Genomic DNA, 115,343 nt, shown 5'->3' on the forward strand with positions numbered 1-115,343 from the left:
CTACTGGCCCTGGCCCGGCGCCTGGTCGATGTTCTGTGGGCGTTGTTGCGTGACGGCCGAGAATTCAGCATCGACAACCCGGCTTCGGTTGCAGTTGCTGCTTGACACTGTCATTGAGAGTCCTTCCGCAGGGGTGCTTCGGGTTGAACCTCGATGAGCACGATGTGGGCGCCGCGGGGGGCCGAGACGACCGAGAGCGCGGCCGCGGCGATGTCGGATGCACGAAGGAAGTAGGGGTGTCGCGCGAATCCCCATGTGCCCCAGTCCTCGAGCATCGGTTCGAGCACCTCGGCCGGCGCGGTCATGCCGGCGCCGGTCTGTGTCGGTCCGGGACGCACGACCGACGCGCGGACTCCCGTGCCCTCGAGTTCCATCCGCATCTCGCGGACGAGCGCTTCGAGGCCGGTCTTGGCGGCGTTGTAGGCACCCATCCACGGCCGGGGCAGCACGGCACAGTCGGATCCGATCACGACGAAGTCGCCGCGCTTGCGTTCGATCATGCCGGGCAGCGCGCGGTGAGCCAGGCGTTGCGTGCCCATCAGGTGCACGTTGACCTGGAAGGCGAACCGATCGGGGTCCATCTCGTGCGGCAACGCGAAATCCATGTCGCCCGCGCCCGAGACGACGATCTCCGCGGGGCCCAGAGCCTCTTCCGCTGCGGTGACGAACTCGTCGACGGACTCGGTGGACGACACGTCGAGGAAGTGGGCGAAGGCCTCGCCGCCCTCACCGCGGATCTTCTCCGCGATCGCCGCGCACTCCTCCACGCGGCGCGCACCGAGTGCGACGGGGTGTCCGGCCTCGGCGAGCGCGTAGGCGGTGGCGGTACCGATTCCCGAGGAGGCCCCGGCGACCAGCGCGGGACGACGTTCGGGGTGGGGTTCGAATCTAGGCATGTCGTTCGGTGACCTCTACAGGAAGGGCCGCGAAGCCTCGGACATTGGTGGAATGGACACGTTCGCAGCGGTCCTCGTCGATCTCGTAGTCGGCGACGCGCCGGGCGAACTGTTCGAGCGCGATGTTCGCCTCGAGGCGGGCCAGGTGCGCACCGAGGCAGAAGTGGACTCCCCCACCGAAACTGGCGATCTTCTGGGAGCTGTCCCGTCCGATGCGGAAGTCGTCGGCGGCGTCGAATACGTCGGAATCGCGGTTGGCGGATCCGATGAGCAGCAGGACCTTGTCGCCGGACCGGATGGTGGCGTCGTGCAGTTCGATGTCGGCGACGGCGGTGCGGGCGACGATCTGGCTCGAAGTGTCGTAGCGCAGGGTCTCCTCCGTCCACTGCGGTGCGCGGGCGGGATCGTGGAGGACCTGCGCCACCTCGGACTTGTTGTGCGCGCCCCAGTAGAGGGCGTTGCCGAGCAGTTTCGTGGTGGTCTCGTTGCCCGCGACCACCATGAGGAACATGAAGCCGATGATCTCGTCGTCGGTGAGCCGGTCGCCGTCGATCTCGGCTTCCAGCAACGCCGACGTGAGGTCGGAGGTCTCCTTCTTCCGGCGTTCGGCGAGCATGTCGGCGTAATAACCGACGAGGTGCAGCGATGCCTCCATCGCGGCGACCGGCACGTCGAGCACGCCCTCCTCGCGGTGGACGACGAGATCGGCGAGACGGCGGATCTCGCTGCGGTCGGATTCGGGCACACCCATCAGTTCGGAGATCACGTCCATGGGCAGCTTGCCCGCGAACTCCGAGATCCAGTCGAATTCCCCTGCCTCCACAGCGGGTTCGAGGTAGCGCAGCGTCAGTTCGAGGATGCGCTCTTCGAGGTCGGCGACGCGGCGCGGAGTGAACCCCTTGGAGACGAGGCGGCGCATGCGCATGTGCCGCGGGTCGTCCATGGCGAGGAAGGACATCACCTTGTGGGCGTTGGGCCCGTAGGCGGACGGATCGAGCGAGACACCGTTGGCGCTCGAGAGGCGAGTGTTGTCGCGGAAGGCCGCGACGACGTCGGCGTGGCGGGACAGGGCCCAGAATCCGAGGTCGGGGTTGTGGTAGGCCGGTTCCTCGTCACGGAGGCGGCGGTAGGTGGGATACGGATCTTCGTGGAAGGCGTAGTCGTACGGGTTGAAGATCACGGGGCCGAGCGTCGGTGGATCGGGCGAAGCGGGCCCTGCGTGCGACGCGGAGCCCGGGGATGCCTGGATCATGGATCACTCCAATAGAAGTCGGGCGGATGTCTCCAGCCTGTCGGCGAGTTTCTCGTAGGTGCCGTAGCCCATGCCGGCCCGGACGAGCGCGCCGGCGTAGAGCAGTTCGAGTGCTTCGAGTTCGTCCGGATCGGAGTCGGCGCCGAGCGCTGCCGAGATCCGGTGACGGATGTCGAGTCCGATGCGCGCACGCAGGTGTTCGACATCGGGGTCGTGACCGAGCAGTGCACTGGTGACGGCGGCGGCGAGTTCGGGTTCGTCGGCCAGCAGCAGCGCGATTCCCCTCAGCACCGCGACCACCCGATCGGCACGGCTCGTGCTCTCGGCGTCGGCCGTGGGAGCGTTGGCCAAGCGACGCCAGAACACCTCGGCGACGAGGTGTTCCTTGGACGAGAAGTAGGTGTAGGCGGTGGCCGGGGCGACTCCGGCGCGGGCGGCGACCATACGCACCGTCAACCCCGTGAAGCCCTCCTCGCGGAGCACCTCGACCGCAGCCTGCGTGAGCCTCGCAACCGTGTCGGCCTGCTTCTCGGTCAGGCGACGGCGGGTCGATTCGAGATTCACGTTTCTGGACACGTGTCTGGACATTACTACGGTCGGAGGGGGTCGGCAATGCCCGCGTCGCGTTCATTCGACGAATTCAGTGCTCTCGTGGGTGGATACGGACGGGCATGGACTTGATGCCGTTGATGAAGTTCGACCGCAACCGCCGCGGTTCGCCGGCCGGCTCGACCCGGTCGATACGGGCGGCGAGGGTCTCGAACATGATCCGCAGTTCGAGTCGCGCCAGATGCGCCCCGAGGCAGAAGTGCACACCCGTCCCGCCGAAGGCGACGTGCGGATTGTGCTCGCGCCCGATGTCGAAGACGTGCGCGTCGTCGAAGATCTCCTCGTCGCGGTTCGCACTCGGGTAGTACATGATCACCTTGTCACCCCGTTCGACCTGCTGGTCGCCGATCGAGGCCGGACAGGTGGGCGTGCGGCGGAAGCCCACCACGGGCGTGACCCAGCGCAGAACCTCCTCCACGGCGCTGTCGATCAGGCCGGGATCGTCCTGCAGCCTGCGCCATTGTTCGGGATGATCGACGAAGGCCTGCATCCCGCCCGAGATCGCGTTGCGCGTCGTCTCGTTGCCCGCGATGACGAGCAGGACGAAGAACATGTCGAACTCCATCTCGGAGAGCGTGTCGCCGTTCTCGTCGGGACACACCAGCTTCGAGACGATGTCGTCGTGCGGTTCGGCTCGCCGTTGCGCGGCGATCTCGTTGGCGTACAGGAAGATCTCGGCGGCGGCGAGTTCGCCGTCCTCCTGGGTGGTGCCGTATTCGGGGTCGTCCCAGCCGATCATGCGGTTCGACCAGTCGTACAGCTTCCCGACGTCCTCGGCCGGTGCGCCGAGCAGCGCTGCGATCACCTCCAGCGGCAGGGGTGCCGAGATCGCCGGGACGAAGTCGATCACCGCGCCGTCGCGTGCAGCCTCGATCGCTGCGTCGACGGTGCGTTCACACGTCTGCCGGATACGCTCCTCGAGCGTCTTCACCATGCGGGGGGTGAAACCTCGGCTGACGAGTTGCCGCAGGCGGGTGTGCTCCGGCGGGTCGAGATTGAGCAGCATGGACGCCTGTTTCAGGCGTGTCTCCTCGTCGAAATCGTCGATCTGGGTGGTTCCGAGCGCCGAGGAGAAGGTCGTGCTGTCGCGGGAGACCGCGATGACATCGGCGTGCCGGGTGACGGCCCAGAAGCCCGCGGTGCCCTCCTCGGGTTGGCGGTGGACCGGACAGGTGCGCCGGAGTTCGGAGAAGTAGTCGTGCGGGACCCCCTGGGTGAAGACGTCGGGATTCTTGAGATCTGTGGGTGAAGTCGTCATGAAGCCGCTCTCGTGGGATTGTACGAATGGCATTCGTTTACAAACTACTCACGTTCGTTTGGAATGGAAGCCCCTTAGACTGTTTTCATGGCAGACGACAACTCCCGGCCCGTGCGCCGACGGACACTGACCCGCGACAAGGTCGTCGCGGCAGCGCTCGGAATCGTCGACGATCTGGGATGGGAACAGCTCACGATGAGCACCCTCTCGTCGCGCTTGGGAATCGTCACGGCCTCGCTGTACAACCACGTCCGCAATCTCGACGACGTGCGGGGGACCGTGCAGATCCGCGCGATGAGCGATCTCGGAGCGCACCTGCGCGAGGTCGCGATGGGCCGCAGCGGTGTCGACGGGCTTCGCGCCCTCATCGACGCCCACCACACCTGGGCCCTCGAACATCCCCGTCACTACGAGGCATTGACCACCGCACCGGTCGACCGCGACGGTCTGCTCGCCGCCGCACTGGACGCCAACGTGGCCCTGCGCACGATGCTCGCATCCTGCGGCGTTCCGGAGGAGGAGACTCTCGAGGCCGCGGTCGGCATGTTCGCCGCCCTGCACGGTTTCGCGGTCCTCCAGAGCAGCGGCTTCCTGGGCGACGAGCTCGACCTCGACCACATCTACGAGACGGTCGTGCGCGGAGTTCTGACCGGCGCCTCCCTCGACCCCACGAAGACGCGCTAGAGTGGCATCCAACTGAACACGTCCGTCTTCAGATGGAGGGGTCATGCGGACGATCGACACTCTCGGCGACCTCGTCTCACCGCTCGGTGGCACGATCAACGCCGCCAACGTCATCATGCAGCTCGCCCATCCCGGCGTCGGCCAGGGCGTCGTCGACAGCACGGTCGACACCGGCCGCGCCGATCTCCATCCGATCAAGCGGGCCCGCACGACCGGCACCTATCTGGCGGTCGCGGTGTTCGGTAACGACGCCGACCGCGATTTCGTCCGCGAGTCGGTGCGGAAGATCCACGCCCGGGTCACCTCGTCACCCGGCGCGGAGGTCCGCTACAGCGCCAACTCCCCTGCCCTGCAGTTGTGGGTCGCCGCCTGCCTGCTCAAGTACTTCATCGACCAGCACGAGTTCCTCTACGGCCCGCTCACCGAGGAGCAGTACGCCCGGATCCTCCGCGACGGCGCGACCCTCGCGACGACACTGAACGTCCGGCCGGAGTCGTGGCCCACGACCCGCGAGGAGTACGAGGAACTGTGGAAGGCCGGCGTCGCCGACATCTCCATGAACGAGCAGGTGCGCGAGTACCTCACCGAGCTCTGCAATCTCGCGTTCCTCGAGGTGCGTCTCGGACGACTGGGCCGCGGGATCCACCGGGTGCTCGGCAGGTCGTTCGAACTGATCACCCGCGGTGCACTGCCGCCGGAGTTCCGCGACCTCATGCACTACCCCTGGACCACCGACGACCAGCGGCGTTTCGACCGCTATCTCGTGGCGGTCCGGCGCCTGCACCGCGTCACCCCGTGGGCGTGGCCCTTGCTGTGGAAGGCCTATCTGCTCGATCTGCGCACGCGGCGACGCCTCGGACTGCGCGTGTTCTGACCGGAGATCCACCGACCCCTCGCCGAGACCGGTGTTGTGTGCGGGATTCGTCGAATTCCTCGCACACAACACCGGTTTCGTCCGTTTCGGACGAACCGTTGCGTTCGATCGCGTCGCCGAACTATAGTCCAGACACCTGTCCAGAACCGAGGGAACGTCTGATGACACTTCGCCCCACCGACAGCTCCACCCTTCTGATCGACGGCAAGCTCGTACCCGGCAGCGGAGGCACCTTCGCGATCACCGATCCGAGCACCGAAGAACTGCTCGGCCACGCGGCCGAGGGCACCGCCACCGACATGGACGCCGCGATCGCGGCCGCGCGTCGCGCCTTCGACGACACCGACTGGTCACGCGACCACGCCTTCCGAGCCCGCTGCCTCCGTCAGTTGCGCGACGCCCTGCGCGAGCACATCGAGGAACTGCGGGAGATCACCATCGCCGAGGTCGGCGCTCCCCGATTCCTCACGAGCGCCGCGCATCTCGAAGGCCCCATCGACGATCTGCTCTACTTCGCCGACCTCGCCGAAAGCTACGCGTGGAGGCAGGATCTCGGCAACGCCTCCCCCATGGGTATCCCCACCCACCGCTATCTGCTCAAGGAAGCGGTGGGGGTCGTCGGCGCGATCACGCCGTGGAACTTCCCGCACCAGATCAACTTCGCCAAGCTCGGGCCGGCTCTCGCCGCCGGGAACACCGTGGTGCTCAAGCCCGCCCCCGACACCCCGTGGTGCGCTGCCCTGGTCGGGCGGATCGCGGCCGAGGAGACCGACATCCCACCGGGAGTGCTGAACATCGTCACCTCGAGCGATCACCGCCTCGGCGCACAGTTGAGCGAGGATCCGCGCGTCGACCTGATCTCGTTCACCGGTTCCACCGCGACCGGCCGGGCCGTGATGCGCGCGGCCTCCGAGAACCTCAAGAAGGTCTTCCTCGAACTCGGCGGCAAGTCGGCGTTCATCGTCCTCGACGACGCCGACCTGCGCGGTGCCTGTTCGATGGCGGCCTTCACCGTGTGCACGCATGCCGGTCAGGGCTGCGCGATCACCACGCGACTGCTCGTTCCCCGCGAACGGTACGACGAAGCCGTGGCCCTGACCGCGAAGTCCATGAGCGGCATCCGGCCCGGCGACCCGCGCGATCCCGGCACGGTGTGCGGGCCGCTCATCTCCGAGAAGCAGCGGCAGCGCGTGGAGGGATACATCCGCCTCGCCGTCGAGGAGGGCGGCACGATCGTCACCGGCGGCGGACGCCCCGCCGAACACGAGCGCGGCTTCTTCGTCGAACCCACCCTCATCGCCGGCCTCGACAACTCCGCGCGCACAGCGCAGGAGGAGATCTTCGGCCCGGTGCTCGTGATCATTCCTCACGACGGTGACGACGACGCGATCCGCATCGCCAACGACTCCCCCTACGGCCTCTCGGGTTCGGTGTTCGGCACCGATCCGGACCGCATCGCGCGGGTCGTCGCAGGTGTACGGACCGGCACGCTGGGCGTCAACGGCGGCATCTGGTACGCCGCCGACGCCCCGTTCGGGGGCTACAAGCAGTCCGGGATCGGCCGCGAGATGGGTGTGGCCGGTTTCGAGGAGTACCTGGAGACCAAGCTCGTCGCCGAGCCCGCGAGCTGACCCGAACTTCCGAAAGGACTTTTCCGATGGCACGTTTCACCGGTCGCACCGCGATCGTCACCGGCGCCGCCCAGGGGATCGGCGAGGCGTACGCACGTGCGCTCGCCGCCGAGGGCGCAAACGTGGTGATTGCCGACATCGATGCCGAACTCGGCGAGCAGGTCGCCAAGCAGATCGTCGCCGACGGCGGCATCGCGAGCTTCACCTCGGTCGATGTCTCCGACCCCGCCTCCGCCGAGGCACTCGCCGCGTCGACCGTCGAGACCTACGGCGGCATCGACCACGTGGTCAACAATGCCGCCATCTACGGCGGCATGAAACTCGATCTGCTGCTGACGGTCCCGTGGGACTACTACAAGAAGTTCATGAGCGTGAACCTCGACGGTGCCCTCAACGTCACCCGCGCGGTGTGGCCGCACATGACGAAGAACGGCGGGTCGATCGTCAACCAGTCGTCGACGGCGGCCTGGCTGTACTCGGGCTTCTACGGCCTCGCCAAGGTCGGGATCAACGGTCTCACACAGCAACTCGCCGTCGAACTCGGCGGGTCGAACATCCGCATCAACGCGATCGCCCCCGGCCCCATCGACACCGAGGCGACCCGCACCACCACCCCCGCGAACATGGTCGCCGACATGGTGAAGCAGTTGCCGCTCAAGCGCATGGGCACCCCCGACGATCTCGTCGGCATGTGCCTGTTCCTGCTCTCCGACGAGGCCGCCTGGGTCACGGGGCAGATCTTCAACGTCGACGGCGGGCAGGTGATCCGCTCGTGACCGGCCCCGCGATCGGCCGGGTCGGGTACATCGGGCTCGGCAACATGGGGGCGCCCATGGCCGAGCGGCTGCTCACCCGGCCCGGGGGCCTCACCGTGCTCGACGTGGTGCCCGAGGCGATGACCCCGTTCACCGACAAGGGTGCCACCGCGGCGTCGAGCCCGGCGGAGCTGGCCGCCGGCTGCGATCTCGTGTGCGTGACCGTCCTCGACGACGCCCAGGTCCGCGACGTCCTGGCCGGTCCGGACGGACTGCTCGCGACGGCACGGCCCGGCACGGTCGTCGCGGTGCACTCGACGATCTCCGACACCACCGCCGTCGAACTCGCCGCGAAGTGCGCCGAGAAGGGAGTCGACTTCGTCGACGCACCCGTCAGTGGTGGCGCCGGCGGCGCGAAGAACGGCACTCTCGCGGTGATGGTCGGCGCGACCGACGACGGCTTCGCGAAGATCGAGGAACCCTTCGGCACCTTCGCGTCGCTGGTCGTGCACGCGGGTCCCGTCGGGGCGGGAACCCGGATGAAGCTCGCCCGCAACCTGCTCCACTTCATCGCGTTCACCGCGGCAACGGAGGCGCAGCGACTCGCCGAGGCCGCGAGGCTCGACATCACCGAGCTCGGCAAGGTCGTCCGGCACACCGACGCGATCACCGGCGGCGCCGGTTCGATCATGTGGCGCGACACCACATCTCCCCTCGGTGAGGACGACTCCTGGTTCCCGATCTTCTCGCGTGTGCGCGCCCTCGGCGAGAAGGATCTCGCGCTGGCTCTGGACCTCGGCGATCGACTCGGAGTCGACCTGCCGCTCGGAGCCCGGGCGCTGTCCGACCTCGGCCCCGGCCTCGGAGTCGGCACGGGAGAGATCGCACGGACCCGTTCCCGGAAGGAGCACGCATGACCGACGAGACCCGCCGCCGCGGCCTGGAGATGATGTCCAAGGTCTACGGCTGGGAGATGCAGGACGGCCCGGGCGAGCACTTCGCCGTCACCGCCGACCACCTGTTCGCGAACATCTGGACCCGTCCCGGGCTGACCATCCGCGATCGGCGACTGCTGCTGCTCGGGGCACTCACCGCGCAGGGGGCTCCCGACATCGCCGAGATCCAGATCGAGGCGGCGCTGAAGAACGACGAACTCGACGAGCAGCAGCTCCGCGAGATCGCTTTGTTCCTGTGCCACTACGTGGGCTGGCCGCTGGGCTCGAAGCTCGACAATGCAGTGGGCAGCGTGTTGCAGCGACGGAAGGCGGCGGCCCGCTCGTGAGCATCCCCGGCGGGTCCGCACCGGAGCCGGACTGTCCGGAACTCGGGTTCTACGGCCTCGCCGGGCACACCGACGACCCGAGGGCGCTGCTCGACGAGATCACCGTCGCCGAGGAGATCGGTCTCGGTTCGGTCTTCCTGTCGGAACGGTTCGACACCAAGGACGCGGCAGCGCTGGCCGGGGCGGCGGCCGCGACGAGCCGTACGCTCGGGATCGGCACCGCGGCGACCAATCCGCACACCCGCCATCCCCTCGTCACGGCGACGATGGCGACCACCCTGCATCGGTTGAGCCGCGGCCGGTACGCCCTCGGGCTCGGCCGCGGCTTCGACGTGCTGTTCGATCTCATGGGCCTGCCTCGCGTGACGTCGGCGCAGCTCGAGGACACCGTCGACCTGCTCCGGACGCTGTGGCGCGGTGAAGCGGCCGTCGATCATCATGGCCCGGCCGGCGACTTCCCGTATCTGCGACGCACCGCCGAGGGCGTCGACGGCATCCCGATCCTCATGGTCGCGCTCGGCGAGCGCACGCTCGACCTCGCGGGATGCGTGGCCGATGCCGTCGTCCTGCACACCTTCTTCACCGACGACACGCTCGCGCGCGCCGTGAAGACCGTGCGACGCGCCGCCGAGCAGGCCGGCCGCGACCCGCAGTCCGTCCGCATCTGGTCGGTCCTCGCGACCGTCGACGAGTCGATCCCCGAGGATCTCCGGTTGCGGAAACTGACCGGACGGCTCGCGACCTACCTGCAGGGCTACGGTGACGTGCTCGTCCGTGCGAACGGCTGGGACCCCCAGGTACTGCACCGCTTTCGGGACGACGCGCAGGTCCGTGCTCATTCCGGACCGATCGACGCAGCGCCGGTCGAACTGCTGATGCACATCCGGTCGTTGCTGCCCGACGAGTGGCTCGCCGCGAGCGCGACCGGCAGCGCGGCACACTGCGCGACCCGCATCGCCGACCAGTTCGACGCCGGTGCCGACAGCGTGATCCTGCACGGCGCCACACCCACCGAGCTCGCTCCGGTCGTCGCCGCGTGGCGGACGATCCGCGACCCCGAGCGTTTCGCATCCCTACCCGCCAACCCCGGCCGGAGCGCACCATGACCGATCTGTTGCTGTCGGTGGACGACCTGACTCCCGAACGACTCTCGGCCGTGCTCGGCGGCACGGTACGCACGGTGCAGGTCGAGCGGATCGGAACGGGTCAGATCGCCCTGTGTTACCGGCTCGTCCTGACCGGCGACGACGTGCCGTCCTCACTCGTCGCGAAACTCCCGTCACCCGATCCCGGGACGCGGCGGATGCTCGCCGGCGCCTATCGCGGGGAGGCACGCTTCTACAGCGACATCGAGCCGTCCGTCGCGGTGCGCACACCCACCTGCTATCACGTCGCCTCCGGTGAGGACGGCGAGTTCACCCTCCTCCTCGAGGACGCCGCACCCGCACGACCCGGCGACCAGCTCGCCGGGTGCACCGTCGACGAGGCGCACGACGCCGTCCGCAATCTCGCCGGACTGCACGGTCCCCGCTGGTGCGCACCCGATCTCCACGAATCGGACTGGCTCACCACGACGGACGCCGAGCAGGCCCGGATCCTCGCCGAGCTGTACGGTCCGGCCATCGAGACCTTCCTCGACGGTCTCGGCGACCTGATCGGCGCGGAGGACCGCGATACGCTGCGGGCCTGCGCGGAGCTCACGCAGGAGTGGGTGCTCGCGCGATCCGACCGGTTCGCGCTGCTGCACGGCGACTACCGGCTCGACAACCTCCTATTCCCTCCCGGTGGCGAGAGCGGTGTGGTCGCGGTGGACTGGCAGACCCTGACGGTGGGACTCCCCGCCCGCGACCTCGCGTATTTCGTCGGGACGAGCCTGGAACCGGAGGTCCGGCGCGAACACGAGCAGGCCCTGGTCTCGACCTATCACCGCGCGTTGCTGTGCCACGGCGTCGAGGGCTACGGCCTCCAGCAGTGCTGGGACGACTACCGCTTCGCGATGCTGCAGGGTCCGCTCGTCGCGGTCTTCGGGTGCGCCTACGGCACGAGGACCGAGCGCGGCGACCGCATGTTCGCGGTGATGGTGAAGCGGTCGTGCGCCGCGATCCGCGAACTCGACAGTCTCACCGTCGTGTCCGGAAGCATCGGACGCCGCGACCGGTCGGTAGGGTGACTCGGGATACACCGCATCACGCGAGAAGAACGGAGATCCATCCGATGTCCCGCACCACCCTGCCCCGCGAGGCGATCGAACTCGCCGAGGCGACACCGGGTTTCATGCCCCAGGACGAGGGAACCGCACTGCACGAGGCTGCGGTGCAGTATCTCGGTGACGGCGTCGGCGTCGAGATCGGCACCTACTGCGGCCGCTCGACCGTGTATCTCGGAGCTGCGGCCAAGGCGACCGGCGGCACCATCGTCACCGTCGACCACCACCACGGTTCGGAGGAGCATCAGCCCGGCTGGGAGTACCACGATGCGTCACTGGTCGACCCGCACACCGGTCGGCTCGACACCGTCGGCGCTCTCCGGCACACCCTCGCCGACGGCGACCTCGAATCGCACGTCGTCGCGGTGGTCGGCAATTCTCCTGTGGTGGCGTCGTTCTGGCGCACCCCGGCCTCGTTCGTGTTCATCGACGGCGGGCACAGCAGCGAGGCAGCCCGGGCGGACTACGACGGCTGGGCGAAATGGGTGCGCATCGGCGGCGCCCTGATCATCCACGACGTCTTCCCCGACCCGAAGGACGGCGGCCGGCCCCCGTACGAGATCTACTGTCTCGCACTGGAGAGCGGCGAGTTCGTCGAGAAATCGGTGACGTCCTCGCTGCGGGTTCTCGAACGCACCGCCGGCACGGTCGGCTCCCTGCCCGGCAGCTGAACTACGGGACGAGCACCGGGCAGCGCTCGGTGCAGCGGTCGGCGCCCACCTGATCGGCGGGTGCCGCCGCATCCCGGAAGATCGCGCTTCCGCCCGTCGTGCGCGAGAGCGCGTCGGCGGCGAGGATCACCGCTGCGCTGGTCCAGGAACTGACCTCCACCGGCCAACGCTTGCCGTCGGCGTAGACCAGACCGGTCCAGTACGAACCGTCCGGGTCGCGCAGATGCTGCATGGCCGCGAACAATTCACGGGCACGCCCGGCGTGGCCGAGGGCGTCGAGCGCCAGGACCAGTTCGCACGTCTCGGCCCCGGTGACCCACGGACGATGGTCGACGCACCGGATCCCGAGACCGTCGACGACGAAATCCGACCAGCGCTCGCGGATCCGTTCGTGCGCATCGGTGCCGCGCACCGCTCCCCCGAGGATCGGGTAGTACCAGTCCATCGAGTACTCGGGCTTGGGCGTGAACGCCTCGGGGTGCCGACGCAGAGCGTGGCCGAGACGGATCAGCGCGACCTCCCATTCGGGTTGCGCCTCACCGATCAGGTCGGCGATCCGCAGACCGCACCACAGACTCTGGTGGATGCTCGAACAACCTGTGAGCAGCGCTTCGTCGAACATCCCGCCGTCGCCTCGCGCCCACGAGATCTGGCCGCCCGGCAACTGCATGTCGACCACGAGGTCGAGCGCAGCACGCACCGTCGGCCACATGTGCTCGACGAACCCGCGATCGCCCGTCACGAGGTGGTGGTGCCATACGCCCACGGCGATGTAGGCGGTGAAATTGCTGTCGGTGTCGTGGTTCTCGACGATGTCGCCGCGGAACTGGATGGGCCACGACCCGTCGGCACGCTGCGTCCGCCGTGACCACTCGAAGGCGGCGTCCGCCTCTTCACGTAAACCGATGGCGGTCAACGCCATCGCGGATTCGATGTGATCCCACGGGTCGATGTGCCCACCGGGGAACCACGGGACGGCGCCCGAGGGCTCCTGCATCCGCGCGATGGCCCGGCCCGTCGCCAGGCTCTGTTCCGGCGACAGCACACCCGGCACCGACGGCACCGTCAGGCGCGCGGATTCACCGCGCCGCACCGGCGTTTCCCGGCTTCTCGAGGTAGAACACGACACTCTTCCCGATGACGGGATCGAGGATCTTCTCGGCCGTGCGGGTGACCCACGGGGCCTTCATGAGATCCCAGACCAACAGCCGGTGGTACGCCTTCGTCAGCGGATTGTCGTCGTTGTCGACGCCGACGGCGCACTTGAGCCACCAGTACGGCGCGTGCAGCGCGTGGGCGTGGTCGGTACCCGAGACCGTGAGACCGGCGGCGGTGAGTTTCGCGGCGAGTTCGTCGGCCTTGTAGATGCGGATGTGCCCGCCCTCCACCTCGTGGTAGGCGTCCGACAGTGCCCAGCAGATCTTCTCCGGCAGCCAGCGCGGCACGGTTACGGCCGCGACACCACCGGGCTTGAGGACCCGGACGAGTTCGGCGATGGCCCGCTCGTCCTCCGGCACGTGCTCGAGCACCTCGGAGATGAGCACGAGATCGAAGGTCGCGTCGTCGTAGGGCAGCGCGAGCGCGTCGCCGACCTCGGCCCGGGCGAGCGCACCCTCGGGGACCTCGCCTTCGAGTTCCATCGCGACGAACATGTCGGCGACGGCCTTCATGTCGTCGGCGTTCTGGTCGAAGGCGACGACGTCCGCGCCGCGGCGGTACAGCTCGAAGGAGTGGCGCCCCGCGCCGGCCCCGATGTCGAGAGCGCGTATCCCCGGTACGACGCCCAGGCGGTCGAAGTCGACGGTCAGCATCCGTTCTTCCCCTCTCGATGCGCGGCGATCGCCTTGTCGTAGATCGCGGCGGTCTGCGCGGCCACGGCCGCCCAGCTGTAGCGTTCGAGCACCCGGTCGCGGCCCTTCGCGCCGAGACGCCGACGCTCGGCCGGGTCGTCGAACAGGCCCGCGAGCCCCGCTGCGAGCTGTTCGGCGTCGCCCGGGGGCACCAGCAGACCGGCGTCCCCGACGACCTCGGGGATGGCCCCGGCGCGGCTCGCGACGAGCGGTGTTCCGCACGACATCGCCTCGACGGCCGGCAACGAGAATCCCTCGTACAGCGACGGCACCGCCGCGACCTCGGCGGAGGCGAGCAGGTCGGCGAGTTCGGTGTCGTCGATCCCGGAGACGGTGCGCACGACGTCGCCGATCGCGAGTTCGTCGATGAGCTTCTCGGTGGCGCCGCCCGGGGCGAGCTTCGAGACGAGGACCAGTTCGATCTCGCGTTCGGTCCGCAGCTTCGCGACCGCCTCGAGCAGGGTGGGAACACCCTTGAGCGGGGCGTCGGCACTCGCGACGCAGACGATCCGGCCGGGAACGCGCTCGTCCTTCCGCGGCGCGAACACCTCCGTGTTCACGCCGAGCGGGATCGTGTGGATGCGTTCGGATTCGATCCCGAAGGCCGTGCGGATGTCGTCGGCCGAGTTCTCCGACACCGTGAGCAGCGTGGGAATCTGCCGGGCCACCTTCTCCTGCATGCGCAGGAATCCGTACCAGCGCCGGAGCGTGATCCTACGGCGGAGGGTGGTCGCGGAGGCGAGATCGAGTTCGCGGTCGCGTGTGATCGGATGGTGGATCGTCGCAACGAGGGGAAGGTCCTCGGCGATGCGCAGCAACCCGGACGCGAGCGACTGGTTGTCGTGCACGACGTCGAAGTCGCCGAGGCGGTCGCGCAACAGTCGTGCGGCGCGCAGACCGAAGGTGCGCGGTTCGGGGAAACCGGCGGTCCACATGGTGGCGACCTCGAGGACGTCGATCCAGTCGCGGTATTCACCCGGTTTCGGGGTGCGGAACGGATCGTCGTCGCGATAGAGATCGAGACTGGGCACCTTCGTGAGCGTCACGCCGGGGTCGAGCTCGGGGTAGGGCTGCCCGGAGAACACCTCGACGGTGTGTCCCTGGGCGACGAGTTCGCGACTGAGATGGCGAACGTAGACCCCCTGACCCCCACAATGCGGCTTGCTCCGGTACGACAACAGAGCTATGCGCACATTCCACCTCGGGGTTCGCTCGGAGGGCCAGGTCGCTCGGACAGATGTCCACTAGTTGTGTAGGGCACACACTAGAACATGTTTTGTGTCCTCACGATAGCGAGCCGGACCGCACCCGGTGCGGATCGGCGATGCGAGTGGGACGGCGAGCCGACACCGCCTGCGAACGGCTGACGACGACGAAGCCCCGGTATCGATGTGATACCGGGGCTTCGTCTGGAGCGACCCTGACGGGACTCGAACCCGCGACCTCCGCCGTGACAGGGCGGCGCGCTAACCAACTGCGCCACAGGGCCATGAGGAACCGAAGTTCCCACAGTTCGACCCACCGCAACCGGTGGGTCGAAGATATGAAATTGATGGTTGTTCGCCGGACAACCGTGGTGGCCAGGGCCGGGATCGAACCGGCGACCTTCCGCTTTTCAGGCGGACGCTCGTACCAACTGAGCTACCTGGCCGGACGGCACCCGAACCGAATGCCGATCGAAACTCTGGAGCGACCCTGACGGGACTCGAACCCGCGACCTCCGCCGTGACAGGGCGGCGCGCTAACCAACTGCGCCACAGGGCCATACATATTCACTTCTCACACCAAGATACTGCACACTTCGACGAGGTCGAAGCGTACCCCCTACGGGATTCGAACCCGCGCTACCGCCTTGAAAGGGCGGCGTCCTAGGCCGCTAGACGAAGGGGGCCCGATCGGATTTCTCCGAACCGCACCCTCAACGGGTTTGGCGTTCCGTTGGGAGCTTGGACAGCTTATGCCACGGCATTCGCGAATCACAAATCAGCAGGTCAAGTGGTCGATTCGTCGTTGCCGGGCCTGCTCGGCCAGCCCTTCTCCCGCCACTGCGCGAGCCACTGCTCCGACGCCATCGCCTCGAGCGGCACCTCCACGCAGGCCTCGAAGCGTGCGCGGACGTCGGTCTCCGGCGCCGTGAGGTCGGCGAGATAGCGCTGACCGGCGAGCGACGACGCGATCGCCTCGACGAAACGCCGGAGGTCGACATCGGGCCGGAACAGGCCCTTCTCCTGCGCTTCGCGCGCCAGCTGATAGCCGGCCCGGCCCCATAGGACGCTGCCGCGCAGCCTGACCTCCTCCGCGAACTCGGGTTCGGTGACCAGACGGAACTCCGCGGCGATGACCACGTCGTCGTGCAGAGCCGCACCGAGATCACCGACGAGACCGTGCAGCCGCTCGAAGGGGTCGAGATCGGGGACGTCCATCCACCTGCCGACGATGGCACGGTAGTGCTCGAGTCCTTCGTCGAGTACCGCCCGGGCCAGATCCTCCTTGGACGCGAAGTGGAAGTACATCGCACCCTTGGTCGCGTTCGACTGCTCGAGGATGGCGTTGATCGATGCTGCGGCGAAACCTCGCCGCGCGAATTCGGTGGCTGCCGATCGGACGATCGCAGCCCGCGTACGACGCGCACGCTCCTGTTGACGGGGCATGGGGAAATTCAGCCTTCCACGTTCCTGTGTTCCCCCACGAGACAACTCTAGTCTGCCCCCACAATCCCGGCTCCGGGCCGTGTTCCACCGGGTGAAATGTGAAATCCCACCCCCGAGACCCCGGGTTTCCACAGAACACACCGAGTGGTACGCTTTGTCCGGCTCGGGTGCGAAGCAGGGGGTGGGCACCCGGGCCTCTTTCCATTGGTCACCGGCAGCGTCCGCACCGCCGGATGTCCGATATCATCGATCGCGCAGCGTGGCTCACCCTGTGATGTGGTCACCGCACCATGCGGTGTGGTTACACTGTGCGCCCATGCCCCTATAGCTCAGTTGGTAGAGCTACGGACTTTTAATCCGCAGGTCGTAGGTTCGAGCCCTACTGGGGGCACCGGCAACGCCGGCGTCGTACGCGACGCCGGCGTTCGTCGTTCCGGAACGTTCCGCAGCCTGGTCGGAGACGGCGCGGTCCTTCATCAGAGACGGTGGGAGCCGGGCGGGACGTCGTCGGTGTTCCGGCCGAGTTCCCTCTCCGCCTCACGGCGTGCTTCGAGACGCTCCTGCTCGATCCGGCGCTGTTCGAGATCCGTGCGGGCCTGCTTCAGATCACGTCCGCGCTTGCGGTAGCGGGTGAGCGCGACGACGAAGATCACCGCGAGCAGAGCTCCGACGATCGCACCGATCAACGTGGCGCCGCGGAAACCCGGCGCGTCCACGTCGAGGATCCGCTCCCCCGCATGCGCACCGTTCCCGGTGCCCAGCACGACCGCCAGGGTCATGAGGTTCGGCAGGGCGACCACCAGCGCGAGCACGCCGAAGGCGATCTGCAGCCCGCGGCTGTACCTCCAGTTGCGGACCTGCCAGATCCATGCGAGCAGCGCGATGGGGATCGCCGTGCAGAGGATGCCGAAGAGCAGACCCCACAGCACTCCGCGCGCGAAGCCACCCTCGGCGAGGTTTGCGATCCGCTGCGCCCACCAGCGAGGAACGAACGCCGCCAGGGTGTAGTAGGCGATGACGAGCACGATCAGCGCCACGACCACGGCGATGGTCTTCTTCGCCCACGGCGGCAAGCTTTTCCGCGAACCCGCTTCGTCGACATTCATGTCCGTCATTTCGAACCCTTCTCGCCGATCGGTACGTGCACCTGCCGTGCGCATCTCAGCCTACGGACCACCGCATTCGGGGCAGTGCATTCGGGCAGGTCTCTTCGCACTGCGAATTTCACCCGGTGCGGTTGCCCGTCTTTGTATACGGTGAGCCGCAGGGGTAATCGAATGTTCATCGTCCGGGGAGGAACATGCGCAGTTTCGTGGACCTGGGCCTGTTCCTGGCCGCCGTCGCTCTGGGAATCGGGTCGGTGTTGCCGGTGGTCGGCGGGATACGACCCACCGAGATTCCCCTGTCGGCGCTGCGCGACGGTTTCCCCGACGGCGATCTCGCCGGAGTCGCGGTCCCGGGTCTGCCGCTGTACGAGTCCCTCGCGGTACCGCTGGTCGTGGCCGCGGTCCTGCTCCTCGCCGCCGCACTGTTCGACTCGGTGGCCGTCGGCTGGGCCGGGACGCTGATCGGTGTCGCGACGGCCGCGGTGTTCTGGACGCGCCTGTTCCAGACCCACGGTGAGTACGTCGAACTCAATCGCAGTACGACACTGACCAATCAGAACGGGACCGTGCTCCTGCTCAGCGGCACGCTCGTCGCGCTGCTGTGCTGCCTCATCGCGCTGCGCCGTTCGTCGACGAGCGCCGCCTCGCTCGACTGACGCCTCCCGCTGGAACGAGCCTCGTCCCGATACTCTCTCGGCACCGGGTGGCCACTTCGGGGCACCCACGAGTCAAGGCAGGAACGATGGCAAGTCTCGACGATCTGATGTCCCGCATTCCCGTCGACCAGGTGGCGCAGCGGCTCGGTGTCGACAACGCGACGGCGGAGACGGCCGTCCGCGCTGTGCTCCCCACCCTCGTCGGTGGACTCGACGCCAACGCCCAGAACCCGACCGGGGCGGCGTCACTGCTCTCCGCGCTGGGCAAGCACTCCGAGTCGAACCTGGCCGAGGGTGAGGTCGACGTCGACGGGATCGACACCGAGGACGGCGACAGGATCGTCTCCAACGTCTTCGGCGACAAGAAGGACCAGGTGATCTCGACCCTCGGTTCCGTGAACGGCGCCGGCGGGAACGATCTGATCGCCAAGGTCCTGCCGATCATCGCTCCGATCGTGCTGTCCTATCTCGCCAAGCAGATCGGCGGCGGGGCGGGAACGAACACCGCGAGCGCCCCGCAGGGCGGCGGTCTCGCAGATCTCCTCGGGGGTCTGTTGAAGAACGCCGGTGGCGGATCGGCCGGCTCCGGTGGCGGAATCGGTGACGTCCTCGGCAGCGTGCTCGGCGGCAGTTCGGGTGGTGGACTCGGGGGCCTCCTCGGTGGACTTCTCGGTGGCGGCAAGCGCTGAGACCCGCTGGAGCAGCACGTTCCGCTCGCCCGTGTGATACGGCACGAGCGGGACGGTGCTGTCGTCGGGCGGTTCGGACCTGTACCGTGATCCGGGCGAATACGGGGGGCCACCGGCGCACCGCGTGCCGCGGCGACGAACGGCCGGGCTCCCCTCCTCCGTAGGCCGGCGGAGTACACGGACACGATGTGAGGGGTAGAAGAGCATGACGCGAGTCCTGACTCAACTGGAGCTGCTGCGAGAGCTGGAGCCTGTGGCCGAAGCGAACCTCAACCGGCATCTCTCGATGGCGAAGGACTGGCATCCCCACGACTACGTGCCGTGGGACGAGGGCCGGAACTTCGCCGCGATGGGCGGTGTCGACTGGGAACCGGAGCAGTCGAAGCTCGACGAGGTCGCCAAGGCGGCCATGATCACCAACCTGCTCACCGAGGACAATCTGCCCTCCTACCACCGGGAGATCGCCGAGAGCTTCTCTCGCGACGGCGCCTGGGGTACCTGGGTCGGCCGGTGGACGGCGGAGGAGAACCGCCACGGCATCGTCATGCGCGACTACCTGGTCGTCACGCGCGGTGTCGATCCCGTCGCACTCGAGAACGCCCGCATGGAGCACATGACGAACGGCTTCTCGTCCCCCAACTCGACCGGCATGCTCCACTCCGTCGCCTACGTGACCTTCCAGGAACTCGCGACCCGCGTGTCGCACCGCAACACCGGCCGTGCCTGCGACGACTCGATCGCCGACAAGATGCTCCAGCGCATCGCCGCCGACGAGAACCTGCACATGATCTTCTACCGGAACATCTGCGACGCGGCGATCGACATCGCTCCGGCCCAGACGCTCGCCGCGATCGTCGAGGTGCTCGAGAACTTCCAGATGCCCGGCGCCGGCATGCCGAACTTCCGTCGCAACGGCGTGCTCATGGCCAAGCACGGCATCTACGACCTGCGTCAGCACCTCGACGACGTCGTGATGCCGGTGCTGCGCAAGTGGAGGATCTTCGAGCGCGATCTCGGCAGCGAGGCGCAGCAGGATCTCGACAAGCTCGGCAACTTCCTCGACGAACTGGGACGTCAGGCCGGGCGGTTCGAGGAGATGCGCGATCGCTCCCTCGCCCGTGAGGCCGCCAAGCGCGAGAAGGTCGGCGCGGACGCCTGAGTCCCATGTGTGCGGACGCCTGAGTCCGGATGCACACCGCCGCCGAGTCCGGCGGAGGTTATCCTGTGCCCGGTGCCGGTTTCGGTACCGGGCACAGCCGTTTCCGCGGCCCACCAGTGACGGGCACGCTATTTCTTTGTCACACAACGTTTTCCAGAGGTACCCATGTCATCCCTCCGTATCGGTCCGCTCGAACTGAACAGCCCGGTCGTGCTGGCGCCGATGGCGGGAGTGACGAACGTCGCATTCCGCACGCTGTGCCGCGAACTCGAACTCGAACGGGCCGGCAGCACGTCGGGCCTGTACGTGTGCGAGATGGTCACCGCCCGTGCCCTCGTCGAGCGGCACCCGGTCACCATGCACATGACGACCTTCGGCCCCACCGAGACACCACGGTCGCTGCAGCTGTACACCGTCGATCCCGACACCACCTACGCCGCGGCGAAGATGATCGTCGACGAGAACCTCGCCGACCACATCGACATGAACTTCGGATGCCCGGTGCCGAAGGTGACCCGCAAGGGCGGAGGGTCGGCCCTCCCCTACAAGCGCCGGTTGTTCGGGCAGATCGTCGCGGCCGCCGTCCGCGCCACCGAGGGCACCGACGTCCCGGTCACGGTCAAGTTCCGCATCGGGATCGACGACGAACACCACACGCACCTCGACGCCGGTCGTATCGCGGCCGCCGAGGGTGCCGCCGCCGTGGCCCTCCACGCCCGGACCGCTGCGCAGCGGTATTCGGGAGCGGCCGACTGGGACGAGATCGCCCGGCTGAAGGAACACGTCACCGACGTGCCCGTGCTCGGCAACGGCGACATCTTCGACGCCTCCGACGCCGAGAAGATGATGGCGCAGACCGGTTGCGACGGCGTCGTCGTCGGTCGTGGCTGCCTCGGACGCCCGTGGTTGTTCGCCGAACTGAGCGCCGCGCTCGGTGGTCGCACGATCCCCACCCCGCCGAATCTCGGTGAGGTGACGCAGATCATGCGCCGGCACGCCGAACTTCTCGCCGACCACCACGGCGAAGACCGCGGCCTGCGCGACATGCGCAAGCACATCGCCTGGTATCTGCGTGGTTTCCCGGCGGGTTCGGAGATCCGCAACGGCCTCGCCCGGGTGTCGACGCTCGCCGAGCTCGACGATCTGCTGGGCAAACTCGACCACGACGTGCCCTTCCCCGCCGATGCCGAAGGCCCGCGGGGCCGTCAGGGCTCCCCGAGCAGCGTCGCACTGCCCGACGGCTGGCTCGACGATCCCGAGGACACCTGCGTGCCCGAGGGCGCCGACATGATGCACTCGGGCGGGTAACCCGTCCCGGCACGTGGTTCCGGACGACAGACGGATCGACCGATGGATGTCGTGCGACACAGCCGCGTCACGGTCACATGCAACAGACGATCAGTATCATTGCGGAGTCCTCGCGACGGTCGCCCGTGAGCGATCACGTGGACGACGACGGATGACGAGGCGGTACGACCGCGGAAAGAGCAGGTATCGGTGGACGAGGAGCACGAGACAGGATCCCCGGATCCTCGCGCTCCCTGGGAAAGGCCGATAGCCGACAGCAGCTACCGCGAATCCCGCTCGTCCCGCCGCAGCCGCTCCGGTGGAGTGCACCGCTCCGACGACACCGACGACGATTCGCGTCGTCACGAGAGCGCACGCAACCGCCGTGCCGCGGACTCGGACGATCCGGAGCAGCTCACCGTCGCCGAACTGCTCGACAAGATGGGACGCCGATCCGATCCGTCCCCTCGATCGGATCCGCCCACCGACCCGCCTCCTGCCGATCCGCCGCACACGTCCACCTCGTCGCTGCCCCCGGCCCGTCCCCGTGACCCGGAATCCGCCCGGCACGTCGCGCCCGAGGAGACCGGACGCGCGGAGCTCCCGCGCAGGACGCCGCCCCCGGCTGCTCCGCCGACTCCTTCGGGACCGCCCACCCCTCCGGTACCGCCGACCTCTTCGGGCCCGCCGACCACGGTCGTACCGCCGGTGCAGCCCGGCGCTTCCCGGGTGCCTCCGGGGCCGTCCCGGCCCCGGCCGCGGGAGAATCCCGTCCCGCCGCGCACCCAGGCGCCGGACCGGATGGCCGGATCTCCCTCTTCTCCCCCTTCGGTACCGTCTGCGCCGCCCGCGCGTCCGGTGCCCCCCGCGGATTCCCGCCCCGTGTCTCCTGCGGACTCGCGTCCGGTGCCTCCCGCGGACTCGCGCCCCGCACCGCCGGCGGAGCCGCGTCCCCCGATCGAGCCGCGACCGGCGCCTCCCGTCGGGTCGCCGCAGACGCCTCCTCCGCGACAGCAACCGCCTATCGCGGACGAACAGCCGACCGTCAAGATCGACGCGGTGTCCCCCGCGGGTGTTGCATCGCACGCCGAGGACGAGAACGACGACAAGGCGACGGACGAGAAGGCGCACGGCTCCGCTCGGCCGCGCACGGTGGGCAACGCGACCCTCGGGCGGCTCGCACAGAGCAAACAGCGCAAGCGGAAGCGTCTGAGGTTCGCGGCGAGAGCGGCGGTGGCGTTCGTCTCGGTCCTCGCGCTCCTCGGCAACGGCGCGGTGTGGGGATACGTCCGGTCCACGGAGGCCGGCTTCTCCCAGATCGCCGCGCTCGACACCGAGTCGGAGGACATCGTCGACCCGGTCGGTCAGACCGGCGACGAGACCTATCTGATCATCGGCACCGACACCCGCGCCGGTGCGAGCGGTGAGATCGGCGCCGGAACCGTCGAGGACGCCGAGGGCGCTCGTGCCGACACCGTCATCCTCGTCAACATCCCCGCCGACCGCAGCCGCGTGGTCGCGGTGTCGTTCCCCCGGGATCTGGATGTCGAGCGACCGGTCTGCCGCGGATGGGACAGCGCGACCGGCGAATACGATTCCGAGCTGTATCCGGCCGCCGAAGGCGACAAGCTCAATGCCACCTACGCCCTCGGCGGACCGAAGTGCCTGGTCAAGGTGATTCAGAAGATGTCCGGACTGAAGATCGGCCACTTCGTGGGCATCGACTTCGCCGGCTTCGAATCGATGGTCGACGAGATCGGCGGTGTCGAGGTGTGCACCTCCATACCGTTGTACGACAACGAACTCGGTCCCCTGATCGAGACTCCCGGCACCCACACGCTCGACGGCAAACGGGCACTCGACTACGTCCGTGCCCGCAAGATCGACCAGGAGGGCAACAGCGACTACGGCCGGATCAGCCGGCAGCAGAAGTTCCTGTCGTCGCTGCTGCGCTCGACGTTGTCGAACAAGGTGCTGTTCGACCCCGGGAAGCTCAACGGCTTCATCGGCGCCTTCACTCGCGCGACCTTCGTCGAGAACGTCAACGCCGAGTCGCTCGTCAAGCTCGGACGTTCGATGCAGAACGTCGAGGCGGGTGCGGTGTCCTTCCTGACCATCCCCACGGCCGGCACCAACGACTGGGGCAACGAGATCCCGCGCACCGACGACATCAAGGCGATCTTCACCGCGATCATCGACGATCTCCCGCTGCCGGGTGAGAAGCGGGAGGAGGACCCGACGGAGGTCGCGGCCGCTCCCCCGGCCGAACCGCTGCCCGCGCAGCTCGCGGTCGATCCGTCGACGGTGTCGGTGCAGGTCTCGAACGCGTCGGGTCTGTCCGGACTGGCGGCCCGCACCGCCGAGGAGGTCGCCGCCTACGGCTTCCCGGTCTACTCGGTGGGCAACTACGCCTCCGGGACGAGCAAGCAGACCGTGATCCGCTTCAGCGAAGGCCAGGAGACCGACGCCGCGACGGTGGCCTCGGCCTTCCCCGGCGCAGTACTGCAGGAGGCTCCGCCCTCGGCCCAGCTGGGCAGCATCGTGGAGATCGTCCTGGGCACCAGCTTCGACGGCACCGTCGTCGCTCCCACCCCGGCGGGCACGCCGCTCGCCCCGATGGAGATCCAGACCCGGTCGGAGTCGTCGGTCGAGCTCCCCGCCGATCTCGCGATCACCAACGCCGCCGACGATTTGTGCACGTAGACACCACTGTTCGGCCGTCGACGTTCACCTGTGGTTCATCCGATGCTCGCCGTTCGGACCGATCGAGGTCGTAGGCTGTGCCATTATGCGCGTCGTCTACAACGAACAGATGGGCGAACTCGGTGATCTCCTCGGGGAGATGGCCGGGCTCGCCGGGACCGCGATGGAGCGGTCCACCAGAGCTCTTCTCGAAGCCGATCTCGCTCTCGCCGAGCAGGTGATCGACGAGCACGAGAAGATCACCGATCTCGGCGCGATCTGCGAGGAGAAGGCGTTCCAGTTGCTCGCCCTGCAGGGTCCGGTCGCCGGCGATCTGCGTGCCGTCGTCAGCGGCATCCAGATCGTGGCCGACATCGACCGCATGGGTGCGCTCGCACTGCACATCGCGAAGGCGACGCGCCGACGTCATCCCAAGCACGTGCTCCCCGACGAGGTGAAGGGTTACTTCGCCGAGATGGGACGGATCGCGGTGGCCCTCGGCGCCGCCACACGCGAGATCCTCGAGACCCGTGATCCCGCCCGGGCCGCCCGCCTCCACCACGAGGACGAGGCGATGGACGACCTGCACCGTCATCTGTTCACCGTGCTCATGGACCGCGAATGGGACCACGGGGTCGCGGCCGCCGTCGACGTCACCCTGCTCGGCCGCTTCTACGAGCGGTTCGCCGATCACGCCGTCGAGGTGGGCCGCCGCGTCATCTTCCTCGTGACGGGCAAGCTCCCCACCGAGGAGGAGATCCGTCAGCTCGTGGAGAAGGTGGACAGTCTGACCGTCTACCCGGAGAACCCCTGAGCCCAGGAACTACCGAGCCCAGGAACTACCGAGCCCAGGAACTACGGAGCCCAGGACCAGCGCACGAACGACGAGACCCCGACCGGACGGATCCGGTCGGGGTCTCGCGTATGCGAAGAGGCTCAGCCGAAGCGGCCGGAGATGTAGTCCTCGGTGGCCTTCCGGCTCGGGTTCGAGAAGATCTTCTCGGTGTCGTCGATCTCCACCAGACCACCCGGACGACCGGTCGCCTCGAGGTTGAAGAACGCCGTCTGGTCGCTCACACGCGCGGCCTGCTGCATGTTGTGCGTGACGATGACGATGGTGAAGTCCTTCTTCAGCTCACCGATCAGGTCCTCGATGGCCAGCGTCGAAATGGGGTCGAGAGCCGAGCACGGCTCGTCCATGAGCAGCACGTCGGGCTGGACTGCGATGGCGCGGGCGATGCACAGACGCTGCTGCTGACCACCGGACAGGCCACCGCCCGGCTTGTCGAGGCGGTCCTTGACCTCGTTCCACAGGTTGGCACCGCGCAGCGACTTCTCGGCGATCTCGTCGAGGCTCTTGCGGTCGCGCACGCCCTGCAGCTTGAGGCCGGCGACGACGTTGTCGCGGATCGACATCGTGGGGAACGGGTTGGGACGCTGGAAGACCATGCCGATCGTCTTGCGCACACCGACCGGGTCGACGTTCGGATCGTAGATGTCCTCGCCGTCGAGGAGGATGGATCCTTCCACGCGGGCACCGGGCGTCACCTCGTGCATGCGGTTGATCGACCGGAGCACGGTGGACTTGCCGCAACCGGACGGGCCGATGAAGGCGGTGACGTTCCGCGGCGGCACGGACAGCGTCACGTCGGCCACGGCGTGGAACTTGCCGTAGTAGATGTTGACGTCCTTGAGATCCAGACGCTTGGCCATTACCGGCTCCCTACTGGTGTATCGATGTGAGAAGAGGTCTGTGGGTTACTTCTTGCCGACCTGCGAGTACCGGCTGATCAGCTTGGCCGCGATGTTGAGGACCGCGATGACCAGGATCAGGGTGAGCGCGGCGCCCCAGATGCGCTGCGAACCGGCGTCGGTCGGGTTGTTCATCTCGGCGACCATGACACCCGGGAGGGTGCCCTGCTCACCGCCGAACAGGTCGAAATTGATGAAGGGCGCGTAGCCGACGAGGATCAGCAGCGGCGCCGTCTCGCCCATGACGCGGGCCAGGGCGAGCATGATGCCGGTGATGATGCCGGCGAGCGAGGTGGGCAGCACGATGCGCGCGATGGTCTTCCACTTGGGCACACCGAGCGCGTAGGACGCTTCGCGCAGGTCCTGCGGGACGATGCGCAGCATCTCCTCGGTGCTGCGCACGACCACCGGCACCATGAGCAGCACGAGTGCGAGCGCCACCGCGAAGCCCGACTTGGGCATCCCGAAGGTCGACACCCACAGTGCGTAGATGAACAGCGCCGCGACGATCGACGGGACACCGCTGAGGATGTCGACCATGAACGTGGTGATCCGGCCGAGCCGCGACCTGCCGGCGTATTCGACGAGGTAGATCGCGACGAAGACGCCGAGCGGGATGGAGATGATCGCACAGACGAGTCCCTGCAGGAGGGTGCCGACGAGGGCGTGGTAGATGCCACCGCCCATCGACGAGGACGTCAGTCCGCTCAGCGAGTGCGTGAACCAGGTCGGCGAGATCAGGGCGGGCAGGCCCTTGGCGACGACGGTGAACAGCACCCAGGCCAGCGGGATCAGCGCGACGACGACCGACAGCGTGACGAGCACCGTGGCTGCGGTGTCCTTGACGCGGCGACGTCCGCTGACCCGCTGGAAGGCCGGGGGCTTGACCGGCGAGGAGAGTGCGGTGGTCGACGTGGTGGTGGTCGACATGGGTCAGTCCTTCTTTCCTGCGACGATCATGCGCGCGGCGGCGTTGACCACGAAGGTGAGCACGAAGAGCACGAGACCGGCGGCGATGTAGGCGCCCGCCTGGATGTCGTTGTTGAACTCGGCGTATCCCAGCGCGATCTTGGACGCGATGGTCGCGCCGCCGTCGAACAGCGACCAGGAGAACGCCTGCGAGGTGGTGCGCAGGATGAGGTACAGCGCCATCGTCTCGCCGAGCGCGCGGCCGAGACCGAGCATCGAACCGCTGATGTAGCCGGACTTGCCGAACGGGATGACGGTGGTCCGCACGACCTCCCAGCGGGTCGCGCCGAGCGCGAGCGCGCCCTCGATGTGGGCCGTCGGGGTCTGCACGAACACCTCGCGGCTGACCGCGGCGATGGTCGGCAGGATCATCACGGCGAGGACGATGCCGGCGGTGAAGATCGTTCCGCCGCCCACGATGGAGCCGCTGCCGGTGGCGAAGAGCGGAAACCAGGCGAGGTTGGTGTTGAGCCATTCCGCGACGGGGCGCAGGAACGGGGCGAGGACGAGCATGCCCCACAGTCCGTAGACGATCGACGGGACCGCGGCGAGCAGGTCGATGACGTACGCGAGCGGTTTCCGGAGCCGGTCGGGCGAGTAGGAGGTGAGGAAGATCGCGATGCCCAGCGCGACGGGCATGGCGAGGAACAGCGCGAAGAAGGAGACGAGCACCGTCACCTGGAACAGGTCGAGGACACCGAACGCCATGTCGGTGATGTCCTGCGTGATCCAGTCACGGCTGGTGAGGAAGTTGACCTGGTTGCGTTGCAGTGCCGGGACGGCGCGCCAGACGAGGAAGACTGCGATCGCGCCGATGATCACGGAGATCAGGACCGCGGAGCCGGATGCCAGGGAGCCGAAGATTCTGTCTCCCGGCCGCACGACTGCCTTGCGTGCCCGGTCCGGGGATGGGGGTGGGGTGCTGATCGTGTCCTCCGTGATGCCGGTTGCACCGCCCGTTCCTGAGCGGGTCGGTTCGTCGGCCGCGATGGAGACCGACGTGTTGTGCGCGTCACTCATGTGCGCTCGCAATCCTTCTCAGCGTATTCGTCAGGAACGGGCGGGTCGATGATCCCTCGGTCACTCACCGGAGCGAGGGATCGGCGGTCATCCGGCGGCGATGGCGTCGATCGACTCGGTGAGGCGGGTCTTGAAGGCGTCGGGCAGCGGGACGTAGCCCTGCTCGGACAGGCCTTCCTGACCCTCGTTCGCAGCGGAGATCAGGAACGACTTGACGGCCGTTGCGGTGTCGGTGTCGTAGCCGGCCGAGCACACGATCTCGTAGGTGGCCAGCACCAACGGGTAGGCACCCTCTTCGGAGCTGCCGAAGATCGACGACAGGTCGAGCGTGAGGTCGCCCTCGGAGGCCGGGACGAACTCGGCACCCTCGATGGCCTTGCCGGCGGTCTCCTCGGTCAGCTCGACCGGTCCGGAGCCGTTGTCGATCTTCGCGATGCTCAGACCGTTCTGGTCGGCGAAGGACTTCTCGACGTAGGTGATGGAGTTCGGCGAGCCGGCGACGGCCTGCGCGACACCCGCGGATCCCTTCGCGCCCTCACCGACGCCGCCGGTGAAGTCCGAACCGGCACCCGAGGTCCAGGCGCCGTTCGACGCGGTCTCGAGGTACTGCTGGAAGTTGTCGGTGGTGCCCGACGAGTCCGAACGCACGATCGGGGTGATGGCCGCGTCGGGCAGCGGGGCGCCCTCGTTGAGCGCGGCGATGGCCGGGTCGTTCCACTTGGTGATCGAGCCGTTGAAGATCTTCGCGGTCGTCTCGGCGTCCAGCACGAGATCGCCGACACCCTCGACGTTGTAGGCCAGGGCCACCGGACCGAAGACCAGCGGCAGGTTCCAGGCGGGGTTGCCGGCGCAGCGCTCGGCGGCCTGGGCGGCCTGCTCGTCCTCGATGGCCGAGTCGGAGCCGGCGAAGTCGATCTGGTTCGCGATGAACTGCGTGCGGCCGTCGCCGGAGCCGGTGGGGTTGTACGCGACGTTGACGGCCGCGTCCTTCTGGGAGCACACGGCGATGTAGGTGGAGACGAACTGGTCCATCGCGTTCTTCTGGGCCGACGAGCCCGCACCCGACAGGGTGGACTTGCCCTCGCAGGTCGCGGCGGAGTCGGACGCGTCGACGTCGACCGAACCGGAATTGTCGTCGGTACCGCACGCCGAGAGTGTGAGAGCTGCGGCGGCCACAACACCGAGCAGAGCGCCGTTGCGCTTGAAGTTCACCTGTTCTCCTCCGAGAAGTACTTCACACGACCGCCGCACCGGGCGGCGGCGGCCTCGTGGCGCGGGCGACGCCGGCGCCGGGTCTGCAGTACTCGACCCGCTAGTGAAGTTAGGAGGAGACGATGGACACTCGGACGACCGAAGGTTAACGGCGGATGAACACGCCGGATACACCTGGCGATGGTGTTGCGACCATCACTCGAATCCCGTCCGCGATCGGCGTGTCGGATGGCAGTGTGCGCCTCTTACGCGGTTCGTCCACGGCGCGACCGGAGGTGTTCAGGCCCGGGCGTAGGCGACGTCCACGTGGAAACGGTCGAAGCCGAGCTTGCCGTAGGTGTTCAGTGCCGCGGTGTTGTCGCCCTCGACGTAGAGCAGGACACCGGGCAGACCCCGGTCGCGGAGGTAGTGCAGGCCCGCAAGGGTGAGCAGGCGACCGAGCCCACGACCCTGCGCGGACGGGTCGATACCCACGACGTAGACCTCACCGAGCTGCGGGTCGGACGCCGTGGCCGGGTGCACCTTGGTCCAGTGGAAACCGAGCAACTTCTCGGGCTCGGCGGGATCGAACGCGAGGAACAGGCCCTCGGGATCGAACCAGGACTCGCGTCGGCGTTCCTCCACGTCGGCGGCCGTCCAACGCCCCTGCTCGGGATGCCATTCGAAGGCCGCGGCGTTGACGCGGAGCAGTTCGGCGTCGTCCTGCGGGCCACCGTAGGTGCGCAGGAGCACCGAGTCGGGGACCTCGAGGGCGGGAAGATCGTCCTGTTCGAGGGAACGACGCAACTGGAGGAGTTCGCGGACACCGGTCAGGCCGAGACGGCGCGCCACCGCCTGCGCGGCGGGCAGGTCGCCGTGCGCCCACACGCGGGTGTCGTCGCCGCCCTCGGTGAGTGCACGTTCGACGAGTTCGCGGCCGAGTCCGTGCCCGCGCCGCGGCGGGTCGACGACGACTTCGGCCATGGCCGGGTGCCCGTCCTGAGCAGGCACGACGTTCGCGTAACCGGCGACCTCACCGTCGTCTCCGAGCGCGACGAGATGCCGGGCCGCACCGTCGCGGCCGAGGGAGTGCACCGCCTGTTCGGAGATCGGCGCGGTGCCGTCGGTCTGCGTCGCGCGCGACAACACGGCGCGTACGGCCTCGGCGTGGTCGGTGGACGGGTGGTCGACGAATTCCGTATCGGTGCTCACGGAACGAATTGTGCCCCGGACTCCCCTGCGCCCGAGTCACCCGCGCCGGAATCCCCCGCGCGGGGGTCGTCGAGAAGCGTGTCGTCCACATCGTCGTCGTCGACATCGGGAGTGGCGTTGCCGCCCTTGCCGACGCGGTTGGACGGGCGCACCGCCTTGTAACCGACGTTGCGGACCGTTCCGATGAGCGCTTCGTGCTCGGGGCCGAGCTTCGCGCGCAGGCGTCGGACGTGGACGTCGACGGTGCGGGTACCACCGAAGAAGTCGTAACCCCAGACCTCCTGCAGCAACTGGGCTCGGGTGAAGACCCGGCCCGCGTGCTGGGCGAGGTACTTGAGGAGTTCGAATTCCTTGTAGGTGAGATCGAGGGGACGTCCGCGCAGGCGAGCGGTGTAGGTGCCCTCGTCGATCGTGAGTTCACCGAGGGTGATCTTGCCGGTGTTCTCCGGCCCCACCGCGATACCCGAACGGCCCATGAGCAGTCGCAGGCGCGCGTCGAGTTCGGCCGGCCCGGTGGTGGACAGCAGGATGTCGTCGAGTCCCCATTCGGGGTTGACGGCCACGAGCCCGCCCTCGGTGAGCACGGCGACGACGGGCACTGCCGACCCGGTGCTGCCGAGCAGTCGACACAATCCTCGCGCGGCCGCGAGATCGGAGCGGGCGTCGACGATGGCGATATCTGCCGAACCCGCCTCGAGCAGCGACGAAACTTCTGTAGGAGCCGGCCTGACCGAATGCGGGAGCAGCGCCAGGGACGGCAGGACCGCATCCGGATTCGGGTCGGAGGTCAGAAGGAGCAGCTCCACCGGGCCTCCAGTTCTTCGCGCGACCAGCGCGGATAGGGGTCGTAAACGTCGTGCAACAGAGTAACGCCCCGATTGTTACCGCTATGTAAGCACGAGAATTCCGTGGGCGGCCTCGGAGCGGACGGGCGCGGTCCGGCGGACGACGCGTCCGACACAATGGTGGGCGTGCGCAAACTGATCTTCGGTCTCGTAGTCCTGCTCGGACTCGCGGTCCTCGCCGACTTCGGCGCGGCGGCGTGGTCGGAATACCGCGTCTCGCGTGCGTTGCGGGAGGGTGGCGTTCTCGAGTCCGATCCGGCGGTGACCATCCACGGCTTCCCGTTCCTCCTCCAGGCCCGCGACGGCCACTACGAGAACGTCGAGATCGTGGCCGACAACGTCCACACCGATCTGCTCGGGGACATCACGGTCGAGGCCAATCTGATCGGTGCGCACGCCGAGGCCGGTGAGCTGCTCGACGGGTCGATCCGGTCGGTGCCCGTCGACCTGCTGTACGGCCGCGTCATGCTCGACGCCACCGAGCTCGGACAGCTCTACGGTATCCCCGACCTGCAGGTTTCCGCTCCCCCGGCGAGCAAGTCCGACGGCACGGGCGGATCCGGTGGCTCCGGGCCGACGACCGCCGGTGGGGTCGTCCTCACCGGCACGGTGCCCGTCGGACCGGTGGAGGCGACGGTCAGCGTCCAGGCCGATCTGGTGCTCGACGGCGACCGCGTCCACGTCGTCGCGTCGGATCTCTACTTCGGCCCCGAGGGACGCGCCGACTTCTCGGTTCCCGACGTCCTGAAGCCGGCGGTGCTCGGACTGTTCACGACGACGATCGAGCCGCAGAATCTTCCCTTCGGCGTGCGGCCCACCTTCGTCGAGGCGCGAGGTTCGCGGATCGTCATCGAGGGCGAGGCCCGCGACGTCGTCATCGATCTGCAGGAAGTGCAGACCCCCGCATGATCGCAGTGATCGTCCTCATGGTCGTGATAGTCGCCACACTGGCGGTGGGCACGGCCCTGCGCACCCGTTCCGGCACGCTCCGCGCCACCGGCGTCGATGCCTCGACGGCCAGCCACGAACTCGATCCCGCGCTGGCCACGGCGGGTGTCGGGGACGGCGTACCGGTGGTCCTGCATTTCTCGGCACCCTGGTGCGGACCGTGTGCTGCCGTGCGCCGCGTCATCGTGCAGGTTCTCGACCGCGATCCGGATTCGGCACGCGAGGTCGAGCTGGATCTCGACGAAAATCCCGTCCTGGCACGCACACTCGGCGTGCTCTCGCTGCCCACCACCTTCGTCTTCGACGGCGAGGGACGCGAACGGTTCCGCGCGTCCGGCGTTCCGTCCGCCGACGACCTGCGCACAGCCCTGTCGTCGTTGTGATCCCGGGGGTCCACCCCCGAGGTGACGTGCGTTAAACTCCCTCGCGTGCAGAACCGCCACGAGCTGATGCTCACCCGACGCCGCGCAGTCGATCTGTGCCGCCTCGGTGGCTGTTGTTGTCCCTGCTGAACGCATCGACGGGCTCGTCCCGATCCTTGCGGCATCGATGCCGCTCCACCCGATGCGTCGCCCCGCGGTCGTATGAACACCCTCCGCCCAGCGAATCAGAATCCAGCAGGAGATTCCCCATGTCCGTATCCACTCCCCACACGCCAGGCCGGCAGGTCGACGTCCGTGGCCCGCGTTTCGCGGCGTGGATCACCACCGGCGTCCTCGTCCTCGCCCTGGTCGTCGCCACCTTCTCCCCCGTCGCAGCGGCCGTGATCCTGGCCCTGCAGACGATCGTGTTCGCTCTCGGAGCGGCACTCGGCCCGCGACGCAGCCCGTACGGTGCGCTGTTCGCGAGGCTCGTCGCTCCCCGCCTCGGTGCTCCGATCGAGACCGAGCCGGTGGAGCCGCTGCGGTTCGCGCAGCTCGTCGGATTCGTCTTCGCCCTCGTCGGAACGGTCGCGTTCTTCGCCGGCGCGATCGTCGTGGGCTCGGTGGCCGCAGGCTTCGCATTGTTCGCGGCGCTGCTCAACGCCGCCTTCGGCGTGTGCCTCGGCTGCCGGACCTTCCCGCTGGTCGCCCGAATGCGTCGCGTGCCCGCCTGACCGGCGGTCACCGAACTCGACATCCCACACCTCCACTGGCACGGACCCTCGCACGGGTTCCGGTCACGGAAACCTCCCGGATTCCCTCACCGAAAGGAACACCCATGGCTCGCTCCGACGTCCTGGTCTCCGCCGACTGGGCAGAGCAGAACCTCACTGCGCCGAAGACCGTCTTCGTCGAGGTCGACGAGGACACCTCCGCCTACGACGGTGGCCACATCGAAGGTGCCGTCAAGCTCGACTGGCGCAAGGACCTGCAGGACGCCGTCCGCCGCGACTTCCTGAACCGTGAGCAGTTCTCCGAGCTCCTCTCGCGCAAGGGCATCGCCAACGACGACACGGTCGTGCTCTACGGCGGCAACAACAACTGGTTCGCCGCCTACGCCTACTGGTACTTCAAGCTCTACGGCCACCAGGACGTCAAGCTCATCGACGGCGGCCGCAAGAAGTGGGAGCTCGACGGCCGTCCGCTGTCGAAGGACGAGGTCACCCGCCCGGCCACCGAGTACAAGGCCGCCGAGCCGGACTACTCCATCCGCGCCTTCCGCGACGAGGTCATCGACTCGATCGGCACCAAGAACATCGTCGACGTGCGTTCGCCCGACGAGTTCTCCGGCAAGATCCTCGCTCCGGCGCACCTGCCGCAGGAGCAGGCGCAGCAGCGCGGCCACGTCCCCGGCGCCATCAACATCCCGTGGAGCACCACCGCCAACGAGGACGGCACCTTCAAGTCGGACGAGGACCTCGAGAAGCTGTACGCCGAGAAGGGCTTCGACGACAGCAAGGAGACCATCGCCTACTGCCGTATCGGTGAGCGCTCGAGCCACACCTGGTTCGTGCTCCAGGAGATCCTCGGCAAGAAGAACGTCAAGAACTACGACGGCAGCTGGGTCGAGTACGGCTCGCTCGTCGGTGCACCCATCGAACTGGAGGTCAACTGATCATGTGCGGCGCCCCTGTCCAGACCCAGACCCTGCCCGCCGGCGTGGACACCGAGAAGGAGACGGTCATCACCGGCCGCGTCCTGAACGCCGACGGTGAGCCCGTGGGCGGCGCGTTCGTGCGCCTGCTCGACGGCACCGACGAGTTCACCGCCGAGGTCGTCGCCTCGGCGACCGGCGACTTCCGTTTCTTCGCCGCCCCCGGCGACTGGAAGATCCGCGCCCTGTCGAGCTCCGGCAACGGCACCTCCACCGTGAGCCCCACCGCTCCCGGCGTGCACAACGTGGACGTGACGGTCGCGAAGTAATCCGGCCGGAACACCTCGTCGAAGGGCTCTGCTCCACCAGGAGCGGAGCCCTTCGTCGTACCGGAAAAGCGGTTGTCTAGAATGACCGCGTGGTCATCTTCTTCGAAATTCTGCTGGTCGCCGCGGCGCTCCTCATCACCTGGTTCGCGCTGTACACCATCTACCGCGTGGTCTCCGACGGATCGTGACGAACGACGGATCGGACGCCCAGCGGCGTAGCGGCGACGAAGCGATCGCCCGGGCCGCCGAGCGTGCTCGCGTCACCGCCGAGCTGAACATCCCCGTCCTTCCCGGGCTGCCGGGCGCCGAGGACACCGCGAACCTGCGGCTCGGCCCCGACCTGAGCCCTGCCCTGCTCGCCGTCCTCCCGATGGTCGGCGTGTGGCGCGGCGAGGGCGAGGCCAACGATCCCGAGACCGGCGACTACCCGTTCGGTCAGCAGATCACCGTCGCCCACAACGGCGGCGCGTATCTGGTGTGGGAGTCGCGCACGTGGCGTCTCGACGACGCGGGTGCGTACGTGGGCGAGGATCGGCGCGAGAGCGGCTTCTGGCGCGTGTCCGGAACGGGCGCGCCCGACAGCGACGATCCCGAGACGCTCGAACTGCTGCTGACGCACAGCTCCGGCGTCGTCGAGCTGTACTACGGCACCGCGCTCACCCAGTCCTCGTGGGAGCTCGCGACCGACGTCGTGATCCGCACCAAGTCCGGTGAGGTCGTCGGCGGAGCCAAGCGGCTCTACGGCATCGTCGACGGTGGCGACCTCGCCTACGTCGAGGAGCGCGTCACCGCCGACGGCGAGCTGAAGCCCCGGATGTCCGCCCGCCTGTCACGCCATATCGGCTGACCGGGCCTCCTACTTCCGACCCGAACGGTCCGGGCCTGTTCCCCAGTGAGGGAACAGGCCCGGACCGTTCTTCTCTCAGTCCTCTTCGACGACCGTCGTGCCGGTGGCACTCCTCTTGTCGGCATACCCACCGTTGCCTCGTGCACCGAGCGCGTCGGGTTCGCCGGCATGGACCCGGTGGACTCCGGCGTCCTCGGCATCCTCGGCGGCGTTGCCGTCCTCGCACTCGTCGGGGATAGCCCTCGTGTGGATGACGACCTCAGGTGCCGGTAGTTCCTGAGCAGCCTCGAGTTCCTCGGCCGACCGCACCTCGGGCCACTGCCGGGTGATCGGCTCCGGCCGCTCGCCCAGATCCTCGCGGATACCGCGCACCAGGCTGTACATCATGATGAAGCCCATCACGAAGAACGGCAGGCCCACGACGGTGATGACCTGTTGCAGGGCGTCGAGCCCGTCCTTACCGGTCGCGACGAGCATGGTCGCTGCGACCAGGCCCATGAGCACCGCCCAGAACAGGCGCTGGTGGATCGGTGCCTTCTCCTCGTGCCCGGCCGCCATCATGTCGAGCACCATCGCGGTCGAGTCCACCGAGGTGACGAAGAAGATCACCACCAGGATGATCGCGATGCCGGACACCAGACCGGTGAGCGGGAAGTTGCCGAGGAACTCGAACAGCGCACCCGGGATGTCGCCGTCGTCCACGACACGCTCGACGAGTCCACCCCCACCCTCGAGTTCGATGTGGAACGAGCCCATCCCGAAGATGCTGAACCAGATCACCGAGAACAGCACGGGCAGACCGAGGACACCGCCGACGAACTCACGGATGGTGCGGCCCCGCGAGATGCGGGCGATGAAGATGCCGACGAAGGGCGACCACGTGATGGTCCACGCCCAGTAGAAGACCGTCCAGGTGTTCTGCCAGCCGGAGTCGGCGAAGGTGTCGTTCCAGAACGCCAGGCGCGGCAGGGCCTCGGCGTAGATACCGGCCGACTCGATCATGCCCTTGAGCAGGAACAGGCTCGGTCCGGTGACGAGCACGAAGATCAGCAGCATCACGGCCATGCCGATGTTGAGGTTCGACAGGCGCTTGATGCCCTTGTCGAGGCCGAGGGCAACCGAGATGCCGGCCATCACCGTCACAATCGCGATGAGGGCGATCTGGACGACGCCGGATTCCTGGATGTCGAACAGCTGCGCCAGACCGGCATTGATCTGCAGGGTGCCCAGGCCGACCGAGGTCGCGACACCGAAGATCGTGCCGATGATCGCGACGACGTCGATGGTCTTGCCGATCGGGCCGTAGATGCGGCCCCCGAGCAGGGGCGCGAAGATCGAGCTGACGCGCGGCGGCAGGTGCCGCTTGTAGATGAAGTAGCCGAAGCCCAGGCCGGGCAGGGCGAAGATCGTCCAGGTGTGCAGTCCGAAGTGGTAGAGCGCGAAGCCCATGGCCTCCTCCGCGGCCTCCACGGACTGCGGCTCGACGTCCTGCATCGGCGGGTTCGCGAAGTGGGAGATCGGCTCGGCGACGCCCCAGAACATGAGGATCGTGCCGATACCGGCAGCGAACAGCATGGCGAACCACGCCAGGGTCGAGTGCTCGGGCCGCTCGTCGTCGCCGCCGAGCCGGACCCGGCCGTAGTGGGTGAAGGCGATTCCGACGAGGAAGAGCAGGAAGGTCGTGACGCCCAGGATGTAGAACCATCCGAGGTTCGTCATGATCCAGTTCGACGCGGTACTGAAGATCGAATCGACGCCGTCGGTGAACAGGATCGTCACCACGACGAAGAGCAGCGCGATGATCGCAGAAGAGAAGAAAACCCCCGGTGACGTGCGCAATCTTAACGAATCGTGAGCTTTTTGAAGTATCGGCACCAAACTGGTGTACCCAAAACGGACGAACTTGCACACCCGAAATGTCGACCTCGCCCGAAACGCGAACAGCCCCCGAGCCGCACCGCCGCACGGATCGCTCCGTGGGTCGGCGGTCCCGATCGGACGGATCGGGAGCTCGGGGGCCGGGTGACTACCTGGGATTCGCCAGCCGCGCGCGGTCGGTGAATTCCGTCGTCGGCAAGCAGCTAGCGGGTAGCCACCTCACGCGTCCGAATATCAATCACTTCCAGACCACCTCCTTCCTCGTGTACCAGCGAAACTACGCTTCGTTCACGAGGCGGGCAACGCATTTTTCTCGACGCGAACGACCAGGTCGGCGGCGGTGTCCGCGGGCAGTCGATGGGTGACCACCACGACGGTGCGCTCGGGGCCGACCAGGTGCGCGTCGCGGTCCAGGAGGAGGCGCTGCAGCAGGTCGGCGCTCTCGTCGTCGAGATGTTCCGTGGGTTCGTCGAGCAGCAGGATCCGTGCGGACGTCAGCAGTGCCCGGGCCAGCAGGAGGCGTCGGCGCTGCCCACCGGAGACGGTGCGGGCTCCGGCTCCCAGGACGGTGTGGACGCCCTGCGGGAGTCCGTCCACCCACTCCTCCAGTCCCACGGCATCGAGTGCGGCCAGCGCCTCGTCCTCGTCCACGTCGCCCCGCGCGACACGCAGGTTCTCGAGGATCGACGTGCCGAACAGGTGGGCGTCCTCCGCGAAGAAGCCGATCTTCCGGCGCAGGGCCGCGGGGTCGATGTCGGCGAGGTCGACACCGTCGAGTGTCACCGTGCCCCCGCGTGGGGCGAGCAGGCCCGCGAGCGTCATGAGCACGGTGGTCTTGCCGCTGCCACTGCCGCCCACGATCGCGACGCGAGAGCCCGGCCGCAGATCGAGGTCGACCGGTTCGGTGACCGGTCCGCCGGACCATCCGCCTCGCAGGCCCACCGCACGTAGCCGGCCGGGTCCGTCGGCCGGTTCGGTGCCGTGCGGCACCGTCCTGTCGGCGCGGTCGAGCATCTCCGTGATGCGACCGGCCGCCAGGCGTGCGCGGTTGAGGGTCTGCGCGGCCGCCGGGAGGACGGCGGTGGCCTCGAACGCCGACAGCGGCAGCAGGACGAGGATGCCGAGTGTCGTCGGGCTCATGGCCGCCGGACCGGAGCCGAAGACGGCGATACCGACGAGGAGGGCACCGAGCACGCTCGCGCCGACCGCGAGCGGTGCGGCCGCGTCGGCGAACGCCGCGGGGACCGCAGAACGGTCGGTGGCACGGACGGACGCGACGTTCGCGGCGCGGGCCCGCCGGGCGAGCGTGTCGAGTCGTCCCGCGACCCGCAGTTCCGCCGCGTGGTCCAGCACCGTGACCGCGTCCTCGGTGAAGCGGGTCCACGCGGCGTTCGCATCGGCGTCCGCGCGGGCGGCGGCGCGAGCCGACAGCCACGGCGCGAGCACGCCGGCGACGAGCAGCGCCACCGCGAGCACTACGCCGGCGGCGGGAGCGATGACGGTGAGGGTCACGACCGCCGCGACGGAGAGCACCGCTGCGACGGCGATGGGCACGAGTGCGCGCACCACGACGTCACCGAGAGCGTCGACATCGGCACCGGTGCGCGCGAGGAGGTCGCCGCGACCGAGGCCCAGGGCCGCGGCCGGGTCGCCGTCCGCGAGTCGCCGGTAGAGATTCGCCCGGGCCGAGGTGGTGCCGCGTAGCGCGGTCTCGTGCGTCGCGAGTCGTTCGAAGTAGCGGAACAATCCGCGGGAGATGCCCAGCGCTCGCACCGCGACGACCGCGACGGTCAGGTCCAGGACGGGCGGCATCTGCCACGCGCGCACGATCAGCCACGCCGAGAGACCGGCGAGCAGCAACGCGCTGCCGAGGGTCGCGACACCGGCGAGGACGGCGAGCAGCACCCGGCGCGGTTCGGGTTCGAGCAGGCCCATCGCCCGCCGCAGGTCCTTCATCGGGATCCCTCCCCGTGGACGGTGACGACCTCGTCCGCGATCGCGAGCAGGGTGGGGCGATGCGCGACGACCAGCACCGTGCGGCCGGCCGCGGCGAGACCGCGCAGCGTGTCGAGCACGGTGGCCTCGGTGTCCTCGTCGAGGTGGGCGGTCGGTTCGTCGAGCAGCAGGACCGGGCGCGGGGAGGCGAGGGTGCGGGTGAGCGCCAGTCGCTGACGTTGGCCGAGCGACAGGCCCGTGCCGCCCGCCCCCACGACGGTCTCCCAACCGTCCGGGAGTTCGGCGAGCACGCTGTCGAACCCGGTGGCCGCGCAGACGTCGTCGAGTTCGGTGGTGTCCGGGTCGACACCGGTGAGTCGCAGGTTGTCGGCGAGCGTGCCGGGCAGTAGCACCGGCCGCTGCGGAAGCCACGCCACCTGCGACCACCAGTTCTCGTCGCCCACGACGGGACGTCCGTCGACGGTGACGGTCCCCTCGCTCGGCGCGGCGAGTCCGAGCAGCGCCAGCAGGGCGGTGGACTTACCGGCCCCGTTCGCACCGGTGAAGACGGTGATCCTTCCGGGACGGCAGATCGCGTCGAGTCCGTGCGGGGCGCAGCCGTCGCGGCCGGGCACCGAGACACCGTGAAAGACGATCTCGCGGTTCGCGACCCGGTCGGGGCCGGCCGTGTCCGTGGAGGCGCGGCGCGAGGAGACGTCGTTCGGCGCCGAGTCGAGCACGGCGAACGCCTTGTCGGCTGCCGCCATCCCGTCCTCGGCGGCGTGGAACTTGTTGCCGACGGTGCGCAGCGGGAGGTAGGCCTCGGGCGCGAGGATCAACGCGATGATGCCGGCCTCGAGGGGCATCGACCCGTAGACGAGGCGCATGCCGATGCTCACGGCGACGAGGGCGACGGACAGCGTCGCGAGGAATTCGAGGACCGTGCCGGACAGGAACGCCACGCGCAGGGCCGACATCGTCGTCGCGCGGTGCTCGTCGCCGAGTTCGCGCACGCGATCGGCGGGTCCCTTCTCGCGACCGAGGGCGCGGAGCGTGGGAAGACCCGCGAGCAGGTCGAGCAGCTGCGACGACAGTGTCGTCATCGCGCGCAGGGTACGGTCGGCCTTGCCCTTGGTGAGCAGGCCGATGAGGATCATGAAGATCGGGATCAGCGGCAGGGTGATCACGACGATGATCGCCGAGGTGAGGTCGTGCAGGGCGATCACGACGATCGTCACCGGAGTGAGGATCACCGCCAGCAGCAGCGCCGGCAGGTAGCCGGTGAGATAGTCCTTCAGCCCGTCGAGCCCGCGGGTGAGGACCACCGCGATCTCGTCTCGTCGCGGGTCGAGTTCGCGCGGAGGCAGGTTCGCTGCGGACCCGAGGACCTCGTGTTCGAGTTCGGCCACCACGCGGGTCGCGGACCGGTGGGCGTACCGCGACTGCAGCCACGTCACCGCGACCCGCACGACGATCGCCGCCGCGAGGATCGCCAGTTCGGTCGTCCAATCGCCGACGGACCGGGCCTCGGTGGTGATGACGCCCGCGAGGACCCGGCCGAGCATGAGCGCGGTGACGACGACCATCACGACGTCGATCACCGAGGTGACCACGGTCAGGACGAGATATCCGCGGGCCGCGGCCGAGTAGCGCCACAACCGCGGGTCCACCGGACCCCGCCGGCGCGCGGGCGCATCGGCGGGGGCGGCGGACTGCGTCATGCTCACTTCGAGCCGATCTTCAGACCGATCGAGTGCGGGATGTGGTCGGTCGACAGACGCTGACGGAACACCCAGTACGTCCAGCCCTGGTAGGCGAGGACGACCGGGGTCATGAACGCCGCGGCCCACGTCATGACCTTCAGTGTGTACGGGCTCGACGACGCGTTCTCGATCGTCAGCGACCAGGACGGGTCGAGTGTCGACGGCATGACGTTCGGGAACAGCGACGCGAACAGCAGCACCGAAGTCGCGGCGATCGCGACGGTGGTGAACACGAACGCCCAGCCCTCACGCGCGGCGGCGGTCAGTGCGACCACCGCGAGCAGGGAGACTCCTGCCACGGCGACGAGCGCGATCGTCCAGCCCTTGCCGTAGGCGAGCTGGGTCCACACCACGAAGGCACCGGCCACGAGGACGGCGGGCACGGCCAGCTTCCGCGACATCGCCACGGCATCGGTGCGGACCTGCCCCTCGGTCTTGAGCGCGATGAACACCGCACCGTGCAGAGCGAAGACCAGCGCCGTCGTCGCGCCGCCGAGCAGGGCATACGGGTTCAGTAGATCGAAGAACCCGCCGACGTACTGCTTGTCGGCGTCGATCGCCACGCCGCGCACGATGTTGGCGAACGCCACCCCCCACAGCACGGCGGGTACCCACGAGCCGAAGATGATCCCCCAGTCGCAGCGGCGACGCCAGGTCGGGTCGTCGATCTTGCCGCGCCATTCGATGGCGCACACCCGCACGATCAGGGCGAGCAGGATGAGCAGCAGCGGGAGGTAGAAGCCGGAGAAGAGGGTCGCGTACCACTCGGGGAACGCCGCGAACAGCGCACCGCCCGCGGTGATGAGCCAGACCTCGTTGCCGTCCCAGACCGGACCGATCGTGTTGAGCAGCACCCGGCGCCGGGTGTCGGCCTCGACGGTCCTACCGCGGCCGAGCACCGGGAAGTGCATGCCGACACCGAAGTCGAACCCCTCGAGGACGAAGTAGCCGGTGAACAGCACTGCGATGAGGATGAACCAGATTTCCTGAAGTCCCATGTCCGCCCACTCCTAGTACGCGAAGGACAGCTGTTTCGGCTGCGTGTCGTCGGTGTCGTCGTTCGAGCCCGGCGGCTGCGCGTCGTGCTCCTGCGGGCCTTCCATCGCGTACTTGCGGATGAGCCAGAACCACACCACGCCGAGCGCCGCGTAGACGAGAGTGAAGGCGATCAGCGAGGTGAGCACCGTTCCGGCCGCGTGATCGGAGACACCCTGATCGACGGTGAGCCGGATCATGTCCACGCCCGTGGGGTTCGGATGAACCACCCAGGGCTGTCGGCCCATCTCGGTGAAGATCCAGCCCGCGCTGTTGGCGAGGAAGGGCGTGGGGATCGCGACGAGCGACAGCGTCGAGAACCACTTCTGGTCGGGCACCCGGCCGCCGCGGGTGACCCACAGCCCGGCCAGGGCCAGCGCCGCGGAACCGGCGGCGAGGCCGATCATCGCGCGGAACGACCAGTAGGTGACGAACAGGTTGGGCTTGTAGTTGCCGGGGCCGAATTCCTGTTCGTACTGCGCCTGCAGGTCCTCGACGCCCTGGAGGGTCACGCCGCTGAACTCGCCCTCTGCGAGGAACGGGAGAACGAACGGCACGTCGAGGACGTGAATGACGCCGTCGCAGTCGTTGTGCGTGCCGATCGTGAGGATCGAGAAGTTGGGGTCTGTCTCGGTGTGGCACAGCGACTCGGCCGAGGCCATCTTCATCGGCTGCTGCTCGAACATGAGCTTGGCCTGGACGTCGCCGGTGACGAACAACCCGATGCCCGAGACGATCATGACCATCAGGCCGAGGCGGGTCGCGGGGCGGAACAGTCCGCGGGCATCGTTCTCGAGGCGCTGGGCCTCCTCGGGTTCCGAGGTGCGGAGCTCGGCGGCGCGTCGCATGTTGCGGACCATCCACCAGCCACCGATGCCGGCGACGAAGGTTGCGGCGGTGAGGAATCCGCCGGCGACCGCGTGGGGGAAGGCCGCGAGTGCGGTGTTGTTGGTGAGCAGTGCCCAGATGCTCGTCAGCTCGGCGCGTCCGGTCTCGGGGTTGTAGGTGGCGCCGACGGGATGCTGCATGAACGAGTTCGCCGCGATGATGAAGAAGGCGGAGGCGTTCACGCCGATCGCGACGAGCCAGATGGTCGCGAGGTGAACGAGTTTCGGCAGGCGCGTCCAGCCGAAGATCCACAGGCCGAGGAAGGTCGACTCCATGAAGAAGGCGACGAGGCCTTCGAGGGCGAGGGGTGCGCCGAAGACGTCGCCGACGAAGCGGGAGTACTCGCTCCAGTTCATGCCGAACTGGAATTCCTGCACGATGCCGGTCGCGACACCGAGCGCGAAGTTGATCAGGAACATCTTCCCGAAGAACTTCGTGAGGCGGTACCAGTGGTCCTTGCCGGTGACCACCCACATCGTCTGCATGATCGCGACGAGCGGCGCGAGGCCGATCGTCAACGGCACGAGGATGAAGTGATACACCGTCGTGATCCCGAACTGCCACCGGGACAGATCCAAGACATCCATTGCCACTCCGAGGTGAGGCCCGGGTCGATACGGAAATCCGAGCGGGGCCGACGCTGCGGTTCTCGTTCGCAAAGTCACGCCGGCAGCACTGCTCCGGCCTTGCTACTACCGAATGTAGTAGCTATTGCGCGAAGTGGAACACGTTCGTGTCGCCCGACACATCGGACTCACGTCACATCGGATACGGATGACCCGCGGGGGCACACCCCGCCTCGCTCACCCGGCGGCGTCGACCGCCTCGTCGACGAGGCCTTCGATCTCGCCCTCCTGGACCCGCGAGACCAGCGCGTGCCCGTTGAGCGTGTGCACCCGCACCGCGAGCGCCACACTCGAGATCAGCCAGACACCGTCGGCGACGACGAGATCCGCCGGGCGCAGCGGTTCGTACCGGACCGTGAAGTCCCGCTCGCCCGCCAGGTCGAACAGCGCCTGCTGCGTGGTGCCGGGAAGGATCCCCTGCTCCGGCGGCGGCGTGAGCAGCGTCCGGCCGCGCGCGACGAGCACTGTCGACCGCGGACCCTCGAGCACGTAGCCCTCGGCGCTGACGAAGATCACGTCGTCGGCGCCGACCGACTCGGCGTGACGCAGTGCCGCCATGTTCGTCGCGTACGACAGCGTCTTGGCGCCGAGGAGCTGCCACGGCGCCTTCTGCGCCAGATCGGTCGAAAAACCCCGCTCGAGGGTCACCACGGACACGCCGTCGCGCCGCGCGATGCCGACGCGCTCGGCCACGGGCGTCACGAGCAGGAAGGCCGTCGGCGTGTCGGCGCCCTCACGACCACGCGTGTAGACCAGGCGCAGGACGCCCTCCTGCTCCGCGCCCCACTGCTCGAGTGCGACGTCGACGGCGAGCCGCCAGTCGTCGCGGTCGGGTTCGGGCAACTGCGCGGCGGCCGCGGACGCCGCGAGCCGGGCAAGATGCAGTTCGAGCGCACGCGCCCGACCGCCTCGCACGAGCAACGTCTCGAACACCCCGTCGCCACGAAGAACACCGAAATCGTCGGCGTGCAGAAGGGGTGCGTCCGCATCCCTCACCTCGCCGTCCAGCGTCACCAGCACCCGCTCAGCCATGGCGCTCAGCCTAGCCACTGGCAGACCCGGCGGCCGGTTCCCCATAGACTGGTGTCGTGACCGAGTCTCCGATCGTGTCCGAAAGCGCCCTTCTCGCACTTCCCGGCGCAGTCGCCTCGCCTTCCGGCGGGCCCGATGCCGGACTCCCCTGGCATTACGGCGACCCCCTCGGCGAGCAACGTGCCGCCGCCACGTCGGCCGCCGTGGTCGACCGTTCCACCCGTTTCGTCATCGCCATCCTGGGCGACGAACGCCTGAGCTGGTTGCACACCATCTCCAGCCAGCACATCGCGTCGCTCCCGAACGGCACCTCCGCCGAGAACCTGAGTCTCGACGCGAACGGCCGCGTCGAGCACCACTTCGTGCAGACCGATCTCGACGGCGTGACGTGGATCGACACCGAGGCCGACCGCGGACCGGACCTGCTGGCCTTCCTGAAGAAGATGGTCTTCTGGGCGAAGGCCGAACCCCGCGACGGCAACGAACTCGCGGTCCTGAGCCTGCTGGGGCCGGATGCCGGCAGCCCCGCCGTGCTCGCAGCGCTCGGGATCGACGCGCTGCCGGCCGAGCCCTATGCCGCCGTCGCTCTGCCCGCCGGTGGCTTCGTCCGCCGCATGCCGTGGCCCACCGAGCACTCCTTCGATGTCCTGGTGCCGCGCGAGTCGCTCACCGCGATCTTCACCGCCCTGCGGGACGCCGGCGCGCGTCCGGCCGGCAGCTGGGCGTTCGAGGCCCTGCGCGTCGAAGCGGTCCGTCCCCGCATCGGTGTCGACACCGACGAGCGCACCATCCCCCACGAGGCCCGCTGGATCGGCGGACCCGAACAGTACGGCGCCGTCCACCTCGACAAGGGCTGCTACCGCGGTCAGGAGACCGTCGCGCGGGTCCACAACCTCGGCAAGCCCCCGCGACATCTCGTCCTGCTCCATCTCGACGGCTCGGCCGACGGACGCCCCGAGACGGGCGACGACATCACCGCCGGAGGTCGCGCGGTCGGACGCATCGGCACGATCGTCGACCATCACGAGCTCGGGCCGATCGCGCTCGCGCTCGTCAAGCGCACCATCACGCCCGACACGGCTCTCGTCGCAGGACCGTGCGCGGCGTCCATCGACCCCGACTCCATCCCTCCCGACGACGGCATCCAGGCAGGAAGGGCGGCGGTCGACCGATTGCGCGGCCGGTGACCGCCGAGACGGCCGGCACGCAGCCGGCGACCTCGGGGACCGTCGCAGCGGTCTGCGTCGTGCACACGCTGCACGAGACCGGACTGCGGCGTAATCCCGTCACCGCGATCGACAAGCGTCCCGTCGACGGGCCGGTGCACGTCGGCGAGCTCGGACTGACCGGCGACCGCCAGTGCGACACCGCCAACCACGGCGGCGTCTTCAAGGCCGTCTACGCCTTCTCGCAGGACGAGTCGCGTCGCTGGGGTTCCGAACTCGCCCGGGAGCTGCCCGTCGGCTGGTTCGGCGAGAATCTGCACGTCGCCGGGTTCTCCCCCACCGACGCCGTCATCGGCGAGCGGTGGCGCGTCGGCGACGGTGGTCTGCTCCTCGAGGTGACCGGCCCTCGCACCCCCTGCCGCACCTTCGCGATCCGTTCGGAGGAGGACGACTGGGCCACCCGGTTCGTCGCCCGCGGCGACTGCGGCGCGTACCTGAAGGTGATCTCCGAGGGACCGGTGGCCGCCGGCGACCGCATCGTCGTCGAGCACGTCCCCTCCCACGGGGCCACGGTGCGCGATCTGTTCACCGGACAGGGCCACGAGCGGGTCGCCGCGATGCTCGAGCAGCAGGCCGACATCGCTCCCAGCGTCGCCGACAAGGCCCACCGTCTCGTAGGACGGGCACGGAAGGGAGAGAGCGGTTGAGCGTCGAACTGGTCGAGGTGGTGCGCTCGGGCTTCCGGGAGTGCGTCCACCGCGGGTCGCTGATCGTCCTCGACCCGGACGGCGAGGTCATCGTCTCGCTCGGCGAGGTGCACACGCCGATCTACCCGCGGTCGTCGAACAAGCCGATGCAGGCGGTCGCGCTGCTGCGCGCCGGCTTCGTCCCACGCGACTCCGCGGAGCTCGCGATCGCCACGGCCTCGCACGAAGGTGAGTCCGACCACGTGGAGGCCGTCGAGCGCGTCCTGTCCGGTGCCGGCTTCACCGAGAAGGATCTCCGCTGTCCGACGGATCTGCCCGGCAACGAACTCGCGCGCGCCGAGGTGCTCGCCGCCGGACGCACGCCGCGGTCGATCTACATGAACTGCTCGGGCAAGCACGCGGCGATGCTCGCGGCGTGCGCGGCGAACGGCTGGGACACCGACGGCTACACCGACGCGGGACACCCGCTGCAGCAGCTGGTGACCGAGACGATCCTCGAACTGACCGGCGACATCGAGGACACCGATCTCGGCATCGACGGCTGCGGTCTGCCGATCGTGCCCGTCCCCCTGTTCAATCTCGCCCGCGCCTACTCGCGGCTCGCGACGGCGGAGACCGGCACGCCCGAGCGCGCCGTGGCCGACGCGGTGCGCGAACATCCGTTCCTGATCTCCGGCACCGGCAAGGACGACCTGAAGCTCATGCGCGCGGTGGGCGGTCTGCTGTGCAAGGCGGGCGCCGACGGGATCCACGCCGGCGCGCTGCCGGACGGCACGTCCTTCGCCTTCAAGATCGACGACGGGCACGAGCGGGCACGCCTCCCGCTCACCGCGGCCCTGCTCCATCGCCTCGGGGCGGGCGCCGCCGCGAACGCCGCGACCTTCGATTCCGAACGGCTGGCGGTGCTCTCGTCGGCGCCGGTGTTCGGTGGTGGCGTGCGAGTCGGCACCGTCCGGGCCGTCCCGGGGGTGTTCTGAAGGGCATCTTTATCACATTTCAACAGCATTCATGCAGGTCGGGTCGTTATGAGGCGTAACGGACACCGGCCCAGCCGGGTGTGTGGAGGCGCAACCGAAGTTTCCACGCTAAAGTGGGCGTCAGGAAAATACTCAACACACCGGGGCCGCCACTTTTCCCCAGGCCGCCCCGTCAAAGCGCGAGGGGGTTGGCCATGGGCCGCGGCCGGGCTAAGGCAAAGCAGACCAAGGTTGCACGGCAACTCAAGTACAGCTCGCCGTCCACCGACTTCGAGAGCCTCCAGCGAGAGCTGTCTGGCGGAGCAACCAACTCGCAGCGGGACGAAGTCTTCGCCGAGCAACGTTCCGGTTGGGACGACGACTACGACGACGACTGGCGTCGCTGACCTGATATCACTCTCCGACGGAGGGGGAGGCCGACTTTCGGCTCCCCCTCCGTCGGTGGTGTGGTCGGCGTTCGACGCGAGGCCGGACGGCGCTCGTCACCGTCCGTAGCCTTCGAGTCTGTGACTTCCGAGTTCACAACACGGCAGTGAGCCGAAAGGCCGGTTCCCCCATTCATCCTGGGGGAACCGGCCTTTCGTCGTGTTCGCGTCGGGCGACGCACGCCCGTCAGAAGCGCGGGTGGTCTCCGAGGAGCACCGCACGCTCGTCGGCGCCGTCCTGCGCCTTGCGGACCGTGCCGAGCGTCCAGCAGTCGATGTGCCGGGCGGTGAGCACCGCCAGAGCACGGTCGACGTCCTCGGGGGCCACGATGGCCACCATGCCGACGCCCATGTTGAAGGTCTTCTCCATCTCGACCCGCTCGACCCGTCCGCGCTGCGCGATGAGGCCGAAGACCGGAGCCGGACTCCAGGTGGTGCGGTCGAGCTCGGCGACGAGCCCCTTGGGCATCACGCGCGCGAGGTTCGCGGCGAGGCCGCCACCGGTGACGTGGCAGAAGGTACGCACCTCGGTCTCGGCGGCGAGCGCGAGGCAGTCCTTGGCGTAGATGCGGGTGGGTTCGAGCAGCTCCTCGCCGAGGGTGCGACCGAACTCGTCGACGTGCGCCGTCAGGCTCATCTTGCCGATGTCGAGCAGCACCTTGCGGGCGAGCGAGTAGCCGTTCGAGTGCAGACCGGAAGCGCCCATCGCGATGACGACGTCGCCGGGGCGCACGCGGTCGGGTCCGAGCAGCTTCTCGGCCTCGACGACACCCACGCCGGTCGCGGACAGGTCGTAGTCGTCGGCGGCCATGACGCCCGGATGCTCGGCGGTCTCGCCACCGAGCAGCGCGCAACCGGCCTGGACGCAGCCTTCGGCGATGCCGGCGACGATCTCCGCGACCCGCTCGGGCACGACGCGACCGACGGCGATGTAGTCCTGCAGGAACAGCGGCTCGGCGCCGCAGACCACGAGGTCGTCGACGACCATCGCGACGAGGTCGAGACCGACCGTGTCGTGCTTGTCGAGTGCCTGCGCCACCGCGAGCTTGGTGCCGACACCGTCGGTGGACGCCGCGAGCAGCGGCTCCTTGTATCCACCCTTGAGCGCGAACAGACCGGCGAACCCACCCAGGCCGCCCATGACCTCCGGGCGGGTGGCCTTCTTCGCGTGCGGGGCGAACAGTTCGACGGCTCGGTCACCGGCCTCGATGTCCACGCCCGCCGCGGCGTAGGAAGCTCCGGGGGTTGCGTCCTCGGTCATGAGTTGTCGGCTCCAGCCTCGAGTTGTGTCTTGTCGTGAAAAATCTGGCTACATGCGGGCAGGCACACCTGCGTCCGGGCATGCGAAACGCACGCCGAACCGTGCCGACCGCGGCACTTACGGTACCCGACCAGCTTCTACGGCCGACTGAGAACGTCCGCGTTGTCGTTGTCCAACACGGTCGGGGTGGCCGAATCGGTGTCGACGACGCCGTTGAGGACGTCCTTGCCCGCCTGATGCTCGCTGGGGAGCGCGATCGGGTAGTGGCCGTCGAAACATGCAGCGCACAAACGGGATGCGGGCTGCTCGGTGGCGCCGATCATGCCGTCGATCGAGATGTAACCGAGCGAGTCTGCGCCGATCGACCGGCGCACCATCTCGACCATCTCGTCGTAGTCGTGCCCCTCCTCGACGGTGTCGCGGGTGCCCGCGCCGTTGGCGATCAGCTCGGCCGGCGACGCGAAGTCGATGCCGTAGAAGCAGGGCCACTTGACCGGCGGCGAGGCGATGCGCACGTGGATCTCGAGGGCGCCGGCCTCGCGCAGCATGCGGATCAGGGCGCGCTGGGTGTTGCCGCGCACGATCGAGTCGTCGACGACGACGAGGCGCTTGCCGCGGATCACCTCGCGCAGCGGGTTGAGCTTGAGCCGGATACCGAGCTGGCGGATGGTCTGGCTGGGCTGGATGAAGGTGCGGCCGACGTAGGCGTTCTTCATCAGTCCCTGGCCGTAGGGCAGGCCGGAGCCCTGTGCGTAACCGACGGCGGCCGGGGTTCCCGACTCGGGCACCGGGATGACCAGATCGGCGTCGATCGGGTGTTCCTTCGCGAGCCGGCGGCCGATCTCCACGCGGGTCGCGTGCACGGAGCGACCGGCGATGGTCGAGTCGGGACGCGCGAGGTAGACGTACTCGAACACGCAGCCCTTGGGCTCGGGGTTCGCGAAGCGCGACGAGCGCACACCGTCCGCGTCGATCGCGAGCAGCTCGCCGGGCTCGATGTCGCGGACGAAGGATGCACCGACGATGTCGAGGGCGGCGGTCTCGCTGGCGACGACCCAGCCGCGGTCGAGGCGTCCGAGGCACAGCGGGCGGATGCCCCACGGGTCGCGGGCCGCGTAGAGGGTGTGCTCGTCCATGAAGGTCAGGCAGAACGCGCCGCGCAGCTGCGGGAGCAGCTCCATCGCGGCCTCTTCGATCGTGCTGTTCTTCGCGCCGTGGGCGAGCAGCGCACCGACGGTGTCGGAGTCGGAGTTCGCCGCACCGGGCCGCGTGGGATCGAGCACACCGAGACGGCGTCCGCGTTCGGCGAGTTCGGCGGTGTTGACGAGGTTGCCGTTGTGGCCGAGCGCGACGCCCGAGCCGGCGGCGGTGGTGCGGAAGATCGGCTGCGCGTTCTCCCAGGTCGTGGACCCGGTGGTGGAGTAGCGGCAGTGGCCGATCGCGATGTGGCCGGTCATCGCGGCGAGCGTCTGCTCGTCGAAGACCTGGCTGACGAGACCGAGATCCTTGAAGACGAGCACCTGCGAACCGTCGGCCACGGCGATGCCCGCAGCTTCCTGTCCGCGGTGCTGCAGCGCATAGAGACCGTAATACGTGAGCTTCGACACGTCCTCACCGGGAGCCCACACTCCGAACACTCCGCACTCTTCGCGGGGTTCGTTCTCGGGTTCGGTGGAGGCGAGAAGATTACGTGTGTGGACCGACAGATCGGCACTGGTCACGGACGTGCTCCCTGAGGCTGGACAAGCGGGGCTCCCCCCATTCTACGGCCAGCGCCGGGTGCTCCCTCCCGGACGCCCGGTGTGGGCCCCGGTAAACGTCAGAGTCGGGCGATCGGGAGCAGCCGTCCGATCTCCGCTGCGCGCCCACCCGATGCCTCCACCGCACCCGAGTCCACGGCCCCGTCGAAATCGATGCTGCCGACCACCAGACGCAGCCACGTCCGCGGATCGGTCTCGACGACGTTGGGCGGTGTCCCTCGCGTGTGGCGAGGGCCCTCGATGCACTGGACGGCCACGAACGGCGGCACCCGCACCTCCACGCTCGATCCCGGCGCGATCTGTTCGAGGGTGCGGGCACTGAGCCGGACGGCGGCGGCGAGATCGGGGCGTGGCGGCTTCTCGTCGCTCTCCCCCGTCACCCATAGACCCACCCGTTCGAGGGCTGCGCGCAGTTCGGCGGGGTCGACGGGTTTCCGGGGTGCCATGGCAGCACAGCCTAACGAGGTGGGCGCGTCGCGATGCCGACCGCGACGGCACCGCCGGCGTTGATCGCCAGGTGCAGGAGCATCGGCGCGACGACACTGCCGGTCCGTCGTCGCAGTTCATCGAACACCACCCCGCTCAGGGCGGTGAGCGCGACGGTTCCGGGCACCGAGTCCCCGGCGTGCCGGGCGGGAACGACGTGCCAGAGCCCGAAGGCGACCGAGGTCAGCACCCGGTGCCACCTCCGTGACGCGCGGCGGGTCAGGGCGTACAGAACCGATCGGAACAGCAGTTCCTCGGCCAGGACCGTCCCGAAGGGGATGTGTACGAAGACCCACTCGGTGTGGTCGGCGCGTCGCGCTCCGTCGGCCATCCGCCGTCGTACGGGTGGGACGGCGAGCATCACCGTGTAGGCCGCGACCGGCAGGACCGCCGACGCGGTCCCCCACCGCAGGCCCTTCCCTGCTCTGCGCCAGCCGAGCTCGGCTGCGGAGACACCGGCCGCGCGGGTGGCCGCGGCGAGCGCGACACCGAAGCCGGCGTTCGCGGCGGCCCTGCCGCGCGGACCGAGATCCATCGCCGGGAGGACGAGGGTGTTCCACGCGACCAGCGCGGCGGCGCATCCCGCAGCGGTGCAGCTCACGGCGGTGCCGCTCACAGCGGTGACTCGCGAGGTCACTTCTCGGGTCCGTCGTCCTCGGCGAACGCCTCGAGGGCGATGCGCACCCGCTCGGTGTCGTTCTCGGTCCAGCCCTCGGGCTGGGTGATCTCGATCCATCCCTCGAGCACCGCCGACCCGTAGTTGTGGCCGTGTCCGTCGGGCACGCCGGCAGCGTTGGTGAGGTCGGCGGAGACCTGCCAGAAGGTGACGAAGGGGAACCACCGCATCTGCGGCAGCCGGTCGCGTCCGGGCGGCTCCGACAGCCAGTCGGGGCGGGAGAACAACAGGTCCGGCGACCACCAGACGACGGGATCCGAGGCGTGCTGGATGTAGAGCACGCGGGGCGACAGCCACGGTGTGTCGGGCTCGTGGATCGCCTCCCGGCTGTCGGCGAAGCGCACGACGAGACCGTCCGCGTACACCGGCTGCACCTCGGTCGTGCCGGGATCGCGGCGTTCGACGAGCTGCCGCCACAGACGGTTGGAGTTGGGCGGGCCCACCCACAGCACCCCGTCCATCTGGGCGCGGATCTCGGCGAGACTGTCGAAGGCACCCTCCCCCGACTGCGTGCCGAGGCTCTCGCCGTAGAGGAACAGGTCGGGGCGGTCGTCCTCGGGCAGCTGCGACCAGCGTTCGTGCACCCGCTCGACCAGCATCTTGCCTGCGGCAGCGGCCTTCTCCCGGTCGGCGAGGAAGGAGATCCAGCTCGGCAGGTAGGAGTACTGCCAGGCCACCATCGCCAGGTCGCCGTTGTGGACGAGTTCCATCGCGCGGGCCGCGGTGGGATTGACCCAGCCGGTGCCGGTGGTGGGGATGAGGACGAGAGTGGAACGGTCGAAGGCACCGGTCCGCTCGAGTTCCGCGAGAACGAGGTCGATGCGTTCTTCCGGTGTGGGTGCGGTGTCGAGCCCGACGTACACCCGGATCGGTTCCGGTGCGGGACTGCCGTTGACGGCGGTCAGTTCCTCGGCGTCGAGTCCTCGCGAGACGAAGTTGCGGCCCTCGAACCCAAGCGTCTCCCACGCCGCGAGGGATTCGGGGCTGCCGGACTTCGCGGGATCGACCGGTTGGATCGCGCCGGGACGGGTGGTGTCGTCCTGCAGACCGAACGCCTGGTTGACGATGGCGTAGGTGCCGCGGATGAGCACGCCGTCGATGAGCATGAAGGTCGCGAGGACCACGACCAGAACACCCAGCGTGCGGGCGAGACCGAGCGGCATCCGGGTGCGGCGCATGAGCAGCATCGACACCCAGCGGACGATGTCGCGCAGCCCGCGCCACAGGGCGATGAGAGCGGCGGCGACCGCGACGCTCAGCACGATGGTGCGCAGATATCCCGAGGTCGTGGTGCCCTCGACACCCATGAGCGCGGCGAGCTGACGTTGCTCGCCGGCGGAGAGCACGAGTGCGACGAGCGACGCGAGAGCGGCCGCGACCGGAACCGCGACCTTGATGGCACGCAGCACCGGCAGCGGCGGCGGCCACCACCGTCGCCCGGGAAGCAGGAAGCGCGCCACGGCCCAGCCGACGACGCATCCGACGCCGTACCCGATCGCGGCGTTGATGCCGCCGATCAGGCCCTGGAAGAGCCAGTCGCGCGGGAGCAGCGACGGCGTCAGCGACCAGCAGAAGAACAGCGCCGCGAAGGCGACGCCCGTGAAGTCCAGGCTGAGCCACCCCCACACCCGTGCGGTGAGGGGGTGGCGCTCACCGAAGTCGGTGACCGCGGCGATGATCCGGCCCTGCCGGGCCTCGAACGCCGCCAGCCGATCGACCTGGGTGGCCGGCACGGTTACCCGAACAGGGCAGGCAGGGTCCCTTCCCACACCTCGCGCAGCTCGGTCATGGGGATCGAGAACAGGCCCTGGACCTCGACGGAGTCGGATCCCTCGTCGACGACACCGATGCGCACCCACGGCATGTTGCGTGCGGTGCACATACCGGTGAAGCGCGACTCCTCGGTGCGCGGCACGGCCACGAGCACGCGGCCGGCCGACTCGGAGAACAGCGTCACGAACGGATCGGCGTCCTCGGGGATCAGCACGCGGCAGCCGGTCTCGCCCGCGAGTGCGGCCTCGACGACGGCCTGCGCGAGACCACCCTCGGACAGGTCGTGCGCGGCGGAGATCAGGCCGTCGCGCGAACCCGCGGTGAGGATCTCCGACAGCAGTCGCTCACGGTCGAGATCGACCTTCGGCGGGACACCACCGAGGTGGTCGTGCTCGACCTGCGCCCAGATGGAGCCGTCGAACTCGTCGCGGGTCTCACCGAGCAAGATCAGCGTCTCGCCCGGCTCGAGGCCGATGCCGGTGGGGATGCGGCGGTGCACATCGTCGATCACACCGAGCACCGCGACGACCGGGGTCGGCAGGATCGCGGTGGCGCCGGTCTGGTTGTAGAAGCTGACGTTGCCGCCGGTGACGGGGATGCCGAGCTTCGCGCAGCCGTCCGCGAGGCCGCGCACGGCCTGCTGGAACTGCCACATCACGCCGGGATCCTCGGGCGAACCGAAGTTCAGGCAGTTCGAGACGGCCTTCGGCGTCGAGCCGGTGGCGGCGACGTTGCGGTAGGCCTCGGCGAGGGCGAGCTGGGCGCCCGCATACGGATCGAGCTGCGTGTAGCGGCCCGAGGCGTCGGTCGCGAGCGCGATGCCGCGGCCGGTCTCCTCGTCGATGCGGACCACACCGGCGTCGGCGTTCTCGGCGAGCACCGTGTTGCCGCGGACGTAGCGGTCGTACTGCTCGGTGATCCACTTGCGGCTGCACAGCGCCGGCGACGCGAGCATCTTCAGCAGCGTCGCGCGCAGCTCGTCGGCGGTCTCCGGACGCTTCAGGCCCGCGGTGGTGTTCGCGATCAGCGCGTCCTGCGAGGCCGGGCGCTCGACGGGGCGCTCGTAGACCGGGCCCTCGTGCGCGACCGTGCGCGGCGGCACGTCGACGACGGTCTCGCCGTGCCAGTCGATGACGAGGCGGTCGCCGTCGGTGACCTCACCGATGACGGTGGCCAGGACGTCCCACTTCTTGCAGACGTCCATGAAGGCGTCGACGTTGTCGGGCGTGACGACGGCGCACATGCGTTCCTGCGACTCCGAGGACAGCACCTCGGCCGGGGTCATGCCCTTCGCGCGCGTCGGGACACGCTCGAGGTCGATGTGCATGCCACCGTCGCCGGCGGCGGCGAGCTCGGAGGTCGCGCAGGACAGACCGGCACCGCCGAGGTCCTGGATGCCGACGACGAGCTTCTCGCGGTAGAGGTCGAGGCAGCACTCGATGAGCACCTTCTCGGTGAAGGGGTCGCCCACCTGCACGCTCGGGAGCTTCTTGGGGCGGCCACCGGCGCTGTCGTCGAAGGTCTCGGAGGCGAGGACGGACACGCCGCCGATGCCGTCGAGTCCGGTGCGCGCGCCGAACAGGATGACCTTGTTGCCCGTGCCGGAAGCGTGCGCGAGGTGCAGGTCCTCCACGCGCATCGCACCCGCGCACAGCGCGTTCACGAGCGGGTTGCCCTGGTAGGAGGCGTCGAAGACGGTCTCGCCGCCGACGTTGGGCAGGCCCAGGGAATTGCCGTAGCCGCCGACACCGCGCACGACACCGTCGACGACGCGACGGGTGTCGGGGTGATCGGCTGCGCCGAAGCGGAGCTGGTCCATCACGGCGATCGGGCGGGCGCCCATGGCCATGATGTCGCGGACGATGCCGCCCACGCCGGTCGCGGCGCCCTGGTACGGCTCGATGTAGGACGGGTGGTTGTGCGACTCGACCTTGAAGGTGACGGCCCAGCCGTCGCCGATGTCGACGACGCCGGCGTTCTCACCGATGCCCGCGAGCATCGATTCGCGCATCTCGTCGGTGGTGGTCTCGCCGAAGTAGCGCAGGTGCACCTTCGACGACTTGTACGAGCAGTGCTCGGACCACATCACCGAGTACATGGCGAGTTCGGCGTCGGTGGGGCGACGGCCCAGGATCTCCTTGATCCGGGTGTACTCGTCTTCCTTCAGACCCAGCTCCCGATAGGGCTGAGCGGCGTCGGGGGTTTCGGCGGCGTGGGAGACGGTATCCACGTGCGGTGACACTGGGCGTCGGGTCCCTTCACTCTGGGATCGAAAACGGCAGGCCGGGCGGGAACTGCCGCGGATCAGTCTATCGCTGCGCAGGCGCGACGGGGTTCACCGGTGCGGGCACGAGCTCCGACGGTGTGACGGCCACCTCGGTGCCCAGCGCATCGAGGGTGACGGTGCCCGAGTGCTCCCCGTCGAATCGGTACCACCCGTCGACGAGCGTGAAGGTGGCGATCACCGGCGGTCCGCCGAGATCGACGATCCAGTACTGCAGGACGCCGGCCTCCGCGTATTCGGAGAACTTCGTGACCCGGTCGGTGCGGGCCGTGCCGTCGACGGTGACCTCCACGACCAGCTTCACCTCGGAGATCGGTGCCCGATCCGGGTCGGCGTCGACGAGGGAGCGTCCCACGACGATCACGTCGGGGCACCGCACCGTCAGCGGCTTCTCCGCGACCAGCACCTCGACGCCGCCGAGCGCGCACCATTCGTCGGGCAGCTTCTCGTCGAGGAGCAACGCCAGGGTCACCGCGGCGTGATCGTGCGCCGCTCCCGGCGCCGGCGCGGCGACGAGGACGCCCTCGCACACCTCCACGTGGTGCCCGTCGGATTCGGGCAGGGCCGACCACTCGGCGAGGGACAGCAGATGATCGGGGTAGGACGGGACGTCCACTGCATTCCCCCGTTCTCTCCGACCGGACACGACCGTCTTCAGTGTGTCACCGGCGGGTGCTTCGGGGCGGGCGAACGCGGTCACGATGCCGGGGTCAGGAAAGCGGTCAGGGCCTGCGCATAGCTCGCCACGTCGTCCGCGCCCATGAACTCGCGCGCCGAGTGCATAGCGAGCTGCGGGGCTCCGATGTCGACGGTCGTGATGCCGGTCCTCGACGCGGTGATCGGACCGATCGTCGAGCCGCACGGCAGGTCGGCGCGGTGCACGTACCGTTGCAGCGGGACCCCCGCCTGCTCGCAGGCCAGCGCGAAGGCCCCGGCGCCGGTCGCGTCGCTCGCGTACCGCAGGTTCTGGTTCACCTTCAGGACCGGTCCGCCGTTCACCGCGATGCGGTGGGCGGGTTCGTGCCGCTCGGGGTAGTTGGGGTGCGTGGCGTGCGCCATGTCACCCGACGCGACGATCGAGCCGGCGCGGGCGCGGAGGAACTCCTCGCGCCCACCGCCCCGGAGCAGGACGATCCGTTCGATGACGGTGTTGAGCAGTTCCGAGAAGGCGCCGCGGTCGGACATGCTGCCGACCTCCTCGTGGTCGAACAGGGCGAGGAGCGGCATCGGGCCACCGTGCGCAGCGACGTGTTCCGCGGCGTCGAGCAGGGCGTGCAGCCCGGCGTAGCAGGTGCCCTGGTTGTCGAGACGCGGTGCGCTGACCAGGTCGCGGCCCGGCCCGACGACCGCGCTCGGCGCCAGGTCGTGGGTCATCAGCTCCCAGCCGAGCACCGCGCCCGGATCGATCCCGTGCTGCTCGGCGACCCACGCGATGAACGAGCGCGGTTCGGTGCCGACACCCCAGACAGCGTTGACGTGGCGCTGCGGGTCGAGCTGGACGCCCTTGCGGTCCTCGGACAGGTGGATGGCGAGCTGCGGGACCCGCAGGACCGGCGCGTCGACGCGGACGAGGACGTCCTCGGTCGTCTCCCCCGCGCGCACGGTGAAACGGCCGGAGATCCCGAGGTCGCGGTCGAGCCACGAGTTGAGCCACGCACCGCCGTACGGTTCGAGCCCCACCATCCGCCAGCCCGCCGACGTGAGATCGGGATGCTGCTTGACCCGCAGGTTGGGGCTGTCGGTGTGCCCGCCGACGATGCGGAAGGGCGCGGCCGGATCGTCGGCGACACCCTCGGTGCTCCACGCGATCAGCGACCCGCCGCGCACCAGGAAGAAGCGTCCCGGCTCGGAGGGCCAGGCCTGCTGCTCGTGCAGTTCGACGAAGCCCGCCTCGGTCAGCGCCGCGGCGACGGTGGCGCAGACGTGGAACGGCGACGGCGACAGGTCGACGAAATTACAGAGACCCCGAGCATCGGCACGCGTGGAAGACATGACTGCATCTTCGCATCACGGACAGTCTCGGTGCTGAACGAAAGAGCCGCGCCGCTCCCCTCGTACCGAGTGTCAGTGGCCCTCGGCGACGCAGAACAGGTTGCCCTCGGGGTCGGCGAGCGTCACCCAGCGGAAGTCGTCTCCCATGTTCTCGCGATGGACCTCCTTCGCGCCGGCCTGCACGAAGCGCTCGACCTCGGCGTCGAGATCGGGGGCCGTGAGATCGAGGTGCACGCGGTTCTTCCCGGGCGTCGGATCGGACACCTTCTGGAAACCGAGCCTGATGCCCTGCGGCAGGGCGACGATGAAGAACCAGCCGTCGTTCTCCTGCTCGATGCGGCCGCCCGTACGCTCGGCCCACCACGTCGCGATCGGAGCCGGGTCGGTGGTGTCGAAGGTGATCATCGCGATGGTCGCTGTCATGGCGCGACGGTACCGCCGGGGACCGACACGCAACGCCCGTCGACGGACAGGCCCGATTTGGGTAGTCCTACTCAGGACAGGACGATTCGGCTCCGGCAGACTGATCCGCGATGTCGCGCATGGGGGATGACGACGACATCGCGCCCGGGACTTGATCGGGGGGTCGAGCTCCGGGTTGTAGGGACGAGGGATTCCGCAGCCGATCGGGACGGTCGCGGGGTCCCTCGTTCCGTCTCTCCTGTTCCGGGACTTCGGGTTCGGAGAATTCCTCGAGCCCGCCGGAACGAGCGAAGCCCCCACGACCGGGAGGGTCGATGGGGGCTTCGGCGGAAATTCCGGTCAGGCGGTCACGCGTTGACGACCGCGTCCAGCACGCTGTAGAACATGCCGAGTCCGTCGTCGCTGGGGCCGGTGAGCGCCTCGGTGGCGTGCTCGGGGTGCGGCATGAGACCGACGACCCGGCCGTTCGCCGACGAGATGCCGGCGATGCCGCGCTGCGAACCGTTCGGGTTGTCGCCCGCGAAGCGGAACACCACGCGACCTTCACCCTCGAGCTCGTCGAGCACCTTCTCCGATGCCTGGTAGCGGCCCTCACCCGACTTGAGCGGGATGAGGATCTCGGCGCCGGCCTCGTAGCGCGAGGTCCACGCGGTGGTGTTCGACTCGACCTTCAGCCACTCGTCGCGGCAGACGAAGTGCAGACCGGCGTTGCGGGTGAGCGCGCCCGGCAGCAGACCCGCCTCGCACAGCACCTGGAAGCCGTTGCAGATGCCGAGGACGGGCATGCCCTTCTGCGCGGCCTCGACGACCTTGCCCATCACCGGCGCAAACCGAGCGATGGCACCGCAGCGCAGGTAGTCGCCGTAGGAGAAGCCGCCGGGCACGATCACCGCGTCGACTCCCTTGAGATCGGCGTCCCCGTGCCACAGGCTCACGGCCTCACCACCGGCGAGCTTCACCGCGCGGGAGGCGTCGACGTCGTCGAGCGTGCCCGGGAAGGTGATGACTCCGATGCGTGCGCTCATGCGTCACCGTCGATCCGCCGGATGGCCCAGTCCTCGATCACCGTGTTGGCGAGCAACGACTCGGCGATCTTCTCGAGCTCCTCGTCGCCGACGCTGCCGTCGACCTCGAGCTCGAAACGCTTGCCCTGACGGACGTCGGTCACGCCCGCGAAGCCCAGCCGCGACAGCGCCCCAGTGATGGCCTGACCCTGGGGGTCGAGAATCTCGGCTTTGGGCATGACTTCGACGACGACACGCGCCACGTGCTGCTCCTCGGTAGTAGTGCTGGCGCCCGGGGACGGACACCGGACATCCAGCAGTTTACCGGCCGTGGCCACCGGGACGGGCATCGGCCGAGGTCCCGCTCGTGCGAGACCTGTCACGCCCGTTCAACGCCGCTCGGCAGCAACGAGTTCGCGCACGCGGGGCGCGACCTCACCGGCGAAACGTTCGAGGTCGGACCGCTCGTCGCTGCCGAGGACGAAGGTGCTGGTCCCGTGCCGCAGGGTCAGCTCGGCGAGCTGTTCGGCCCACACCTCGGGCGGCCCGTGCAGGAACGACCCGTCGGCGGTGTCCGCGAAGGTGCCGGAGATGTTGTAGAGCCGGCGGATCGCGGCGGGATCACGCCCCGCACGGTGCGCGGCCTCGTCGACGTGGGCGCTCATCTCCCCCAGCTTCTCGGGCCCGGCGGCGAACGAACTCGGCAGCCATCCGTCGGCGAAGCGGCCGGTGACGTCGAGCATCCGCTTGCCGTAGGCGCCGAGCCAGATGCCGAGATCGTGCGCGGGGAACGGCCCCCGCTTCGCGCCGGTCAGCCGGTAGTACGTGCCGTCGACCCGGGCCGCGCCCTTCTCGTCCGACCACAGGGCTCGGATCACCTCGATCGCCTCGATCAGTGCGTCGACCGCTTCACCGGGGCTGCGGTGCGGTCCGCCGTTCGCGGCGACAGCGTCCCAGAAGGCACCCGACCCGAGACCCAGTTCGACGCGACCCCCACTGAGCCGGTCCAGCGAGGCCGCGCTCCGCGCGAGGATCACCGGTCCGCGCAGGGGCAGGTTCGCCACGTTGGGCGCGACCGTCACGGTCGTGGTGCGCGCCGCGATCCAGCCGAGCAACGTCCAGGTGTCGAGGAATCGCGGCTGGTAGGGGTGGTCCTGGATCGTCACCAGGTCGAGTCCGGCACGCTCCGACACCGTGGCGAGGTCGACGACGCCCGCCGGGTCGGCGGCGGAGGGCGTGAGGAAGCTGCCGAAGCGGAGTTCCTGTCCGTAGTCGGTCATCGGGCTCCTTCCGACGGCATACTCGACGGCATGCAACTGACCCATTTCGGCCATTCCTGCATCCTCGTCGAACACCTCGGCGCGAAGCTCCTTTTCGACCCCGGAAATTTCTCCCACGGGTTCGAGGGCATCACCGGACTCGACGCGATCCTCGTGACCCATCAGCATCCCGACCACGCCGACACCACCCGGCTGCCCGCGCTCCTCGAGGCCAATCCCGGAGCGCAGCTGTTCTCCGACCCGCAGTCGGCGAATCTGCTCGACGGCGACTGGACCGCGGTGCGTCCCGGCGACTCGTTCTCGGTCGGTTCGCTGACCGTGCGCGGCACCGGCGGACGGCACGCGGTGATCCACCCCGACATGCCCGTCATCGACAACACGGCCTTCCTCGTCGGCGACGACGAGAATCCGTCGCAGCTGCTGCACCCCGGCGACTCGCTGTACATCCCGCACGAGCGCGTCGACGTGCTGGCCCTGCCGTCGACCGCGCCGTGGCTCAAGATCTGGGAGGCGATCGACTACCTGCGTGCGGTGAACCCGCGGGTCGCCGTGCCGATCCATCAGGGCATCGTCAACGACAACGGTCGCGGCATCTTCTACGGCCGGTACAGCGAGATGGCGCCGGAGGGCACAGAGTTCCGCGTGCTGCCGCACGAGGACGGCGTCGAGGTCTGACGCTGTGGAGCGCGAAACGGTCGTCGTCGCGGGATGTTTCGCGCTCTTACGACCGTTTCGCGCTCTGCTGTGGCAGTAGACGCCGACGGGAGGTTCAGCGGGCGGCGGCGCGACCTGCCGCCCGGCCCGAGAAGATGCATCCGCCGAGGAAGGTGCCCTCGAGCGACCGGTAGCCGTGGACGCCGCCACCACCGAAGCCGGCGACCTCACCGGCCGCGAAGAGGCCGTCGAAGACCGACCCGTCCGACCGCAGCACGCGCGAGGACAGGTCGGTCTCGAGCCCGCCGAGCGTCTTGCGGGTGAGCAGGTGCAGCTTCACGGCGATGAGCGGGCCGGCCTTCGGGTCGAGAATCCGGTGCGGCGCCGCGATGCGGACGACGCGATCGGGTGCGTAGGCGCGCGCCGAGCGCACCGCCGCGACCTGCAGGTCCTTGGTGTACTTGTTGTCCATCTCGCGGTCGCGGGCCTCGACCACCGAACGCACCTGTTCGTAGTCGAGCGGTGCCTCGGGGGTGAGTTCGTTCATGCCCGCGACGAGATCGGCGAGCGTGTCGCGGACGACGAAGTCGACCCCGCGTTCCTTGAAGGCCTCGACCGGTCCGGGTGCACCCGACTTGACCCGCTGCAGCAGCGAGCGGAGGCTGCGCCCGGTGAGGTCGGGATTCTGCTCGGAACCGGAGAGCCCGAATTCCTTCTCGATGATCTTCTGGTCGAGCACGAACCAGGTGTGGTCGTAGCCCGTGCTCACGATGTACTCGAGGGTGCCGAGCGTGTCGAAGCCGGGGAACAACGGCACCGGCAACCGCTTGCCAGTGGCGTCGAGCCACAGCGACGACGGGCCGGGCAGGATGCGGATGCCGTGCTCGGGCCACACCGGGTCGTAGTTGGTGATGCCCTCGGTGTAGTGCCACATGCGGTCGCGGTTGACGATGTTCCCGCCGGCCTTCTCGGTGATCTCGAGCATCCGGCCGTCGACGTGCGCGGGCACACCGCTGAGCATGTGCTTCGGCGGCTCCCCCATCCGCTTCGGCCAGTTCTTCTTCACGAGGTCGTAGTTGCCGCCGATACCGCCGGAGGTGACGATGACGGCTCCGGCGGAGAACTCGAAGTCCCCGACGACGGTGCGGGAGGACGCCACGCCGCGCGCCGCGTCGGTGGGCTCGAGGATCGCTCCGCGCACCCCGGTGGCGGCTCCGTCGGTGACGACGAGTTCGTCGACCCGGTGGCGGTGCTTCAGCGTGACGAGACCGCGTTCGACGCCTTCGCGGAGCTTGCGCTCGAAGATCTCGACGAGGCCCGGACCGGTGCCCCAGGTGATGTGGAATCGCGGGACCGAGTTGCCGTGCCCCGCAGCGTCGTATCCGCCGCGTTCGGCCCAGTTGACCATCGGGAAGATCTTCAGCCCGCGCTGCTTGAGCCAGGCGTGCTTCTCCCCCGCGGCGAACTCGACGTAGGCCTGGGCCCAGCGCCGCGGCCAGCGGTCCTCGATCTCGCGGTCGAAGCCGGCGGTGCCCATCCAGTCCTGCAGGGCGAGTTCGTAGGAATCCTTGATCCCGAGTCGTCGCTGTTCGGGACTGTCGACGAAGAACAACCCGCCGAACGACCAGAAGGCCTGCCCGCCAATGTTGTTCGAGTTCTCCTGCTCCACCAGCAGAACCTTGCGACCGGCGTCGATCAGTTCACCGACCGCCACGAGCCCCGCGAGTCCCGCCCCCACCACGATCACGTCAGCGTCCATGGCCGCCAACATTACCGAGCGGATGCGGCGACCGGGAGCACCGGCGGGCCCGGCGGGATCACGCCACGCGGTTGTTCGACGGACGCGGCCGCCAGGCGTGGACGGTCGGTTCGGCACCGTGGTGCAGTGCGAGGTCGACGGCGTCGAGGATCGCCTGCCGGGGTCCGGACTGGGCGAGCCGGGGAGCGGCGATCGCCAGACGCAGCAATTCCCTGCGCCGCGCCGTCCGCGACGCGCCCATCACCATCGCGCGGCAACGCCACACGTCCGACCCCGCACCGTCACCGAGGCCGTACACCCGCGCCTTCGTCACGGTGCCCGTCACCAAATCGTGGATGCCGACGTGGTCCGCCATCATCCGGAAACCGACCTGCGGAAGTGCTGCCACTGCGCCCGGCGACGCGCGCCATCGCGGTGGTGCGAACAGCCGGGTGCGGAGTCCGGTCTCCTCGAGCACGCGGTCGGCGGCGAGCAGGCGCAGGCGCGCCTCGTGTTCGGGCAGCGTCGCGAACTCGGCGCGACGTCGCTTCGTCGCCGCCTGGTCGTAACCGTGCAACACGATCGCGTCGCCACCCTCGCGCCGTTCGAGCAGCCACTCCTGCGTCGCCGGATCCCGCGCGAGGCGGTAGTGGTCCTTCAGACGGGGAGCGACGAACAGCGACAACGGCACTCCGCGCGCGTCGGTCTCGCGGGCGAAGGCGTCCACGAGGTCGCGCGTGACGTCCCGGATCCCCGACACCGACACGATCATCCGTCCGCCCATGACCCCGAGCCTGCTGCACCCGGGTGAACGGCGTCCTGCCCTGCCGGGAAATCCGGATGAAGACTCGGTCCGGAGATCCGCATCCCGTTCATCGGGACCGTGTCGACGGCCACACGGGGCCGGGCATACCGTCCGGGCGTGGCAGTCCCGAACCAGACCTATACGCGCCTTCTCTCCCCCGGCACCATCGGGCCGATCACGCTGGACAACCGCGTGGTGATGCCCGCCATGGACATGAACCTCTGTGAGGACGGGGAGATCGAGCAGGGCGACATCGATCATTTCGTCGCCCGCGCGGCCGGAGGCACCGGGCTGATCGTCACAGGGTGCTGCGCGGTCGCTTATCCGGCGGGATGCACCAGCACGAAGGAGCCCGGCCTGTCCGAGGACCGGTTCGTCCCCGGGCTCCGCGCGCTGGCCGACGCCGTCCACGAGGCCGGCAGCAAGCTGTGCGTGCAGATGGTGCACCACGGCAAGGTCGCCCGCATCGACACCCTGCAGGGCCGGCCGCAGCTCGTGCCGAGCATCCCGAAGCCGCCGAGCGACATGAGCGCCATGGCCGAGTGCACGCCCGCGGAACTGCAGCGCATGGCGTCGATCCAGGGTGGTGCGCGGGCCACCTACAACGAGGCCTCCGAGAGCGACATCGAATGGCTGATCCGGATGTTCGCCGAGGCCGCAGGCCGGGTCGCCGCCGCCGGAGCGGACGCCGTCGAGATCCACGCCGCCCACAACTACGTGCTCGGCGCCTTCCTCAGCCGCTACACGAACCAGCGCACCGACGAATACGGCGGGTCGCTGGAGAACCGGGCCCGGCTGACCTGCGAGGTGATCCGCGCGGTCAAGGCCGAGGTCGGCGACCGCCTCGCCGTCATCGTGCGCCTGGCAGGGCAGGAATACGGTGAGACGGACGGCCTGACCGTCGAGGAATCCGCCGCGGCCGCAGTGCTGTTCGAGCAGGCCGGCGCCGACGCCCTCCACGTCACAGGCACCGCGCTCAACGCGTTCGCGAACTTCACCGACGGTCCGTTGCCGGACAAGATCGGCTTCTACACCTCCGACGCCGCGGTCATCAAGCGTGCGGTGTCGATCCCCGTCATCACCGTCGGCCGCATGCTGCCGGAGGTCGGCGAGCGGATGATCGCCGAGGGCGTCACCGACTTCGTCGCGATGGGACGTCAGTTGCTGGCCGATCCCGCGCTCGTCACCAAGCTGGAGCAGGGACGCAGCGAACAGATCCGCCCGTGCATCAACTGCTACGTGTGCGTGCAGGAGAACTTCTGGGACGCCACGCCCATCTGTGCGGTCAATCCGGCGCTGGGCAACGAGACGCTCGTGCCGTTCGTCCGCACTGCGACGCCGAAGCACGTCGTCGTGGTGGGTGCCGGTCCGGGCGGTCTCGAGGCGGCGCGGGTCGCCACCGAGCGCGGGCACCGCGTCACCGTCCTGGACAAGACCGACCGGCTGGGCGGGACCCTGTGGTTCTCGACCCTCACCACCCCCGACAACGAGCGGCTGCTGAAATGGCTGACGGCCGAGGTCACCCGCCTCGCCATCGACGTGCGGCTCGGCACCGAGGCCACCGCCGCATCGATCCGCGCCCTGGAGCCGGACGTGGTGGTCGTCGCGACGGGCGCCGTGCGGGAACGTCCCACCGTGCCGGGCGGGGACCTTCCGCACGTGCACACCGGCGACAGCATGCGTGCGCTCATGACGGGTGCGGGCGACGTCTCCGATCAGTCCCCGGTGCTGCGGGTGATGGGCCGGGTAGGCAGGCTCGCCGGTATCACCACCAGCCCTCGGAGGATCCGCGATCTGAGCCGGCGGTTCCTGCGTTTCCTGCCGATGGCGAAGGACGTCGTCGTGATCGGCGGGTCGCTCGTCGGTCTGGAGCTGGCCGAGTTCATGGCCGAACGCGGCAGCCGGGTGACGCTGCTCGCCGAAGGTCAGCAGCTCGGGGTGCCGATGGCAATGCCGCGCCGGTGGACCGCTGTCAAGCACGCGCGCGAGGTGGGCGTCGAGGTGCACCGCAATGCGACCGTTCAGCGCATCACGCGGGAGACGGTGGAGTTCACGGTGGGTGGGGAGACGAAGTCGGTGCGCGCTCGCACGGTGGTCGTCGCATCCGGGGTGTCGGCGGCGGCGCCGCTTGCCGACGAGCTGGCCGGCTCGGGTGTCGACGTCCGCGTCGTCGGAGATGCGGGTCGGGTCGACTACATCGAGGGCGCCATCCACAGTGCCTGGAAGGTGGCAACCGACCTGTGAGAGCAGTAGGTGGCAACCGACCTGTGAGAGCAGTAGGTGGCAACCGACCTGTGAGAGCAGTAGGTGGCAACCGACCTGTGAGAGCAGTAGGTGGCAACCGACCTGTGAAGCGGCAGGTGGCGGCCGGCTCGTGCACTCACGAACCGGCCGCCACCCGTCGGATCAGGCCTCCCGGTCACCCGGCGCCGCGAACCTGTCGCGGTGCACGGCCTCCTCGAGCGGGCGACCCTTGCGCCAGCCGAACCGTTCGAGGTCGGGGATTTCCTGGAGTCGCGTGACCGGGCCGACGCACAGCCACGCGATGGGACGCACGGGTGCGCTCACTCCGACGAAGTCGGCGAGGAAGTCCTCCTCGTAGAACGACACCCATCCCACGCCGAGTCCCTCGGCGGTCGCGGCGAGCCACAGGTTCTGGATCGCCAGCACGGCCGAGAACAGGCCGGATTCGTCGATGGTGTGCCGGCCGAGGATGTGCTTGCCGCCGCGTTCGGGGTCGTAGGTGACGACGACGCCGGTCCCCGATTCGACGATGCCTTCGATCTTGATGGGGTCGAAGGTGCTCTTTCGGTCCTCGGGGAGCGAGTCGGCGAACGCCTGCCGGCAACCGGCGACGTGCTCGGCGAACTCCTTCAGTCGCTGTTCGTCCTGCACGACGACGAAGTCCCAGGGCTGGGTGTTGCCGACACTGGGTGCGTGGTGGGCGGCCCGCAGGATGCGCATCAGCGTGTCCTCGTCGAGCCGTTCCCCGTTGAATTCTGCACGGACGTCGCGACGCATGCGGATGATGTCGTACAGCGCGTCCCGCGCTTCTGTGCCGAACATGTCAGGCCGGCAGGATCTCTTCGAGGGCGTCGAGGATCTCGGGCGCATCCGGTTCCGTGCGGGGACGGAAGCGCGCGGCGACCGTGCCGTCGGGGGCGATGAGGAACTTCTCGAAGTTCCACTGGATGTCGCCGGCCTCGCCGGAGGCGTCCGGGTGCTTGGTGAGCTCGGCGTAGAGCGGATGCCGGTTCTCGCCGTTGACCTCGATCTTCTCGAGCAACGGGAAGGTCACGCCGTAGGTGGCGGAGCAGAACTCCTGGATCTCCTCCGGTGTGCCGGGCTCCTGACCCATGAACTGGTTGCACGGCACGCCCACGACGAACAGTCCGCGGTCGCGGTATTCCTGCGCGAGCTTCTCGAGCGCCGCGTACTGCGGGGTCAGGCCGCACTTGGACGCGACGTTCACGACGAGAACCGCGTGGCCCTCGTACGCGCCGAGGTTCGTGGGTTCACCCGAGAGGGTGTTGATCGGGATGTCCTGGAGAGGCGTGGTCATGCTTCCAAACTATCGTGTGCCCGATCACTCCCCCGAACATCGGCGTGCTACATCTTCTCCCCCGGCAGTTCGGCGGCCTGCCGGACCCACTTCCGGACCTTGTCCTCGTCGAGGTCCTCGAGCCGGCGGATGTCGTGATAGCGCATCTCGGGATGCTTGGACCCCTTCTCCGGCAGCGGGTCGAGCGAACTCCCCCTGAAGAAACTCAGCTGCACGTAGTTCGTGAAGCAGCGGAACGTGAGGAACCAGCTGTCGTCGGCGGTGCCGTAGAGCGGCTGATTCCACTTCACGGCGTTGTGGACGTCGGGAACTTCCTCGAGGATCAGCTCGTCGAGGCGTCGGCCGATGTCGTGCTTCCACTCGGGCATCGCCGCGATGTAGGCCTCGACCGGTTCCCTGCCCATCCCCTTCGGGATCTGGGGGTTGCCACCCGACAACAGCTTGGGTCCGGTGCCCTTCTCGGACTCGCTCATGAGGTTTCCCCTCCTTGTCCCGGCACGGGAGCACCCGCCGGGAACCCTTCTGCGATGTAGGACTCGTAGACCGGCCGCCAGGCCTCCGAGTCGGTCTCCTGCGACGGCGGTTCGCCTGCCAGCAGGGCGTCGAACTCGTCGAGGCAGACCGTCCAGCCTGCGGCGACCATCGCGGCGGTCTCCCGGTCGCCGAGGACGTTGACGAAGACGAACAGGCAGCCCTGCGGCGTCGGGTTCAGTGTGAACCCCAGTTCGTCGCCCTCCCACGTGTAGGACAGGCTGTCCCGTGGCTCGCACGCCAGGATCGTGCCCTTCGTGGGCTCGGCGCCGGGCTCGTCGGTGAAGGTGATCGTGCCGCCTTCACGGAGTTCGATGTCGACGGCGGCGGGGAACCATCGGGAGAGTTCGGCCGGGTCGGTCACCGCGCTCCACAGGCGTTCCTGCGGATACGGGTACTCCCGCTCGAAGCGGATCGCGGGGCGGCCTTCGACATCGACGAATCGAGCTCGGTTCTTCACAGCGACTCCCGAAGTTGTGCGGTTGAAGAGCGTTGCGTGGCTTCTTCCCCGAACTATGCCGCATCCCTCCGACAGGAGGGTGCGATCAGGAGACCCGGTCGAACTCGTCCTCGATGTCCCCGCTACGGCTCGAGCACCACCTCTGTCGGAGGCCGCGGTGACATAGCAGGATCGAACCGACCACCGCAGCCATCAGGAGAACGTCCATGCGCATCGCCAACCTCGACAACCGAGCCGTCCTCGTCGTCGGTGACCCCGGCAACGAGCGGGGCATCGACATCGCCACCGCGTCCGACGGCCGGTTCGGACCCGACCTCGCCTCGATCTACGAGTCGTGGGACGAGGTGCGGGCGTGGGCGGCGGACGCGGACGTCACCGACCACGCTGCGATCGACCGTGCCCGGCTCGGCGCCCCTTCCCCCGCACCCCGTCAGGTCTTCGCGGTCGGGTTGAACTACGACGACCACGCCGCCGAATCGGGCTTCGAGGCGCCCACACATCTGCCCCCGGTGTTCACCAAGTACGTCTCGGCGTTCACCGGCCCCGACTCCGAGGTCACGATTCCGGACGGCGGCAACGTCGACTGGGAGATCGAACTCGTCGCCGTCATCGGTCGGGAGGCACGCGACGTCGACGCAGCAGACGCCTGGTCGTACGTCGCGGGCCTGACGGCGGGGCAGGACATCTCCGAACGCGTCGCCCAGATGCGCGGACCGGCGCCCCAGTTCGGTCTCGCCAAGTCCTATCCGGGCTTCGCTCCGCAGGGTCCGTGGCTCGTCACCCCCGACGAGTTCGCCGACCCGGACGATCTGGAACTGGGATGCACGATCGACGGCGAGGAGGTCCAGAAAGGCCGTACGCGGGAGATGATCTTCTCCGTGCCCGCGCTGGTCGCCGAGCTGTCGCGCAACGTCACCCTGTATCCGGGCGACGTGATCTTCACCGGCACACCCGCGGGTGTGGGCATGGGCCGCGACCCGCAGCGCTACCTGCGCGCCGGTGAGCGGCTCGACAGCTGGATCGACGGCATCGGCGAACTGCACCAGCGTTTCATCGCCGCCCGCGCGTAGTCGCTACAGAAATGGCTGTCCGCTACGGAAATTTCCGTAGCGGACAGCCATTGTCGTAGCGGATGCCGGATCAGACGGACACCTTCTCCAGCGTCGCCGGTTCGCGCTCGGGAGCGGGCTCGTGATCGTCGACCATCATGCTCTCGTCGAACGGCAACCGTCCGCTGAGCACCTCGTCGACCCGTTCGCGATCCACCGACTTGGTCCACGTGCCGATGAGCAGGGTCGCGATGGCGTTGCCGGAGAAGTTGGTGACCGCTCGCGCCTCGGACATGAACCGGTCGACACCGACGATCAGGCCGACACCGTCGAGCAGGTCGGGACGGTGGCTCTGCAGACCGCCGGCCAGCGTCGCCAGGCCGGCGCCGGTGACCCCCGCCGCGCCCTTCGAGGCGACGATCATGAACAGCAGGAGCGAGACCTGCTCGCCGATGTTCAACGGGCTTCCCATCGCGTCGGAGACGAACAGGGCGGCCATCGTCAGGTAGATCGCGGTGCCGTCCAGGTTGAACGAGTAGCCGGTCGGCACGACCACGCCGACGGTGGTGCGCTGGACACCGAGGTGTTCCATCTTGGCGATCAGACGCGGCAGCGCGGACTCCGACGACGACGTCGCGAAGATGAGCAGGTACTCGCGGGCGAGGTACTTCACGAGCTTGAACACCGAGACACCGGCGACCGCGCGCAGCAGCGATCCGAGGATGCCGAAGACGAACACGACGCACGTGAGGTAGAAAGCGATCATCAGCACACCGAGTTGCAGCACGGCGCTCAGGCCGGTCTGGCCGACGACGTTGGCCATGGCACCGAACGCACCGATCGGGGCGAGCCACAGGATCATCGTCAGGATGCGGAAGACGAGCTTCTGCAGGTGGCCGATGCCGCGGAGGATCGGTTCACCCGACTTGCCGATGCCCTGGATCGCGAAGCCCACGAGCAGCGCCACGAACAGGGTCTGCAGGACACTGCCCTCGGTCAGTGCGGAGAGCAGGGAGGTCGGGATGATCGACGCGATGAAGTCGACGGTGCCACCGGCTGCGTGCGCCTTCTCGGCGAGTTCGGCACCCGAACCGGCGTTGGCCGGATCGAGGGTGAGGCCCGAGCCGGGGTCGAGCAGGTTGCCCACCCCGAGACCGATCGCGAGTGCCACGGTCGACATGCCCACGAAGTAGATCAGCGCGAGTCCGCCGATCCGGCCGACACTCGCCGCCGCCCGCACCGACCCGATGCCGAGCACGATGGTGCAGAAGATCACCGGGCTGATCATCATCTTGATCAGGTCGACGAACATAGTGCCGAGGACACCGAGCGACTTGCCCGTCTCCGGCGCCAGCCATCCGACGGCGATACCGGCGACGACAGCGATGATGACGCCGATGTACAGCCAGTGGGTACGGTCGCGGCGTTTCCCGTCGCGTTCGGTGCTGGTGCTCATGGGGTGCCCTTCGATCCCGGATGTCGTGTGCGGTGGTGACCGGAGTCACTTCCACCTACCCGAAATGGTTGTCGGGAAACGCCCCGCCGAGGAAGTTTGTGTACATAGTGTTCACGGGGAGGTGACCGGTGAGACGTCGCGAGATGCGGCAGCCCATGAGCGTGGCGAGCCGGTTGCTGATCCTCCAATTGGTGGTGTTCACCGTGGTCGCGGTCGTGGCGGGCATCCTGTTCGCCGTCGACGAGCGCCGCGACGCCGACGACGCGACGCGCCGGTCCGTGACCGATATCGCAGTGACCATGGCCCAGTTCCCGGAGGTCGCCGAGGGGTTGGAATCGGCCGATCCCACGGCGGCGCTGCAACCGCGTGCCGAGCAGGTCCGCGAGGCGACCGGCACCGACTTCGTGGTGGTCGTCGATCCGGACGGGATTCGCGTGACGCACCCCGTCGTCGACGAGATCGGACGCCCGTACACCGGTCACATCGACGAGGCCCGGTCGGGCACGCCGTTCACCGAGACGTACACGGGCAGCCTCGGCCCGTCGATCCGCACCGTCGCGCCGGTCCACGCCGACGATGGTGACCTGGTGGGCTTCGTGTCGGTCGGGGTGACCCGGCAACGCATCGCCGAGAACTTCCTGCGGGGGCTTCCGGGCATCGTGGGGGTCGTGGCCGCGGGACTGGCGGTGTCGGCAGTCGGCGCCTATCTCATCTCCCGGCGGCTCCGCCGGCAGACCCTCGGCCTGAATCCCGACCAGCTGCGGCGCATGTACGAACACCACGACGCCGTCCTGCACTCGATCGGAGAGGGACTGCTGGTGTTCGGCACGGCCGAGGACTCCCCACGGGTCGACGTCGTCAACGACGAGGCACGCCGCCTGCTCGGGCTTCCCCCGACCGGGCCGGTCCCCTTCGACACGCTCCCCGAGACACTGCGCGAACTCGCACTCACCGGTGAGGCACGCGACGAGGTGCACCTGACGCGCGACCGCACCCTCGTCGTCAACAGCGACGCTGTGAACTGGAACGAGCGCCGCATCGGCACGGTCGTCACTCTCCGCGACCACACCGAACTACGCGGCGTCCTGGGCGAACTCGACTCGGTCCGCGGGTTCGCCGAGTCGCTGCGGGCGCAGGCACACGAGTCGGCGAACCGCCTGCACACCATCATCACGATGGTCGAGCTCGGCCGGCCGGAGGAGGCGGTCGCCTTCGCGACGCAGGAACTGGCGGTCTCCCAACATCTGATCGACAGGTTGACGAGCGCCGTCCACGAACCGGCGCTGTCGGCACTGCTGCTCGGCAAGATCGACGAGGCCGCCGAACGAGGGGTGGAACTGACCGTCACCGACGACACGGAACTCGGTCCGGTTCCGATCCCGGCGCGCGATATCGTCACTCTTGTCGGGAATCTCATCGACAACGCCATCGACGCTTCCCATGCGTCGGACGATCCGTGGGTGGAGGTGACTGTGCGCCAGGAGGATTCGTCGATGGTCGTCGAGGTCGCCGACAGCGGGCCGGGAATGTCGTCGGACGTGCTGGCCCGGGCCATGCAGCGCGGCTATTCCACCAAGTCCGAGCAGCGCGGCCTCGGACTCGCGCTCGTCGCCCAGGTCGTCGCGCGTCACGGCGGCACCCTGCGCACCGAACCGTCGCTGGGTTCGATGATCGTCGCCGAGATCCCCCTCGGAGGCACGTCGTGATCCGCGTGCTCATCGTCGAGGACGAGCCGCTCATCGCCGAGGCCCACCGCGAATACGTCGGCAGGGTGGACGGATTCGAGGTGGTGGGTGTCGTGCACACGGGCAGCGACGCCGTGCGGGCGGTCGCGTCGGCGGCGCGGGCGAAAACACCGGTGGATCTGGTACTGCTCGACATCGGGCTCCCCGACACGAACGGCCTCGAGGTCGCCGCGCGCCTGAGCGCCGGTCGTCCGAGCCCCGACATCATCGCCGTGACGTCGAATCGCGATCTGGAGGTCGTGCGGACGGCGGTCGCTCGGGGCGTGGTGTTGTATCTGCTCAAGCCGTTCACCTTCGCGGCGCTGCAGGACAAGCTCGAACAGTACGTGGCCTATCGTTCGGCGCTGCGCGACGCGGAGACGGCGGCGGGTCAGCACGACATCGACCGCGCCATGGCGGCCCTGCGCACGAGCAGTTCTCGTCCGTCGACCCCCAAGGGCATCTCCCCCGACACGCTGTCGAAGATCACCGATTTCCTCCACGACGCCGACGGCCCGCGCACCGCCGCGGAAGTCGGATCGGCCGTGGGAGTCTCACGCGTCACGGCATGGCGTTATCTCGAACGACTCGCCGACGACGGAGCCGCGACCCGTCTCACCGAGTACGGCCGCGCCGGCCGACCCCAGGTCCGGTACGAACTGCGCAGGTGAGCGGTCGTGTATCCGATGACGAGGCGACAACGATGCGATAACTCCGTTAACGGGGGCGTCGGCGGGTCGCGACGTACCGGGTGATCACCTGCCCGACTCCACCGAGGAGGCACACACGTGAGATTCCATCCGACCGCGCTCCTGATCCCCGTCGTCGCAACGACGTTGCTCGCGGGATGCGGGAACGACGACACGACGGCCGTCCCCACGACGACCTCCACAAGCGAGACTGCGCCGGCCACGGGCGCGAACACGGCGCGACCTGCACCGGTGCCCGCCGAGTCGACTGAGATTCCCGCGCCGGTCGAGCCGACGCTGGAGGCGTCGGCGCTCGAAGGCAACGGGCTGTGTCTCGACCCGGCGTCGGCTCCCGTCGCGGACGCGCTCGCGGGTCTGAGCGACGACGGGTTCGCGTGGCAGATCGAGGACTCCACCGACGCCGTCGTCGGCGACTGCCCGTCGCTGATGTGGCTGGTCGCGGTGGGTGGGAACAGTGCGTCCTCCCCCGAGCACGTGCTGTTCTTCGCCGACGGCAGCTATCTGGGCACTGCGACGTCGGAGCCGTACGCGTACACCTCGGTGGTCGACGCCTCCGACGGCACCGTCACGGCGGAGTACCGCTGGATCGCCGGTGACGAGCCGTTCTGCTGCCCCGAGGGCGGCCCCGCGACCGTGCGGTACACCTGGGACGGCTCGCAGATCGTCATGCTCGACCCGCTGCCGCAGGAGATGCTCGACTCCTACAACTGATCCTGTTTCCATCCGCTACGAGTTCGACTATCCGCCACGGCAATTGCTGCGGCGGACGACGAAAAGGCGAGCTGATACGAACCGCTCACGGCAGGTAGTGCTTGCGGACGAGCCGATGCCGGCGCCGCTGCCGACAACGGAACGTGCAGGCTACTGCGCGGAAGCCTCCGCGCGGTAGGCACCGGACGTCTCGAGCACCCACGCGAATTCGAACGCGACCTCGCGCCACTTCTCGTAGCGCCCCGACACACCGCCGTGCCCCGCGCTCATCTCCGTCTTGAGCAGCAAGGGGGCATCGCCGGTCTTCGTCGCGCGCAGCTTCGCGACCCACTTGGCGGGTTCGACGTAGAGCACGCGGGTGTCGTTGATGCTGGTGATCGCGAGGATCGCCGGGTAGTCCTTGGCCTCGACGTTCTCGTAGGGGCTGTACGAGCGCATGTACTCGTACACCTCGGGGTTCTCGAGCGGGTTGCCCCACTCGTCCCATTCGATCACCGTGAGCGGCAGGGACGGATCGAGGATCGAGGTGAGCGGGTCGACGAACGGGACGTTCGCGAGGATGCCGGCGAACAGCTCGGGCGCGATGTTCGCGACCGCACCCATGAGCAGGCCACCGGCACTGCCGCCGTCGGCGACGAGCTTCTCCGGGCTCGTGACGCCGGTGTCGATCAGGTGCCGCGCGCACGCCACGAAGTCGGTGAAGGTGTTCTTCTTCGTCAGCGACTTGCCGTTCTCGTACCAGTGCCGGCCCATCTCGCCGCCGCCGCGCACGTGCGCGACCGCGAAGACCATGACCCGGTCGAGCAGCGACAGGCGTGCGACGGAGAAGGCCGGGTCGATGCTGGCCTCGTACGAGCCGTAGCCGTACAGCAGGGTGGGGGCGTTCTCGGGGGTGCCCTTGCGCGCAACGATCGACAGCGGGATCTTCGTGCCGTCCTCGGCCGTCGCCCACTCGCGGCGCTGCTCGTAGAGCGTCGGGTCGAACTCGCCGAGCACGGGCTGCGACTTGAGCAGCTTCAGCTCGCCGGTGCTCACCGTGTAGTCGTAGACCCGGCTCGGGGTGATGAACGACGTGTAGCCCAGACGCAGTGTGGGCTGGGTCCACTCGGGGTTCGCGCCCGGTCCGACGGCGAAGAGTTCCTCGTCGAACTCGAGTTCGGTGAGCTTGCCGTAGCCCTCGTCGGTCAACGGCCACACCGCGAGCCGGGTGAGGGCCTCGCGGCGGTAGCCGAGCACGAGGTGTCCCTCGAACGCGTCGACGTCCTCGAGGCGCACGTCGTGCCGGTGCTCGATCAGGGTGCGCAGCGCGGACGGGTCGTCGACGGGAGCCTCGGCGAGGACGAAGTTCTCGGCCTTCTCCCCCGTCTCGGGGTCGACGTCGTTGTGCAGGATCAGGAAGCGGTCCTCGCCGGCGATCACGGCGTGCTCGGCGCCGTACTCGACACCTTCGCGGCGCGGCAGGATCACACGGAATTCGCCTGTGGGGTTCTCGGATTCGAGCACCCACCCCTCGGTGGTGATCTTCGATCCGACCCAGATCATGAGGTACTTCTCGCTGCGGGTCGATCCGATCGACACCCAGTACCGCTCGTCGGGTTCGTGGAAGACCTTCACGTCCTCGTCGACGGAGGTGCCGAGCTTGTGCCGCCAGACGGTGTCGGGCCGCCACGACTCGTCGACCGTCTGGTAGAAGACGTGGCTGTGGTCGAGCGCCCACGTCGCTCCCGGTGCGGTGCCGGGGATCTCGTCCGACCGCATCTCACCGGTGGTGAGGTCCTTGATGCGCAGGGTGTAGCGCTCGTCGCCCACGACGTCGGTCGAGTACGCGAGCAGGGTGCCGTCGTGGCTGATCGAGAACGCTCCGAGCGAGAAGAACTCGTGCCCTTCGGCCTCGACGTTGCCGTCGAGGAGCACCTGCTCGCCGGGAAGTTCGACACCCGGCGTGACGTTCGGCGGCGTCCAGTCGTCGGCGTCGGTGATCGGGCACCGGCACTGGATCGCGTACTGCTTGCCCTCGACGGTGCGGGCGTAGTACCACCAGTCGCCCATCCGGGTGGGGACCGACATGTCGGTCTCCTGGGTGCGCGACCTGATCTCCTCGAAGATCGCCTCACGCAGCGGAGCGAGATGCTCCGTCTGCGCCTCGGTGTACGAGTTCTCCGCCTCCAGGTACGCGACGACCTCGGGGTCGTTCTTGTCGCGCAGCCATTCGTAGTCGTCGACGAAGGTGTGCCCGTGGTGGGTGCGCTCGAGGGGCACCTTCTTCGCAACCGGCGGAGTGATCTTCGAGGAGGTCATATGCGGTCAGCCGATCCAATCGTCGAAGGACATTCCCGAAATACGTTCGTACGCCTCGATGTAGCGGGCACGCGTCTTGTCGACGACGTGCTGCGGCAGCGGCGGGGGCGTGGTGTCGGAGGCGCGGTCCCAGCCCGATTCGGGTCCGGTGAGCCAGTTCCGGACGATCTGCTTGTCGAAGCTGGGCTGCACCTTGCCCTCCTCGTACTCGTTCGCGTCCCAGTAGCGGGACGAATCCGGAGTGAGGACCTCGTCGGCGAGCACCAGATTGCCGGCCTTGTCGAGACCGAACTCGAACTTGGTGTCGGCGAGCAGGATGCCGCGTTCGGAGGCGTACATGGCGGCGCGGTCGTAGATGTCGAGCGTGTCCTGGCGCAGCTTCATCGCCAGGTTCAGGCCGACCTTCTCGACGACATCGTCGAACGAGATGTTCTCGTCGTGGTCGCCGAGCGCGGCCTTGCTGGCCGGGGTGAAGATCGGCTCGGGCAGCTTGCTGGCCTCGACGAGACCCTCGGGCAGAGCGACACCGCACACGGAGCCCGTGGCCTGGTAGTCGATCAGGCCGGAGCCGGTGAGGAAACCGCGGGCGACGCACTCGACGGGCACCATCTCGAGGCGCTTGACCACGAGTGCGCGGCCGAGGACCTCCTCGGGGATACGCTCGTCGTCGGGTTCTCCCGCGAGATGGTTGTTGGTGGCGTCGAGCAGCTTGAAGAAGAACACGCTCATCGCAGTGAGGACCCGCCCCTTGTCGGGGATCGGGGTCTCGAGCACGTGATCGTAGGCCGAGATCCGGTCACTGGCGACGAGGAGCAGGTGCTCGTCGTCGATCACGTACAGATCACGCACCTTGCCGCCGGCGAGGTGTTGGTAGGACTCGAGTGAAGGACGCACGCTGACACCCTAGTGCTCATCGAGTGGGCGTACCGCAACCCGTGGCGGATATCCCACTCGGTCACAGCACGACGGAGCAGCGACGCGAGCGAGAACAGGAGTGGCATGGCCGCATCGTCGCGGGTGGACGTCGGGTTCAGGTCCGAGCGGGGCCCGATCCTCATCGCTCTGATGCTCGCCACCTCCCTCGTGGCGCTCGAGAGCACGATCCTGGCCACCGCGGTCCCGACGATCGTCGCGGACCTGGGCGGCTTCACCCAGTTCCCGTGGTTGTTCTCCGCCTACCTGCTCACGCAGGCGGTGCTCGTCCCGGTCTACGGCAAACTCTCCGACGTCTTCGGCCGCACTCCGCTCCTGTTGTTCGGGATCGGGGTGTTCGCGGCGGGCTCGGTGCTGTGCGCGCTGGCGTGGAGCATGCCGGCGCTGATCGCGTTCCGCGCGGTGCAGGGACTCGGCGCCGGTGCCGTGCTGCCGATGGCGCAGACGATCGCCGGGGACATCTACACGGTCGCCGAGCGGGCCAAGGCGCAGGGCTATCTGGCCAGCGTGTGGGGCATGTCGGCGGTGGTCGGCCCGGCCGTGGGAGGCATCTTCGCCGACTTCCTGTCGTGGCGGTGGATCTTCTGGGTCAACCTGCCGTTGTGCGCCCTCGCGGCGTGGGTGCTCGTCCGCAACTTCCGCGAGGAGAAACCGGCCGGACCACGACCGCGGGTGGACTGGGCCGGCGCGGCGACCCTCGCGGCGGGCGCCGCCCTGTTGATCCTCGGGCTGCTCGAGGGCGGCCAGTCGTGGGCGTGGACGTCGGCGACGAGCATCGGCATCTTCGCCGCGGGCGCGACGCTGATCGCGGTGTTCGTGTGGATCGAGTCCCGCGCGGCCGAGCCGATCCTGCCGATCCGCCTGTTCACCCGGCGGGTGCTCGTCACCACCAGCGCCGTGTCGTGTCTGGTGGGCGCGGTCGTGCTGGGCCTGACCTCGTACGTTCCGTCGTTCGTGCAGGGAGCACTGGGGACCACGGCGCTCGTCGCGGGCTTCACGCTGGCGACGATGACGATCGGCTGGCCGATCGCCGCGTCGCAGTCGGGCCGGTTCTACCTGCGGATCGGTTTCCGCAACACCGGCCTGGTGGGTGCGGTGCCGCTGCTCTGCGGTGCGGCACTGCTGACGCAGGTCGGGAAGGATTCGGCTCCCTGGCAGGTCGCGGTCTGCTGCGTGCTCGTGGGTCTCGGGATGGGGTTGATCGCCAGCCCGTCGCTGATCGCGGCGCAGTCGAGCGTCGAGTGGTCCGAGCGGGGCGTCGTCACGGGCGCGAACGCCTTCGCCCGCGCGATCGGCAGCGCGGTCGGAGTGGCGGTCTTCGGTGCGCTCGCCAATGCCGCCCTCGGTGGTGCGGCAGCGGACGAGACCACGATGGGGGCTCCCGATGCGGCGCAGTTGGCGGCGTCCGTGGCGCCGGTGTTCGTCGCCGTTCTGGTGTGCACCGCCCTGCTGGTGTCGTGCGTGTGCCTGATCCCGAACCGTCCGGCGGCGGCCGGGTAGGCGACACGCCGCGTGCCTATACCGTTACCTACGCGCTGTTTCGTATTCGCTCGAGATCGGGCACCATCTCTGCGGTGAGAACGACAAGCGGCGGCAAGGACACCATCGACGACGTGACGTACTTCCCCGTCGGGGCTGCGGAGCATGCTCTGCAGCGACTGGCACACGCCACGGCGATGCAGGACACGACGGATTACGAGTCGCTGCGCTCTGCCATGGACGCGGAGTACTTCTGGCGCGGTGTCGCCGAGACCTTCCGGATCGCCGACGAGGCGTTCCGGATCGTGTCGTCCGCGACCCGCGACCGGCAGGACATCTCCGCGCATGTCATGGCACGCGCTGCCGACTGGGTGGGCACCATCGAGCTCGCCACCGAGGGATCCCGGTTGTACGGCGCGCTCGTCGCCTACACCCAGGGCGTCAGCGAAGGGTATTCGGCCGTGGAGGCCTGGGCGCGCGACGGACGGGTATGACGCGAAGGCGCTGATCGACGCGAAGGCGGGGCCGGGGTTCACCCCGGCCCCGCTCGTCGACCCGCAGGTCAGCCCACAGCTTCGAGATCGCCCGCGTCCTCGAACCGCCGCAGCGTCGGGGTCGCGACGAACATGATCGCGATGATCACCACACCGGCCACGCCGTAGACGGTCAGGGCCATCGAGATCGGCACCAGCGAAGCCACGACGCCCGCCGCGACCGCGCCGACGGAGGTACCGGCCGTCACCTGCGCCCCCCACACGGCCGCGATCCGTCCGCGGTACTCGTCGGAGGTGTTGCGCTGGACGGTCGCGTACCGCACGACGTCCGCGAGCGAGTCGCCGAAACCGTGCGCGGCGAGGCCGAGCAGCACGACGGCGAGGACCCCGGTCGCGCCGGCACCCACCAGACCGGCTGCGGAGACCGCCATGAGCAGGTAGACCACCAGCCCGTACCGGCGGATCGATCCGGTCCAGCCGCTGGTCAGCGAGCCGATCACGGCTCCGACTGCGGGCGCGGTGTAGAGCAGGCCGACCACCGACGGTCCGACGCCGAGCACCTCGTCGGCGAACTCCGGGATCAGCACGGCCCAGCCGGAGAGCAGCATCGCGAGGAACCCGACGATCAGCACCTGCCCCACCACGCGGTTGTGTGCCGCGTACCGGAAGCCCGAGACCACCGACTTCAGCGGTGATTCCTCCGCGACATGCGTCGGGGGCAGCGACGGCAGGCGGGTGATGCAGAAGGTGGTGATCGCGGTGGTGAACGCCGCGAGCGCGTAGGCCACACCCACACCACCGGCGGCGATGACGACACCGCCGAGCGCCGGGCCGATCATGGAGCCGAGATCGGCGGTGAGCGCCATGAGCGCACCGGCCGCGGCGAGCTTGTCGCGCGGGATCAGGCTGGGGGTGACGGCCATGAGTGCGGTCGCCGAGATCCCGCCCGCGATGCCGTCGACGACGGCGAGCACGTAGATCGCCCACATCTGCGGTTCGGGCAGGAACGCGTTGATCGCCAGCAGCGCGAAGGCGACGCCCGCGGTGCCGCGGGCGAGGGCGATGACGTTCCGCCGGTCGTACCGGTCGGCGAGCACCCCGCCCGCGAAGGTGGCCCCGAAGGTGGTCACACCGATCACCGCGGACACGGCAGCGACCTGCGCCGTCGAGCCGGTGAGCTGATACACCTGCACGGGCACGGCCACGATGAGGAAACCGAGACCGAACAGCGAGACGACGCGTGCGGTGAACAGGTACCGGAACTCGCGGCTGGTCCGCAGCGGGTCGAGGTCGATGAAGAGCTTCTCGAAGACGGCCACGATCACCCGCTCATCCGCGGGTGAGCAGCGCGATCCACTGCTCGAGGTCGGGAGCCGAGGCGAGGTCCACGAAGTCGACCTCGACGCCGGCGCTGCGCCACTGTTCCACGAGGGCCATCAGCCGGACGGAGTCGAGGCCCTGGTCGACGAGGCTCGCCGAGGGGTCGAGTTCGTCGACGTCGATGTCCAGGATCCGGGCGGTGTCGGCGAGGACGGTAGTGCGATCGAGCATGGTGTTCTCCTTCTTTCGATGTGTGCAGGCGGGTTGCGCTCTATCGAGCGGTGCCCGTCAGTTCTCTCGCGGCGACGACGACCTGCACCGTGTCCTGCCAGATCCGCGCGATCTCGGCGAGCGTGTCCGCATCGACCACGTCCGCTGCGGCGGCGAACTCGCATTCCAGAACCGCGCCGTCCGGGGTGTCCTCGGTGATCGCGTCCACCTGCAGGACGTGGTCGAGCGGCATGTCCGGATCCACCGACCCGCCGATCGCGGCGGCGCCCGGTGCGCCCGACCACGGGCTGCCGGATGCCTCGCCGAGCGTGAGCCGGCCGAGGTAGTTGAAGACGACGGCCGGCGGCACGTACCGGGCGAAGCGGTGGCCGAAGTCCGGGTTCAGTCGACGCAGCAGGCCGAAGCCGATGCCGTTGTCGGGTCGTTCCCGCGACGCGCGTGCCACCGCGCGCAGCGCCGCGCCCGCGGCGTCGGTGTCCCGGGACGCGGACGCCACGTCGACCTCCGACAGATCCACCGTCACCGGATACATCGACGTGAACCAGCCGACGGTGCGCGACAGGTCGGCACCGGGGACCACCTGCTCCTCGCGGCCGTGTCCCTCGAGGTCGATGCGGACCTGGTCGCCGCCCCGGACCGATGCCACCGCGACGGCGAGGGCCGAGAGCAGGATGTCGTCGACGACGTCCGCGGCCAGGACCCGTTCGGTGACGTCGACGGGCAGGTGCACGCGGGTCGACCGGGTCGAGAAGACGGTGTCGCGTGCCGGGTCGAGCGGGCGCGAACCGAGCATCGGTTCGTCGGCGTCGACGGCGCGCTGCCAGGCCGACCACGACGCGGTGATCCGCTCCGAGCGGGCGGCCTTCGCGAGTTCGTCCGCCCACACCCGGAAGGGTGTGCCGCTCGACGACAGGGTCACCGACTCTCCACGCTCGGCCTGTTCGACGGCGTCGGCGAGGTCGGGGACGAGGATCCGCCACGACACGCCGTCCACCACGAGGTGGTTCACGACGATCAGGACGCGTCCGGCCTGCTGCGGCCCGAAGTCGAACCACACGACCTGCACCATCATCCCGTTCTCGGGATCGAGTGCCGCGTAGGCGTTCTCACGTTCCTCGTCGAACAACTCGTCCCAGTCCCGGCCCGTGGCGTCGACGCGTCGCACGGACCCGGTGAGGTCGGGCACGGTCTCGGGGACCGTCCACGACGGCCGGCCTTCGTCGTCGACCCGGAAGGCCGAGCGCAGCATCGGATGGGCGGTCACGAGCGCCTCGATCGCGGTCCGCAGGGTGTCGAGCGTGAGCCCGACCGGCGCGACGAGCAGTCGCGCCTGCGAGAACCGGGACAGACCCGTCCACTGTTCGAGGGTGTCCCACACGATCGGCGTGACGGTCACCTCGCCCGTAGCGTCGCCGACGGCTGCCGGACGGGTCTGCCCGCTGACGCTGTCGATCGCAGCCGCGAGTGCCTCGACGGTGCGCAGTTCGATCACCTGACGGGTCGTGATCCACAGTCCTTCTGCCCGGACCTTCGACACGAGCTGGATCGAGACGATCGAGTCGCCGCCGAGGGAGAAGAAGTCGTCGTCGATGCCCACCCGTTCGAGTCCGAGCACGTCCGCGACGAGTCCGGCCAGGACCCGCTCGGTGCCGGTGCGCGGTGCACTGGTGCCGACCAGCGACGAGAAGTCCGGTTCGGGCAACGCCTTCCGGTCGACCTTGCCGTTGGCGGTGACGGGGAAGGTGTCGAGCACGAGCACCACGGCGGGCACCATGTAGTCGGGCAGGCGCTCGGCGACGGTGGCACGAACGACCGCCGGATCGACGTCGCCGTCCGGGGTCACGTAGCCGACCAGACGCGTCACTCCACGAGTGTCGGTGTGCGCGTTCACGACCGCGACCCGCACGCCACGCACCGCGGTCAGCGCGGCCTCCACCTCGCCGAGTTCGACCCGGAAGCCGCGGATCTTGACCTGGTCGTCGCCGCGCCCGAGGAATTCGAGCACGGGCCGGCCGTCGGCACCGCGGACCCGCCGGACGAGGTCGCCGGTGCGGTACATGCGACTGCCGTCGTCGGCGAAGGGATTCGGCACGAACCGGACCGTCGTGAGGTCGGGCCGGCCGAGATATCCGCGGGCGACGCCGGCACCGGAGACGTACAGTTCGCCGACCACCCCCATCGGCACGGGCCGGAGCATCGCGTCGAGGACGTAGGCGCCGGCACCGTGTACCGCCCGGCCGAGGCACGGTGTGTCCGCATCGGTGACCGACCCGATGAGCGAGTCCACGGTGCATTCGGTGGGGCCGTAGAGGTTGAAGGCCCGCCCGTCCGTGAGCTCCCGCAGTCGCTGCCACGACGCCGGATTGACGGCCTCGCCACCGAATCCCACGGAGGCGGGGCGGTGTCCGCTTTCGTACAGTCCCGCCGCGAGCATGCGGTCGAGGAAGGACGGGGTGACCTCGAGGAAGTCGAGTTCGTGTTCGAGCGTGTACGCGACCATCCGTTCGGGATCACGCATGGTGTCCTCGTCGAAGACGTGCACCGTGTGTCCGTCGAGCAACCACAGGGTCGGCTGCCACGAGGCGTCGAAACCGAACGACCATGCGTGCCCGACGCCGACGGAGTCGCGTCCGGCGGCCGCGACGGTCGGGACGTAGAGATCCGCGCGGTGGCTCTCGAACAGGTTGAGCAGGTTCGCGTGCGTGATCGCGACACCCTTCGGCAGCCCCGTCGAACCGGACGTGTAGATGACGTACACGCCGTTGTGCGGGCGCAGCGCACCGCGCCGGTCGGCGTCCGTCAGTGGGGCGGTGGAGAATCCGTCGAGCGGCAGGTCGGGATCGTCGAGCACCACGATCCGCATGTCACCGGCGACGGGTGCGATGCCGTCGAGAACCGAAGCTACCGTGACGATCACCTGCGGACGCGAATCGGACACCATGTGCGCCAGTCGATCCTGTGGATAGGACGGATCCATCGGTACGTACACGCCACCCGACGAGATCGCCGCCGCGATCGCGACGACCATGTGCTCGGACCGCGGCAACGCGAGCCCCACGACCGTCTCCGGCCCGACCCCGGCGTCGACGAGAAGCCGCGCGAGTTGCGCGGATCGCCCGCCCAGTTCCGCGAACGACAGTGTCGTGCCGTCGGCGACCACCGCGGGTGCGTGCGGGGTACGTGCGATCTGCCGTGCCAGGAGATCGGCGACGGTCGCCGCTCCGCTCGACGGTGCCGCGGGGGTCGTCGACCACTCGCTGCGCAGACCGGCGCGTTCGGCGGCCGTGAGCACATCGAGTTGCGCCACGGTGCCGGGCTTCTCGGTGACGAGCTGATCGAGGATGCGAACGAGCCTCTCCCCCAGTGCGGTGGCGTCGTCCTGGGTGAACAGATCGGTCCGGTATTCGAGGCCGAGATGCAGTTCGTCCTCCAGTCCCGCGACCAGCACGAGCGGGAAATTCGTGGCGTCCGAGCCTCCGACGGAGCCGACCCGCACGCCACCGTCCCGCTGCGCCGCGCCGAGGGCGTCGCGGTCGACGGGATAGTTCTCGAAGACGAGCAGGGTGTCGAACAGTTCGCCGACCCCGACGGCACGCTGGATGTCGGCGAGACCCACGTACTGGTGGTCCATCACACGGTTCTGTGTGGCGTGCGTGCGCGTGACGAGATCGGTGATCGACTCCTCCGCCTGCGTGCGGACGCGCACCGGGACGGTGTTGATGAACAGGCCGATCATCGATTCCACGCCCGGCACGTCGGGGACGCGCCCGGAGACGATCGCACCGAAGACGACATCGGTTCTGCCGGTGATCGATCCGACGAGAAGACCCCAGGCGGTCCGGACGAGTCCGTTGACCGTGACGCCCTGTGCGCGGCTCGCCTCGACGAGTCGCCGCGACAATCCGTCCGGCACGGCGAGCGTCAGTTCGGCGGGGAACTCCGGTCGCAGCGCCGTGCCGGACGGCGCGACGAGGGTGGGTTCGTCCACACCGTCGAGCAACTCGCGCCACACCTCGACACCGGCCGCGACGTCCTGTTCGCCGAGCCAGTCGAGGTAGTCCGAGAACGGCGCGACGGGTGCGAGTCCGGCGGCGGATCCGCCGGCGGCGTAGATCTGCAGGAGTTCCTGCACGAGCAGCGGGGTGGACCAGCCGTCGGAGACGAGGTGGTGCATCGTGAACAGCAGTCGCGCGCGCGACGGTCCCGCGACCACCAGCGTGAAGCGCACCAGCGGTGCGGCCGAGAGATCGAACCTGCGGTCGCGGTCGGTGGCGAGCAGTTCCGCCACCCGCGTGTCGAGTTCGCCGGGCTCGACGTCCCCGAGATCGACGACCTCCCAGCGCGGTTCGGCGGTACGACGGACGACGCCGATCGGTTCGCCCGCTGCGCCGAGTCGATATCCGGTGCGCAGCACGGCGTGCCGATCGACGAGTGCACGCACCGAGCGCTGCATCGTTCGGGCGTCGACGCGACCGTCGAGGGCGAGGTCGGTCTGCATCGTGTAGACATCGACACCCTCGGCGACACTGCCCGATCCCGACGGCTCGTCCAGTCCGGCCAGGAAGTACATGCCGCGCTGCAGGGGGGTCAGCGGCACGACGTCCTCGATGCCGTCCGGATTCTCGGCGTGCAGCACGAGCACCTCGTCGACGGACAGCCCGGACGCGGTGAGCATCGACGGCACGGGGGCACCGGCAACGCCATCTGCGACCGTGTCGGTGAGGAGGCGCAGTGCCGCGAGCCAGCGTTGCCCGATCCGGCGGGTGCGATCGGCGTCGAGCGCACCGGTGGCGTAGGTGAACACCGCCGACAGCGCAGGTCCGTCCGGTCCGTCCTCCGTGATGGCGTTGACGTCGAGGACGTGGTCGAGGGGCATGGCCGGGTCGACGGAACCGCCGAGCGCGGCCACCTCCGGTGCGGCCGACCACGCGGCGTCGGCGGTGTCGCCGAGGGTCATGCGGCCGAGGTAGTTGAACATCACCTCCGGGGCCCGGTAGCCGGCGAAGCGGTCGCGGTCGTCGCCGAGGAAGCGCAGGAGACCGAATCCGATTCCGTTGTCGGGGATCCGCTTCAGCGACTCGGTCGCGTGGGCGACGGCCCGGAGCGGATCATCGCCGTCGAGCGCACGGTCTCCACCGAGTTCGACCGTCACGGGGTACAGGGAGGTGAACCATCCCACGGTGCGCGACAGGTCGGCGCCGGGCACGACCTGTTCTTCGCGGCCGTGACCCTCGAGATGCACTCGCACGGCGGATCCGCCGCAGACGTCGGTGACGGCGAGTGCGAGGGCTGCGAGCAGCACGTCGCCGGTGCCGATACCGAGGGCGGACGGCACGGTGGTGAGGATGCGTTCGGTGACGTCGATCGGCACGTCGATCTCGACGGACGCCGAGGTCGACACGATGTCGCGCTGTGGGTCCAGGGCGCGGCTTCCCACCGCGGGCGCACTCTCGGCGGCGACCGCCGATTCCCATATCGGCCACGATCCGGTGATCCGCTCGGACGAAGCCGCTTCGACGAGCGATTCCGCCCACTCCCGGAAGGACGTCCCGGTGTCCTCCGGCGCGGGTGTCTCCCCGCGGGTGGCCGCGGAGACGGCACCGGCGAGGTCGGGCACCAGGATCCGCCACGACACGCCGTCGACGACGAGGTGGTGCGCGACGACGACGATGCGTCCGGCCTGCTGTGGTCCCGGGTCGAGGAAAACCACGCGGAGCATGACCCCGGCTTCGGGGTCGAGTGCGTGGACGGCGTCCGACGACGCTTCGGCGATGATGTCGTTCCACGAAATTTGTTCTGTAGTCGAGAGATCCACTCGCCGGACGAGCGTCGCGGCCTCCGGGGTGTCCTCGGGCACGATCCACGACGGCCGGGAGTCGCCGACGGTGAACCGCGAGCGCAGCATCGGGTGGGCCGCGAGCAGCGCCCGCACGCCCGTGACGAGATCCGCCTCCCGCAGACCGACGGGGGCGACGAGCGTCCGGGACTGGGTGAATCGGCGCAGCGAGTCGAACGATCCGGATGCGAGGGATTCGTGCACGATCGGCGTGACGGGCACCGGACCGGTCGCCGCCGTCCGGGCTCGCCGGGGTTCCTCGGCGGGTGCCTCGCACGCTGCGGCGAGTGCGGCTGCGGTGCGCAGTTCGAAGACCTGACGGGCCGTCACGCGCAGCCCGGCCGCGCGCACGCGCGACACCAGCTGGATGGAGACGATCGAATCGCCGCCGAGGGTGAAGAAGTCGTCGTGGACACCCACGCGGTCGAGACCGAGGACGTCTGCGATGGTGGCGCACAGCGTCCGCTCGGTCTCGGTGCGCGGTTCGCCGGCACCTGCGAGGGACGAGAAGTCGGGTTCGGGCAACGCCTTCCGGTCGACCTTGCCGTTGGCCGTGACCGGAAGGGCGGGAAGAGCGACGAGCACGGCCGGCACCATGTAGTCCGGCAGTCGGTCGGCGAGCGCGGTCCGCACCTCGGCGGTGTCGGGTCCGTCGCCGACGATGTACCCGACGAGGCGGGTGGTCCCCCGGTCGTCGGTGTGCGCGACCACCACGGCGTTCCGCACGGCCGGATGCGCGGTGAGCGCGGTCTCGATCTCGCCGGTTTCCACTCGGAATCCTCGGATCTTGACCTGGTCGTCGTCGCGGCCGACGTATTCGAGTGTGCCGTCGTCCGTCCAGCGCACGACGTCGCCGGTGCGGTACATGCGGGCACCCGCCGGCCCGTGCGGATCGGCGACGAAGCGTGCCGCGGTCAGGTCGTGCCGGTCGAGATAGCCTCGGGTGACGCCGTTTCCGGAGACGTACAGTTCACCGGCCACTCCGATGGGCACGGGACGCAGCCAGTGATCCAGGACCCGCACGCTCGTCCCGGGGGTGGGACCGCCGATCGTCACGGTGTCCCCGGTGATGCGTGCGGAGGTCGCGTCGACGGTGCATTCGGTGGGTCCGTAGCAGTTCGTCGCCATCACGTCGCTCGCGGCGAGGCGCTGCCACAGGGCGGTGCTCACCGCTTCGCCGCCCACGGTGACGGTCGCGGGGACGTGCCCGCCGGGTTCGAGGAGACCGGCGTCGAGCAGGCGGTTCATGAGCACGGGCACGGTGTCGACGTAGTCGATGCCGTGGGTGCGCACGTAGTCGACGATGTGGTCGACGTCGGCGCGGTACTCGTCGGGAAGAACGTGCAGCACATGGCCTTCGAAGAGCCAGGTGAGCGCAGCGACCGCCGAGTCGAAGGCGAACGGGTAGGTGAGCAGGACGTGCCACTGCCCGTCGCGCGGCGCACGACCGGCGGCCTGCATGGGCCCGGCGGCCTGTGCGGCGTGCAGGTCGGCGAGATTGGCGTGCGTGACGGCCACGCCCTTCGGCAGGCCCGTGGAACCGGAGGTGTAGACGACGTAGGCCAGATGACCGGGACGGAGCGGAGCGCGCCGGTCCGCATCCGTGAGCGGAGCGGACGACAACGCCGACAGTGCGGACTCGACGTCCGGGGCGTCGAGGACCAGCACATCGGCCCCGTCGAGCACGTCGCCGAGGCTCGCGCGCACGGCTTCGGTGGTGATCACCAGTCGCGGTGCGGCGTCGGTGATCATGTGCTTCAGCCGGTCGGCGGGATAGGACGGGTCGAGCGGCAGGTAGGCGCCTCCGGAGGTGAGGACGGCGACGATCGCGTCGACCATGGCGCCGGTCCGGGGAAGCGCGAGACCGACCCGCTCGTCGGGCCGCACGCCGCGGTCGACGAGCAGTCTCGCCAGTCGTGCCGAGGCCGCGCCGAGTTCACCGAAGGACGATTCCTGCTCACCACACACCACTGCGGGTCGGTCGGTGCCGGTGGTGAACCGGTGCGCGAGCAGGTCGGCGACGGTGCCGCTCGACGGCACCGCGGGTGCGGTGGACCAGGTACCCAGTACGCGTTCCCGTTCCGAGGACGGCAGGACGTCGAGGTCGGCGACAGGCGCATCGGGTCGGGTACACAGGGCCTCGAGGATCGCGACGAGGCGGGCACCCAGGGCGGCGGCCTCGTCCGCGTCGATCAGCGACGGACGGTGGTCGAGCTTGACGACGAGCCGGTCGGACATGCCGGCCGTGAGGACCAGCGGATAGTTGGTGGCGTCGCGTCCGTCGACGCCGGTGATCGTCACTCCCCCGGCGCGCTGGGCTCGCTCGAGGGCGTCGCGGTCGACGGGGTAGCTCTCGAACACGGTGAGGGTGTCGAACAGTTCACCGATCCCGACGGCGCGCTGCACGTCGGACAGGCCCAGATACTGGTGGTCGACGGTGCGCGACTGCTCGAGCTGTACGCGTCGCATCAGGTCGGTGACGGTCGCGGCGGGATCGAGCCGCACCCGCACCGGCACGGTGTTGATGAACAGCCCGACCATCGATTCCACGCCGACGAGTTCCGGCGGGCGGCCGGAGACCGTCGCGCCGAAGACGATGTCGTCGCGGCCGAGCAGACCGGACAGGAGCATCGCCCACGCGGTCTGCAGCACCGTGTTGAGGGTGACCCCGCTTGCGCGGGTGAGCTCCGCGAGTTTCGCGCCGAGCCCGTCGGGGACCGGCACGTCGAGTTCGCCGCAGCGTTCCGACGAGCGGGTCGCGCCCGGCGGTGCCACGAGCGACGGTTCGCTCACACCGTCGAGCGCCTCGCGCCACAGCGACCGGGCGGCCTCGTGGTCCTGGCGCCCGAGCCATGCGAGGTAGTCGCGGTAGGGGCGTACGGACGGCAGACCCGACGCCGATCCCCCGGCGGCGTAGATCTCGAGCAGCTCGCGTACCAGGATCGGGGACGACCAGCCGTCGACGACGATGTGGTGGGCGGTGAGCAGCAGGCGCACCTCGTCGGCGCCGAACCGCACGAAGGTCCAGCGCACGAGCGGCGGTTGCGTGAGGTCGAACCAGTCGTGCAGGTCGTCCTTGACGATCTGCTCGAGCCGGCGTTCCGCCTCGGCGCGTTCGAGACCCGACAGATCCTCGCTACGCCAGGGATTCTCCACGCCCGACACGACGAGACCCGCCGTACGGCCGTCCTTTCGGGGACGGAAGCACGTGCGCAGCGCCGGATGACGGTCGAGCAGCGCCTGGGCGGAGGCCGCCATCCGCCCCTCGTCGACCGCGCCCGACAGCCGTATCACCGATTGCACGGTGTAGGCGTCGGGGTCGCCCGTACCCGTGTCGTCGGATACCGAGCCGGTCGGTGCCGCAACGGTACTCAGGTAGAGCAGGCCCTGTTGCAGCGGCGAGAGCGGAACGATGTCTTCGAGCGCAGTGGAACGGGTCATCTGTCGCTTTCGTTGTAAGACGGTCAATTCGGGCACGAACGACGAACGGCCCCCGCGTCGGGACGTCGGGGGCCGTTCGGTCGGTGGTGCGGGACGGGCCCGCAGCGGCGACTACTCCTGGTTCTGGTTCGCAGGAAGCTTCGCCAACTCGGCATCGATGGAATCGAGTGCCAGCAGAGCGGTTTCGTAGGTCGCTGCACTGGAGTGCCTGACGGCGACGAGGTTGCCGGCCTTCACTGCGGGCAGATCCTGCCACAGCGGGGAGGCGAACAGTTCCTCCAGCTCGGGCGGCAGCGAACCGTCGGCCTCGACACCGTAGACGATCACGTCGGCCTCGCCGAGGTTCTCGGGCAGCTGCTCGACCGACAGGTACTCGGAGTGAACCTCTTCGGGATCGGTCGGCTCACCGTAGAAGTCGAGTCCGAGATCGTCGAACAGGTTGGTGGTGTACGACGAGGCGTACTCGCGGGAGAACTCACCGGGCTCGGTACCGCACACACCGCAGACGCCGGCGAACTTCAGGCCCCCGAGCGAGCCGGCGTACTTGTCGGCGATCTCGGCGGCGCGAGTCTCGTACTCCTCCTTGAACTCCCCGTAGGAGTCGCTGACGTTCGCGGCATCGGCGTACTGCTCACCGAGTTCACGCCACTCGCCCGGAACCGTGAGTCCGACGAAGACCACCGGGGCGAGCGCCTCGAGCTTGGCCACGTCGACCTGCTCCTGCACGCGGGCCGGGACGCCCATGATGATGAGGTCGGGATCGGCGGCGGTGACGGCCTCGTAGTTGAGTTCCGAGACGGCACCGTCGGGAGCGACCTTCGGCAGCGCCTCGTAGGCGGCGAGGGTTTCCTCGTCCATGTTGTCGAGCTCGCGGCTCCACTCGCACACGGCGGCCAGATTCGCGCCGGCCTGGATGAGCGGGAGGGTCGCGTAGCCGCAGGACACGATCCGCTGCGGGTCGGCCGGGATCTCGATGCTGCCGTTCTGCGCTTCGAAGGTGCGCGTCGCGGCGGAGTCGGTGCCGCTCTCCGCGCTGCTGCTGTCGCCGTCGCTCGAACATCCCACAAGTCCGACGGCCAGCAGAGCTGCCGCGCCGAGCGCCGCGGCGCCCCGCGCGCGCTTGCGTTCCAGAACGCGCATCGTTGTACTCCCAGAGTCTCTCGCCGGGGCGCGTTGCCCCGGTCACGATTGGTTAGGCTAACCGAAAGAGACCGCCCCGCCAAGCGCTCCACCCTCAGCCGAATTCGAGCGCGAAATCGTCGATCTCCGACTGGTCGAGGTCGTCGAGCGTGAGGTCGGACGGTGTGAACCCGCCCGCGTCCTCATCCGACGCGTGCCCGGCGAGCGCACGCAGCGCCGCGACCCACTCGTCGGCCAACGCCGATACCGTCTCCACCCGAACGAGATCGGGGCTGTACCCGAACATTCCGCGCAGCACCGGCTCGGCGCCGGAATCGTCGGTGAGCACACCGATCTCGACGGCGTGCGCCACGGGCATATCGGCTTCGGTGGCCCCACCGAGTGCCGAACCCTCCGGGGCACCGGCCCACGCCTGACCTTCCGTCTCGCCCAGCGTGAACCGGCCGAGATAGTTGAAGCCGATGTCCACCGAGCCGACGCTCGCGAGTTCCGGGCCGCCCACGGGGTCGAGATGCCGCAGCATCCCGAATCCGATTCCGCTGTCGGGTATCTCCCGCAGCTGTTCCTTCACGCGTTTCAGAGCGTCACCAGCGCTCGCTCCCCCGGCGTACGCGTCGGCGACGTCGAGTCCCGCGACGTCCAGGCGCACCGGATAGAGCGTGGTGAACCAGCCCACCGTGCGCGACAGATCCGCCCCCGGAACGGCCTGTTCCTCCCGGCCGTGTCCTTCGAGGTCGACCGCGACCGCCCCGTCGCCACACACCCGCGCGGACGCCAACGCCAGAGCCGTGAGCAGGACGTCCTCGACGCCGGCGTGGAACCGCTCGGGCACGGTGGTGAGCAGCGCATCGGTGAGTTCGGACGGAACTTCGACCTGCACCTTCGCGGTGTCCGCCATGGTGTGCCGCACGGGATCCGGATCCCCGGACGCCAGACGCACGCGTCCCGCCGGGGCAAGGATCCGCCGCCACAGCGACAGTTCTGATCTGCGCGCCGGCACCCCGTCGAGCAGTCCCCGCGCCCAGCGGCGCAGCGACGTACCCGCGCGGACCGGGGCGACACCGTCGACCGCACCGGCGAGGTCGGGCACCAGGATCCGCCACGACACACCGTCGACGACGAGGTGGTGCACCGCGACGAACACCCGCCCCGGCGCGTCGGGACCGGCGTCGAAGAAGATCACGCGCACGAGCGCGCCCGCGGCGGGATCGAGTTCGGCGTAGGCGGTCCCGGTCGCGGCGACGATCGCGTCCTGCAGGTCGGCCGAACCCGAGACGTCCACGCGGGTCACGACATCGGCGGCGTCGACGGATCCGACCGGGCGGACGTCGAGCACCCGTGCCTGCGGGTCGAAGACGGCCCGCAGCGCGTCGTGCGTGTCGAGCAGGGCCTGGACGCCGTCGGTCAGCCGGTCGAGCGTCAGCCCTGCGGGCGCGAGGAGCAGGCGCGACTGCGCGTAACGGGCGTACGGTCCACCGCGGTCGAGCATGTCGTGGACGATCGGGGTCGCCGGGACCTCCCCGAGCGCCGCCTCGACGTCGACCGTCCCGGGCCCGTCCTCGATCTCCGCGACACGGGCGAGTCCAGCCGGGCTGCGGTGTTCGAAGACGTGCCGGGCGGTGAAGCGGATCCCGGCGGCGCGCGCTGCGGACACCAACTGGATGGACACGATCGAATCGCCGCCGAGAGCGAAGAAGTCGTCGTCGGGGCCTACGGCGTCGAGTCCGAGCACACCCGCCGTCAGCTCGCACAGGCGCTGTTCGAGTTCGTCCGCCGGCAGCCGACTCTCGGCGGACGGGGTGAAGGCCGGCTCGGGAAGTGCTCTGCGGTCGATCTTTCCGTTACGGGTGACCGGCAGTTCGTCGAGCACGACCGTGACGGCGGGAACCATGTGGTCGGGCAGCCGGTCGGCGACGTACGTCCGGAGGGTGTCGGGATCCGTCGTTCCGGCCGCGTAGGCGACGAGCCGTTTGCGTCCCGGTTCGTCCTCGCGGACCACGACCGCCGCGGCACTCACCGCGGGATGGCTGCCGAGCACGGTCTCGATCTCGCCGAGTTCGATGCGGAAGCCGCGGATCTTCACCTGGTCGTCGGTCCGGCCGAGGTAGTCGAGCACCGGCCCGTTGTTCTCGGAGATCCTCCAGCGCACCAGATCGCCGGTGCGGTACAGGCGCTCGCCGTCGGTGCCGAAGGGGTCGGCCACGAACCGTCCCGCGGTCTGCGCGCTCCGGCCGAGATAGCCGCGGGTGACGTGCGGGCCACCGACGTACAGTTCGCCGGGCACGCCCGGGGGCACCTGCCGCAGATATGCGTCGAGGACGTGGACCCGGCCGCCGTGGATCGGCGTTCCGATGTTCGGGGCGCTTCCCGGGGTGAGCACGACGCCGGTCGCGTCGACGGTGCATTCCGTCGGACCGTACATGTTGCTCACGCGCACATCGGTTTCCGCGGCGAGCCGTGACCACAGCTCACCCGGGACGGCTTCGCCGCCGAGCACCATCGACTCGGGACGGTGCGGCGCGGTGGGGTCGAGGAGTCCCTCGGCGAGCAGGCGACCGGCGAGCACCGGACCGCAGTCGAGTGCGTCGATGCGGTGTTCCCGGACGTACCGGACGATGCCCTCGACATCGGCCATGAGGTCCTCGGCGAGCACGTGCACGGTGTGGCCGCCCAGCATCGCGAGGAGGGGTTCGACGGACGAGTCGAACGCGAAGGTGTAGCTCAGCAGCACGGTGCGGCGGCGTGTCGCGGGATCCCCGACGGTGCGGGTGCGCACCGTCTCCCACAGGTTCACGACACCGCGATGCGGCACCACCACACCCTTCGGGGTGCCGGTCGAGCCGGAGGTGTAGACGAGATAGGCGGTGGTGTCCGGGTGCACGTCCGGCAGGTGCACGTCCGGGGCGGGGTCGGTGATCGATCCGACTGCATCGGCATCGAGCACGACACCCACACCGGCGTCACGCAGCATGTAGTCGTTCCGCTCCACCGGCTGTTCCGGGTCGAGCACCAGATAGGCCGCTCCCGACTTCCACACGCCGAGGATCGCCGCGACCAGCACAGCCTCTCGCGGAAGACTCAGCCCCACGACGTCTTCGGCGCCGATCCCGTCGGCGACGAGGTGACGGGCGATCCGGTCGGACCATGCGTCGAGGTCGCGGAAGGTCAGGCGGCTCGACGGCGTGACCAGCGCGGTCTCGTCGCCGTAGCGCTCCACGGAGCGGGTGAACAGTGCGGGCAGGTTACGCGGGCCGGACGGATCCGGGAGCGCGGTGGCATCACCGGCACGCAGCACCTCTCGCTCGGCGGCGGTGAGCAGATCGAGCTGCGAGAGTCTCGCGTCCGGATCGGCGCACACGGCAGCGAACGCCCGCTCGACCCGCGCGGCGAAGGCTTCGGCGGACGACTCGTCGAACAGGTCGCGGGCGTACTCGACGCGCACGCACAGACCGCCGTCGGATTCCTCGATGACGTCGAAGGTGAGGTCGAACATCGCGGTGTCGTTCGCGACGAACGAGGGTGTCGGCGTCAGCTCGTCGAATCCCGTGATCGCGGGCGGGCTCTGGTACTGCACCATCACCTGGAACAGCGGGTGCCGGGCGGCGCTGCGCTCGGGGTCGAGTGTCTCCACGACGCGGTCGAACGGGACCTCCTGGTGCGAGTACGCCGCGACGTCGGTGTCCTTGATCCGGGCGAGCAGCTCCCGCACCGTGGGGTCGCCCGAGAGGTCGGTGCGCAGCACCACCATGTTGACGAAGAAGCCGACGAGATCGTCGAGCTCGGGGGCGGGCCGTCCCGCGGTGGGCGATCCGAGCGGGATGTCCTCTCCCGCGCCGCTGTGCGACAGTGCGACCGCGACCGCCGCGTGCACCATCATGAACATCGTGGTGCCGGTCGTGCGGGCGGCCTCCCGGATCGTCGCCGCGCGGTCGGCAGGGATCCGGTGCTCGACACCGCCACCCGCGTAGGACGCCACGGCCGGGCGCGGACGGTCGACGGGAAGGTCGAGTTCGGCCGGGAGGCCCTCGAGCTCCTCGCGCCAGAACGCGAGTTGTCGTGCAGCGAGCGAGTTCTCGTCGCCCTGGTCGCCGAGAAGTTCCCGTTGCCAGATCGCGTAGTCGGCGTACTGCACGGGCAACGGTGCCGGCTCGTGGGAGTCACCGCGTACGTGCGCGGAGTAGAAGTTGCCGAGATCGCGCAGCAGCAGCGGCGTGGACAGTTCGTCGCTCGCGATGTGGTGGGCGAGCACGAGCATCACGTGTTCGTCGGGCGCGATCGTGAACAACCGGATCCGTAACGGGATCTCGCGTTCGAGATCGAACGCGTGCCGGGCCTCGGAGTGCAGGCGGTCGGTGAGCGCGTCGCGGTCGACGGCCTCGACCGCGAAAGGAACTGCGATCTCTTCTGTTCCGCGCACGTGCTGCATCCCCACGCCGTCGCGGTCGACGAGGACGGTGCGCAGGCTCTCGTGGCGTGCGAGCACGTCGGAGACCGCGTGCCGCAAAGCATCCGGATCGACGGGTCCGTGCAGGTCGACGGTGATGGGGACGTTGTAGGTCGGGCTGGGCCCTTCCATGCGGTACATGAACCACAACCGCTGCTGCGCATACGACAGCGGAGCAAGGGACTGGGGTGCAGGATCGGTCCCACCGCGCGGGACGAGCACAGGCCGGTCCGGGGCGGTGTCCGCACCGTTGCTGCAGTGGACGGCGAGCGCGACGACCTGCGGATGGTCGAAGACCGTCCGGATCGGCAGCTCCACACCGAGCTCGTCGCGGATCCGGGCGAGCAGCTTCGCGGCGCTGAGCGAATGTCCACCGAGGGCGAAGAAGTCGTCGTCGGCGCCCACCGTGTCGAGCCCCAGGATCTCGGCGTAGATGCGACACAGTGCCCGTTCGGTCTCGGTCGCCGCGACGCGGGACGAGACCATCGACGAGAAGTCCGGCTCGGGCAGTGCCTTGCGGTCGAGCTTGCCGTTGGAGGTCAACGGCATCTCGTCGAGGACGACGAGCGCCGCGGGAACCATGTACCCGGGCAGGAACTCGGCGACGAGGCGGCGGGCCTCGACCGGTTCGGGCACGTCCTGACCGACGAGATAACCGACGAGTTGCGCGGTGCCGGAAGGATCGGTGCGCACCACGGTCGCGGCGCGGGAGACGCCGGGGATGCGCAGCAGAGCGGCGTCGACCTCACCGAGTTCGATGCGGAATCCCCGGACCTTGACCTGGTTGTCGACCCGGCCGCGGTAGACGAGCCGGCCGTCCTCGGTCCACTGCACGAGATCGCCGGTGCGGTACAGGCGGGCGTACGGACCGGAAGCGTCCTCCGAGTACGGATTCGCGACGAACCTCGTCGCGGTGAGGGCGGGTGCGTCGAGATACCCCCGGACCACGCCCGGCCCGGCGACGTACAACTCGCCTTCGGTTCCGGCGGGCACGGGCGCGAGTCCCGCGTCGAGGACGTGGACGCGCAGGTTCGCGACGGGACGGCCGACGACCGGTGTCTCGGCGTCGGCGACCTCCGCGACGAGGACGTCGACGCTGCACTCGGTGGGGCCGTAGAAGTTGAAGGCCGCGCCCCGGCGTTCGCGTAGGCGGCTCCACAACCGCTCGGAGACGGCGTCGCCGCCGAAACCGAGGGTGGGCACGGTGCCGTCCGGGAACAGGCCGTCGTCGACGAACTGTTCGAGCTGGCTCGGTGAGAACTCGACGAAATCCCATCCCTCGTCGAGGGCGCGGCGTGCGAGTGCCGCCGGGTCGCGCTGGGTCGCCTCGTCGACGATGTCGACGGTGTGCCCGGCCAGCATCCACAGCAGCGGCTGCCACGACGCGTCGAACGCGAGCGACCAGGCCAGTCCGAGGCGGACGGATTCGCGGCCGGCCTCGCGGGCGGCACGGGTGAACACCTGGGCGCGGTGGCTGTGGAACAGGTTGACCAGCCCGCGGTGGGGTACGACGACACCCTTCGGTCTGCCGGTGGAGCCGGACGTGTGGATCACGTAGGCGATCGAGTCGGGTGTCAGCGGATCGCGCTCCGAGTCGTCGAGCGGAGCGTCGGACACGGCGTCGAGGTCGAGATCCTCGAGCACGACGCGCCGCGGCGCCCCCGTCACCTCGGCGACCCGGTCGTCGGTCGTGCGGGTGGTGAGGACGCAGACGGGGTCGGTGGAGCCGAGGATGTGGGCGAGGCGTTCGAGGGGTTGATCGACGTCGAGCGGGACGTAGGCGGCGCCGGTCTCGAGGACGGCGTGGATGGCGACCAGCGCGTCGACGGTGCGGGGCAGGGCGAGGGCGACCCGTGCGTGCGGCCGGTCGAGATCGAAGTTCGAGACGAGGTGGCGGGCCAGGCGGTGCACCCGCGCACCGAACTGCGCGTAGGTGAGCGTCACATGGGCGTCCGCTGCGGCCGGTGCGTCGGGGGCCGCCTCGATCCTCTCCCGCAGCAGGTCGACGAGGGTCAGCTCGGGGTCGAACGGGATGTCCGGGCTGTGGCTCCAGTCGTCGAGGATCGTCCGCCGCTCGTCGGCGGTCAGGACGGACACCTGCGCGAGCGGGGTGTGCAGATCCCGTTCGGCCACCGAACCGAACAGCATCTCCAGGCGCTCGGTGTGGATCGTCAGATCCGCCTGGCTGTAGACGTCGGCGTCGACGTCGACGAACACCTCGAGTCCGGCACTGCCGTCGAGCGGCCGCACGGTGACCATGAAGTTCTGCAGGGGTCCTCGGGCGATCGAGTGCACGGCCGCACGCATGTCGCCGAACCGGAGCGAGTCGCCGAACGGTTTGACGTTGACCGACGGGCCGATGACGCCGCGGGATCCGGTGGGCAGTCGCAGGTCGCGCTGGATGTCCTCGGTGCGGTAACGATAGTGGTTGCGGCACAGCGCCACTCCGTCGCGCACCTGCGCGACGAGATCGACGAGCGTGGCCGACGCAGTCGGATTCAGGCGCAGCGGAACAACATTGACGGCGGTGATCGGCACCCGCAGTGCGGCACTGCCGAGCCGGTTCATGACGGGGAAACCGAGTGTGAGGTCCTCGCGACCGGTCGCCCCGCGCAGGTAGGCAGCGACGAGCGCGGTGACCGCGTCGCCCCAACTCGCACCGACCTCCTTGCCCAGGGCCACCAGACCGCGCTGGCGGTCGGCGTCGAGGGTGAAGCGCGCGCCACGGGAGCGTCGTGCGATGCCACCCGGGCCGGGCCGGAGGGCGACCGCTTCGTCCACGCCGTCGAGGTACGCGCTCCAGAAGTCACGGTCGGCGTCGAAGTCGGTCGAGTCGCGATAGTCCGATTCGTCCCGTATCAGCGTTTCGACCGAATCGAACCGCGCGGCAGCAACTTCCGTGCCGGCCACAGCGGCGGTGTAGCGCTCGGCGATGCGCCGGTTGAACAGCGAGAACCCGAAGGCGTCGAGGACGATGTGGTGGGCACGCAGGTAGAGCAGGACGTGATCGTCGGCGAGTCGCAGGACCGCGGCGCGGACGCACGGATCCACCGACAGGTTGACGGGCCGTTCGAGGTCGCGCGCCATCCACTCGTGGGCCGCCCGCCAGGGGTCCACCGCGGAGGTGAGGTCGACGGTCGGGGCGAGATCGAGCGTGCGCGCACCGGGAGTCTGAACGACCGTACCGTCGGCGAGGGTCTCGAACCCCGCGACCAGCACCTCGGCCTCGGAGGCCGCCGCGGAAACCGCCGTGACCAGCGCTTCCTCGTCGACCGCGCCTCGCAGTTCGATACACTCCGAGGTGTTGAACAGCGGGTTGTCGGGGTTCAGCTGCTGGGCGAACCATACGCCCGACTGTGCGCGCGACAGGGCGAGCCGTGAGGCGTCCGGGCCGGCAAGGGGCACTGGAGATCCTCTTTCCTTCGATCGAAACGATTGGCTGGGAACGGAATCCGCTGATGTGCGCGCTGCGGCGCCGGAGGGCACAGTACCAAAGGTTAGGCTTACCGTATATGTTGCTCAGTGATCGTGTGTCCTGTGGCGCGGTCCTGCCAGCAGACCTCCTCAACCGGAAGGTACGAGAATGCAAGTGCCGGTCCTCGGCGCAACCGCTACCGACCGGGCCGAGCGGCCCGTCGCGCACCCGTTCGTCCTGTCCCGCCCGCACGGCACGGTGGTCGCCGAAGGCGTGAGCGCACGCTTCGACCGCGCGTCCGCCGCCGCCGACGCCCTGCGCACCGGACAGGCCGCCGCGATCGTCGGAGCATTGCCCTTCGCACCCGACGGACCGGCCGCACTGACCGCTCCGAACACACTCCATCACTCCCCCGCGCACTACGACGCTCCGGCCGCCGACCTGCCCCCGATCACGATCACAGGTGCACTGCCGTCGGAGGGCGAGCACATCGATCGGGTCGAGACCGTACTGCGCCTGCTCCGCTCGGACGACAACAACCTGCTCAAGGTGGTCCTGGCCCGGGCACTCGCTCTGCGCGCCGACCGGCCCGTCACCCCGCACGACCTCCTCGTCGCTCTCACGCGAAACGATCCGCTGCACAACGGCTTCCTCGTCGACCTCACCGCCGCCGGCGGTGCGTGGACGGGACGTCACCTGGTGGGATCGAGCCCGGAGGTGCTCGTGCGCCGTCGCGGCGATCGGGTCACCGCCCACCCCCTCGCCGGATCCGCACCGCGTCATCGCGACCCCGAGATCGATCGGGCGACAGCCGACGAACTCGCCGGGTCTGCGAAGAACCTCGCCGAGCACGCACACGTGATCGATGCGATCCGCACCGCGCTCGAACCGTTGTGCGTCGACCTCGACATCCCCGAGCAGCCGACCGTGACGAGCACGCGCCAGCTGTGGCATCTCGGCACTCCCATCGAGGGTCGCCTGCGCGATCCGGGTGTCACGGCCCTCGATCTCGCACTCGCAGTGCACCCCACTCCCGCGATCTGCGGCACGCCGACCGCCGCGGCCCGCGATCTGATCCTCGCCACCGAGGGCGACCGGGGCTTCTACGCCGGTGCGCTCGGATGGTGCGACGCCGCGGGCGACGGCGAGTGGCTGGTCACCATCCGCTGCGCCGTCCTCGACGCCGACGGTGTCGGGCTCACGGCGTACGCCGGGGGCGGTATCGTCGCCGACTCCGACCCCGCCGACGAACTGGCCGAGACGACCGTCAAGTTCGGCACCGTCCTCGATGCACTGGGAGTACTCCGATGACCGATACCGCACCCTCCCCCGTCACGCTCGTCGTCGGGGCCGCGCAGGGCATCGGCCGCGCGACCGCCGAGGCCCTCGCGCGTGCCGGTCACCGTCTCGTACTCGCCGACCGCAACGCCGAGGGACTGCGCAAGACCGCCGCCCTGCTCGGCGGCTCCGTCCCCACCTACCCCGTCGACATCCGCGACCACGACGCCGTCGCCTACGTCGTCGAGAGCATCGAATCCGAGCACGGACCGATCGAGCATCTCGCGCACGTCGCCGGTGTCTTCACCACGGGATCGGTGCTCGACTCCGATCCCGAGGACTGGCAGCACATGTACGACGTCAACGTCACCGGCCTGCTGTCGGTCCTGCGTTCGGTCGGACGGGCCATGCGGGAGCGGCGGTCGGGTTCGATCGTCGTCGTCGGATCGAACTCCGCCGGCGTGCCGCGCATGGGCATGGGCGCCTACGGATCGTCCAAGGCCGCCTCCACGATGATCGTCCGGATCCTCGGACTCGAACTGGCGCAGTACGGGATCCGCGCCAACATCGTCGCCCCGGGCTCCACCGACACCGCCATGCAGCGCTCGCTGTGGGAGGACCCGAACGACGACGCGGGCGCCCGCAGCGCTATCGAGGGTGACCTGTCGCAGTTCAAGGTCGGCATCCCCCTCGGCCGCATCGCCGAGCCCGCCGACATCGCCGAGGCCATCGAGTTCCTGCTGTCCGACCGTGCTCGCCACATCACCATGCAGGCGCTGTACATCGACGGCGGCGCCACCCTCCGCGCCTGACCGACAGACCGGCCCGACCGACCCGACATCGATCCGCATCCCGAAAGGAACCGTTCCGTGACAACCGGTTTCGAGCGCACGCCGCTCGTCGACACCGCCCGCTACCCCGAGGAGTTCGCCGAGCGGTATCGCGCAGCCGGTTACTGGACGAGCGAGACCTTCGGCGAGTTCCTCCCGGCCCGCGCCGCCCGGTTCGCCGATCGCACCGCCGTCGTCGGACACGACGCGACGGGCACCTGGCGGCGCATCACCTACCGCGAACTCGACGACGCCTCGGCCCGCATCGCTGCCGGTCTCGCCGACCTCGGGGTCCGGATGGGCGACCGTGTCGTCCTGCAGTTGCCGAACATCGTCGAGTACACCGAAGTGCTCTTCGCGGTCTTCCGCCTCGGCGCGCTCCCCGTCTTCTCCCTGCCCGCACACCGCGCGTCGGAGATCGGCTACTTCTGCCGGTTCAGTGACGCCGCAGCGTACGTGATCGCCGCCGAACACGGCGGATTCGACTACCGCGTGCTCGCCCGACAGGTCACCTCGGAGATGGAGAATCCGCCGGCGGTCGTGGTCGCGGGTGAGGCCGAGGAGTTCACCGCGCTCGGGTCGTTGCGCGACCGCGAACCCGCTCCGATCACGGAGAACGACTCCGAAAGCGTTGCCTTCCTCCAACTGTCGGGTGGCACGACCGGAACGTCGAAGCTCATCCCCCGCACCCACGCCGACTACCTGTACTCCGTGCGCGAGTCCGCGGTGATCTGCGGAGTGGACGAGAACACCCGCATGCTGGTCGCGCTGCCGGCCGCGCACAACTTCCCGATGAGCTCGCCGGGCATCCTCGGTGTGCTGCACGCCGGCGGCACCGTCGTCCTCGCTCCGGATCCGAGCCCCGACACCGCGTTCGCCCTGATCGAGAGCGAGGGCGTGACGATGGCGTCGCTCGTCCCGCCCCTCGCGCAGGCGTGGCTCTCGGCGCGGGCCCGCACCGAACGCGACCTGTCGTCGCTCGAGGTACTGCAGGTCGGTGGCGCGAAGTTCCCGGCCGAGGCCGCCAAACGCGTTCGCCCCGAACTCGGCTGCACGCTGCAGCAGGTCTTCGGAATGGCGGAGGGTCTCGTCAACTACACCCGGCTCGACGACGACGAGGACACCATCGTCACCACCCAGGGCCGGCCGATCAGCCCCGACGACGAGATCCGCGTCGTCGACGAGGCGGACGAGCCCGTCCCCGCGGGCACCACCGGTCACCTGCTCACCCGCGGCCCGTACACGATCCGGGGCTACTACAACGCGCCGGAACACAATTCGACGGCGTTCACCCCGGACGGCTTCTACCGCACCGGCGACATCGTCCGGCTCACCGAGCACGGCTACATCGTCGTCGAGGGACGCGCGAAGGACCAGATCAATCGCGGTGGCGAGAAGATCGCGGCCGAGGAGGTCGAGAACCATCTGATCGCGCACCCGGCCGTGCTCGATGCGGCGGTGGTGTCGATGCCCGACCAGTATCTCGGCGAGCGCACCTGCGCTTTCGTCGTCACCGAGGGGGAAGCGCCGAAGGCCCTCGCGCTCAAGAAGTTCCTGAGGGAGCGAGGGCTGGCCGAGTACAAGATCCCCGACAAGGTGCAGTTCGTCGACGCCTTCCCGGTCACGGGAGTGGGCAAGATCAGCCGGAACGAACTGCGGCGCGCTCTCGCGGCCACTCTGAAGGACTGATCTCGCTCCGCGACGACGGGACGGTCTCACCTCGCTCGGCGCGCGCCGCGAGGGTCGCGTAGCGGCCACCGCGGGCGACGAGGTCGTCGTGCGTTCCGCGTTCGACGATGCGGCCCCGGTCGAGGACCACGATCTCGTCGGCGTTGCGCACGGTCGAGAGCCGGTGCGCGATGGTGATGGTCGTGCGTCCGCTGCGCGCGGCGTCGAGGGCCTGCTGCACGGCGTGCTCGGTGTCGTTGTCGAGGGCGCTGGTCGCCTCGTCGAGCACGAGGACACGCGGGTCGCGCAGGAGCGTGCGTGCGATCGCCAGTCGCTGCTTCTCGCCGCCCGAGAAGCGGTGTCCGCGGGCGCCGACGACGGTGTCGTAGCCGTCCGGCAGCGAGACGATCAGGTCGTGGATGTGTGCGGCGCGGGCCGCGGCCTCGATCTCGTCGTCGGTCGCGTCCGGTTTCGCGTAGCGCAGGTTCTCCCGGACGGTCGCGTGGAGGAGGTAGGTCTCCTGCGAGACCACGCCGACCAGTCCGGCGAGATCGGCGAGCCGCATGTCGCGCAGGTCGACACCGTCGATGCTCACGCGTCCCTCGACCGGGTCGTACAATCGCGCGACGAGCGAGCCGAGCGTGGTCTTGCCCGAGCCTGTCTCACCGACGAGCGCGACCTGCGCCCCCGCCGGGACGTCGAGGTCGATCCCGTCGAGCGCGTTGCGGTGCGCTCCTTCGTAGCGGAAGCTCACGTTCTCGAACCGCACCCGGCCGGCGACGGTCGCCGGGTCGACGGGCGCCGGATCGCGCGGGCCGTCGATGTCGACGGGAAGGTCGAGGTATTCGAAGATGCGGCTGAACAGGGCCAGCGAACTGGTGACGGAGACACCGACGTCGAGCAGGCTCATCAGCGGCCGGAACAGCGCGCCTTGCAGTCCGGTGAAGGCCACCAGGGTGCCGATCGTCATACCGCCCGAGGTGGCCGGCAGACCGGCGACGAGATAGAGGACCGCGGGGATCGCCGCGAAGACGATGTTCATCGTGGCCATGCGCCAGCGGCCGGACAACTGCGCGTGCACCTCGAGATCGGCCAGTTCCTCCGATGTGCGGGCGAACTTGTCGGACAGTGCCGGGCCGGTGCCCAGCGTCTTGACGAGCAGCACGCCGCTGACCGACAGTCCTTCGTCGATCTGCGACTGCATGTCGGCGAGGCGGCGCTGCTGACGGGCAGTGACGGCGCGGCGCATGAGCGCGACCCGGCGCGTGAGCCAGATGGCCGGCGGGAGCACGATCAGGGACAGCAGGGCCAGTCGCCAGCTGAGGACCGCCATGGCGATCGCCGTGCCGACGACGGTGGTGACGTTGGACGCCAGCGAGGTCGCGGTGTTGGTGACCACGGACTGCATGCCACCGATGTCGTTGGTCAGCCGCGACTGGATCTCGCCGCCGCGAGTGCGGGTGAAGAAGTTCAGAGACTGGCGCTGCAGGTGGGAGAAGACCCGGGTGCGCAGACCGTGCATGACGTTCTGGCCGACGGTCGTGGAGATCCAGGTCTGGACGACGGACAGGAGCGAGCTCGCGACGGTGACGGCCAGCATGCCACCGACCGCCCACAGCAGCAGGCTCACGTTCTGGTGCGGGATGGCGTCGTCGATGACGGCGCGGACGAGGAAGGGGGTCGCGAGGGAGATCACCGACGAGGCGATGATGAGCGCGACGACGAGGGTGATCTTCCACCGGTAGGGCGCGAAGAGGGCGCCGATACGGCGCAGGCTCACCGGGGCTTCGCGGAGCTGTTCGAGATCCTTCTTGTCGATCCTGCCGCGACTGCCCGGCTTGCCGCCGAGTGTGGGTGGGGGCTGCATCATGTGCGCCACCTCGATTCGTGGTTCGTGTTTCGTACTTATTGAGGTTGCCTCATTGAGTGGCAACCGTCAAGTGAGGTAATGTGAGCACTATGTCGGATTCACCCGTCGCACTGCGCGATCTGCTCCTCACCACCACGCGTACGCTGCGCCGACGCTGGCACGACCTCCTCCAGCCGTGGGGATTGTCACCCCACGAGTACCGGGCCCTCGACGTCATCGGACGCGCCGACGACCCGATCCGCCTCGGCGTCGTGGCCAAGGAACTGCGCATCGTCCCCCGCTCGGCCACCGAGGTCGTCGACCGCCTCGAGACGCGGGGTCTCACCGAGCGACTCCCCGATCCCGCCGACCGGCGCGCGGTCTGCGTGCGGCTGACCGACGAGGGCCGCAGGATCCGGGCCGAGCTGGCCTCCGCCCGCGATGCCGACGCCGTCGAGATGTTCGACCGGCTCGGCGCCGAGGAACGCGCGCGACTGTCCGATCTGCTGCACAAACTCGTCGACGACCGGCCGCGCTGATCCTTTCCGGTTCCGGGTACTCACATTTCCGACGGCGGCGACGTCTTCCCTACGAGGGCCTGTGCCCGTGTTGTCCGGCCGATCGAGGAGAGCCCGTGGAGACCATCGAGAATCTGCAGTCGCGCGTCGACGCACTGAACCTGCCCGAGCTGACGAACGAGCTCGACGAGAACGGCTGCGTCCTCACCGGGCCGCTGCTGAGCGACGACGAATGCGCCGAGCTCGCGGCCCTGTGGGACGACGACGCCCGATTCCGCACCACGGTCGACATGAGCCGCTACCGATACGGGCACGGCATCTACAAGTACTTCGGCCCACCCGTCCCCGACGCCGTCGCACACCTGCGCTCGGCGTTCTACCGGCAGCTGCTCGGCGTCGCGCGCTCGTGGGCCGAACGCCTCGGCGATCCGGCACCCTGGCCCGACGACTTCGACGACTGGCTGGGCATGTGCCACGCGGCCGGCCAGACCGACCCCACCCCGCTGATGCTGCGCTACACCGCCGGCGACTGGAACGCCCTGCACCGCGATCTCTACGGCGACCTCGTGTTCCCCCTGCAGGTCGTGATCGGGCTCGACCGGGCGGGCGTCGACTACACCGGCGGTGAGTTCCTGCTGGTCGAACAACGGCCCCGCGCGCAGTCGCGGGGCACCGTCACCGTGCTCGAGCGAGGCCACGCGCTGATCTTCACCACCCGCGACCGACCGATCCGCTCGGCACGCGGATGGTCGCGGGCACCGGTCCGGCACGGCGTGAGCACCGTCCGTTCCGGTCTGCGTCGCACGCTCGGCCTGGTCCTGCACGACGCGGCCTGAGCACTCTTACCGTTCGAAGATCCGCCGCGGATTGTCCACGAGCATCGTGGTGATCTGCTCCTCGGTCACGCCCCGTTCACGCAGGGCCGGCAGCACCTCGTCGCTGATGTGGTTGTAGTTCCAGTTGGGCACGGCGGCCTGCTTCACGTCGTGCGGGAACCAGTCGATGAAGCATGCCGCGTCGTGCGAGAGCACCATGCGCTCGGTATAACCGGCCTCCACGAGCGCGACCACCGTGTCGACGCGCTGCTCGAACGGCAACAGCAGGTCGAGGCCGAAGCGGTCCATCCCCAGAATCGAACCGGCGTCGGCGATCCGTCGCAGGTAATCCAGATCGGTCGAATCACCGCTGTGCCCGACGACCACCTTGGTGAGGTCGACGCCTTCCTCCGCGAGCACGCGTTGCGCCACCTCCCCCGATCCGGTGTGCGGGTTCGTGTGCACCGTGATCGGCACGCCGGTCTCGACGTGCGCCTGCCCCACCGCCCGCATCACGCGTTCGACGCCCGGCGTGAGGCCCGGAAGCTCGATGGCGCACTTGAGCATTCCTGCACGTACCCCCGTGCCGGCGATGCCCTCGCGGATGTCCTTCACGAACAGTTCGGTGAGCGGTTCCGGTCCGTCCACCAGCAGCCCCGGCCCGACGTTGTGGAACTGGAACGGCAGATCGTTGTAGGTGTACAGGCCCGTCGCGACGACGATGGAGATGTCCACCTGTTCGGCGACGCGCTGGATGCGTGGGATGTACCGGCCGAGACCGACCACCGTGGGATCGACGATCGTGTCGATGCCACGCTCCGACAACGCCTTCAACTTCGCCACCGCGTCGTCGACACGCTCGTCCTCGTCCCACGGGCTCGGGTAGTCGGGAAAGTTGCTGCGGATCTCCTCGCCGAGCACGAAGACGTGCTCGTGCATGAGGACTCTGCCCAGACGGCCCGTGTCGAGGGGGCCGCGAACGGTGTCGACGGATGTCATGACCGGTGACGTTAGGACACCACCGGCGGGAGGGGCACCGATTTCACGAATCGGTGGGAGTCGACTCCTCGAGGGCCTGACGGTAGCGACGCATGCCGCGCAGCCACCGGTCGTAGTCGGCGCCCTTGTTCCGGTACATCTCGAGGACCTCCGGGTGCGGAAGGATCAGGAAGTGCTCCTCCTCCATCGCGGCGAACACCGTCTCCGCGACGTCCGCGGGTTCGAGCACCGCACCGGCGGTCGTGACGGCCCGGGTGGCGAGTTCGCCGAGTGCATGCCCGGATGCGTCCCCCGAGTACAGCAGGGGTGTGTTGACGCCCATCGGGCACAGGCAGCTCACCCGCACGCCCTTGTCGCCGTAGGTCACCGACAACCACTCGGCGAAACCGACGGCCGCGTGCTTGGTGACCGAGTAGGTGGCCGAGCCGATCTGGGTGAGCAGGCCCGCCGCCGACGCCGTGCTGACGAAATAGCCCTCGCCGCGTTCGACCCAGCGGGGCACCAGCAGTCGCGCCGCCCGGATGTGTGCGCGCAGGTTGACGTCGAAGGACTGCTCCCAGACCGAGTCCTCGATCTCCAGGCCCGGCACACCGGTGACACCGGCATTGGCGAAGTACATGTCCACGGGACCGAACTCCGCTTCGGCGCGCTCGACGAGCCCGCGGATGTGCTCGTCGTCGGAGACGTCCGCCGCCACCGCGACCGCGCTGCCCGGCGTCTTCTCCTCGAGCGTCGCGACGACGCGCTGTGCCGCGTGTTCGTCGAGGTCTGCGACCACCACTCGCGCACCCCGTTCGACGAGGCCGGCAGCGATGGCGCCGCCGATTCCGCCGCCCCCGCCGGTCACGACGGCCACTCTGCCTTCGACCTTCATCGCTGTTACCTCCCCGTCGAATCGCAGTGCCGTCCCGTGCGGCACAGTTGGTACGGAACCTGTCTACACGTATCACCGGCTGTAGGTACCGCTCACACGCACGGAAGGTCGAGCACCCGGGATGGACGAATTGTTCTCCGTCTCCCGTCCGCGACGCGAGATCGCGCCGGGCGCCGTGCACGTGCCCGACTGGCTCGGCCCGGACGAACAGCGCGAGCTCGTCGAGCTGTGTCGCGAATGGGCGCGCCCACCGGCGCCGATGCGGCACACCCTGCTGCCGGGTGGCGGACGGATGTCGGTGAGCACGGTGTGCCTCGGATGGCACTGGTCGCCCTACCGGTACACCCGCACCGCGGTCGACGTCGACGACGCTCCCGTTCCCCCGCTTCCCGACCGGCTCGTCGAACTCGGGCGGCGTGCCGTCGCCGATGCCTACGACGATCCGGCGGTAGGGAACGGGTACGAGCCCGATACCGCCCTGATCAATTTCTACGACCGCGACGCGCGGATGGGCATGCATCAGGACAAGGACGAGCGGGTGAGCGCGCCGATCGTGTCGCTCAGCCTCGGGGATGCCTGTCTGTTCCGGTTCGGCAACACCGAGTCGCGCGGCCGGCCGTACACCGACGTGCGTCTCGAATCCGGCGACCTGTTCGTCTTCGGCGGGCCGTCGCGGTTCGCCTACCACGGGGTGCCGGTCGTGTATCCGGACACCGGTAGCGCCCGCTGCGGACTCACCGCTGGGCGCCTCAACATCACCCTGCGGAGCACCGGACTCGCCTGACCGAACCGTGCCGGAATTCCGAACGTTCGGTCTGTGACTTTGTAACCAACTACACTCGGAGTAGCGGTTCTCCGGCGAGAAATACGTCAAATCGGACGATATTCTCGTGCGGTAGTCATCGGTGCCGGGGTCGATCACAGGAGACTGCCATGTCCGACTTCGTTTGTCGTCGTGTCCTGGCGATCATCGCAGGACTCACCCTCGGCCTGACCGGACCTGTCGCCGCCGCTGCCGCTACCGGCACCGCGTCCACCGCCGGCGCGGAGACCTTCCGTCCGTGCCCGGAGCGGTTCGTCATCGCGGTCGACGGAACCCGCAACCTCGACACCCCGGATTCGATCGATCCCGATTCGCCCCTTGCGAAGATCTCGGCGCGCTACGCGGCACCCGGCACGGTGGTCGAGCACATCCGTTATCCCGCCGTCGTGGTCCCGGTGCCCGAGTCCGGGTCGAGCGAGGGATCTGGTCGTCTCGCCTACGACGAGTCCAAGAGGATCGGGCACCAGCGCCTGCGCGAGACCATCACCGTCCGGCACGGCTCGTGCCCCGACAGCGAACTCGTCGTCCTCGGTTACTCGCAGGGCGCGTCGATCGCCGGCGACGTCCTCGCCGAGATCGCAGCCGACGGTGCGGTGCCGCCGGAGCGGATCAGCGGTGTGTTGTACTCCGACCCGCGTGACACCCGGGGAGTCGAAACACTGTTTCCGGGCGAGGTCGTCCCGGGCATCACGCTCGGCGGTGGTCGCGACGACTTCGGCACGATCGCCGTCGAACGGATCTGCATCGAGGGTGACGCGGTCTGCGACGGCGTGACGCCAGAGGAGAGCGAAGGGTGGTTGGGCGAGAACGTTACCGGCTACCTGAGACTGCACACGACCTATCCCGACTACGAGCCGTGAGCATCGTCGCACCAGGGAGAACCCGGGCCCGGATATACCGGTTCGGTATCGTCGGTTCATGAGCGTCGAGTCCCCGGCCACCCATCTCTCCGCTTCCGGCGATGATCCTCTCGCGCTGGAGCGGCAGGTGTGTTTCGCGCTCGCCGTGGCGAACCGCGCCGTGCTCGCGGTCTATCGACCGATCCTCGACAGGCTGGGCCTGACCCACCCGCAGTATCTGGTCATGCTTGCTCTGTGGGAACGCTCGCCGCTGACGAGCAAGGAAGTGGGGCAGTTGCTCCAGCTCGACTCCCCCACGCTGTCTCCCCTGCTCAAGCGACTCGAGGCGCTGGGCCTGATCACCCGCGCCCGCAGCGCGGCCGACGAACGGCAACTCGTCCTCGAGCTCACCGACGCCGGCCGGGCGCTGCGGGCCGAGGCCGAGTCGGTGCCGGGACAGGTCGTCGACGCCCTCGGTGTCGGACTCGACGAACTCCAGGACCTGCACGCCGCGCTCGTCCGCGTCAACGCGGCGGCACTGAAGGCCGGAGCACTCTGACAGATCGGTAGCTGCCGCAACCCCGACGGCTCGCGGCAGCACTGTCCAACCGTCTTCTATCGATACGCATCGGCACGGTGCGAAATCGCGGTGACCTCGACCGTGCGGCGCTCATTCCTCGGACGACCGGTCGTCACGCATCAGCCGCTTCAGCTCCTCCGTATCGACGACGTCTCCCGACTCGACCTCGGTTCGGCCCGCGATGTGCGTCCTCAGCAGATCGGCAACCGACAACACCGCGATCGTCTCCTGCATCGCGTCGTAATCGTCGGCACCGAGAAGCACCGCGGCGCGGTGCCCGTTACGGGTGATCTCGAATCGCTCGTGTGTGCGCTCGGCCTCGTCGACCAGTCGTGACAATTGCGCCCGGGCGACGGCGACAGGAAGAGTGGTCATGTACATATTTCTAGCGAAATCGCTGGGGAAGTCGCAGGTCATTCGGTTCGCGTCGAGTCCGACGCCGGCTTTCGACGCGAGGCCACGAACGCCAGGACGAGGCCGAAGGCCACCCAGCACAGCAGGACGATCGTGGGGAAACCCGCGCCGGCGCCGTCGCGATCCGGCCGGACGGTCGGTGACCCGGGGCGCCGCACGCGCGGACGCCCCGGGACCGGCTCAGTGCGGGAGTTCGAGTGTCGTCGGCACCAACGGAACCGAGGCCTCGCCGGTGTAGACGAGGAAGGTGAACGACTCCTGGAAGTACAGGTTCACCGTCTCGGCGTCGTGCGAGAGGTAGCCGATCGACAGATCCTGGCCGACCTGCAGGTCGTAGTCGCCGCCACGCGTGGTCAGCACGAACGCGCCGTCGATCGCCGGGGCCCAGATGAGGTCGCCGTCGATGAGGCGGCGCAGCTGTTCGCGGATCGGATAGCCGTGATCGGAGGTCTCGCTGACCTTGGTGTACTCGTCGGCGCCGAGCAGGATCGAGTACGGGCCGCCCACACCCGCCAGTCGCAGCTGTGACAGCGCCTGGCTGATGATCTCCGGGAAGTCGCGGGGATCCTCGGGCAGCTGCAGGGACGGGTTCGACGACGACGCCCGGATGCCCTCGATACCGGCGGCCGCGTAGCCCTCGAAGATCGCGCGGTCCTCGGCGAAGGCGATCTGGCGGGCCGCTTCCTTGACGGGGTCGAGGTCGATGTCGCGGGAACCGCGCTCGACGCTGTCGATCTCCTCGCGCGACAGCGTGAACGGCACCCGCAGTTCGACGACCGGCGCGACGCGGTGCTGGCGTGCCCGCACTCCGGCGGCCGGGGGCTCGATCTCGCGGGTGCGGCCGAGACCCACCGCTGCGAAGTCGGCGCCGTGCGGTCCGGAGAAGTCGACGACGGTGCGTCCGGCGACGTGCCGCTTGAAGGTGCGCGCGGCCTCCTCCTCGATCTCGGTCCATGCTGCCTCGGAAATCGGGGCGAGGTCGCGATACAGATTGTTCACAGCGTCGAACTCCTTCGCAGAGCGCCAATTCCGAGTGATCCGTCGGCCGGCCGGCCGGCGGTCGAGGCACTCGAATCTTCGTGGGAGGGAATATCCGCCGGTGACGGCGGAAGATCTTCGAGGAACTCCAGCGAGGGGCAGAAGAACAGCGAGCCCGTCACCGCGGTGGAGAAGTCCAGGATGCGGTCGGTGTTGCCGGGTGGGCTGCCCAGGAACATGTTGCGCAGCATCTGCTCGGTCACCTCCGGGGTGGCCGAGTAACCGATGAAGTAGGTGCCGAACTCGTCGGCGCCGAAGCTGCCGAACGGCATGTTCGCGCGCACGATCTGCTGCTCGACCCCGTTCTCGTCGACGATCACGTTCAGTGCGACGTGCGAATTCGCGGGCTTGGTCTCGTCGTCGAGTTCGATGTCGTCGAGCTTGGTCCGGCCGATCGCCCGCTCCTGCTCCTCCACCGTCAGCGAGTTCCACGACGCGAGGTCGTGCAGGTACTTCTGGACGATGACGTAGCTACCACCGGCGAAGTCCGGATCCTCGTCGGAGACCAGGGCCGCGTCGACGGCCTCGTCGTCCTCGGGGTTCTCCGTTCCGTCGACGAAGCCGAGCAGGTCGCGGCGCTCGAAATAGCGGAAGCCGTGCGTCTCGTCGACGACCCGAGCCGCACCGCGCAGCCGATCGTTGATCTTCGCCGCAAGTTCGAAGCACAGGTCCATCGTCGACGCGCGGAGGTGGAACAGCAGGTCGCCGGGGGTCGAGGGGGCCTGGTGCCGACCGCCGTCGAGCGGGACGAACGGATGCAGTCCGGCGGGCCGGGGCCCGTCGAACAGCCGGTCCCACATGTCCGAGCCGATGCCGGTGACGACCGACAGACCGCCCTCCGGGATGCGGAACCCGACCGAGCGGCGCAGGCCCGAGAGATCCTCGAGCAGATCCCGCACGGTGTCCTCTGCGCCCTCGTCGACGGTGACGACGAGGAAGATCGCCGCTTCGGTGAGCGGGGTCAGTATCGGTTGTGCACGAACCACTCGGACAACGCTAGTGCACCCCGACGAAACAGGCATTCGCGGCACGCCGAGAGTGTCAGGGCACCACCCAACCCGGTGCCTGCAGAGTCAGGGCACCATCCAGCCCAGTACGGAGGTGGACTGCAGCCATACGAGGACGGCGAGCACCGCGAGACCGGCGATGCTCAGCGGCCAGATCCGGCGCATGAGCAGTCCGTCCTTGCCGGACAGTCCCTTCACCGACGACACCAGTGCGAGGTTCTGCAGTGCGATCGGGGTGCCGGTGGTGCCGCCGGCCATGTTCCCGGCGACCAGCACGGTCGGGTCGAGTCCCGACTGCTGGGCCGCGGCGACCTGCAGGCTGCCGAACATCGCATTGGAGGCGGTGTTCGAGCCGGTGACCACGACGCCGAGCCAGCCGAGCACCGGCGACAACAGCGCGAACGCCACGCCCGCACCGGCGAGGAAACCACCGATCGTGGCGGTCTGCCCGGACAGGTTCATCACGTACGCGAGGGCGAGCACCGCCGTCACCGTCGCGAACGACCACCGCAACTGCACGACCGCCGCGACGAAGCACCGCCCCGCGTCGGCCACCGCGACCTTCAGCACCGGCATGGACAGCAGCGCGGCGACGAAGACGAGGCTGCCCGGAGCCGTGAGCAGATCGATGGTGAAGGTCTCCGCGGTGGGAACGTCCCCGTCGGCCGTGGTCACGTCCACACCCGGCCACGGGAAGGACAGGCTCGCGTTCGACAGCAGCGACGCCACCGGACCGAACCGGCTGACGAGGAAGACGATGACGATCAGCGCGTAGGGAGCGAACGCCTCGACGACGCGTCGCCGCGAGTCGTGGATCCGCTCGGCCGCGGCCCGGCGGGCCTCCCGATGCGTGGGGTGCACCTTCACCGCGACGAGCAGCACGAGCAGACCGGCCACGGCACCGGCGATGTTGCTCAGCCCGACGGTGAGGTAGCTCGCGCACACGAACTGGGCGGCACCGAAGGCGAGTCCGACGACGAGCGCGACCGGCCACGTCTCACGCACACCGCGCCATCCGCCGACCACCGCGACCAGCACGAGCGGGACGAACACCGCGAGCAGGCAGACCTGGCGCGCGACGACCGGTCCGATCTCGTCGATCGGGATCTCCGACACGCGCGACATCGTCAGGATCGGTGTGCCCATGACGCCGAGCGGGGTGACGACCGAGTTGGCGAGCAGCGACGCCGCGGCTGCACGCACCGGCGGCAGACCGGCGCCGATGAGCACGACGGTCGAGACGACGATGGGGGTGCCGAAGCCGGCGACCGCCTCGAGCAGCGCGCCGAACAGGAAGGCGATGACGATGGTGAGGATCCGCGGATCCGGGGATATTCGCCCGAAGGCGCGGGTGAGGACGTCGAAGTGCCCGGATTCGACGGTGAGCCGGTACACCCAGACGGCGTTGACCACCGTCCACATGATCGGGAAGAGACCGAAGACCGCACCTTCGACACCGGCGCTGAGCGCGGATCCGACCGGCATGCCGTAGACGGCGGTGCCCACGATGAGGGCCACGACCACCGCGATGCCCGCGGCCGAATGGGACCGCAGGCGGAAGACGGCGAGCAGGACGAGCATGGTGAGCAGCGGGAGTACCGCCACCAGTGCCGACCACGCGAGCGACCCGCCGACCGGCGCGATCGGCTGAACGTATGCACCTGTCACTGGATCACGACCGGTGTGTCTCCACGGCGGTGCGGATGGTGGCGGCCGTGCCGTCGAGCACGGTCCGGTTCGGTGTCCGCCAGTCGGCGCGGATCCCGAAGCCGTCCCCGGCCCTGCGCGGCACGAGGTGCAGGTGGACGTGGAAGACCTCCTGGCCGGCTGCCACGCCGTCGGCAAGGAACATGTTCACGCCCTCGATGGGGAGGTCGGACGCGCGCATCGCGGTGGCGATCCGTTGCCCGGCGGCGAACACCTTCGCTCCGTCGTCGGGATCGAGCTGTGCCAGTCCGGAAGCGTGTCGCTTCGGGATCACGAGCAGGTGCCCCGGGGTGAACGGGCGGATGTCCATGAACGCGAGCACATCGGGTTCGTCGAGCACGACGCTGGCCGGCGACTGCCCGGCCACGATGGCGCAGAAGATGCAGTCCGTCACCGTGGCGTGGACTCCTCCGTACGTGCGGGTCCGCGGGCGGATTCGAGCAACCGCAGCAGTTCGCTCTGCACCGCGGGACGGTCGCGTACCGGATCGTCACTGTTCGCGAGGCACAGCATCGCTTCCTCGACGGCTGCGACGAGCAGGTGCGCGAGCACCGACGTCCGCGTGGGCGACGCCTCATAGGTGTCGGGGTCGAGGGTGACGAGCATGCGCTCGATCGCCTTCAGCGAGGAGTGCCGGTGGGTCTCGCGGACCTCGGCCCAGCCGAGGACCGCGGGGGCTTCGATGAGCAGCAGCCGGCGGGTCGCGGGATCGTAGACGGCGTCGAGCGAGGCGAGCACGGCCTGGGTGAAACCCTCCCAGGCGTCGTCGACCGGCTCGGCCGGGACCAGGGAGCTCTCCGCTTCCTTCTGGAGGCGCTCGATGACGCCGCGGAACAGATCGCGCTTGTCGGCGAAGTGGTGGTAGAGCGCACCGCGCGTCACCCCGGCGACCGAGACGATCTCCTCCGTGGCCGCAGCCGCGTATCCGTCGCGCAGGAACACCTCGCGCGCCGCATCGAGCAGCGCGGTGCGTGT

99 protein-coding genes and 5 tRNA genes (1 of these 104 running past the window's edge) are annotated in these 115,343 nt (G+C 69.0%); 44 read left to right on the top strand and 60 right to left on the bottom strand.

Translation table 11 applies throughout. The features are described from left to right. Nucleotides 1-110 precede the first annotated feature (110 nt). From B9C99_RS07590 to B9C99_RS07605, 4 genes are all read right to left on the bottom strand, one after another. Nucleotides 111-896, bottom strand: coding sequence for an SDR family oxidoreductase (locus B9C99_RS07590; protein WP_088897453.1), 786 nt, complete (start codon nt 894-896; stop codon nt 111-113). Continuing rightward, nucleotides 889-2,076 carry a cytochrome P450 gene (locus tag B9C99_RS07595; RefSeq protein ID WP_088897454.1) on the bottom strand — a complete coding sequence of 396 codons (1,188 nt, stop codon included), beginning with the start codon at nt 2,074-2,076 and terminating at the stop codon, nt 889-891. Before B9C99_RS07595 ends, B9C99_RS07590 begins: the two co-directional genes overlap by 8 nt. Before the next feature lie 75 nt (nt 2,077-2,151). Further along, complete coding sequence (locus B9C99_RS07600; RefSeq protein ID WP_016693012.1) at nt 2,152-2,712, bottom strand: TetR/AcrR family transcriptional regulator; 561 nt, start codon at nt 2,710-2,712, stop codon at nt 2,152-2,154. Nucleotides 2,713-2,788: 76 nt separating this feature from the next. Then, the gene (locus tag B9C99_RS07605; RefSeq protein WP_088897455.1) at nt 2,789-4,015 is read right to left on the bottom strand and encodes a cytochrome P450; all 1,227 of its coding nucleotides are present in this window, start codon (nt 4,013-4,015) and stop codon (nt 2,789-2,791) included. 87 nt (nt 4,016-4,102) lie between these two features. Between B9C99_RS07605 and B9C99_RS07610 the strand changes: the two genes are divergently transcribed. From B9C99_RS07610 to B9C99_RS07650, 9 genes are all read left to right on the top strand, one after another. Then, entirely contained in the window at nt 4,103-4,699 is a 597-nt protein-coding gene (locus B9C99_RS07610; protein ID WP_088897456.1) for a TetR/AcrR family transcriptional regulator, read from the top strand. A 43-nt stretch (nt 4,700-4,742) separates the two neighbouring features. Continuing rightward, nucleotides 4,743-5,573 carry an oxygenase MpaB family protein gene (locus B9C99_RS07615; protein WP_088897457.1) on the top strand — a complete coding sequence of 277 codons (831 nt, stop codon included), beginning with the start codon at nt 4,743-4,745 and terminating at the stop codon, nt 5,571-5,573. A gap of 161 nt (nt 5,574-5,734) precedes the next feature. Then, a complete protein-coding gene (locus tag B9C99_RS07620) occupies nt 5,735-7,204 on the top strand; it encodes an aldehyde dehydrogenase (RefSeq protein ID WP_088897458.1) in 1,470 nt (489 codons plus the stop codon). Between the two features lie 26 nt (nt 7,205-7,230). Beyond that, nucleotides 7,231-7,980, top strand: coding sequence for an SDR family oxidoreductase (locus tag B9C99_RS07625; protein ID WP_016693006.1), 750 nt, complete (start codon nt 7,231-7,233; stop codon nt 7,978-7,980). After that, nucleotides 7,977-8,876 carry an NAD(P)-dependent oxidoreductase gene (locus B9C99_RS07630; RefSeq protein WP_088897459.1) on the top strand — a complete coding sequence of 300 codons (900 nt, stop codon included), beginning with the start codon at nt 7,977-7,979 and terminating at the stop codon, nt 8,874-8,876. The genes B9C99_RS07625 and B9C99_RS07630 overlap by 4 nt, the downstream gene beginning before the upstream one ends. After that, nucleotides 8,873-9,241 (top strand): carboxymuconolactone decarboxylase family protein, encoded by a 369-nt coding sequence (locus B9C99_RS07635; RefSeq protein WP_016693004.1) that lies wholly within the window; start codon nt 8,873-8,875, stop codon nt 9,239-9,241. The genes B9C99_RS07630 and B9C99_RS07635 overlap by 4 nt, the downstream gene beginning before the upstream one ends. Further along, entirely contained in the window at nt 9,238-10,347 is a 1,110-nt protein-coding gene (locus tag B9C99_RS07640) for a TIGR03857 family LLM class F420-dependent oxidoreductase (protein WP_088897460.1), read from the top strand. Before B9C99_RS07635 ends, B9C99_RS07640 begins: the two co-directional genes overlap by 4 nt. Further along, nucleotides 10,344-11,411 carry a phosphotransferase gene (locus B9C99_RS07645; RefSeq protein ID WP_088897461.1) on the top strand — a complete coding sequence of 356 codons (1,068 nt, stop codon included), beginning with the start codon at nt 10,344-10,346 and terminating at the stop codon, nt 11,409-11,411. Before B9C99_RS07640 ends, B9C99_RS07645 begins: the two co-directional genes overlap by 4 nt. 44 nt (nt 11,412-11,455) lie before the next feature. Beyond that, entirely contained in the window at nt 11,456-12,118 is a 663-nt protein-coding gene (locus tag B9C99_RS07650) for a class I SAM-dependent methyltransferase (protein WP_016695561.1), read from the top strand. A 1-nt stretch (nt 12,119) separates the two neighbouring features. Here the strand turns inward: B9C99_RS07650 and B9C99_RS07655 are convergent, their stop codons facing one another. From B9C99_RS07655 to B9C99_RS07690, 8 genes are all read right to left on the bottom strand, one after another. Further along, on the bottom strand, nt 12,120-13,211 hold the full coding sequence (locus B9C99_RS07655; RefSeq protein ID WP_088897462.1) for a prenyltransferase: 1,092 nt from the start codon (nt 13,209-13,211) through the stop codon (nt 12,120-12,122). Next, complete coding sequence (locus tag B9C99_RS07660; protein WP_088897463.1) at nt 13,198-13,929, bottom strand: class I SAM-dependent methyltransferase; 732 nt, start codon at nt 13,927-13,929, stop codon at nt 13,198-13,200. The genes B9C99_RS07655 and B9C99_RS07660 overlap by 14 nt, the downstream gene beginning before the upstream one ends. Then, complete coding sequence (locus B9C99_RS07665) at nt 13,923-15,161, bottom strand: glycosyltransferase family 4 protein (RefSeq protein ID WP_088897464.1); 1,239 nt, start codon at nt 15,159-15,161, stop codon at nt 13,923-13,925. The genes B9C99_RS07660 and B9C99_RS07665 overlap by 7 nt, the downstream gene beginning before the upstream one ends. A gap of 222 nt (nt 15,162-15,383) precedes the next feature. After that, nucleotides 15,384-15,457, bottom strand: a tRNA-Asp gene (locus B9C99_RS07670). Nucleotides 15,458-15,542: 85 nt separating this feature from the next. Continuing rightward, nucleotides 15,543-15,619: transfer RNA gene (locus B9C99_RS07675), tRNA-Phe, on the bottom strand. Nucleotides 15,620-15,658: 39 nt separating this feature from the next. Then, nucleotides 15,659-15,732 (bottom strand) — tRNA-Asp (locus tag B9C99_RS07680). A 54-nt stretch (nt 15,733-15,786) separates the two neighbouring features. Continuing rightward, nucleotides 15,787-15,859: transfer RNA gene (locus tag B9C99_RS07685), tRNA-Glu, on the bottom strand. A gap of 100 nt (nt 15,860-15,959) precedes the next feature. Beyond that, a complete protein-coding gene (locus B9C99_RS07690; protein ID WP_088897465.1) occupies nt 15,960-16,619 on the bottom strand; it encodes a TetR/AcrR family transcriptional regulator in 660 nt (219 codons plus the stop codon). Nucleotides 16,620-16,937: 318 nt separating this feature from the next. On the opposite strand from B9C99_RS07690, the gene B9C99_RS07695 reads away from it, so the two are divergent. Further along, nucleotides 16,938-17,010, top strand: a tRNA-Lys gene (locus B9C99_RS07695). A gap of 85 nt (nt 17,011-17,095) precedes the next feature. Here B9C99_RS07695 and B9C99_RS07700 read toward each other — a convergent pair. Further along, nucleotides 17,096-17,734 carry a hypothetical protein gene (locus B9C99_RS07700; protein ID WP_088897466.1) on the bottom strand — a complete coding sequence of 213 codons (639 nt, stop codon included), beginning with the start codon at nt 17,732-17,734 and terminating at the stop codon, nt 17,096-17,098. A gap of 185 nt (nt 17,735-17,919) precedes the next feature. Here B9C99_RS07700 and B9C99_RS07705 point away from each other — a divergent pair, with 185 nt between their 5' ends. From B9C99_RS07705 to phoU, 6 genes are all read left to right on the top strand, one after another. Further along, nucleotides 17,920-18,381 (top strand): hypothetical protein, encoded by a 462-nt coding sequence (locus tag B9C99_RS07705; protein ID WP_016695567.1) that lies wholly within the window; start codon nt 17,920-17,922, stop codon nt 18,379-18,381. An 86-nt stretch (nt 18,382-18,467) separates the two neighbouring features. After that, a complete protein-coding gene (locus B9C99_RS07710) occupies nt 18,468-19,070 on the top strand; it encodes a DUF937 domain-containing protein (protein ID WP_088897467.1) in 603 nt (200 codons plus the stop codon). 205 nt (nt 19,071-19,275) lie between these two features. Further along, nucleotides 19,276-20,229 (top strand): acyl-ACP desaturase, encoded by a 954-nt coding sequence (locus B9C99_RS07715; RefSeq protein ID WP_088897468.1) that lies wholly within the window; start codon nt 19,276-19,278, stop codon nt 20,227-20,229. Between the two features lie 165 nt (nt 20,230-20,394). Continuing rightward, the gene (gene dusB / locus B9C99_RS07720) at nt 20,395-21,537 is read left to right on the top strand and encodes a tRNA dihydrouridine synthase DusB (RefSeq protein WP_088897469.1); all 1,143 of its coding nucleotides are present in this window, start codon (nt 20,395-20,397) and stop codon (nt 21,535-21,537) included. 780 nt (nt 21,538-22,317) lie between these two features. Continuing rightward, nucleotides 22,318-24,219, top strand: a complete 1,902-nt coding sequence (locus B9C99_RS07725) for an LCP family protein (protein WP_253250012.1) — start codon at nt 22,318-22,320, stop codon at nt 24,217-24,219. A gap of 85 nt (nt 24,220-24,304) precedes the next feature. Then, entirely contained in the window at nt 24,305-25,012 is a 708-nt protein-coding gene (gene phoU / locus B9C99_RS07730) for a phosphate signaling complex protein PhoU (protein WP_016695572.1), read from the top strand. Between the two features lie 122 nt (nt 25,013-25,134). Here phoU and pstB read toward each other — a convergent pair whose 3' ends face one another. The 6 genes from pstB to B9C99_RS07760 form a co-directional block, all read right to left on the bottom strand. Further along, nucleotides 25,135-25,911 (bottom strand): phosphate ABC transporter ATP-binding protein PstB, encoded by a 777-nt coding sequence (pstB, locus tag B9C99_RS07735; RefSeq protein WP_016695573.1) that lies wholly within the window; start codon nt 25,909-25,911, stop codon nt 25,135-25,137. 45 nt (nt 25,912-25,956) lie between these two features. Beyond that, nucleotides 25,957-26,880, bottom strand: coding sequence for a phosphate ABC transporter permease PstA (gene pstA / locus B9C99_RS07740; RefSeq protein WP_016695574.1), 924 nt, complete (start codon nt 26,878-26,880; stop codon nt 25,957-25,959). 3 nt (nt 26,881-26,883) lie between these two features. After that, nucleotides 26,884-27,939: a phosphate ABC transporter permease subunit PstC gene (gene pstC / locus B9C99_RS07745; RefSeq protein ID WP_016695575.1), complete on the bottom strand. Its 1,056-nt coding sequence runs from the start codon at nt 27,937-27,939 to the stop codon at nt 26,884-26,886. 87 nt (nt 27,940-28,026) lie between these two features. Then, nucleotides 28,027-29,151 (bottom strand): phosphate ABC transporter substrate-binding protein PstS, encoded by a 1,125-nt coding sequence (pstS, locus tag B9C99_RS07750; protein WP_088897471.1) that lies wholly within the window; start codon nt 29,149-29,151, stop codon nt 28,027-28,029. A 279-nt stretch (nt 29,152-29,430) separates the two neighbouring features. Beyond that, the gene (gene mshD / locus B9C99_RS07755; RefSeq protein WP_088897472.1) at nt 29,431-30,342 is read right to left on the bottom strand and encodes a mycothiol synthase; all 912 of its coding nucleotides are present in this window, start codon (nt 30,340-30,342) and stop codon (nt 29,431-29,433) included. Further along, nucleotides 30,339-31,148, bottom strand: a complete 810-nt coding sequence (locus B9C99_RS07760; protein WP_088897473.1) for a response regulator transcription factor — start codon at nt 31,146-31,148, stop codon at nt 30,339-30,341. The genes mshD and B9C99_RS07760 overlap by 4 nt, the downstream gene beginning before the upstream one ends. A gap of 165 nt (nt 31,149-31,313) precedes the next feature. Between B9C99_RS07760 and B9C99_RS07765 the strand changes: the two genes are divergently transcribed. From B9C99_RS07765 to B9C99_RS07795, 7 genes are all read left to right on the top strand, one after another. Continuing rightward, nucleotides 31,314-32,096, top strand: a complete 783-nt coding sequence (locus B9C99_RS07765; RefSeq protein WP_081314531.1) for an LmeA family phospholipid-binding protein — start codon at nt 31,314-31,316, stop codon at nt 32,094-32,096. Beyond that, nucleotides 32,093-32,518, top strand: coding sequence for a co-chaperone YbbN (locus B9C99_RS07770; RefSeq protein WP_088897474.1), 426 nt, complete (start codon nt 32,093-32,095; stop codon nt 32,516-32,518). Before B9C99_RS07765 ends, B9C99_RS07770 begins: the two co-directional genes overlap by 4 nt. A gap of 45 nt (nt 32,519-32,563) precedes the next feature. After that, entirely contained in the window at nt 32,564-32,647 is an 84-nt protein-coding gene (locus B9C99_RS26340) for a putative leader peptide (protein WP_363887211.1), read from the top strand. Nucleotides 32,648-32,766: 119 nt separating this feature from the next. After that, nucleotides 32,767-33,231 (top strand): DUF4395 domain-containing protein, encoded by a 465-nt coding sequence (locus B9C99_RS07775; protein ID WP_088897475.1) that lies wholly within the window; start codon nt 32,767-32,769, stop codon nt 33,229-33,231. 104 nt (nt 33,232-33,335) lie between these two features. Further along, complete coding sequence (locus tag B9C99_RS07780; RefSeq protein ID WP_016695582.1) at nt 33,336-34,172, top strand: sulfurtransferase; 837 nt, start codon at nt 33,336-33,338, stop codon at nt 34,170-34,172. 2 nt (nt 34,173-34,174) lie between these two features. Further along, nucleotides 34,175-34,480 carry a DUF1416 domain-containing protein gene (locus B9C99_RS07785; protein WP_006551801.1) on the top strand — a complete coding sequence of 102 codons (306 nt, stop codon included), beginning with the start codon at nt 34,175-34,177 and terminating at the stop codon, nt 34,478-34,480. A 184-nt stretch (nt 34,481-34,664) separates the two neighbouring features. Continuing rightward, nucleotides 34,665-35,327: an FABP family protein gene (locus tag B9C99_RS07795; protein ID WP_088897476.1), complete on the top strand. Its 663-nt coding sequence runs from the start codon at nt 34,665-34,667 to the stop codon at nt 35,325-35,327. Nucleotides 35,328-35,402: 75 nt separating this feature from the next. On the opposite strand, the gene B9C99_RS07800 is transcribed toward B9C99_RS07795, so the two are convergent. Continuing rightward, nucleotides 35,403-37,109, bottom strand: coding sequence for a BCCT family transporter (locus tag B9C99_RS07800; RefSeq protein WP_253250013.1), 1,707 nt, complete (start codon nt 37,107-37,109; stop codon nt 35,403-35,405). On the opposite strand from B9C99_RS07800, the gene B9C99_RS26090 reads away from it, so the two are divergent. Then, on the top strand, nt 37,045-37,182 hold the full coding sequence (locus tag B9C99_RS26090) for a hypothetical protein (protein ID WP_232622240.1): 138 nt from the start codon (nt 37,045-37,047) through the stop codon (nt 37,180-37,182). The two genes, B9C99_RS07800 and B9C99_RS26090, sit on opposite strands and share 65 nt — an antisense overlap. Before the next feature lie 311 nt (nt 37,183-37,493). On the opposite strand, the gene cydC is transcribed toward B9C99_RS26090, so the two are convergent. From cydC to B9C99_RS07825, 5 genes are all read right to left on the bottom strand, one after another. Continuing rightward, nucleotides 37,494-39,161, bottom strand: coding sequence for a thiol reductant ABC exporter subunit CydC (gene cydC / locus B9C99_RS07805; protein WP_088897478.1), 1,668 nt, complete (start codon nt 39,159-39,161; stop codon nt 37,494-37,496). Further along, the gene (gene cydD, locus B9C99_RS07810; protein ID WP_088897479.1) at nt 39,158-40,861 is read right to left on the bottom strand and encodes a thiol reductant ABC exporter subunit CydD; all 1,704 of its coding nucleotides are present in this window, start codon (nt 40,859-40,861) and stop codon (nt 39,158-39,160) included. Before cydD ends, cydC begins: the two co-directional genes overlap by 4 nt. Before the next feature lie 2 nt (nt 40,862-40,863). Beyond that, entirely contained in the window at nt 40,864-41,901 is a 1,038-nt protein-coding gene (gene cydB / locus B9C99_RS07815) for a cytochrome d ubiquinol oxidase subunit II (RefSeq protein WP_088897480.1), read from the bottom strand. A 12-nt stretch (nt 41,902-41,913) separates the two neighbouring features. Next, nucleotides 41,914-43,413: a cytochrome ubiquinol oxidase subunit I gene (locus B9C99_RS07820; protein WP_088897481.1), complete on the bottom strand. Its 1,500-nt coding sequence runs from the start codon at nt 43,411-43,413 to the stop codon at nt 41,914-41,916. Between the two features lie 216 nt (nt 43,414-43,629). Continuing rightward, entirely contained in the window at nt 43,630-44,484 is an 855-nt protein-coding gene (locus B9C99_RS07825) for an aminodeoxychorismate lyase (RefSeq protein WP_088897482.1), read from the bottom strand. 56 nt (nt 44,485-44,540) lie between these two features. Between B9C99_RS07825 and B9C99_RS07830 the strand changes: the two genes are divergently transcribed. From B9C99_RS07830 to B9C99_RS07845, 4 genes are all read left to right on the top strand, one after another. Further along, on the top strand, nt 44,541-45,671 hold the full coding sequence (locus B9C99_RS07830) for a folate-binding protein YgfZ (RefSeq protein WP_088897483.1): 1,131 nt from the start codon (nt 44,541-44,543) through the stop codon (nt 45,669-45,671). Then, nucleotides 45,668-46,357, top strand: a complete 690-nt coding sequence (locus B9C99_RS07835) for an MOSC domain-containing protein (protein WP_088897484.1) — start codon at nt 45,668-45,670, stop codon at nt 46,355-46,357. Before B9C99_RS07830 ends, B9C99_RS07835 begins: the two co-directional genes overlap by 4 nt. Beyond that, nucleotides 46,354-47,334 carry an asparaginase gene (locus B9C99_RS07840; RefSeq protein ID WP_088897485.1) on the top strand — a complete coding sequence of 327 codons (981 nt, stop codon included), beginning with the start codon at nt 46,354-46,356 and terminating at the stop codon, nt 47,332-47,334. Before B9C99_RS07835 ends, B9C99_RS07840 begins: the two co-directional genes overlap by 4 nt. Before the next feature lie 194 nt (nt 47,335-47,528). After that, complete coding sequence (locus B9C99_RS07845; RefSeq protein WP_006551813.1) at nt 47,529-47,720, top strand: DUF3073 domain-containing protein; 192 nt, start codon at nt 47,529-47,531, stop codon at nt 47,718-47,720. 226 nt (nt 47,721-47,946) lie between these two features. Here the strand turns inward: B9C99_RS07845 and purM are convergent, their stop codons facing one another. The 12 genes from purM to B9C99_RS07905 form a co-directional block, all read right to left on the bottom strand. Beyond that, nucleotides 47,947-49,020 (bottom strand): phosphoribosylformylglycinamidine cyclo-ligase, encoded by a 1,074-nt coding sequence (gene purM / locus B9C99_RS07850; protein WP_059384269.1) that lies wholly within the window; start codon nt 49,018-49,020, stop codon nt 47,947-47,949. A 137-nt stretch (nt 49,021-49,157) separates the two neighbouring features. After that, nucleotides 49,158-50,741, bottom strand: a complete 1,584-nt coding sequence (gene purF, locus B9C99_RS07855; RefSeq protein ID WP_016695605.1) for an amidophosphoribosyltransferase — start codon at nt 50,739-50,741, stop codon at nt 49,158-49,160. Between the two features lie 98 nt (nt 50,742-50,839). After that, complete coding sequence (locus B9C99_RS07860; protein WP_088897486.1) at nt 50,840-51,226, bottom strand: sterol carrier family protein; 387 nt, start codon at nt 51,224-51,226, stop codon at nt 50,840-50,842. A gap of 11 nt (nt 51,227-51,237) precedes the next feature. Further along, nucleotides 51,238-51,903, bottom strand: coding sequence for a CPBP family intramembrane glutamic endopeptidase (locus tag B9C99_RS07865; RefSeq protein ID WP_088897487.1), 666 nt, complete (start codon nt 51,901-51,903; stop codon nt 51,238-51,240). Continuing rightward, nucleotides 51,900-53,675, bottom strand: coding sequence for an alpha/beta-hydrolase family protein (locus B9C99_RS07870; RefSeq protein ID WP_088897488.1), 1,776 nt, complete (start codon nt 53,673-53,675; stop codon nt 51,900-51,902). The genes B9C99_RS07865 and B9C99_RS07870 overlap by 4 nt, the downstream gene beginning before the upstream one ends. Before the next feature lie 2 nt (nt 53,676-53,677). Next, nucleotides 53,678-55,957 (bottom strand): phosphoribosylformylglycinamidine synthase subunit PurL, encoded by a 2,280-nt coding sequence (gene purL, locus B9C99_RS07875; RefSeq protein WP_088897489.1) that lies wholly within the window; start codon nt 55,955-55,957, stop codon nt 53,678-53,680. Between the two features lie 67 nt (nt 55,958-56,024). Next, nucleotides 56,025-56,615, bottom strand: a complete 591-nt coding sequence (locus B9C99_RS07880; RefSeq protein ID WP_088897490.1) for a Uma2 family endonuclease — start codon at nt 56,613-56,615, stop codon at nt 56,025-56,027. Between the two features lie 80 nt (nt 56,616-56,695). After that, nucleotides 56,696-57,991, bottom strand: coding sequence for a M18 family aminopeptidase (locus B9C99_RS07885; protein WP_088897491.1), 1,296 nt, complete (start codon nt 57,989-57,991; stop codon nt 56,696-56,698). A gap of 72 nt (nt 57,992-58,063) precedes the next feature. Next, a complete protein-coding gene (locus B9C99_RS07890) occupies nt 58,064-58,414 on the bottom strand; it encodes a VOC family protein (RefSeq protein WP_064061098.1) in 351 nt (116 codons plus the stop codon). 347 nt (nt 58,415-58,761) lie between these two features. Further along, nucleotides 58,762-59,439 (bottom strand): phosphoribosylformylglycinamidine synthase subunit PurQ, encoded by a 678-nt coding sequence (purQ, locus tag B9C99_RS07895; RefSeq protein WP_006551823.1) that lies wholly within the window; start codon nt 59,437-59,439, stop codon nt 58,762-58,764. After that, nucleotides 59,436-59,681, bottom strand: a complete 246-nt coding sequence (gene purS, locus B9C99_RS07900; protein ID WP_006551824.1) for a phosphoribosylformylglycinamidine synthase subunit PurS — start codon at nt 59,679-59,681, stop codon at nt 59,436-59,438. The genes purQ and purS overlap by 4 nt, the downstream gene beginning before the upstream one ends. A gap of 126 nt (nt 59,682-59,807) precedes the next feature. Next, nucleotides 59,808-60,698, bottom strand: coding sequence for an LLM class flavin-dependent oxidoreductase (locus B9C99_RS07905; RefSeq protein WP_088897492.1), 891 nt, complete (start codon nt 60,696-60,698; stop codon nt 59,808-59,810). A 30-nt stretch (nt 60,699-60,728) separates the two neighbouring features. Here B9C99_RS07905 and B9C99_RS07910 point away from each other — a divergent pair, with 30 nt between their 5' ends. Beyond that, on the top strand, nt 60,729-61,373 hold the full coding sequence (locus B9C99_RS07910; protein ID WP_088897493.1) for an MBL fold metallo-hydrolase: 645 nt from the start codon (nt 60,729-60,731) through the stop codon (nt 61,371-61,373). Nucleotides 61,374-61,467: 94 nt separating this feature from the next. Here the strand turns inward: B9C99_RS07910 and B9C99_RS07915 are convergent, their stop codons facing one another. Next, nucleotides 61,468-63,111: an FAD-binding dehydrogenase gene (locus B9C99_RS07915; RefSeq protein ID WP_088897494.1), complete on the bottom strand. Its 1,644-nt coding sequence runs from the start codon at nt 63,109-63,111 to the stop codon at nt 61,468-61,470. Between the two features lie 58 nt (nt 63,112-63,169). Further along, nucleotides 63,170-63,874 carry a DUF2334 domain-containing protein gene (locus B9C99_RS07920; protein ID WP_088897495.1) on the bottom strand — a complete coding sequence of 235 codons (705 nt, stop codon included), beginning with the start codon at nt 63,872-63,874 and terminating at the stop codon, nt 63,170-63,172. Between the two features lie 138 nt (nt 63,875-64,012). Here B9C99_RS07920 and B9C99_RS07925 point away from each other — a divergent pair, with 138 nt between their 5' ends. After that, on the top strand, nt 64,013-66,139 hold the full coding sequence (locus B9C99_RS07925; RefSeq protein ID WP_088897496.1) for an FAD-dependent oxidoreductase: 2,127 nt from the start codon (nt 64,013-64,015) through the stop codon (nt 66,137-66,139). Nucleotides 66,140-66,301: 162 nt separating this feature from the next. Here B9C99_RS07925 and bluB read toward each other — a convergent pair whose 3' ends face one another. The 4 genes from bluB to B9C99_RS07945 are packed head-to-tail and all read right to left on the bottom strand — an operon-like array spanning nt 66,302 to nt 68,448. Further along, on the bottom strand, nt 66,302-66,961 hold the full coding sequence (gene bluB, locus B9C99_RS07930) for a 5,6-dimethylbenzimidazole synthase (RefSeq protein ID WP_085469192.1): 660 nt from the start codon (nt 66,959-66,961) through the stop codon (nt 66,302-66,304). Between the two features lies 1 nt (nt 66,962). Next, the gene (locus tag B9C99_RS07935) at nt 66,963-67,457 is read right to left on the bottom strand and encodes a glutathione peroxidase (RefSeq protein WP_088897497.1); all 495 of its coding nucleotides are present in this window, start codon (nt 67,455-67,457) and stop codon (nt 66,963-66,965) included. A 47-nt stretch (nt 67,458-67,504) separates the two neighbouring features. Further along, the gene (locus B9C99_RS07940; RefSeq protein ID WP_088897498.1) at nt 67,505-67,930 is read right to left on the bottom strand and encodes a DUF1801 domain-containing protein; all 426 of its coding nucleotides are present in this window, start codon (nt 67,928-67,930) and stop codon (nt 67,505-67,507) included. Beyond that, nucleotides 67,927-68,448, bottom strand: a complete 522-nt coding sequence (locus B9C99_RS07945; protein ID WP_088897499.1) for an SRPBCC family protein — start codon at nt 68,446-68,448, stop codon at nt 67,927-67,929. Before B9C99_RS07945 ends, B9C99_RS07940 begins: the two co-directional genes overlap by 4 nt. Before the next feature lie 206 nt (nt 68,449-68,654). Here B9C99_RS07945 and B9C99_RS07950 point away from each other — a divergent pair, with 206 nt between their 5' ends. Continuing rightward, nucleotides 68,655-69,518 (top strand): fumarylacetoacetate hydrolase family protein, encoded by an 864-nt coding sequence (locus B9C99_RS07950; protein ID WP_088897500.1) that lies wholly within the window; start codon nt 68,655-68,657, stop codon nt 69,516-69,518. 70 nt (nt 69,519-69,588) lie between these two features. On the opposite strand, the gene B9C99_RS07955 is transcribed toward B9C99_RS07950, so the two are convergent. After that, a complete protein-coding gene (locus tag B9C99_RS07955; protein ID WP_088897501.1) occupies nt 69,589-70,953 on the bottom strand; it encodes a cation:dicarboxylase symporter family transporter in 1,365 nt (454 codons plus the stop codon). Between the two features lie 155 nt (nt 70,954-71,108). Between B9C99_RS07955 and B9C99_RS07960 the strand changes: the two genes are divergently transcribed. The 3 genes from B9C99_RS07960 (at nt 71,109) to B9C99_RS07970 (ending at nt 74,098) form a co-directional block, all read left to right on the top strand. Then, nucleotides 71,109-72,659, top strand: coding sequence for a sensor histidine kinase (locus B9C99_RS07960; RefSeq protein WP_088897502.1), 1,551 nt, complete (start codon nt 71,109-71,111; stop codon nt 72,657-72,659). After that, complete coding sequence (locus B9C99_RS07965; RefSeq protein WP_016694759.1) at nt 72,656-73,348, top strand: response regulator; 693 nt, start codon at nt 72,656-72,658, stop codon at nt 73,346-73,348. The genes B9C99_RS07960 and B9C99_RS07965 overlap by 4 nt, the downstream gene beginning before the upstream one ends. A gap of 117 nt (nt 73,349-73,465) precedes the next feature. Continuing rightward, a complete protein-coding gene (locus B9C99_RS07970) occupies nt 73,466-74,098 on the top strand; it encodes an LppP/LprE family lipoprotein (RefSeq protein WP_088897503.1) in 633 nt (210 codons plus the stop codon). Nucleotides 74,099-74,248: 150 nt separating this feature from the next. Here the strand turns inward: B9C99_RS07970 and B9C99_RS07975 are convergent, their stop codons facing one another. Then, on the bottom strand, nt 74,249-76,396 hold the full coding sequence (locus tag B9C99_RS07975) for a S9 family peptidase (protein ID WP_088897504.1): 2,148 nt from the start codon (nt 76,394-76,396) through the stop codon (nt 74,249-74,251). A 6-nt stretch (nt 76,397-76,402) separates the two neighbouring features. Further along, complete coding sequence (locus B9C99_RS07980; protein WP_088897505.1) at nt 76,403-77,290, bottom strand: phosphoribosylaminoimidazolesuccinocarboxamide synthase; 888 nt, start codon at nt 77,288-77,290, stop codon at nt 76,403-76,405. A 105-nt stretch (nt 77,291-77,395) separates the two neighbouring features. On the opposite strand from B9C99_RS07980, the gene B9C99_RS07985 reads away from it, so the two are divergent. Continuing rightward, complete coding sequence (locus B9C99_RS07985; RefSeq protein ID WP_088897506.1) at nt 77,396-78,829, top strand: MDR family MFS transporter; 1,434 nt, start codon at nt 77,396-77,398, stop codon at nt 78,827-78,829. 74 nt (nt 78,830-78,903) lie between these two features. Further along, the gene (locus tag B9C99_RS07990; protein WP_085469349.1) at nt 78,904-79,302 is read left to right on the top strand and encodes a hypothetical protein; all 399 of its coding nucleotides are present in this window, start codon (nt 78,904-78,906) and stop codon (nt 79,300-79,302) included. Nucleotides 79,303-79,370: 68 nt separating this feature from the next. On the opposite strand, the gene entS is transcribed toward B9C99_RS07990, so the two are convergent. From entS to B9C99_RS08015, 5 genes are all read right to left on the bottom strand, one after another. Further along, entirely contained in the window at nt 79,371-80,621 is a 1,251-nt protein-coding gene (gene entS, locus B9C99_RS07995; protein ID WP_172414896.1) for an enterobactin transporter EntS, read from the bottom strand. Nucleotides 80,622-80,631: 10 nt separating this feature from the next. Continuing rightward, on the bottom strand, nt 80,632-80,853 hold the full coding sequence (locus B9C99_RS08000) for a phosphopantetheine-binding protein (RefSeq protein ID WP_059382429.1): 222 nt from the start codon (nt 80,851-80,853) through the stop codon (nt 80,632-80,634). 40 nt (nt 80,854-80,893) lie between these two features. Further along, nucleotides 80,894-90,130: a non-ribosomal peptide synthetase gene (locus B9C99_RS08005; protein WP_088897507.1), complete on the bottom strand. Its 9,237-nt coding sequence runs from the start codon at nt 90,128-90,130 to the stop codon at nt 80,894-80,896. 111 nt (nt 90,131-90,241) lie between these two features. Continuing rightward, the gene (locus B9C99_RS08010) at nt 90,242-91,270 is read right to left on the bottom strand and encodes an ABC transporter substrate-binding protein (RefSeq protein WP_016694768.1); all 1,029 of its coding nucleotides are present in this window, start codon (nt 91,268-91,270) and stop codon (nt 90,242-90,244) included. A gap of 94 nt (nt 91,271-91,364) precedes the next feature. Continuing rightward, complete coding sequence (locus tag B9C99_RS08015; protein ID WP_088897508.1) at nt 91,365-99,119, bottom strand: non-ribosomal peptide synthetase; 7,755 nt, start codon at nt 99,117-99,119, stop codon at nt 91,365-91,367. 178 nt (nt 99,120-99,297) lie between these two features. Between B9C99_RS08015 and B9C99_RS08020 the strand changes: the two genes are divergently transcribed. From B9C99_RS08020 to B9C99_RS08030, 3 genes are read left to right on the top strand one after another with little or no spacing between them, the layout of a single operon-like run. Continuing rightward, complete coding sequence (locus B9C99_RS08020) at nt 99,298-100,440, top strand: isochorismate synthase MenF (RefSeq protein WP_026061521.1); 1,143 nt, start codon at nt 99,298-99,300, stop codon at nt 100,438-100,440. Further along, the gene (locus B9C99_RS08025; RefSeq protein ID WP_016693964.1) at nt 100,437-101,219 is read left to right on the top strand and encodes a 2,3-dihydro-2,3-dihydroxybenzoate dehydrogenase; all 783 of its coding nucleotides are present in this window, start codon (nt 100,437-100,439) and stop codon (nt 101,217-101,219) included. The genes B9C99_RS08020 and B9C99_RS08025 overlap by 4 nt, the downstream gene beginning before the upstream one ends. A gap of 57 nt (nt 101,220-101,276) precedes the next feature. Further along, nucleotides 101,277-102,926: a (2,3-dihydroxybenzoyl)adenylate synthase gene (locus B9C99_RS08030; RefSeq protein ID WP_088897509.1), complete on the top strand. Its 1,650-nt coding sequence runs from the start codon at nt 101,277-101,279 to the stop codon at nt 102,924-102,926. Here B9C99_RS08030 and B9C99_RS08035 read toward each other — a convergent pair. Beyond that, a complete protein-coding gene (locus B9C99_RS08035; RefSeq protein WP_088897510.1) occupies nt 102,877-104,775 on the bottom strand; it encodes an ABC transporter ATP-binding protein in 1,899 nt (632 codons plus the stop codon). The genes B9C99_RS08030 and B9C99_RS08035 overlap by 50 nt on opposite strands. Nucleotides 104,776-104,864: 89 nt before the next feature. Between B9C99_RS08035 and B9C99_RS08040 the strand changes: the two genes are divergently transcribed. Both B9C99_RS08040 and B9C99_RS08045 read left to right on the top strand, forming a co-directional pair. Further along, nucleotides 104,865-105,293 (top strand): MarR family winged helix-turn-helix transcriptional regulator, encoded by a 429-nt coding sequence (locus B9C99_RS08040; RefSeq protein ID WP_016693967.1) that lies wholly within the window; start codon nt 104,865-104,867, stop codon nt 105,291-105,293. A 95-nt stretch (nt 105,294-105,388) separates the two neighbouring features. After that, nucleotides 105,389-106,108 (top strand): 2OG-Fe(II) oxygenase, encoded by a 720-nt coding sequence (locus B9C99_RS08045; protein WP_088897511.1) that lies wholly within the window; start codon nt 105,389-105,391, stop codon nt 106,106-106,108. Nucleotides 106,109-106,114: 6 nt separating this feature from the next. On the opposite strand, the gene B9C99_RS08050 is transcribed toward B9C99_RS08045, so the two are convergent. Together B9C99_RS08050 and B9C99_RS08055 are read right to left on the bottom strand one after the other, a co-directional pair. Continuing rightward, nucleotides 106,115-107,086 (bottom strand): phosphotriesterase, encoded by a 972-nt coding sequence (locus tag B9C99_RS08050; RefSeq protein WP_016693969.1) that lies wholly within the window; start codon nt 107,084-107,086, stop codon nt 106,115-106,117. A 43-nt stretch (nt 107,087-107,129) separates the two neighbouring features. After that, nucleotides 107,130-107,960 (bottom strand): SDR family oxidoreductase, encoded by an 831-nt coding sequence (locus tag B9C99_RS08055; RefSeq protein WP_059382437.1) that lies wholly within the window; start codon nt 107,958-107,960, stop codon nt 107,130-107,132. A gap of 121 nt (nt 107,961-108,081) precedes the next feature. Between B9C99_RS08055 and B9C99_RS08060 the strand changes: the two genes are divergently transcribed. From B9C99_RS08060 to B9C99_RS08070, 3 genes are all read left to right on the top strand, one after another. Next, nucleotides 108,082-108,744: an alpha-ketoglutarate-dependent dioxygenase AlkB gene (locus B9C99_RS08060; RefSeq protein ID WP_016693971.1), complete on the top strand. Its 663-nt coding sequence runs from the start codon at nt 108,082-108,084 to the stop codon at nt 108,742-108,744. 149 nt (nt 108,745-108,893) lie between these two features. Further along, a complete protein-coding gene (locus B9C99_RS08065; protein ID WP_088897512.1) occupies nt 108,894-109,643 on the top strand; it encodes a cutinase family protein in 750 nt (249 codons plus the stop codon). Nucleotides 109,644-109,701: 58 nt separating this feature from the next. Further along, nucleotides 109,702-110,181, top strand: coding sequence for a MarR family winged helix-turn-helix transcriptional regulator (locus tag B9C99_RS08070; RefSeq protein WP_088897513.1), 480 nt, complete (start codon nt 109,702-109,704; stop codon nt 110,179-110,181). A gap of 111 nt (nt 110,182-110,292) precedes the next feature. Here B9C99_RS08070 and B9C99_RS08075 read toward each other — a convergent pair whose 3' ends face one another. From B9C99_RS08075 to B9C99_RS08100, 6 genes are all read right to left on the bottom strand, one after another. Next, nucleotides 110,293-110,583: a type II toxin-antitoxin system Phd/YefM family antitoxin gene (locus tag B9C99_RS08075; protein ID WP_016693974.1), complete on the bottom strand. Its 291-nt coding sequence runs from the start codon at nt 110,581-110,583 to the stop codon at nt 110,293-110,295. A gap of 213 nt (nt 110,584-110,796) precedes the next feature. Next, nucleotides 110,797-111,615: a family 1 encapsulin nanocompartment shell protein gene (locus tag B9C99_RS08080; RefSeq protein WP_016693976.1), complete on the bottom strand. Its 819-nt coding sequence runs from the start codon at nt 111,613-111,615 to the stop codon at nt 110,797-110,799. Beyond that, nucleotides 111,612-112,676: a Dyp-type peroxidase gene (locus B9C99_RS08085; protein WP_232622185.1), complete on the bottom strand. Its 1,065-nt coding sequence runs from the start codon at nt 112,674-112,676 to the stop codon at nt 111,612-111,614. The genes B9C99_RS08080 and B9C99_RS08085 overlap by 4 nt, the downstream gene beginning before the upstream one ends. A gap of 51 nt (nt 112,677-112,727) precedes the next feature. Further along, a complete protein-coding gene (locus tag B9C99_RS08090; protein ID WP_016693978.1) occupies nt 112,728-114,329 on the bottom strand; it encodes an L-lactate permease in 1,602 nt (533 codons plus the stop codon). A 4-nt stretch (nt 114,330-114,333) separates the two neighbouring features. Then, nucleotides 114,334-114,762 carry an HIT family protein gene (locus tag B9C99_RS08095; RefSeq protein WP_016693979.1) on the bottom strand — a complete coding sequence of 143 codons (429 nt, stop codon included), beginning with the start codon at nt 114,760-114,762 and terminating at the stop codon, nt 114,334-114,336. Continuing rightward, nucleotides 114,759-115,343, bottom strand: partial view of a TetR/AcrR family transcriptional regulator gene (locus tag B9C99_RS08100; RefSeq protein WP_088897514.1) — the 3' portion only. Its footprint extends 18 nt past the window's final position; 585 of the gene's 603 nt are visible here — the last part of the coding sequence; its start codon lies off the right edge, out of view; its stop codon occupies nt 114,759-114,761. The genes B9C99_RS08095 and B9C99_RS08100 overlap by 4 nt, the downstream gene beginning before the upstream one ends.

It is taken from the genome of Rhodococcus sp. BUPNP1, from assembly GCF_002215235.1.
GTDB lineage: Bacteria > Actinomycetota > Actinomycetes > Mycobacteriales > Mycobacteriaceae > Rhodococcus.

Coding starts and splice junctions, on each gene's coding strand:
- B9C99_RS07590 (WP_088897453.1), bottom strand. CDS start 896: ATGCCTAGATTCGAACCCCACCCCGAACGTCGTCCCGCGCTGGTCGCC.
- B9C99_RS07605 (WP_088897455.1), bottom strand. CDS start 4,015: ATGACGACTTCACCCACAGATCTCAAGAATCCCGACGTCTTCACCCAG.
- B9C99_RS07610 (WP_088897456.1), top strand. CDS start 4,103: ATGGCAGACGACAACTCCCGGCCCGTGCGCCGACGGACACTGACCCGC.
- B9C99_RS07615 (WP_088897457.1), top strand. CDS start 4,743: ATGCGGACGATCGACACTCTCGGCGACCTCGTCTCACCGCTCGGTGGC.
- B9C99_RS07620 (WP_088897458.1), top strand. CDS start 5,735: ATGACACTTCGCCCCACCGACAGCTCCACCCTTCTGATCGACGGCAAG.
- B9C99_RS07625 (WP_016693006.1), top strand. CDS start 7,231: ATGGCACGTTTCACCGGTCGCACCGCGATCGTCACCGGCGCCGCCCAG.
- B9C99_RS07635 (WP_016693004.1), top strand. CDS start 8,873: ATGACCGACGAGACCCGCCGCCGCGGCCTGGAGATGATGTCCAAGGTC.
- B9C99_RS07645 (WP_088897461.1), top strand. CDS start 10,344: ATGACCGATCTGTTGCTGTCGGTGGACGACCTGACTCCCGAACGACTC.
- B9C99_RS07650 (WP_016695561.1), top strand. CDS start 11,456: ATGTCCCGCACCACCCTGCCCCGCGAGGCGATCGAACTCGCCGAGGCG.
- B9C99_RS07660 (WP_088897463.1), bottom strand. CDS start 13,929: ATGCTGACCGTCGACTTCGACCGCCTGGGCGTCGTACCGGGGATACGC.
- B9C99_RS07690 (WP_088897465.1), bottom strand. CDS start 16,619: ATGCCCCGTCAACAGGAGCGTGCGCGTCGTACGCGGGCTGCGATCGTC.
- B9C99_RS07700 (WP_088897466.1), bottom strand. CDS start 17,734: ATGACGGACATGAATGTCGACGAAGCGGGTTCGCGGAAAAGCTTGCCG.
- B9C99_RS07705 (WP_016695567.1), top strand. CDS start 17,920: ATGCGCAGTTTCGTGGACCTGGGCCTGTTCCTGGCCGCCGTCGCTCTG.
- B9C99_RS07710 (WP_088897467.1), top strand. CDS start 18,468: ATGGCAAGTCTCGACGATCTGATGTCCCGCATTCCCGTCGACCAGGTG.
- B9C99_RS07715 (WP_088897468.1), top strand. CDS start 19,276: ATGACGCGAGTCCTGACTCAACTGGAGCTGCTGCGAGAGCTGGAGCCT.
- dusB (WP_088897469.1), top strand. CDS start 20,395: ATGTCATCCCTCCGTATCGGTCCGCTCGAACTGAACAGCCCGGTCGTG.
- B9C99_RS07725 (WP_253250012.1), top strand. CDS start 22,318: ATGGCCGGATCTCCCTCTTCTCCCCCTTCGGTACCGTCTGCGCCGCCC.
- phoU (WP_016695572.1), top strand. CDS start 24,305: ATGCGCGTCGTCTACAACGAACAGATGGGCGAACTCGGTGATCTCCTC.
- pstB (WP_016695573.1), bottom strand. CDS start 25,911: ATGGCCAAGCGTCTGGATCTCAAGGACGTCAACATCTACTACGGCAAG.
- pstA (WP_016695574.1), bottom strand. CDS start 26,880: ATGTCGACCACCACCACGTCGACCACCGCACTCTCCTCGCCGGTCAAG.
- pstC (WP_016695575.1), bottom strand. CDS start 27,939: ATGAGTGACGCGCACAACACGTCGGTCTCCATCGCGGCCGACGAACCG.
- B9C99_RS07770 (WP_088897474.1), top strand. CDS start 32,093: ATGATCGCAGTGATCGTCCTCATGGTCGTGATAGTCGCCACACTGGCG.
- B9C99_RS07775 (WP_088897475.1), top strand. CDS start 32,767: ATGTCCGTATCCACTCCCCACACGCCAGGCCGGCAGGTCGACGTCCGT.
- B9C99_RS07780 (WP_016695582.1), top strand. CDS start 33,336: ATGGCTCGCTCCGACGTCCTGGTCTCCGCCGACTGGGCAGAGCAGAAC.
- B9C99_RS07785 (WP_006551801.1), top strand. CDS start 34,175: ATGTGCGGCGCCCCTGTCCAGACCCAGACCCTGCCCGCCGGCGTGGAC.
- B9C99_RS26090 (WP_232622240.1), top strand. CDS start 37,045: ATGATCCAGTTCGACGCGGTACTGAAGATCGAATCGACGCCGTCGGTG.
- cydC (WP_088897478.1), bottom strand. CDS start 39,161: ATGAAGGACCTGCGGCGGGCGATGGGCCTGCTCGAACCCGAACCGCGC.
- cydD (WP_088897479.1), bottom strand. CDS start 40,861: ATGACGCAGTCCGCCGCCCCCGCCGATGCGCCCGCGCGCCGGCGGGGT.
- cydB (WP_088897480.1), bottom strand. CDS start 41,901: ATGGGACTTCAGGAAATCTGGTTCATCCTCATCGCAGTGCTGTTCACC.
- B9C99_RS07820 (WP_088897481.1), bottom strand. CDS start 43,413: ATGGATGTCTTGGATCTGTCCCGGTGGCAGTTCGGGATCACGACGGTG.
- B9C99_RS07825 (WP_088897482.1), bottom strand. CDS start 44,484: ATGGCTGAGCGGGTGCTGGTGACGCTGGACGGCGAGGTGAGGGATGCG.
- B9C99_RS07845 (WP_006551813.1), top strand. CDS start 47,529: ATGGGCCGCGGCCGGGCTAAGGCAAAGCAGACCAAGGTTGCACGGCAA.
- purM (WP_059384269.1), bottom strand. CDS start 49,020: ATGACCGAGGACGCAACCCCCGGAGCTTCCTACGCCGCGGCGGGCGTG.
- B9C99_RS07860 (WP_088897486.1), bottom strand. CDS start 51,226: ATGGCACCCCGGAAACCCGTCGACCCCGCCGAACTGCGCGCAGCCCTC.
- B9C99_RS07885 (WP_088897491.1), bottom strand. CDS start 57,991: ATGTCTTCCACGCGTGCCGATGCTCGGGGTCTCTGTAATTTCGTCGAC.
- B9C99_RS07890 (WP_064061098.1), bottom strand. CDS start 58,414: ATGACAGCGACCATCGCGATGATCACCTTCGACACCACCGACCCGGCT.
- purQ (WP_006551823.1), bottom strand. CDS start 59,439: ATGAGCGCACGCATCGGAGTCATCACCTTCCCGGGCACGCTCGACGAC.
- B9C99_RS07905 (WP_088897492.1), bottom strand. CDS start 60,698: ATGACCGACTACGGACAGGAACTCCGCTTCGGCAGCTTCCTCACGCCC.
- B9C99_RS07910 (WP_088897493.1), top strand. CDS start 60,729: ATGCAACTGACCCATTTCGGCCATTCCTGCATCCTCGTCGAACACCTC.
- B9C99_RS07915 (WP_088897494.1), bottom strand. CDS start 63,111: ATGGACGCTGACGTGATCGTGGTGGGGGCGGGACTCGCGGGGCTCGTG.
- B9C99_RS07920 (WP_088897495.1), bottom strand. CDS start 63,874: ATGGGCGGACGGATGATCGTGTCGGTGTCGGGGATCCGGGACGTCACG.
- bluB (WP_085469192.1), bottom strand. CDS start 66,961: ATGTTCGGCACAGAAGCGCGGGACGCGCTGTACGACATCATCCGCATG.
- B9C99_RS07935 (WP_088897497.1), bottom strand. CDS start 67,457: ATGACCACGCCTCTCCAGGACATCCCGATCAACACCCTCTCGGGTGAA.
- B9C99_RS07940 (WP_088897498.1), bottom strand. CDS start 67,930: ATGAGCGAGTCCGAGAAGGGCACCGGACCCAAGCTGTTGTCGGGTGGC.
- B9C99_RS07950 (WP_088897500.1), top strand. CDS start 68,655: ATGCGCATCGCCAACCTCGACAACCGAGCCGTCCTCGTCGTCGGTGAC.
- B9C99_RS07955 (WP_088897501.1), bottom strand. CDS start 70,953: ATGAGCACCAGCACCGAACGCGACGGGAAACGCCGCGACCGTACCCAC.
- B9C99_RS07960 (WP_088897502.1), top strand. CDS start 71,109: ATGAGCGTGGCGAGCCGGTTGCTGATCCTCCAATTGGTGGTGTTCACC.
- B9C99_RS07975 (WP_088897504.1), bottom strand. CDS start 76,396: ATGACCTCCTCGAAGATCACTCCGCCGGTTGCGAAGAAGGTGCCCCTC.
- B9C99_RS07985 (WP_088897506.1), top strand. CDS start 77,396: ATGGCCGCATCGTCGCGGGTGGACGTCGGGTTCAGGTCCGAGCGGGGC.
- B9C99_RS08000 (WP_059382429.1), bottom strand. CDS start 80,853: ATGCTCGATCGCACTACCGTCCTCGCCGACACCGCCCGGATCCTGGAC.
- B9C99_RS08005 (WP_088897507.1), bottom strand. CDS start 90,130: ATGACCCGTTCCACTGCGCTCGAAGACATCGTTCCGCTCTCGCCGCTG.
- B9C99_RS08010 (WP_016694768.1), bottom strand. CDS start 91,270: ATGCGCGTTCTGGAACGCAAGCGCGCGCGGGGCGCCGCGGCGCTCGGC.
- B9C99_RS08020 (WP_026061521.1), top strand. CDS start 99,298: ATGCAAGTGCCGGTCCTCGGCGCAACCGCTACCGACCGGGCCGAGCGG.
- B9C99_RS08025 (WP_016693964.1), top strand. CDS start 100,437: ATGACCGATACCGCACCCTCCCCCGTCACGCTCGTCGTCGGGGCCGCG.
- B9C99_RS08035 (WP_088897510.1), bottom strand. CDS start 104,775: ATGATGCAGCCCCCACCCACACTCGGCGGCAAGCCGGGCAGTCGCGGC.
- B9C99_RS08040 (WP_016693967.1), top strand. CDS start 104,865: ATGTCGGATTCACCCGTCGCACTGCGCGATCTGCTCCTCACCACCACG.
- B9C99_RS08050 (WP_016693969.1), bottom strand. CDS start 107,086: ATGACATCCGTCGACACCGTTCGCGGCCCCCTCGACACGGGCCGTCTG.
- B9C99_RS08055 (WP_059382437.1), bottom strand. CDS start 107,960: ATGAAGGTCGAAGGCAGAGTGGCCGTCGTGACCGGCGGGGGCGGCGGA.
- B9C99_RS08060 (WP_016693971.1), top strand. CDS start 108,082: ATGGACGAATTGTTCTCCGTCTCCCGTCCGCGACGCGAGATCGCGCCG.
- B9C99_RS08065 (WP_088897512.1), top strand. CDS start 108,894: ATGTCCGACTTCGTTTGTCGTCGTGTCCTGGCGATCATCGCAGGACTC.
- B9C99_RS08070 (WP_088897513.1), top strand. CDS start 109,702: ATGAGCGTCGAGTCCCCGGCCACCCATCTCTCCGCTTCCGGCGATGAT.
- B9C99_RS08075 (WP_016693974.1), bottom strand. CDS start 110,583: ATGTACATGACCACTCTTCCTGTCGCCGTCGCCCGGGCGCAATTGTCA.
- B9C99_RS08085 (WP_232622185.1), bottom strand. CDS start 112,676: ATGCCTGTTTCGTCGGGGTGCACTAGCGTTGTCCGAGTGGTTCGTGCA.